This window comes from Chiayiivirga flava (genome assembly GCF_014202825.1).
In the GTDB taxonomy this organism is placed as follows: Bacteria; Pseudomonadota; Gammaproteobacteria; order Xanthomonadales; family Xanthomonadaceae; genus Chiayiivirga; species Chiayiivirga flava.
This window is the reverse complement of sequence record NZ_JACHHP010000001.1, coordinates 344,551-459,893: the sequence shown is the minus strand read 5'-3', so window position 1 is coordinate 459,893 and position 115,343 is coordinate 344,551. Positions and strand designations below refer to the sequence as shown.

The 115,343-nt window shown below is 67.9% G+C and carries 90 protein-coding genes and 2 tRNA genes (2 of these 92 only partly in view); 49 read left to right on the top strand and 43 right to left on the bottom strand.

The genetic code is table 11. From position 1 onward, the window contains the following. The 4 genes from HNQ52_RS01945 to HNQ52_RS01930 all read right to left on the bottom strand — a co-directional run. On the bottom strand, window positions 1-888 hold the 5' end (the start) of the coding sequence (locus HNQ52_RS01945) for an ABC transporter permease (RefSeq protein ID WP_183959254.1). The gene continues 1,812 nt to the left of window position 1, outside the view; the window shows 888 of its 2,700 coding nt (coding positions 1-888); the start codon lies at window positions 886-888; its stop codon lies beyond the left edge, outside the window. Further along, entirely contained in the window at window positions 881-1,252 is a 372-nt protein-coding gene (locus HNQ52_RS01940) for a PadR family transcriptional regulator (protein WP_183959252.1), read from the bottom strand. The genes HNQ52_RS01945 and HNQ52_RS01940 overlap by 8 nt, the downstream gene beginning before the upstream one ends. A gap of 248 nt (window positions 1,253-1,500) precedes the next feature. Next, window positions 1,501-2,412, bottom strand: coding sequence for an RNA polymerase sigma factor SigJ (sigJ, locus tag HNQ52_RS01935; protein WP_183959250.1), 912 nt, complete (start codon window positions 2,410-2,412; stop codon window positions 1,501-1,503). 1 nt (window position 2,413) lies between these two features. Beyond that, window positions 2,414-2,848, bottom strand: coding sequence for a carboxymuconolactone decarboxylase family protein (locus HNQ52_RS01930; protein WP_183959248.1), 435 nt, complete (start codon window positions 2,846-2,848; stop codon window positions 2,414-2,416). 397 nt (window positions 2,849-3,245) lie between these two features. Here HNQ52_RS01930 and HNQ52_RS01925 point away from each other — a divergent pair, with 397 nt between their 5' ends. Then, window positions 3,246-7,310, top strand: coding sequence for an InlB B-repeat-containing protein (locus tag HNQ52_RS01925; RefSeq protein ID WP_183959246.1), 4,065 nt, complete (start codon window positions 3,246-3,248; stop codon window positions 7,308-7,310). A gap of 115 nt (window positions 7,311-7,425) precedes the next feature. On the opposite strand, the gene HNQ52_RS01920 is transcribed toward HNQ52_RS01925, so the two are convergent. Both HNQ52_RS01920 and HNQ52_RS01915 read right to left on the bottom strand, forming a co-directional pair. Beyond that, the gene (locus HNQ52_RS01920) at window positions 7,426-7,821 is read right to left on the bottom strand and encodes a hypothetical protein (RefSeq protein WP_183959243.1); all 396 of its coding nucleotides are present in this window, start codon (window positions 7,819-7,821) and stop codon (window positions 7,426-7,428) included. 477 nt (window positions 7,822-8,298) lie between these two features. Then, the gene (locus HNQ52_RS01915) at window positions 8,299-8,643 is read right to left on the bottom strand and encodes an antibiotic biosynthesis monooxygenase family protein (protein ID WP_183959242.1); all 345 of its coding nucleotides are present in this window, start codon (window positions 8,641-8,643) and stop codon (window positions 8,299-8,301) included. A 391-nt stretch (window positions 8,644-9,034) separates the two neighbouring features. Between HNQ52_RS01915 and HNQ52_RS01910 the strand changes: the two genes are divergently transcribed. Further along, the gene (locus HNQ52_RS01910; protein ID WP_183959240.1) at window positions 9,035-9,532 is read left to right on the top strand and encodes a YciI family protein; all 498 of its coding nucleotides are present in this window, start codon (window positions 9,035-9,037) and stop codon (window positions 9,530-9,532) included. Window positions 9,533-9,547: 15 nt separating this feature from the next. Here HNQ52_RS01910 and HNQ52_RS01905 read toward each other — a convergent pair whose 3' ends face one another. Beyond that, a complete protein-coding gene (locus HNQ52_RS01905; RefSeq protein ID WP_183959238.1) occupies window positions 9,548-10,024 on the bottom strand; it encodes a hypothetical protein in 477 nt (158 codons plus the stop codon). Between the two features lie 251 nt (window positions 10,025-10,275). Between HNQ52_RS01905 and HNQ52_RS01900 the strand changes: the two genes are divergently transcribed. Beyond that, entirely contained in the window at window positions 10,276-11,949 is a 1,674-nt protein-coding gene (locus HNQ52_RS01900; protein ID WP_221281878.1) for a mannan-binding lectin, read from the top strand. Between the two features lie 388 nt (window positions 11,950-12,337). Further along, entirely contained in the window at window positions 12,338-13,006 is a 669-nt protein-coding gene (locus HNQ52_RS01895) for a hypothetical protein (protein ID WP_183959234.1), read from the top strand. Window positions 13,007-13,154: 148 nt separating this feature from the next. Here HNQ52_RS01895 and HNQ52_RS01890 read toward each other — a convergent pair whose 3' ends face one another. The 10 genes from HNQ52_RS01890 to HNQ52_RS01845 all read right to left on the bottom strand — a co-directional run bounded on the left by HNQ52_RS01890 (window position 13,155) and on the right by HNQ52_RS01845 (window position 25,420). Beyond that, window positions 13,155-14,114 (bottom strand): hypothetical protein, encoded by a 960-nt coding sequence (locus HNQ52_RS01890; RefSeq protein WP_183959232.1) that lies wholly within the window; start codon window positions 14,112-14,114, stop codon window positions 13,155-13,157. Window positions 14,115-14,605: 491 nt separating this feature from the next. After that, on the bottom strand, window positions 14,606-15,535 hold the full coding sequence (locus tag HNQ52_RS01885) for a M48 family metalloprotease (protein ID WP_183959230.1): 930 nt from the start codon (window positions 15,533-15,535) through the stop codon (window positions 14,606-14,608). Continuing rightward, window positions 15,532-16,200, bottom strand: a complete 669-nt coding sequence (locus HNQ52_RS01880; protein WP_183959228.1) for a hypothetical protein — start codon at window positions 16,198-16,200, stop codon at window positions 15,532-15,534. Before HNQ52_RS01880 ends, HNQ52_RS01885 begins: the two co-directional genes overlap by 4 nt. A gap of 183 nt (window positions 16,201-16,383) precedes the next feature. Next, the gene (locus tag HNQ52_RS01875; protein WP_183959226.1) at window positions 16,384-17,535 is read right to left on the bottom strand and encodes a hypothetical protein; all 1,152 of its coding nucleotides are present in this window, start codon (window positions 17,533-17,535) and stop codon (window positions 16,384-16,386) included. A gap of 145 nt (window positions 17,536-17,680) precedes the next feature. Beyond that, window positions 17,681-18,268, bottom strand: a complete 588-nt coding sequence (locus HNQ52_RS01870) for a hypothetical protein (RefSeq protein ID WP_183959224.1) — start codon at window positions 18,266-18,268, stop codon at window positions 17,681-17,683. A 209-nt stretch (window positions 18,269-18,477) separates the two neighbouring features. Continuing rightward, window positions 18,478-20,445: an NACHT domain-containing protein gene (locus HNQ52_RS01865; protein WP_183959222.1), complete on the bottom strand. Its 1,968-nt coding sequence runs from the start codon at window positions 20,443-20,445 to the stop codon at window positions 18,478-18,480. Between the two features lie 191 nt (window positions 20,446-20,636). Further along, complete coding sequence (locus HNQ52_RS01860) at window positions 20,637-21,452, bottom strand: restriction endonuclease (RefSeq protein WP_183959220.1); 816 nt, start codon at window positions 21,450-21,452, stop codon at window positions 20,637-20,639. Next, window positions 21,445-21,834 (bottom strand): nuclease-related domain-containing protein, encoded by a 390-nt coding sequence (locus tag HNQ52_RS17600; protein ID WP_183959218.1) that lies wholly within the window; start codon window positions 21,832-21,834, stop codon window positions 21,445-21,447. The genes HNQ52_RS01860 and HNQ52_RS17600 overlap by 8 nt, the downstream gene beginning before the upstream one ends. A gap of 437 nt (window positions 21,835-22,271) precedes the next feature. After that, entirely contained in the window at window positions 22,272-23,048 is a 777-nt protein-coding gene (locus HNQ52_RS01850) for a histidine phosphatase family protein (protein ID WP_183959217.1), read from the bottom strand. 134 nt (window positions 23,049-23,182) lie between these two features. Next, window positions 23,183-25,420: a putative Ig domain-containing protein gene (locus HNQ52_RS01845; protein ID WP_183959215.1), complete on the bottom strand. Its 2,238-nt coding sequence runs from the start codon at window positions 25,418-25,420 to the stop codon at window positions 23,183-23,185. A gap of 48 nt (window positions 25,421-25,468) precedes the next feature. Between HNQ52_RS01845 and HNQ52_RS01840 the strand changes: the two genes are divergently transcribed. Next, window positions 25,469-26,929, top strand: a complete 1,461-nt coding sequence (locus HNQ52_RS01840; RefSeq protein ID WP_183959213.1) for an SdrD B-like domain-containing protein — start codon at window positions 25,469-25,471, stop codon at window positions 26,927-26,929. A 259-nt stretch (window positions 26,930-27,188) separates the two neighbouring features. Then, window positions 27,189-29,711 (top strand): Calx-beta domain-containing protein, encoded by a 2,523-nt coding sequence (locus tag HNQ52_RS01835; protein ID WP_183959211.1) that lies wholly within the window; start codon window positions 27,189-27,191, stop codon window positions 29,709-29,711. Window positions 29,712-30,067: 356 nt separating this feature from the next. Here the strand turns inward: HNQ52_RS01835 and HNQ52_RS01830 are convergent, their stop codons facing one another. The 3 genes from HNQ52_RS01830 to HNQ52_RS01820 form a co-directional block, all read right to left on the bottom strand. Further along, the gene (locus tag HNQ52_RS01830) at window positions 30,068-30,631 is read right to left on the bottom strand and encodes a hypothetical protein (RefSeq protein WP_183959209.1); all 564 of its coding nucleotides are present in this window, start codon (window positions 30,629-30,631) and stop codon (window positions 30,068-30,070) included. Between the two features lie 760 nt (window positions 30,632-31,391). Beyond that, complete coding sequence (gene mfd / locus HNQ52_RS01825; protein WP_183959207.1) at window positions 31,392-35,000, bottom strand: transcription-repair coupling factor; 3,609 nt, start codon at window positions 34,998-35,000, stop codon at window positions 31,392-31,394. 325 nt (window positions 35,001-35,325) lie between these two features. After that, entirely contained in the window at window positions 35,326-36,714 is a 1,389-nt protein-coding gene (locus tag HNQ52_RS01820; protein ID WP_183959205.1) for an NHL repeat-containing protein, read from the bottom strand. A gap of 206 nt (window positions 36,715-36,920) precedes the next feature. Between HNQ52_RS01820 and HNQ52_RS01815 the strand changes: the two genes are divergently transcribed. Continuing rightward, window positions 36,921-37,481 (top strand): ECF-type sigma factor, encoded by a 561-nt coding sequence (locus HNQ52_RS01815; RefSeq protein WP_221281877.1) that lies wholly within the window; start codon window positions 36,921-36,923, stop codon window positions 37,479-37,481. Beyond that, the gene (locus HNQ52_RS01810) at window positions 37,478-40,231 is read left to right on the top strand and encodes a serine/threonine-protein kinase (RefSeq protein WP_183959201.1); all 2,754 of its coding nucleotides are present in this window, start codon (window positions 37,478-37,480) and stop codon (window positions 40,229-40,231) included. The genes HNQ52_RS01815 and HNQ52_RS01810 overlap by 4 nt, the downstream gene beginning before the upstream one ends. A 23-nt stretch (window positions 40,232-40,254) precedes the next feature. Here HNQ52_RS01810 and HNQ52_RS01805 read toward each other — a convergent pair whose 3' ends face one another. From HNQ52_RS01805 to HNQ52_RS01795, 3 genes are all read right to left on the bottom strand, one after another. Next, window positions 40,255-40,803, bottom strand: coding sequence for a GNAT family N-acetyltransferase (locus HNQ52_RS01805; protein WP_183959199.1), 549 nt, complete (start codon window positions 40,801-40,803; stop codon window positions 40,255-40,257). 138 nt (window positions 40,804-40,941) lie between these two features. Further along, window positions 40,942-41,436: a Slp family lipoprotein gene (locus HNQ52_RS01800; RefSeq protein WP_183959197.1), complete on the bottom strand. Its 495-nt coding sequence runs from the start codon at window positions 41,434-41,436 to the stop codon at window positions 40,942-40,944. Further along, entirely contained in the window at window positions 41,433-42,293 is an 861-nt protein-coding gene (locus HNQ52_RS01795) for a 23S rRNA (adenine(2030)-N(6))-methyltransferase RlmJ (protein WP_183959195.1), read from the bottom strand. Before HNQ52_RS01795 ends, HNQ52_RS01800 begins: the two co-directional genes overlap by 4 nt. A 112-nt stretch (window positions 42,294-42,405) precedes the next feature. On the opposite strand from HNQ52_RS01795, the gene HNQ52_RS01790 reads away from it, so the two are divergent. From HNQ52_RS01790 to HNQ52_RS01765, 6 genes are all read left to right on the top strand, one after another. Further along, window positions 42,406-44,232, top strand: a complete 1,827-nt coding sequence (locus HNQ52_RS01790) for a DUF885 domain-containing protein (protein ID WP_183959193.1) — start codon at window positions 42,406-42,408, stop codon at window positions 44,230-44,232. Window positions 44,233-44,490: 258 nt separating this feature from the next. Continuing rightward, entirely contained in the window at window positions 44,491-45,087 is a 597-nt protein-coding gene (locus tag HNQ52_RS01785; RefSeq protein ID WP_183959935.1) for a GNAT family N-acetyltransferase, read from the top strand. 79 nt (window positions 45,088-45,166) lie between these two features. Then, a complete protein-coding gene (gene accD / locus HNQ52_RS01780; RefSeq protein ID WP_183959191.1) occupies window positions 45,167-46,054 on the top strand; it encodes an acetyl-CoA carboxylase, carboxyltransferase subunit beta in 888 nt (295 codons plus the stop codon). Next, window positions 46,051-47,397, top strand: a complete 1,347-nt coding sequence (gene glmM, locus HNQ52_RS01775) for a phosphoglucosamine mutase (RefSeq protein WP_183959189.1) — start codon at window positions 46,051-46,053, stop codon at window positions 47,395-47,397. The genes accD and glmM overlap by 4 nt, the downstream gene beginning before the upstream one ends. A gap of 290 nt (window positions 47,398-47,687) precedes the next feature. Continuing rightward, a complete protein-coding gene (locus HNQ52_RS01770) occupies window positions 47,688-48,623 on the top strand; it encodes an isopenicillin N synthase family oxygenase (protein WP_183959187.1) in 936 nt (311 codons plus the stop codon). Between the two features lie 124 nt (window positions 48,624-48,747). Beyond that, window positions 48,748-50,214: a serine hydrolase gene (locus HNQ52_RS01765; RefSeq protein WP_183959185.1), complete on the top strand. Its 1,467-nt coding sequence runs from the start codon at window positions 48,748-48,750 to the stop codon at window positions 50,212-50,214. An 84-nt stretch (window positions 50,215-50,298) separates the two neighbouring features. Here HNQ52_RS01765 and asnB read toward each other — a convergent pair whose 3' ends face one another. The 3 genes from asnB to HNQ52_RS01750 all read right to left on the bottom strand — a co-directional run bounded on the left by asnB (window position 50,299) and on the right by HNQ52_RS01750 (window position 54,088). Continuing rightward, window positions 50,299-52,023: an asparagine synthase B gene (gene asnB, locus HNQ52_RS01760; RefSeq protein ID WP_183959183.1), complete on the bottom strand. Its 1,725-nt coding sequence runs from the start codon at window positions 52,021-52,023 to the stop codon at window positions 50,299-50,301. A 96-nt stretch (window positions 52,024-52,119) separates the two neighbouring features. Continuing rightward, window positions 52,120-52,749: an exopolysaccharide biosynthesis protein gene (locus HNQ52_RS01755; protein ID WP_183959181.1), complete on the bottom strand. Its 630-nt coding sequence runs from the start codon at window positions 52,747-52,749 to the stop codon at window positions 52,120-52,122. 1 nt (window position 52,750) lies between these two features. Further along, on the bottom strand, window positions 52,751-54,088 hold the full coding sequence (locus HNQ52_RS01750; protein WP_183959178.1) for a hemolysin family protein: 1,338 nt from the start codon (window positions 54,086-54,088) through the stop codon (window positions 52,751-52,753). A 275-nt stretch (window positions 54,089-54,363) separates the two neighbouring features. On the opposite strand from HNQ52_RS01750, the gene HNQ52_RS01745 reads away from it, so the two are divergent. Both HNQ52_RS01745 and HNQ52_RS01740 read left to right on the top strand, forming a co-directional pair. Continuing rightward, entirely contained in the window at window positions 54,364-54,990 is a 627-nt protein-coding gene (locus HNQ52_RS01745; RefSeq protein ID WP_183959176.1) for a DUF47 domain-containing protein, read from the top strand. Between the two features lie 10 nt (window positions 54,991-55,000). Then, window positions 55,001-56,128: an inorganic phosphate transporter gene (locus HNQ52_RS01740; protein ID WP_183959174.1), complete on the top strand. Its 1,128-nt coding sequence runs from the start codon at window positions 55,001-55,003 to the stop codon at window positions 56,126-56,128. A 51-nt stretch (window positions 56,129-56,179) separates the two neighbouring features. On the opposite strand, the gene HNQ52_RS01735 is transcribed toward HNQ52_RS01740, so the two are convergent. Further along, entirely contained in the window at window positions 56,180-56,587 is a 408-nt protein-coding gene (locus HNQ52_RS01735; RefSeq protein ID WP_183959172.1) for a hypothetical protein, read from the bottom strand. 158 nt (window positions 56,588-56,745) lie between these two features. Here HNQ52_RS01735 and HNQ52_RS01730 point away from each other — a divergent pair, with 158 nt between their 5' ends. After that, window positions 56,746-57,081: an MGMT family protein gene (locus HNQ52_RS01730; protein ID WP_343059157.1), complete on the top strand. Its 336-nt coding sequence runs from the start codon at window positions 56,746-56,748 to the stop codon at window positions 57,079-57,081. Window positions 57,082-57,140: 59 nt separating this feature from the next. Then, a complete protein-coding gene (locus tag HNQ52_RS01725; protein ID WP_183959168.1) occupies window positions 57,141-57,794 on the top strand; it encodes a rhomboid family intramembrane serine protease in 654 nt (217 codons plus the stop codon). Here the strand turns inward: HNQ52_RS01725 and HNQ52_RS01720 are convergent. Next, window positions 57,784-59,211, bottom strand: a complete 1,428-nt coding sequence (locus HNQ52_RS01720) for a DUF1501 domain-containing protein (protein ID WP_183959166.1) — start codon at window positions 59,209-59,211, stop codon at window positions 57,784-57,786. The two genes, HNQ52_RS01725 and HNQ52_RS01720, sit on opposite strands and share 11 nt — an antisense overlap. Window positions 59,212-59,221: 10 nt before the next feature. Further along, window positions 59,222-60,907, bottom strand: coding sequence for a DUF1800 domain-containing protein (locus HNQ52_RS01715; protein ID WP_183959164.1), 1,686 nt, complete (start codon window positions 60,905-60,907; stop codon window positions 59,222-59,224). Window positions 60,908-61,266: 359 nt separating this feature from the next. Here HNQ52_RS01715 and rpsO point away from each other — a divergent pair, with 359 nt between their 5' ends. The 3 genes from rpsO to HNQ52_RS01700 all read left to right on the top strand — a co-directional run bounded on the left by rpsO (window position 61,267) and on the right by HNQ52_RS01700 (window position 64,751). After that, window positions 61,267-61,527, top strand: a complete 261-nt coding sequence (gene rpsO / locus HNQ52_RS01710; protein WP_183959162.1) for a 30S ribosomal protein S15 — start codon at window positions 61,267-61,269, stop codon at window positions 61,525-61,527. Window positions 61,528-61,548: 21 nt separating this feature from the next. Then, window positions 61,549-63,660 (top strand): polyribonucleotide nucleotidyltransferase, encoded by a 2,112-nt coding sequence (gene pnp, locus HNQ52_RS01705; RefSeq protein WP_183959160.1) that lies wholly within the window; start codon window positions 61,549-61,551, stop codon window positions 63,658-63,660. Between the two features lie 470 nt (window positions 63,661-64,130). Continuing rightward, the gene (locus HNQ52_RS01700) at window positions 64,131-64,751 is read left to right on the top strand and encodes a CDP-alcohol phosphatidyltransferase family protein (RefSeq protein ID WP_183959158.1); all 621 of its coding nucleotides are present in this window, start codon (window positions 64,131-64,133) and stop codon (window positions 64,749-64,751) included. Between the two features lie 13 nt (window positions 64,752-64,764). Here HNQ52_RS01700 and HNQ52_RS01695 read toward each other — a convergent pair whose 3' ends face one another. After that, complete coding sequence (locus HNQ52_RS01695; protein ID WP_183959156.1) at window positions 64,765-66,162, bottom strand: GntP family permease; 1,398 nt, start codon at window positions 66,160-66,162, stop codon at window positions 64,765-64,767. Window positions 66,163-66,369: 207 nt separating this feature from the next. Here HNQ52_RS01695 and HNQ52_RS01690 point away from each other — a divergent pair, with 207 nt between their 5' ends. The 3 genes from HNQ52_RS01690 (at window position 66,370) to HNQ52_RS01680 (ending at window position 73,577) form a co-directional block, all read left to right on the top strand. Then, window positions 66,370-68,601, top strand: coding sequence for a TonB-dependent receptor (locus HNQ52_RS01690; RefSeq protein ID WP_183959154.1), 2,232 nt, complete (start codon window positions 66,370-66,372; stop codon window positions 68,599-68,601). Window positions 68,602-68,881: 280 nt separating this feature from the next. Further along, complete coding sequence (locus HNQ52_RS01685) at window positions 68,882-69,913, top strand: alpha/beta hydrolase family protein (protein ID WP_183959152.1); 1,032 nt, start codon at window positions 68,882-68,884, stop codon at window positions 69,911-69,913. 340 nt (window positions 69,914-70,253) lie between these two features. Further along, on the top strand, window positions 70,254-73,577 hold the full coding sequence (locus HNQ52_RS01680; protein WP_183959150.1) for a hybrid sensor histidine kinase/response regulator: 3,324 nt from the start codon (window positions 70,254-70,256) through the stop codon (window positions 73,575-73,577). 35 nt (window positions 73,578-73,612) lie between these two features. Here the strand turns inward: HNQ52_RS01680 and HNQ52_RS01675 are convergent, their stop codons facing one another. The 3 genes from HNQ52_RS01675 to epmB form a co-directional block, all read right to left on the bottom strand. After that, complete coding sequence (locus HNQ52_RS01675; RefSeq protein WP_183959148.1) at window positions 73,613-78,325, bottom strand: autotransporter domain-containing protein; 4,713 nt, start codon at window positions 78,323-78,325, stop codon at window positions 73,613-73,615. A 267-nt stretch (window positions 78,326-78,592) separates the two neighbouring features. Continuing rightward, a complete protein-coding gene (locus tag HNQ52_RS01670) occupies window positions 78,593-80,671 on the bottom strand; it encodes a GGDEF/EAL domain-containing response regulator (RefSeq protein WP_183959146.1) in 2,079 nt (692 codons plus the stop codon). A gap of 89 nt (window positions 80,672-80,760) precedes the next feature. Then, window positions 80,761-81,804 (bottom strand): EF-P beta-lysylation protein EpmB, encoded by a 1,044-nt coding sequence (epmB, locus tag HNQ52_RS01665; protein WP_425486442.1) that lies wholly within the window; start codon window positions 81,802-81,804, stop codon window positions 80,761-80,763. Window positions 81,805-81,843: 39 nt separating this feature from the next. Between epmB and efp the strand changes: the two genes are divergently transcribed. From efp to folE2, 6 genes are all read left to right on the top strand, one after another. Then, window positions 81,844-82,410 (top strand): elongation factor P, encoded by a 567-nt coding sequence (gene efp / locus HNQ52_RS01660; protein ID WP_183959142.1) that lies wholly within the window; start codon window positions 81,844-81,846, stop codon window positions 82,408-82,410. 378 nt (window positions 82,411-82,788) lie between these two features. Continuing rightward, a complete protein-coding gene (locus tag HNQ52_RS01655) occupies window positions 82,789-84,144 on the top strand; it encodes a TRZ/ATZ family hydrolase (RefSeq protein WP_183959141.1) in 1,356 nt (451 codons plus the stop codon). Continuing rightward, on the top strand, window positions 84,141-84,836 hold the full coding sequence (gene ubiG / locus HNQ52_RS01650) for a bifunctional 2-polyprenyl-6-hydroxyphenol methylase/3-demethylubiquinol 3-O-methyltransferase UbiG (RefSeq protein ID WP_183959138.1): 696 nt from the start codon (window positions 84,141-84,143) through the stop codon (window positions 84,834-84,836). Before HNQ52_RS01655 ends, ubiG begins: the two co-directional genes overlap by 4 nt. Next, window positions 84,833-85,504, top strand: coding sequence for a phosphoglycolate phosphatase (gene gph / locus HNQ52_RS01645; RefSeq protein ID WP_343059154.1), 672 nt, complete (start codon window positions 84,833-84,835; stop codon window positions 85,502-85,504). The genes ubiG and gph overlap by 4 nt, the downstream gene beginning before the upstream one ends. Continuing rightward, the gene (locus HNQ52_RS01640; protein WP_183959136.1) at window positions 85,501-86,325 is read left to right on the top strand and encodes a hypothetical protein; all 825 of its coding nucleotides are present in this window, start codon (window positions 85,501-85,503) and stop codon (window positions 86,323-86,325) included. The genes gph and HNQ52_RS01640 overlap by 4 nt, the downstream gene beginning before the upstream one ends. A gap of 56 nt (window positions 86,326-86,381) precedes the next feature. Then, window positions 86,382-87,344 (top strand): GTP cyclohydrolase FolE2, encoded by a 963-nt coding sequence (gene folE2, locus HNQ52_RS01635; RefSeq protein WP_183959134.1) that lies wholly within the window; start codon window positions 86,382-86,384, stop codon window positions 87,342-87,344. 163 nt (window positions 87,345-87,507) lie between these two features. Here the strand turns inward: folE2 and HNQ52_RS01630 are convergent, their stop codons facing one another. From HNQ52_RS01630 to HNQ52_RS01615, 4 genes are read right to left on the bottom strand one after another with little or no spacing between them, the layout of a single operon-like run. Further along, window positions 87,508-88,065, bottom strand: coding sequence for a Slp family lipoprotein (locus tag HNQ52_RS01630; protein ID WP_183959132.1), 558 nt, complete (start codon window positions 88,063-88,065; stop codon window positions 87,508-87,510). A gap of 20 nt (window positions 88,066-88,085) precedes the next feature. Then, the gene (locus HNQ52_RS01625; protein WP_183959130.1) at window positions 88,086-90,059 is read right to left on the bottom strand and encodes a transglutaminaseTgpA domain-containing protein; all 1,974 of its coding nucleotides are present in this window, start codon (window positions 90,057-90,059) and stop codon (window positions 88,086-88,088) included. Further along, window positions 90,056-91,033 carry a DUF58 domain-containing protein gene (locus tag HNQ52_RS01620; RefSeq protein ID WP_183959128.1) on the bottom strand — a complete coding sequence of 326 codons (978 nt, stop codon included), beginning with the start codon at window positions 91,031-91,033 and terminating at the stop codon, window positions 90,056-90,058. Before HNQ52_RS01620 ends, HNQ52_RS01625 begins: the two co-directional genes overlap by 4 nt. Window positions 91,034-91,037: 4 nt before the next feature. Beyond that, window positions 91,038-91,991: an AAA family ATPase gene (locus HNQ52_RS01615; protein WP_183959126.1), complete on the bottom strand. Its 954-nt coding sequence runs from the start codon at window positions 91,989-91,991 to the stop codon at window positions 91,038-91,040. 65 nt (window positions 91,992-92,056) lie between these two features. On the opposite strand from HNQ52_RS01615, the gene HNQ52_RS01610 reads away from it, so the two are divergent. After that, a complete protein-coding gene (locus HNQ52_RS01610) occupies window positions 92,057-93,874 on the top strand; it encodes a glycosyltransferase family 39 protein (RefSeq protein ID WP_183959124.1) in 1,818 nt (605 codons plus the stop codon). 11 nt (window positions 93,875-93,885) lie between these two features. Here HNQ52_RS01610 and HNQ52_RS01605 read toward each other — a convergent pair whose 3' ends face one another. Together HNQ52_RS01605 and HNQ52_RS01600 are read right to left on the bottom strand one after the other, a co-directional pair. Beyond that, complete coding sequence (locus HNQ52_RS01605; protein WP_183959122.1) at window positions 93,886-94,464, bottom strand: Maf family nucleotide pyrophosphatase; 579 nt, start codon at window positions 94,462-94,464, stop codon at window positions 93,886-93,888. Beyond that, window positions 94,461-94,949 carry a hypothetical protein gene (locus tag HNQ52_RS01600; RefSeq protein ID WP_183959120.1) on the bottom strand — a complete coding sequence of 163 codons (489 nt, stop codon included), beginning with the start codon at window positions 94,947-94,949 and terminating at the stop codon, window positions 94,461-94,463. Before HNQ52_RS01600 ends, HNQ52_RS01605 begins: the two co-directional genes overlap by 4 nt. 232 nt (window positions 94,950-95,181) lie before the next feature. Between HNQ52_RS01600 and HNQ52_RS01595 the strand changes: the two genes are divergently transcribed. From HNQ52_RS01595 to secF, 8 genes are all read left to right on the top strand, one after another. Next, the gene (locus HNQ52_RS01595; RefSeq protein ID WP_246387463.1) at window positions 95,182-95,628 is read left to right on the top strand and encodes a YceD family protein; all 447 of its coding nucleotides are present in this window, start codon (window positions 95,182-95,184) and stop codon (window positions 95,626-95,628) included. 60 nt (window positions 95,629-95,688) lie between these two features. Continuing rightward, on the top strand, window positions 95,689-95,883 hold the full coding sequence (gene rpmF / locus HNQ52_RS01590) for a 50S ribosomal protein L32 (protein ID WP_183959116.1): 195 nt from the start codon (window positions 95,689-95,691) through the stop codon (window positions 95,881-95,883). Window positions 95,884-96,031: 148 nt separating this feature from the next. Continuing rightward, window positions 96,032-97,009 (top strand): beta-ketoacyl-ACP synthase III, encoded by a 978-nt coding sequence (locus HNQ52_RS01585; protein WP_183959114.1) that lies wholly within the window; start codon window positions 96,032-96,034, stop codon window positions 97,007-97,009. Window positions 97,010-97,082: 73 nt separating this feature from the next. After that, on the top strand, window positions 97,083-98,120 hold the full coding sequence (gene queA / locus HNQ52_RS01580) for a tRNA preQ1(34) S-adenosylmethionine ribosyltransferase-isomerase QueA (RefSeq protein ID WP_183959112.1): 1,038 nt from the start codon (window positions 97,083-97,085) through the stop codon (window positions 98,118-98,120). Between the two features lie 123 nt (window positions 98,121-98,243). Then, a complete protein-coding gene (gene tgt / locus HNQ52_RS01575) occupies window positions 98,244-99,383 on the top strand; it encodes a tRNA guanosine(34) transglycosylase Tgt (protein WP_183959110.1) in 1,140 nt (379 codons plus the stop codon). A gap of 192 nt (window positions 99,384-99,575) precedes the next feature. Next, the gene (gene yajC, locus HNQ52_RS01570; RefSeq protein ID WP_183959933.1) at window positions 99,576-99,905 is read left to right on the top strand and encodes a preprotein translocase subunit YajC; all 330 of its coding nucleotides are present in this window, start codon (window positions 99,576-99,578) and stop codon (window positions 99,903-99,905) included. A 61-nt stretch (window positions 99,906-99,966) separates the two neighbouring features. Next, window positions 99,967-101,820 carry a protein translocase subunit SecD gene (gene secD / locus HNQ52_RS01565; protein ID WP_183959108.1) on the top strand — a complete coding sequence of 618 codons (1,854 nt, stop codon included), beginning with the start codon at window positions 99,967-99,969 and terminating at the stop codon, window positions 101,818-101,820. A gap of 10 nt (window positions 101,821-101,830) precedes the next feature. Continuing rightward, a complete protein-coding gene (secF, locus tag HNQ52_RS01560) occupies window positions 101,831-102,769 on the top strand; it encodes a protein translocase subunit SecF (RefSeq protein ID WP_183959106.1) in 939 nt (312 codons plus the stop codon). Window positions 102,770-102,861: 92 nt separating this feature from the next. Here secF and HNQ52_RS01555 read toward each other — a convergent pair whose 3' ends face one another. After that, window positions 102,862-103,668, bottom strand: a complete 807-nt coding sequence (locus HNQ52_RS01555; RefSeq protein WP_183959103.1) for an inositol monophosphatase family protein — start codon at window positions 103,666-103,668, stop codon at window positions 102,862-102,864. 132 nt (window positions 103,669-103,800) lie between these two features. On the opposite strand from HNQ52_RS01555, the gene HNQ52_RS01550 reads away from it, so the two are divergent. The 3 genes from HNQ52_RS01550 to HNQ52_RS01540 all read left to right on the top strand — a co-directional run bounded on the left by HNQ52_RS01550 (window position 103,801) and on the right by HNQ52_RS01540 (window position 107,779). Then, window positions 103,801-104,607, top strand: a complete 807-nt coding sequence (locus HNQ52_RS01550) for an RNA methyltransferase (protein WP_425486441.1) — start codon at window positions 103,801-103,803, stop codon at window positions 104,605-104,607. A 107-nt stretch (window positions 104,608-104,714) separates the two neighbouring features. Continuing rightward, the gene (locus HNQ52_RS01545; protein ID WP_183959101.1) at window positions 104,715-105,665 is read left to right on the top strand and encodes a phosphate/phosphite/phosphonate ABC transporter substrate-binding protein; all 951 of its coding nucleotides are present in this window, start codon (window positions 104,715-104,717) and stop codon (window positions 105,663-105,665) included. Next, complete coding sequence (locus HNQ52_RS01540; RefSeq protein ID WP_183959099.1) at window positions 105,662-107,779, top strand: putative bifunctional diguanylate cyclase/phosphodiesterase; 2,118 nt, start codon at window positions 105,662-105,664, stop codon at window positions 107,777-107,779. Before HNQ52_RS01545 ends, HNQ52_RS01540 begins: the two co-directional genes overlap by 4 nt. On the opposite strand, the gene HNQ52_RS01535 is transcribed toward HNQ52_RS01540, so the two are convergent. After that, window positions 107,776-108,252 carry a DUF2721 domain-containing protein gene (locus tag HNQ52_RS01535; RefSeq protein ID WP_343059153.1) on the bottom strand — a complete coding sequence of 159 codons (477 nt, stop codon included), beginning with the start codon at window positions 108,250-108,252 and terminating at the stop codon, window positions 107,776-107,778. The genes HNQ52_RS01540 and HNQ52_RS01535 overlap by 4 nt on opposite strands. A 58-nt stretch (window positions 108,253-108,310) precedes the next feature. Between HNQ52_RS01535 and orn the strand changes: the two genes are divergently transcribed. Further along, window positions 108,311-108,880, top strand: coding sequence for an oligoribonuclease (orn, locus tag HNQ52_RS01530; protein ID WP_183959095.1), 570 nt, complete (start codon window positions 108,311-108,313; stop codon window positions 108,878-108,880). Window positions 108,881-108,892: 12 nt separating this feature from the next. Here orn and HNQ52_RS01525 read toward each other — a convergent pair whose 3' ends face one another. Both HNQ52_RS01525 and ppsA read right to left on the bottom strand, forming a co-directional pair. Further along, complete coding sequence (locus HNQ52_RS01525; protein WP_183959093.1) at window positions 108,893-109,765, bottom strand: mechanosensitive ion channel family protein; 873 nt, start codon at window positions 109,763-109,765, stop codon at window positions 108,893-108,895. A 79-nt stretch (window positions 109,766-109,844) separates the two neighbouring features. Then, on the bottom strand, window positions 109,845-112,217 hold the full coding sequence (gene ppsA / locus HNQ52_RS01520) for a phosphoenolpyruvate synthase (RefSeq protein ID WP_183959091.1): 2,373 nt from the start codon (window positions 112,215-112,217) through the stop codon (window positions 109,845-109,847). Between the two features lie 184 nt (window positions 112,218-112,401). Here ppsA and ppsR point away from each other — a divergent pair, with 184 nt between their 5' ends. The 6 genes from ppsR to HNQ52_RS01490 form a co-directional block, all read left to right on the top strand. Beyond that, a complete protein-coding gene (gene ppsR, locus HNQ52_RS01515) occupies window positions 112,402-113,223 on the top strand; it encodes a posphoenolpyruvate synthetase regulatory kinase/phosphorylase PpsR (RefSeq protein ID WP_183959089.1) in 822 nt (273 codons plus the stop codon). Between the two features lie 94 nt (window positions 113,224-113,317). Beyond that, window positions 113,318-113,812: a DUF1249 domain-containing protein gene (locus tag HNQ52_RS01510; RefSeq protein ID WP_183959087.1), complete on the top strand. Its 495-nt coding sequence runs from the start codon at window positions 113,318-113,320 to the stop codon at window positions 113,810-113,812. Between the two features lie 115 nt (window positions 113,813-113,927). After that, a tRNA-Ala gene (locus HNQ52_RS01505) sits at window positions 113,928-114,003 on the top strand. An 82-nt stretch (window positions 114,004-114,085) separates the two neighbouring features. Then, window positions 114,086-114,161: transfer RNA gene (locus HNQ52_RS01500), tRNA-Glu, on the top strand. Window positions 114,162-114,249: 88 nt separating this feature from the next. Then, window positions 114,250-114,987, top strand: a complete 738-nt coding sequence (locus tag HNQ52_RS01495) for a beta-ketoacyl synthase chain length factor (RefSeq protein WP_183959085.1) — start codon at window positions 114,250-114,252, stop codon at window positions 114,985-114,987. Then, window positions 114,980-115,343 carry the 5' end (the start) of a lysophospholipid acyltransferase family protein gene (locus HNQ52_RS01490; protein ID WP_183959083.1) on the top strand. 413 nt of this gene lie beyond the right edge of the window, so only the first 364 of its 777 coding nucleotides appear in the window; the start codon lies at window positions 114,980-114,982; its stop codon lies beyond the right edge, outside the window. Before HNQ52_RS01495 ends, HNQ52_RS01490 begins: the two co-directional genes overlap by 8 nt.

The following is a 115,343-nucleotide window of genomic DNA, read 5'->3' as shown; positions in this document are numbered from 1 at the left end:
CGGCGGTGCGTCGTGCATCGACAGCAGTCCCCAGAGGCTGCTGCGGCCGATCAGCTGCGCGCTGTCGGGCACGACACCGAGCACGGTGAACAGGTCGCCGTCGAGCCGCACCTGCGTGCCGACGATGGCCGGGTCGCCCTGGAAGCGGCTGTGCCAGAACGATTCGGTCATCACCACGGCGTTGCGTTTGGCGATGTCGTCCTCGTGCCGGAAGGTGCGGCCGACGATGGCGTCGATGCCGAGCACGTCGAAGACGCCCGCGGTCACCCATTGCCGCGGCACGGTTTCGGCGGTGCCGTCGGCGCCGGCCATGACCATGCCGCCGACATCCGGGATGTACGCGGCGATGTCCTCGAAGGTGTCGCTGCGTGCGGCCCAGTCGATGGCATTGAGCGGCGAGACGCCGCCGCGCGGCGTGGTCGGCGCGGTTTCCCACAGCATCGCGAGGCGCTCGGGCTCGCGCAGCGGCAGCGGGCGCAGCAGGGTGGCGTCGGCCAGCGCGAAGATCGCGCTGTTGGCGCCGATGCCGAGCGCCAGCGTCAGGATCGCAACCGCGGCGAAGCCCGGCTGCATGCGCAGCGTGCGCGCGGCGTAACGCAGATCGGCCCACAGATCGGCAAGGATCGACCCGCTGCCGCGCCCCGGCGCCTGCGTGTCGGCCACGCGCGCCTGGCGCAGCGGCTGCAGATGTTGCACCAGCGTGTCCGGATCGACCAGTTCGTCCAGCGCGATCCGGCACGCGTCCGGCTCGCTGCTGCCGCGCCGGCGCAGTTCCTCGTAGCGTTCGTCCAGATGCTGCGAAAGTTCCTCGACGATGTCGGCTTCGCGTTCGCCGCGCAGGTTCAGGTGTGCGAGGCGCTGGCGCAGGTGTTGGGTCCAGTCAGGCATGGTGGCTGTCCGTGATGAGTCGCATGGCGTCGACGAAGGTGTTCCAGGTTTCGCGCTGGCGTGCCAGCGCAGCGCGGCCCGCGGCCGTGAGCGAGTAGAAGCGCCGACGCCGCTCGCCGGCCTTCTCCACCCAGCGGCCCTGCAGCCAGCCGCGTTCTTCCAGGCGATAGAGCAGCGGATACAGCGACGCGACGTGGAACTTGAGCTGCCCGTTCGAGCGCGTTTCGATCAGCTTGCTGATCTCGTAGCCGTGCCGCGCGCGCGCCTCCACGATCGACAGGATGATCAGCTCGGCCGATCCCTTCTTCATTTCGCGGTCGAGCGTGCTGTCGCGCTCCCGGCTACGGGTCTTGACATCTGTCATAGCAACATATGCTACAGCCACGGATGGCAGTGGCAGGGTGCTGGAGGTCATGGGTTGCGCGGCGCCGTTGCGGACGTGTCGACGGCCACCGCGTCGCCCGCCGCATGCGGCGCGTCCGGCCGGTATCGCGCAGGACGCAGCCCCCCGGTCGCGCCGGCGATGGCACGGCACGGCGACGGCGGGAGGTAGGGCACGGCGCATCGCGCGCCGGCCCGCGCGAACGATGCACGAATGGCCCGCGCCGGGCGTCAGTGCGGCTGCACGCAGGCTCCCGCGGCCGGCGGGATCGCGCATCGCTCCACGGTGCGGAGCTTGTCGGGATTGCGCATGACGAAGATGTCGGCCACGCGCCCGTCGTCGTCCCACGCGAAGGTCACCGTGGCGGTGACCACGCCGTGTTCGCGCACGACGAAACCCGGCGCCGCGTTGAGCGTGGCGTCGGCCAGCATGTCCGGTGTCCACCAGGCGTGCAGCCCGGCCGCGATGAAGCGGTGCACTTCCGCCCCGTGCATGACGCGGCGCAGGGCCGTGACCTTGCCGCCGCCGTCGGCCGCCAGCCGCACATCCTCGCGCAGCAGGCCGGCGAGCAGAGCGGTGGACCCGGTGGCGATCGCGTCGCGGAACGCCGCGAGCAGGCGCGCCTGACGCTCGCGCGGTGTGGCCTGCCGCACGCGCGCCGTGGCCACGTGTTCACGCGCGCGCGTCACCAGCTGCCGGCAGGCCGGCTCCTGCAGTTCGAGCGTGGCGGCGATCTCGGAGTAGGGCCGGTCGAAGATGTCGTGCAGCAGATACGCCGCGCGTTCCTTCGGCGTGAGCCGCTGCAGCGCCAGCAGGAACGCCACCGTCAGCGATGCATCCAGCGCCGTGGCGAGCGCGGGATCGGCATCGTCGTCGGACGTCTGCACCGGCTCCGGCAGCCACGTGCCGATGTAGTCGACGCGCGCCCGGTCGGCGGCGCGCAGCAGGTCCAGGCAGTGCCGCGTGCACACCGTGGTGAGCCACGCTTGCGCATTTTCGACGCCGTCGCGTTCGTTCGACTGCCACTTCAGGAACGTGTCCTGCACCGCATCCTCCGCGTCGGCGCGCGAGCCGAGCAAGCGGTAGGCGAGCCCGAGCAACATCGGGCGCGCGGCTTCGAAGCGATCGACGGCGTCGCGCATGTCAGTGACTGGCGATCTGGACACGGTTCCAGAGATTGATCATCGCGATCGTGGCGGTCAATGCCGCAAGTTCGGCCTCGTCGAAGTGGACGCGCAGTTCGCTGCGCAGCGCGGCGAGGTCCGCGGCCGGATCGAGCCGCGTCAGCGCTTCGGTCCACGCCAGCGCCGCGCGCTCGCGTGCGCTGTAGTCGCCCACGTGGCGCCAGGCGGCGAGATGGTCGAGCCGTGCGTTGGTCTCGCCGCCGGCTCGCGCCTCGGCGGCATGCATCTTCACGCAGAAGCCGCACTGGTTGAGCTGCGAGGCGCGCAGCACCACGAGGTGATGCAGCGTCGCATCGGTTTCGGCCTCGCCGATGGCCTGCTGCGTGGCGATCAGGCGTTGCATCACGGCGGGAAGCTGCTGGGGGAGGCGGATCGGTGCATCGGTGCGGGACATGGCGTGCTCGCTCGTCGAGTGGGTTCGCGGGTCCGACGATCCACGCCGATGGCCTGTGACACGATGCGCTGCACGAGGCCGCGGTGATTGTTGCGTCGGTCTTGCCATTCGTTCGTCGGATCGCGCTGCCTCTTCCGAGCAGGTTGTTGCCGGTTGCGGGTTGCCTGGTGCGCTCGCGGCACTCAGAATGCGTTCGAACTATGCGGCCGCCTTGTCTGCATACCGCATCGCAGGGTCCGTAATGATTGCCGTTTTCTCCATCGTTCCTCGGCTGATTTGCGGTGTGCTTCTCGTGGCCGCGGCCTACGATTCCGAAGCCGCCACCCAGCTGCCTGTCCCTGACGAATCGCGCGCATTGCAACGTGGTGTGTCCGGATTGGAGCTGCCCGGCGTTGCGTTGCGTAATCCCGACGCAAGCGGCAGCGGGGCCGAGTACGACAGACTCGGCACGGCGCTCGCGATCGACGGCGACACCGCCTTCATCGCCAGCACTGGCGCCTATTCGCACGGGACACGCGGCGCGGTGCTGGTGCTGCAGCGCAGCGGCGGCATCTGGAGCGAAACCGCTCGCCTGCTGCCGGACCCCAGCGACGACGTCGAATCCTTCGGCCAGGCGATTGCCGTGTCCGGCGACACCGTCGTGGTAAGCGCTCCGGATGCCGCGACCGCGGCCGGCCCCGATCGTGGCGCGGTCTACGTCTTCGTGCGCGACGGGGCGGCATGGCGCCGCCAGGCAAGGATCGACGGTGGCCCGGGCGAATTCAATGCAGGGTTCGGCAGCGCGGTGGCTGTCGACGGCGACGTGCTGCTCGTCGGCGCGCCCTCGACGCGCGTGGAGTCGATCGTCTCCGGCGCCGTGATCGAGTTTCGTCGCAATGGCGAGAGCTGGTCGCAGACGGCCCTGCTTCCGCCAGGCCTGCCCGGTCCGAACCAGCGTTTCGGCGCGAGTATCGTGCTTGATGGATCACTCGCGGCCATCGGCGCGCCGGGATTCCGCGATCCGGATGGGCAACCGCGCGGCGGTGTCTTCGTGTTTGCGAACGACGGCGCGCAGTGGCAGCACACGCAGCGGCTCGTCGGTCCGGGGAGTACGGGTTTGATCGGTGATCGGCTCTCGTGGAACGGGGAAACGCTGCTCGCATCCGAGTTGGAGGAAGAGGGTTTCCTATCCTTTCGTCGGAACGGAACAAATTTCGACCCGGGGCTTTTTGTACCGAAGCCAACAAGCGTGCATTCCTTTTGCAACGCGCGCCTCGCGCACACCGCGACGCTCGCATTGGTCGGCTGCCCCGCAGACACCGACGGTGGCATCGGCAGCGGTTCGGCGCTGCTGTATACCCGCAGCGGTGACACCTGGGTGCTGCGCGAACGCCTGCGCGCCGATGTGCCGTCGTCGTCTTCGATGTTCGGCCGCGCGGTGGCACTGTCCGGCGACGCGGCATTGATTGCGGCACCGTCGGCCTTCGGGCCGGCCGGAACGGAGTCCGGCATCGTGCACGCGTATGCGGTGGACGCTGCGGATGCGTTCAGTCCGAGCACGCAGATCGACAGCGGCACCGGTCCCGCTAACGACTTCTTTGCGCGCAGCGTCGCGATCGACGGCAACACGGCCGTGGTCGGCGTGGAGCTCGACGACACATCGGACGCGCCGAACGCAGGCGCGGCGTACGTGTTTGTGCACGACGGTGCCGTCTGGACCCTGGAAGCGCGGCTGCAGGCGCCGGCGGGGACGCGCGGCGCCTGGTTCGGCAGCGACGTCGCCGTCGACGGCGACACGCTCGTGGTGGGCGAACGCGCGCGTGGCACGCTCGCGGGCGCAGCCTACGTGTATCGACGGAACAACGGCGTCTGGAGCCTGCAGCAGACGCTGCGGGCGACCCCCGTCGGGGCCTACGAAATGTTCGGCACGTCCGTGGCGCTGCAGGCTGATCGCGTGGTGATCGGCGCGCCGGGCGTTGCGTCCACGCCATTCGGCCGCGCCTATGTGTTCGAACGCGTCGCCGACGTCTGGCAACAGCAGGCCGTGCTGCGTGCGAGCGATGAAACCAGCGCGAACCGCTTCGGCAGCGACGTTGCGCTCGACGGCGAAACCGTGCTGGTCGGCGCCCTGCTGGCCGACAGCCCGGGAATGGCCGACACCGGCGCTGCCTACGTGTTCGAACGCGACGACGGCCAGTGGCCGCAGCGTGCACGCTTGGCGGCGAACGATGCGAAGGCGGGAGATTTACTCGGCAGCGGCGTCGCGTTGCGCGGCGACGAAGCGCTGCTCGGCGCATTGTCGGCCGGGCCCGTGGGCCAGCGCAGCGGCGCGGGCTACCTGTTCCGTCGCAGCGGCGGGGTCTGGGTGCAGCAGCAGCGCCTGAGCGTGGCCTCGGCCCCGGACGGCGCCAGTGTCGGACGCGACGTCGCACTCGGGCCGCACCTGCTGGCGCTCGGCGCCACGCGCGATCCCTATTCGGAGCAGACGCCACCCGGCGCGGTGTATCTGTTCGGCCGCGACGGCGAGGCATTTGCACCGATTGGGACGCTGCAGCCCACCGACAGCCGCGTGCGCGACGGCTACGGCAACGCCGTGGCGCTCGACGGGCAGACGCTGCTGATCGGCGCGCCGGGCAGCGCTTCGGCAGACGGCACGTATCCGCGCGCCGGCGCCGCCTGGCTGCATCGCCTGCCGGTGCGCGTCACGATCGTCGCGAACGGCAGCGAGACCGTGCACTGGGCCGACCACGGCACCGTTGCCACGTTCGATCTCACGCCGCCCGAAGGCCAGTCGATCGTGCAGGCGGACGGCTGCAGCGGCACACTGATCGACACCGCATTCACGACCGCCCCGCTGCTGGCGGACTGCACCATCATGGTGACGTTCGCGTCGGACACCTACACGGTGTCCTACGTTGCCGGTGCCAATGGCGCGTTGCTCGGCGATACACAGCAAACCGTGCCGCACGGTGGCGACGGTACGCCGGTGCAGGCTGTGGCCGATGCGCACCATCATTTCGCCGGCTGGAGCGACGGCAGCCAGGAGAATCCGCGCACCGAGCGCGACGTGCGTGCGCCGCTGGCGGTGGCCGCAAGCTTCGCCAATGCGCCGCCGCAGATCCAGGCAGTCACGCACACGCCGGAAGCGGTGTACGAGCGCAGCGTCGTAGGCGTCCACGTGGCTGCCACGGACGAGGAGAGTCCAGACCTCGCCTACCGGTTCGACTGCGATGGTGATGGCATGTTCGACGCCGGCCCGCAGCCTGCGCCGGAACACGATTGCGCCACGGACACGCCCGGCACGCAGACCATCGTGGTGCAGGTGTCGGACGGCGCATCGGGTATCGCCACGGGCAGCGTTGCTGTCACCGTGCTCGATGCGCGACCGGCCATGACCGTTTCACTCGCGGAAGACGCGGTGGAGGACCTGCCGCTATCGCTCGCGGTTGCAGCGCAGAGCCCGTCCGCCGGCGATGTGGTGGTGCGAGTGGAGGTCGATTGCGATCATGATGGCGAATTCGACGCCACTCTCGAGGCGACGCAACCGGGCACGCTCGCATGTCCCGCGCGTGTAGCCGGTGGCTCTGTCGTGGTGGCCGCGCGCGCGACCGATGACGAAGGCGAACTGTCGGATATCGCCACGCTCTCCGTGGACGTGGCCGACATCAACGATGCGCCCACGCTCACGTTGGCGACACTGCCGCCGTTCGCGGCCGGCAGCAGCGGAGCGCAGACGATTCCGGCGTTCGCCCGGTTCGATGCGGGCCCCGACGACGAGGATGCGAGCCAGCAGGTCGACGATTACCTGCTCGATGTGGCAACCGATCCCGAAGGAGTCCTCGGCGAGGGTCACGTCGACATCGGCGATGACGGAAGCCTGGTCCTGACGCTGAGCGGACGCAGCGGCACCGCGTCGGTGCTCGCGCGTGTGCGCGACTCCGGACCTGCGGGCGGCAAGCACGTCAACGTGTCCGCACCGGTCGAGTTCGTCGTGACGGTGCCCCCCGGCGCCGACCTGCAAAGCGCCATCGACAACGGCGTCTCACACGTGTTCGACGGTGACGCGGTGACTTATCACGTCATCGTGGCCAACGCCGGACCCTCCGACGCTTCCGATGTGCAGCTAGTCGTCATGCAGCCTGCCGCCCTGCGCGATTTTCTCTGGCACTGCCGCACGGATATTTCCACCGCGACCTGTCCGCCAGACGCTTCCGGCGCGGGTTCTCTCGAGATCGATGCGGCGCTGCCGGATGGCAGCTTTCTGCGTTTCGACATCGCTGCACGCGTCGAAGCCGCTGGCGCTACCACCATTGCAGTCACTGCGACGGCGGCATTGCCGGGCGATATTGCCGCGCTGGATCCCGAGAACGATGCTGCGACCGATACGGACACCGTCTTGCCGTACGGGATGTTCGCCGACGGTTTCGAGGATCCTGCGATCCCGTTGAGCGTCCAGGGCGCGAGCAGGGCGCTGAGCGAGTAACGTCGCCGGCAACCTGTGCGTGGTCACCATTACCGTCAGTCCCTGCATGTGCGGATGATCAGCCAGGTGCTCGGCGCCACGCGCTGCCGGCGAGCACGGTCGAACAGCACTGCCGTCACGCCACCGCAAGCAGTGCCCTGAGGATGTCCTGCGAGCGCCGCTGTCCGTAGCCGCGCCCGTAGGCGCGGCTTGTGATCGCCACCACCATGTGCCGCGCGGGGATCACGTAGATCTTGTTGCCGCCGTTGCCCGATGCGAACGCAACATGCACCTCCTGGCCGCGCGACGGATGGGTCGTGCCGTACCAGAAGCGCCCATAGCGGTCGGCGAACGGATCGGTGTCGCCGATCGGTACCGTCGGCGCCAGCGTTGCGTCGATCCAGTCGCCGCCGATCACGCGCTCGCCGCCGTGGCGGCCGCGGTCGAACCCCATCTGGCCGATCCGCGCAAGATCGTCGACCGCGAGCGAGAGATTGCCCTGGCCCTTCACGTTGCCTGCGGCATCGCGCACCCAATGCCAGCGCGCAATGCGACTGTTTCGAAGAAGCCTCGCGGCGGAACGCGACCACACGCTGAGCCGCGTGCATGACGGACGCGGTCGTCAGGCGACTGCCGTCGGCGCTCGCAACGGCGTCGATGCACGCAGCGACATCCGCCCTCAATCCCCATCGGCCGAACGACATCCGCCCGCGGCAAGCCGACACGTCCCGCACGAGCAATGCCGACGATGGGCTGGACGCACGACGCGGCACGAGCCGACGCCGCCACAACGACACCTTCCTCTCCCGCGCAGCGGGGGAGGATGCCGGCAGGCAGGAGGGGGCCATCCCGCGGCAGGCCGCCACCGCGTCACCTCAACCGCGCACGCGGGAGAAGGATGCTTCGACGGCACGGGAACCTGTCGCGGAAATTCCCAGCCGGCAGACGTCGCCGCGCCGAGGTCTTGCGATGACGCGCGACGCGAAGAACAGGTGCGCGGATCGAACCGTCAGCGGCCGCCGCCCATCGGCAACAGCAGATCGGCGACCGGTTCGAGCACGATTTCGGGCAGGCGTTCGGCAATCGCCCGCGACATCTGCTCGCTGGCCTGCGCGTCCACCGCGCCGAGCGAAAACGCATCGTCCCGCGCCTGCGCGCTCGGCCACTGCGCATAGCTGTACCAGAGCCCGTCCGTGCCGCGATGCAGACGCGAACCGAGCGACCCGCGCTCCGAGCGGAGCCGCTCCGACACCCGATACCACGCCTGGACGAACGAATCTTCCAGCCCAGGATGCAGCCGCCAGCGGTACAGCACCGCAAACCCGGACGTGGACGAATCGTGCTTCGCGTTCATGTGCAGTCTCCGATGCGCAAGCAGGCGGCGTCGCGCGGCGACGGCCTAAATCCACCCGTCTCCGGTCTCTGCCGAGCGGCAGCAACAAGGCGTCGCGTGTCGCCCGCGGTTGTGCAGGCGATCCATTGCGCCGGAGTCTAGCCAGGACGTGCAGATCGCGTCATTGACGTGGCGCGGCGAACACCTGCGTTCGCGGGAGCACCGGCGCCAGTCGGGCAGTGCAGGGGACGACCTGCGCGCGGCGATGCCGCGCAGCGAAGGCATGCTGCGAGGCGACGATTGCCGCCGGCCAAGGCGACGCGCACACTGCCGCTGCAACGCCGACGCCGACGCCGAACCACTTTGGCGTCGACCGGCCGGCGCCACGACGCACATCCCATCGAGCACCGCCATGCGCACACTGCCGCCACGCCTCCTCCTCGCTACAGGCCTGCTGGCCTGCCTCTGCACCAGCGCGACCGCGCAGGCGCCGGCCACGGAACCCGCGCCTTCCGGCTACGACGCCGCGCTCGCGCAGCGCCTCGGCGCCGACGCACGCGGCATGCGCAAGTACATCCTCGTGCTGCTGAAGACCGGCCCCACGCGGGTGCCGGACGGGCCCGAGCGCGACGCGATGTTCGCCGGCCACTTCGCGAACATGGCGCGCTGGTCGGAGGCCGGACAGCTCGTGCTCGCCGGGCCGTTCATGGCCGATGCCGCCGGGTGGCGCGGACTCTACGTCTTCGCCGTCGACGGCATCGACGCCGCGCGCGCGCTGACTGACACCGATCCGGTCATCGTCAACGGCGAGATGGTGGCCGAGTATCGCGAGTGGTACGGCACCGCCGCCCTCGGACTGATCCCGGACTGGCACGAGCGTATCGTGCCGCCGGCCGCGGCGTCCGACTAACGTGCCGGCGCCGGACTACCTGGAAAAAACGAAGTCCCGATAGGACCGATACTCGGCATCGTAGTTCACCAGCACCTCCACCTTCACGGCGCGAACCTCGCGCGGAACGGCGATCGATTCCGAACGGAAGATCGCCTCGCCGCTGTCCACGAACATGTTGTTCGGTGTGATGCCGTCGTGCGACACGGCAAGGGCCGTGTCGTGGAGCGGTGTGGTTTCGAACTTGCCGTTGACGACGGCCAGCGAGAACACGCGCAAGCGTATCGCCCTCGGCGTGGTGCGCGACGCGCCGATGTTTCTTATCTCCAGGGCCACGGACAACGCGGTGGAATCGCCGATGTCGATGAATTTCGCATCCGCCCGCACTTCGAGGATCGCGGAAAACGCCCGTCTCTTTCGATGTTCGTGCCACGCAAACCAGCCACCGCCCACCGCACCCGCCAGAAGAGCGAGGTTGCCAAGTACCTCGGAAGCATCCTTCATCCATTCCATCAACGGCGGTTTCTCCACGTTCCGTGACGCCCGGGATGGTGACCGTTCTCCCGCTGTGCGGGCAACCGGGAGGTCACGGCGTCGAAGTCGCCGCCTTTCCCGCGATCGTGCGCGCGGACCGAATCGCTGCGTCCGCCACTGCCTCGATCGCGTCGCGCCGGCTCCGTCGCCTGCCTGAGAGATCTGCCCTTCCCGCGACAGCAAGTCGATGCCAGCCAGGGTCATCCGACCCGTCACGCAAGGGGGCAACGATGCAACGCCATGCATGCAACCCGATGCTGCTTCTTTCCGTCCTCGTCGCAGGCTCGGCCTGCGCTGCGAGCGAGACAGCCGATCCACCGGCGCCGTACGTGCCGACGCCGGTGTACTGCGCCAGTGGCGGCGATGCCCTGTGTTCGGTCATTCCCACGGCGATCGGCACCGACGACGCACTGCACGTGGGCGTCGGCTATCCGGGCCTGTCGAACGACGTCACCTCGGCGAAGAGCGACGTGCAGACGCCGTTCGACAACATGGCGTGGCAGATGTTCGTCGCGCTCAACTGGCAGGCCAGCCAGTCCGGCGGCAACCCGGCCACCGGCCTTTCCGGCACGGGCCCGACGGTGTGGCAGCGCTGGTCGCGCCCCGAGGACGTGTTCGGCGGTCCGCCCGGCAACTGCGCGAATCCGGACAACCTGCCGCGCTTCAACCTCATCGCGAAATCGGATGGGCAGAACGACGAAGGTTTCCTCGAAGCGGCCACCAACCAGCCGGTGATCGACGTCAACGGCAACTGGACCCTGTTCGAGCGCCGCCTCAACGACATCGAAAAAACCTACATCACGCAGAACAATCTCGACAGCCTCGCAGGCCAGCAACTTTTCGCCCAGGCCGGCGGCACCGTCGCACTGCCGATGCCCACCGCCACCGTGCCCGGCGCGATGGAGGTGAAGGCCGCGTGGCGCATCATCGATGCCTCCGAGCAGCCGCGCTACTTCAATATCCAGGCTCTGCTCGACGTGGAAGAAGGCAAGGTCGACAACAACCAGCGCCTCTGCGCGCAGGTCACGCTCGGCCTCGTCGGGCTGCACATCATCCAGAACAACGTGCAGGACGGCGCATTGAACGCGCAGTTCATCTGGGCCTCGTTCGAGCACAAGGACAACGCGCCGACGGCGGCCGCGGCCTGCGATGCCACCGACCCCAACTGCTACAAGACCATCGCCAGCACCAAGGCCTCGCCCAACCTGTGCCCGGTGGCGGACGGCACGGGCGGTTTTTCGTACTACAACCCCGCATGCAGCGACCTGCCCACCAACACGCCGCCGGTGGCGTCGCCGGACGGCGACTACGTCTGGAGCAGCACGCCGCCGTACGCCGCCAAATATCTCACCACGTCCCAGAGCGGCGCATCCTGCGGCACCCAGGTCTCGCACTGCTGGCAGGTGTACTCGCTGACGCAGCAGCTCAACACCGCGTGGCAGGCGCAACTCGCGGCGCTCGACTCGGTGTTCGCCAACTACTACCTGATCGGCACCAACTGGGGCGGCAACGTGGAGCCCGACGGCACCACGCTCACCAACGGTTCGGTGCCGGCCTTCCTCGGCAACAGCACGATGGAAACCTACATCCAGGCCGATCCGGTGAACGGCAACTGCGTGAACTGCCATTCCAACGCGACACTGGCCTACAGCAGCGGCACCACTGCGAAACCGGTGACGTATCCGGCGGATTTCAGCTTCCTGCTCGGCCTGGCGGACAAGGCCTGCATCGACCTCGCCGCCGGCCCGATCTGGAACAACGACGCCGCGCAGACCACGTGCCCCGCCGTGTGCAGCGCAAAGACGCTGCAGTGGGAAGGGCAGTGGACCACCACGGTGCCCGGCACGCAGTCGGTGTGCGGGTGCTGCATCGTGGCGGCGTCGCATGCCAGCGCGGAGAAATAGGGAGAGCAGCAGGTGGCGCGGCGCGGGGCCGATGGCGTGGCCAGTGCATGTCACACGCCGAGTGAGCAACGTGTGATGCACTTGTGCCCAGTACGCGGAACCTGACTCGATTCCGCGTTGAAACCACTGCTCCACGAGGCTGGTGCCATCGAAAATTGCCCGGAATAGGACTGGCGTCTTGATGCGTTTTGGCAAGTCAAAAGTCATTGTCGCTGTATTTGTGGCGGTGGCGGTAGTCGCCGGCGTCGCGTGGTTGGTTGCGTCGGCGCTTGGCCCTGGGAAGCGCGAGTCCAGCCGGGTATCCGCAGCGCCTGCAACGGCGGGGGACCTAGCCCCTCGCCTTGCGGGAGCTTTGCCCTCAAGAAACTCCTCGACGGCAGGCGAGTCATTGCCTATCGCCGAGGCCCTGAGCCCGGTTTTGCGCGCAGACCATCTTGCAGCGGCTTTTGACGATTTGCGCGCTCGCCGTGGCGATGAGGATTTCGCTACCCGATCGGCTTGGGCGAGCATCAGGGAAGCGTGCCAGACGCTGGCGGCTTACAGTGCCGAGGCGGTCGTCGACCCCCTCCGGGACTGGGCGGCGCAGGACCTTGCATCGCGTTGTGGCGGCCTGGATGTCGCCACGCTTGACGAACGCTACAAGCGGGCAACTCAGGGCGGCGGTGGGCTGGATTCCGTTTCCCTGGGAAAATTGGTGGCGGAAGGCAACATTGAAGAAGCGGTTACTTCCGCGCGCGAAAACCTCCGCAGTGGGGACCTCGCATCGTCCAGCGCGCTGGATTCCATGCTTTTTCTGGTTGAGGCGGATGCTCCTCCATCCTCCCTCGCATTGCATCCCGACAACCCCGATAGCTACCGTGCTCTTGGCCGCGCAGCACTTGCATTGACATGCGAGCGACAGACGGCGTGCGGTCCGGATTCGCTGACCACGCTGAGCTTCTGCGTTCGGTTCGGTTGCCGGCCAGGCTCGACATTGCTCCAAGCCATGCAGCAATCGTTGCCGCCGCGCGATTACGAAGCCGTGTTGAGCACTCTGTATTGGGTGCGCTCGATGTAACGTGTTCCTCTACGTTGATGCTGTACATTTTCAGAAAAGTTGACTCTGACCCCGGTTTTCTGTGAGCCAGCGTGGATCAGCAGCGCGACCACGCCGACAACGATCAGCAGTACGACGAAACCTTCCATATGTACTCCTCCGGTATTTTTTAAATGTACTCTGACCCCGGTTTCTTTTCCAGTGACAAGGCAAGCTGCTCCATGATAGGGCTCGATTCCCTTTCTAGGACATCGACGTCTTTGGCAAGCTTGTTTGCAAATGAGTTTCCTCCCGTGTCCTTGAAAACAAATATCGGTGGCTGCCTCCGTGTAGTCGAAAGAAAATAAGGGGAAAAAATTGCTCGTTTATCTGCGATGTAGACCGAATGGCAGTTTATTAACGAATGGCCCCTAATTTTTACCGCAGAATTTGATTCTTTTAGCTTTGTCAGAGCGCGTACTGTTAGATAAATCCTTTGCCTGCAAAGTTCCGGTGTCATGCCAATCTTTCTAGAGAGAACTGGAATCAGGTCCGAATCAGGATGAGCAAGTATGAATGTGGTTTTCTTGCTATGGTCTGAAAATCTTTCCGATAGTTCTTCTGAATACTTTGCAACCCAGCTATGCCCGTCAGCCAGGACAGCTGTTAGCGAGTGGGTGCTTTTTATCACCTCGCGGAAGCTGAAAATATCGACGTCATGAAAAGTCTCGGACAGCCCTAAGGCCGCGTCATGTCGAGCCAGTGTTACCGCTTGTTCAAGCGTGTCGAGCCGACTATTGATATCTTTGGCCTTGTCGTCAGCTAACGTTTCTGCGTTCGTTTTTAGTTCCTTTGAAAAATCAAATAACTCCTGTTTCAGCTCTCGGCGTACGACAATTTGATCCACCACATGCCATATCGACAAAATCGCTAGTGCCGTCGCGATATGTTCTAAAATTACCGACCATATAGAGCGCGCCGACTGGACAATATTCCCCGCTTGATCGAGTGCAGGTGCGTCTAGTTCATGGACCACCAAGATCAATGCGAGACTCCCGGCCATAGAGAAGCCGGCAATTGCAATCATTGCTGTAAGGCCATTAAATTTTTTATGCTTTTCTAAAGTTGTTTTGTCTACTGAATTATTCATATCTCATCCCCATCGCCTCGCTCATGGAATGTGTAAAGAAGCCCGTATTAAGTCAGATTCGAGCACGTGCGGCTATTGGTTTTAAACTTCACTCGGACCCGAGTTTTACTCCTGACCCCAGTTTCACTGACCCCAGTTTTAGCCTATTGCATACGGCGGCGAAATGGTGACCCGGGTTTGGACCCGGGTTTGGAAATTGCACTCTGCCCCCGGTTTCCCCGGTTTCCCCGGTTTCTCGGTTTCGGAAATTGCACTCTGACGCCGGTTTCGACCACCCCGGTTTCGACCCCGGTTTCGAGAAAGCTGAAGAAGCCCGCAATTAGCGCTGCGGTAACCGCTCCGGCGGGTATCAGTAGCTGTGGGGAAAAATTTTCCATACTCACTCCGTGGTGTGTCGGCGCCCGGTTGGAAATCGACGATCCATGCCTCGAAGGCATGGTGCCTTCGCATCGACCCGGTATCGCTGGCCGGCATCGGGAGCCCGGCAATCGTCACGCATCGCCACGCCCGCTAGTTTCTTCGCACGCTCTCGCGAACTCGCGGAGCTGCTGGTAGAAGGTTTCCACGCTCATGCCGGTAGTGCGCTCGTAGTTGGCGCGTGCCGCGGGGGACTGCATGATTCCTGCAAGTTCGGCGTGCCCGATCCTGTGGATTCTGCACTGGGACGGCGGATGCGAGCGGCTTGACGAGTGCCCGGCTTCACCGGTCACCGCTTCCATCGCGATGAACCTCATGTAGAGGTGCGAGATCACCGGCAACACCGAGCGGCCGCTCCGCTGCATCAAATTCAACGCATATGCGTCCGCGGCATATTCCTGCGCGGCGCGATTCCCGGCAGATGCAGTTGCGCCATGCCCCAGCGCCAGGTGGCCCAGCTCGTGGCCGACGATGAAGGACAGCAGGTCGATGAAGACCTCGGACTGATAGACCGCTTGTCGAGGGGTGAGCCCGCGCGGCTGCGGGACGCCGGCGAAATGCCAGAACGACTCGATGGGTATGTCGTCCACCACAGCTTGCTTGTCCCTAATGCGCCTGGCCGCGCGCGCCGTGCGCTCGGCAAGCGCGTACAGCCAGTCCGCATATTTCCCCGCAAGCGAGGGGTTCTCGAACACCATGATCTGGCCGTGGATCTGCAGCTGCACTTCGGCCAGCATCTGGCCGGGGATGAGGATCCGCTCGTTCTGGTAGTCCACATAAGCATTGAAATCGGCCGCCGGTCGCACGCTGATACGCTGTTCGCTGAACAGCCGCCTTTCGTTTTCGCTCAGATGCGGGTGGAAGATTTCCCTGCCTATCAGATCGATTGTCCTGTTACCCGCATCGATGATGTCCTGCCCGCTGTTGTCCGCGCGTACGGACGCCACATCGAGCGCGACCAGCGACATCGCCAGCACAAGCTGGCCGAGGTGCCGGGCATTCATGGTTCGCTCGTTTCGAGATTGACGATGCCGCGACCGCGGACATACGCGATGGGCTTCTCCAGATCGAGATCGCCGCGGGCCATCGCTGCGTCCACCCGTTCGAACTCGGCCTCGGTCCCGAATCGGAAAAGATCCCGGATCGCGCCGTCATAATCGTCGCGTTTCTGCCGGAGGATCGTCCCGCCATCGCCGATGCCCTGGAAGGCATCCGCGCCCCAGCGCTTGACCGCGTTCCGGTAGACGTTGGCGAAGGTGAGACACACCCGCCGGTTTCCGTTGTTGGCGATGATCTCGTTACCGAGCGCCACGTCGCACCGATTGCGCCGGATCTCGGCGTCCGTGATCGAATGTGTCATTGCGACACTGCTGACGCACTCCCGTGACCCTTCCTTGGCGCCGCCTGGCTTGCAAAGAAGATAGGCGCACTCCGGCGCCTTGGGATCGCGAGCACGCCCTTCGCACTTGCCATAGCACACGTCGTGATTGTGGCAGGCCGCAACGAAGTCGCACTTGACCATCGGAATCGAGTCCGGCACCAGCCACCGATTCCATCCGGTACCGCAGCCATTCGATACCGCCTCGGAATTGGTTGTGAGGTCGTCGGCATTGACGATTGCGGGGACGATCAAGCACATTGCAGCCAGCCATCGAAAATGGAATCTCATGGTGTTTCATCCCCGCCCTGAAAAATGAAGTTGATCTCGCTTGGGCTACCGCCCGTGTCGGGGCCAGGTCGACCTGGCACTCCTCAAGGGTCAAGTGGGCCTGACACCGTGCCGAAGGTGAATCACTCTGGTCCCTTCACGTCGGCCCTTTCGCGTCGCTGACCCCTTCGCGTTGAATGCGCATCAAAGTGGCCCTTTGCGAAACGAACTCCCGGGTGAGGAGCGCGTGGCGTCTGGTGTCAGCCGCAAGAGGCACCGCACATATTCGCGCGCTTCTCCCCACGTCCGTCTGTCCTCGTACAGTGCAAAGAGATTGCGCGTCGCCTCCACCGCGCCGGGCCAGTCGTCGGTCGCGCGCCCGTCCACCAGCGCGTTGCGGCTGTCCTTGGCATCGTGCAGTGCTCCGTCCTGCGATCCATACACATGGAATTCGCGAATCGCTGGGGGCGCCCGAAATCCGGTCTCGCCGCACATCGGGCGCACGCCTGCGTCTTCCCGCGAGGCATGCCCAGCGGCGAAGGAATCCTGCACGGTGTGAAGCACCGAGCCGAACGCGATGTCGTGGATCTTGTCGAGCAGGCCGCTTTTCCTGTCTTGCCGGCCGAGGATGTAGAGATCGGCCACTGTCCATTCCGTGCAGGAAAAGTGCTCCTGGATCGTCGGAATGTCGATTTCCTTGAGGCGACGCTCGGGCGGGATTTCGCGAGAAGCGACCATCCATGCGAACTGCAACCACTCTTCAACCTTGCGTTGTGTCACACCCGCCGACATGCCTTCCTCGGACGCCATGCCATGCAGGAACTGGAGATCCCCGAAATGCGATCTTGTCATCAGATTGCCGCGCAATGCGCCGTCGGTCGCGCGGCAACCTGCAATGCGTCTGGAGGCCGCGGTTTTCTCCGCATCCTTGAACAGGCAATACCAGCATGCCGGTTGCGTGGAAAATCGGACGGTTTCGCTCGTGCGGCAGGCCTTGCCGAAGGCCGAGCAACGTCCCTCGCGCTCGGACAGCCTGAACGGCGGAAGGTCATTCCACCGCACGCCGTAAATGATGAAAGTACCGGCAAACGGAGCGTCAACGTCACCACACAAGCGGTCTTTCGCAAGCTCCGCCGGTTCGACCGGGCAGCCACTCCCGAGCTGCGTGATTTCCTCGTGCACAGGACTCTTGAGAAGCACGCCCACACGACCGGCAATCTTGGCTAAATTGCTGTCTGTCTCGTTCGTCAGTCGCGCCTCGAACGACGATCCCATCGGGGCAATCTGGTAGGCGAACGCATCAATCGGGCCCAAAAGAAAGCACGCAAGTGCGACGAATAGATTTTTCAAGTTCATGGCCCGTGTCTGCGTGACGGAAATTCGGGTTGGAAATTCCCGGAAGTTCGGTTCAGAGTGAATTTTATCGTGTCTACTATTACACTCTGCCCCCGACTCCTTTTGGACCCGAATCTTGAAAATTGGGCGTTCTCTGCGTCTCCGTTCAGCTATCGCTCGATCGAGAAAGCAGGACGCAGTCCCGGTTTGCGATGGTGCCGAGACGATAATTACTCTTGTCAGATCGCACGTTGAGCCACTGCTTTAGAATTCTGCAATTCGGCCCCTGCTTGCCATCAAATTCCAGCGACTCGACGTGCTTCTTATTTTTGTGCGCAATTGGATAGGGATCAAAAGCATATACCCAGCGCGCATCGTGTCTAAGTGCTAGGATGTAGTGCCCATTCTTCCCCCACGTCACGCCAAGCAGAGCAACACCGCCTGCATTGAGGCATTTGGAGACTAGACTGCCAGGCCCAAAATTTACGCTCGCCCCTTCAAGATGAACTGCTTTAACGCCAAAATTCTTTAGCCTGCACCTTTCGAGCCAGTCTGCGAGTAACGCGGTTGCGTGAAGCGTAGTCCCCTGTCCGTGTGTCCCACGCTCAAAACTGTCCAGTGTGTACAAGAATACTTTCTGAATGACAGCTGCTGGTATTTCTTTTCGCTGGAACAGGGCAGACAGGCCATTGATAAACGTGGTTGGAACACAGTCATACTCTGAAGCTTGTTGTCTGAACGGAACTTTTGACATTTTTCTCTGCTCAGTAGTATATCGGTAGCGAATTGCAAGGCTGGCCCTAGTCGCCATCTCTCTAGGCGTCTGTCGAAATGCCTGCGAATCGGGGCCAAATCCACTTTGAGTTGCTGTAAATCTCCTAAACATTGCAAGTGGACCTGACGCCGTTATTTCAGTTCTGCAGTCTCTTTTCAACGGCAAAGTGGATCTGACCCCGTTATTTCCTAAAATATATCAGTTGATCTGGCCGCAATCGAGGCGGCGGATGCCTTTTCTAGTTCACGTCCATATTTAGCAATGCCAGGAAAATCAACAACAGGAAAGTCGGCCGCGTTAATTGTTTTCATTACGGCTGGAAAATTGTTGTCGATGCTCTGTTCATCCCAAGTATTTTCATCACTACTCTTTAGAAATATACTCGATCTTCTTTTTAATGACTTAAGTGAGATGGTGGCCTCAGAGTCTGAATAGCTTCTAGAAATGTCCCACAAACTTATAGTAGGTATGAGTCCTAAGCTTATCGCGGCCCGCAATGCTACGAATGAGCGATGGGCAGATATGAGAAGTGCACCAGCGTCAAGTCCTAGGTAATATATAAATTGCGGAACAAATATATCGAGGTTTAATCCCTTATTTTTGCTGCCTTTTTCGCCAAGCTGATCCCATATATGAGGATTGAAGTTCTGCTGATCTGGTAGTGCGTATACATGGTACAGAGAGCAAAAGATCGAAATGTCGCGCCGCAAGTCTTTATCTAAATGGGGAGGCAGTTGTTGCGAAATGTTGTCGTGTGCTTGCGTCAATTCCTTAATTGCTGGGACCACCACCGCTTTTGAAAACAATGCCGGGTCCAGCTCGCAGGTGAGCGTAAGCAGGTTTTCATTTGATGTGCTTTCCTGGCCAAAGGCAATTTTTTTCAATGCATCCTCCTTGGATGCCGAATAGTCGAGAATCAAGAATTCGGCGAGGAAATAGTCCATGAGCGATTTGTGGGACCATCTGACGAATTCTCCGTCCCTCACGAAAATGGGAACGGCGTGGGTCGCATCTGCCAGGAAATCTTGCGGCGCAAATATTAAATCTGAACAAATTGATTTTCGTACCTCCTTAACCATGTCTAGAAATTTTTCTTTCTTAACTTCTACGGATTTCTCGCGTTTGTAGATGGAGGCGAGTGCTCTGAGGACCCGGTGAAATTCGTCTTCATGAAGGCCGCATTTTTTTTCTCTCGAGAAACCAGTTTCCTTGTTTGCGTCGTGTGACGCATAAAGCGCATCAAACACTTGGCGATAGAATACAGTTCGTTTGACTGGGACGATTGATTTATACTCGAAGGCTCGAAAAACAAGTGAGGTTAGAAGTGGATTCTCTAGGAAGCTGTTGATTGTTGCCGAGTGACGGACGTTTAGCTCCGCTAAAAGCGCTGCGGCTGCATCCGCAAAATTATAGGCTAGGCCATATTTTTCAATTAAAAGGCTGGCTTCTGGTATTGTGAGTCGCTGTATACTCAACGTGGCGAAATCGGTGTACTCGCTAAATGGGAGTTCAGGTCGGCTTGTAATTATTATTCTCGATTCCTTAGCCCGATCGGAGAAATCGCGGAGCGCGCGAGCTACTTTCTGCTTTTGGCTGTCGGTGATTTCGTCAAACCCGTCAAAAACGATAAGAATTGGCTTTGTGGTGAGGAGCTCGGAGAAAAATTCATAGTGCTTTTGTTTCAATCCCATTTGCTTTCCAAGGGAGTGCTCCACTGATTCATCCCCCGAAAGCCTCCTGAGATCTACGTATAGAGGTAGATGTTTGCGCTCACTCAGACACTTGAGATAAATTACTTTTGTAACCGTAGATTTTCCCATTCCTGCAGCGTCTACGACCATTATTTTCTTGTGTTTGTTCAATAGATCTGTGGGGAACGAATTGACTTTGCAACTGATCCGGAGTTTTTCATTTACCAGCGTCAGTGGAACGTAGATTGAGTCTAACTCTACAGAGTCGTTCGGAAATGCGATCGTCCGTATTACGCTGAAGCGGCCCACCAGGTTGCTGGTATGGCTGACTATTGCGGCACACATTTCATTCCATTCGCGCTTGTCGGAGTTGGAAAGCCGCCAAGCTTTGGCTAGGCCGGAAACCCATTCTACGGCGAGCTTCGATCCCGCAAGTGTAGCTGAAACGATTGCTGTATCTATCATATTTAGCCCTTGATTTTAGTTAATCTGCGACAGTCTTAAATGCGTGCGAAATGCGGGTCAGAGCGCAATTTCGTTCCCCTCACCCTGCTTCCCCCTTATCCAGAAACCGCTTCTCCAGCGCCCGCTAAAACCCGTAAAACCCGGGTCAGAGTGGTAAAACCCGGGTCAGAGTGCAGTTTCCTGTGTCAAGCTCAGGCAAGCGCATTGGTGTCGACCTTGCGTGTGCCGCGACACGCGGGATAGCGGGTGCAGCCCAGGAAACGTTCGCCGGATCGCCTGTTCGTGCGGGTGGTCATCGTGCTGCCGCAGGTCGGGCAGTCGGCGGCGCGCGCGGGGTTGACCGTCGACGGCATGCTGTCCGTTGCGTGGAGAGGTAGCCCGTCGATCAGCTGCAGCAGTTGCGCGCCCGTGATGCAGTCCACCGGTTTGTCGCGGGCGAAGGCGCGGGCGTCCGGGGTGAAGTCGCCGATGGTGACGATCTTCACGCGATGCGCGCCGTGGTGGACGAGCAGGCCGAACATTTCGCGCACCACGTTCACGCCGACGCGTTCGCGGCGCCATTGTTTGCATTGGACGAGGTGCAGTTGGCCTTCGCGGCGCAGGCGCAGGTCGATGCCGCCGTCGGCGCCGCCGAGGCCGGTTTCTTCGACGGCATAGCCCTGGCGGCGGAAGGCTTCGCCGACGAGTTGCTCGAATCGGATCCAGCTGAGGTCGCGGATCTGCTGGAGCGTGCGGTTGTTGTCGAGCGTGGCTGCGCGGTGTCGGGAGCGGATAAGCGACGCGAGCGATGCAAGCGCGCCCATGCCCAGGAACAGCCATGCGAGCGGAGCGAGTGCGCCGTCCGAAAATGCGGTGCCGACGCCGGTCATGAACCGCCCGCCGAAGGTCGAGAAGGACCAGCCGAGGCCGTAGCGGATGACGAGGAAGCCGGTTGCGCCGACTATCAGGCCGGCAGGCCACGGGCTGTCGGCAAGCAGTTCGACGAGGCCTTTGTTGCGTCTAGCCATGAGGCACGTTTGTGGATTTGGGCGGCGAGGGTGGGGTGACGGTGTTGCCTCGTTTGGGGAGAGTGCGCCCTTCCGCCTGCCGGCACCTTCCCCCGCTGCGCGGGAGAAGGGAGGCTTCGATGGTGCCGCGGAGGTGGGTGGGGGCGCGCGGGTTTGGGTGGGTCGCGGGATGGATGAGCGGGTTGCTCGGTGCGCGACGCAGGAAGTCTCGGTTGGGACGCAGCACCACGAAATCGGGCTGGCGCTGGCGCGGGCCGATGGGCACGTCGAACCAGGCGAGATAATCGTCGTCGAGTTTGTCTTCGAGCCGATGCGCGGTGCGGCGTTCGCCCGCGGTCATGCGCGGGAGGGCAAGGTGGCGGGAGGGGATCAGCGTGGCCATGCCGAGCACGCCGTCGCGGGCGCGCGCGATCCCGCGCGTGGTCAAGTCGTCGATGGGACCCCTGTTTCCCATATCCCCGGATTTTTCTCTGCAACGGGCGCGCGGATGGTGGCGCGTCCGGGGAATTTATCCTGTGCGCTGTGTCATGAAAATGCCGATGGCGAATTTCACAAGTTGTGACGTGGATGGGTGGGAGAATCGGCGCTCACGTGACACCGGGCCACGGCTGACGCGTTGGCGACACGGACCACGGCGATGCGATCGCACACGTTTGAGGCGGATATGGCAGCAGGCCGTGCCGCTGCGGGGACTTCGTGCGGTGCCGGCGACGCTGGCGAGTCTAGGCAAATCCGCCCCATGCACCGAGGCCTTCGCGCGCCGGGCCTCGCGATCGTATGACGAAACGCGCCGCCAGCCGCCGGATTGCGGACGCCGTCCTATTCGATGCGCGAGGGCACTGCAGGCGCGGGCGCGGTGCGCAGGCTGTCCACCGCCAGATCGCGCTCCGGATCGCCGCTTGCGCCGGTGCGCAGGTGGGTCGGGAGGTGGCCCACGTCGCCGACCGCGATCACCTTGTAGCGGCCATCCGCTTCCACGCGGATGCGGGTGACGCTGGCGTGGCCGATGGAGAGTTCCAGCCACGCCTCGCTGTCTACGCCGAGCGCGCGCATGACGAGGTAGCGGATCACGTTGCCGTGGCAGACGAACAGGTCGGTGCGGCCGGCCGGGCCGGGCGTTGCGAAATGGCGTTCGAACAGGCGATCGAGTTGCGCCTTGCAGGCGGCGAGGGACTCGGGCGATTCCTGCGCGGTGATGTCCTTGCGCCGCGTGGGCGGGGTGCATTCGGCGAGGTCGGGCAGCACCTCGAAGCTGCGCTCCGGAAACAGCGCGCCGATGGAGGCAGCGGTGTCGCGCGCGCGCTGCATCGGGCTCACGTGCAGGCCGTCGATGCGCGGAACGTCGGCGTGGATGCGGGCGCCGACAAGGTGCGCCTGCGCCACGCCCAGCGGCGAGAGGCCGGGACCGATGCGTGCATCGATGCTCGGGTCGGCGGCGTAGTGGCCGTGGCGGACGAGGATGATTTCACGCAGCGCGGGCGCGGCGTCCTTTGCGGTGATGTCTCTCGCACCGATGTTGGTTGCGACGAGCGCGACGGCCAGCACGGCGATGCGGCGCAGAAGGGGTGCAAAACGCGAAGCGGTGGACGTGTGCATGGCAGGGACGCTCGAAGGAGTTCCGCGAGCGTAGTGCGCGCAACGCGTCCGCACCAGCGATTGTGCGCCGTTCGGTTTGTCGTGCGCCCGCGCTGCGGCGTGCGGCGGTGCGGGCGCGGACATGCGCGAAGCGTCTATTCGAAACCGTCGGTGAAGATCTCCGGCGCGCCGTTGACTGTCCACTCGAACGCCTGCGTCGCCGACAGATCGAACGGATCGGTGGCCGTCACCACCACCGGGTACACGCCGGCGCTGCCGCCGGAGAGCGTGCCGCTGATGACGCCGCTGCCGGCACCGATGGCGAGGCCCGGCGGCAGTCCTGTGGCGCTGTAGGTCAGGGCCTGGCCGTCGGGGTCGTCGAAGTTGGGATGCACGGACAGCGGGAAGATGGTTTCGCCGGCGTCGTCGACCTGGTCGTTGATCTGTCCGACGGCCACCGGCGCTGCATTCTCCACGTTGAAGCCGCAGCCGATCGTGCTGACGCCGCTGTCGCCCTCGGCGATGGCGATCACGCCGTGCGCCGCGTGCACCGCGAGGCCGTCGCCGGCGGTGTTGTACTGCGCGACGAACTGCGGGTTTGCCGGATCGCTCACGTCGTAGATCAGCAGGCCGCTGAATACGCCGCCGGCGATGTAGAGGCGGTCGCCATCCACGCTCACGCCGGTGGGCGAGGCGAGACCCAGATCGATGGCGCCGATGTCGTCGAGATTGCCGGCGCCGTCGTGCTGCAGAATGCGGACGCCGTTGACCTGGGTGGCGACGAACACGGTGTTGCCGCTGGCGGCCATGTCGGTCGGTCCGGCGTAGATGCTCGGGGGCAGCTGGTGGGTGCCGATCACCACCGGCGCCGCGGGGTCGGACACGTCCATCACCAGCATTTCGTCCGCCAGGATGTAGCCGCTGTAGGCGAAATCGCCGGCCACCGCGATCTGCCACACGGTCTGGCCGGGCACCGACACCGCGCCCTCGAACTGCGGCAGCAGCGGGTTGCTCATGTCGTAGATGCGCAGGCCGCCGGCTTCGCCGGACGCGATGTAGAGGCGATTGTCCGCGCCGACGAGATCGTTGGTCTGGAACTGGTTGTCGATGCTGGCAACGATCGCCGGACCGGTCGGTTGCGGATCGATCACGTCCACCGCGCTGGAGTATCCCGCGCTGACCACGCCGTGGCCGTTCACGTGTGCGACGCGCTGCGCGTCCAGCATCACGCGTCCGACGTACGTGGGCTGTACCGGGTTGGTGGTGTCCAGCATGATGGCGCCACCGCTGCCGTTGGCGACGAGCACGTGGTCGTTGCCCGCGCTCACGGCATGGCTTTGGCCGGCGAAATCGATGTTCGCCAGCGTGGTGGGCGTGGCCGGTGTCTGCACGTCGACGAGCGAGATGCGCGACGCGAACGGATGCACGGAGAAAATGCGATCGCCCAGCGGCACCAGTCGATACGGGTTGTTGCCGAACGCGCCCAGCTCCACGGCCAGCGCGGGGTTGGCGATATCGAAGATCTTCGTGCCGTTGAAGCCGTTCGCCACCGCCAGGCGATCACCCGGGAGCACGGCGGTTTCGTAGGCATAACCGTCGGTGCCGAACGTGCCCAGTTGGGCGGGCGCGACCGGGTTGGAGAGATCGAGAATGCCGACGCCGGAGCCGCCGCGCGCCACGTAGGCGCGGTTGCCGACGATGTCGATCTGGCCGGCGTCGGTCCACGCGGCCACGTTGCCCACCACGGTGGGGTGGGTCGGGTCGCCGATGTCGACGATCTGCACGCCGTCGGCGCCCTGGCCGAGGTAGGCGTGGTTGCCATGCAGCGCCACGTCGAAGACGAAATCGGTCGGCGTGCCGTCGGAGTTGGCGACGAACGCGGGTGCGTCGGGATCGCCGATGTCGAGTACGGCAAGGCCGATGGTCCGTACGGCCACGTAGAGATGGTTGCCCGAGAACGCCATGCCGGTCGGCTGCTCCAGTCCGGCCCAGGCGTAGCTCCCGCGCGCGGTGGGCGCGGCGCGATTGCCGATGTCCAGCAGGGTCACGTTGTCGAACCAGTCCGAGACGGCGGCGAGCTGGCCGTCCGCCGACACCGCCACGCTCACCGCCGGGTGCGACAACACGGCGCGACCGAGCTCCACCGGCGTGGTGGGGGTGGCGAGATCGAACACCACCAGCTCCGCGCCGGCACCGACCAGCAGCAGATCCTCGCCCCCGCCGAGCCAGCGCTCGGCGTCCTGCGGCGGGCCACCGCCCCAGCGGCCTTCGCCGAGTTCGCAGGTGCCGGCCACGGCAGCGCCGGACAGGAGCAGGCCGAGCACAAGCACCAGCCGTGGCAGGAGCCGGCCGGGTTGCGGCAATCGCGGGCGAACGGGAGAGGTCGGCTGCATGGGCATGGCCTAGCTGGGGAACGGCCGGAGTCTGGCGGCCGCTTCCGCGTGAAGGCCTGCAAATGGCGTGAAATTTCGTCGAAATTTGCGCGAAACGGGCTGCGGGGCGCCAAGCGACGCGCGATGGCAGGACGATGGCGTCGGCGGGTGCATAATCGACCGGCGCCGGGCGGCAAGGCGGGCGGCCGCAGGGCGCTGCAGGTCTGCGGGCTTCACAGGCCTCCTTGCAGTACGCGCAGGCGAATGTCTGCTGCAGTCGCCCGTTTGCATATCAGGCATCGGCATCCGGCTCAGGAGACGACAATGCGCCCGTTACCCGCAGCAGCGACGATAGTGTGGATGGCCGCAAGCCTGCTCGCCGGCCTGGCCCAGGCGCACAGCATTTCCGGCGTGGCCTGGGACGATCCGGAGGGCGACGGCGTGCGCGAGCCCGGCGAAGTGCTGATCGCGAGCAAACGCATGACCCTGCATCGGCACGTGGATGGCCTGGAGCTCGCCGCGGTGTCGACGGACGCCGACGGTGCCTACCGGTTCGACGACATCGCGGCGGGGCAGACAGTGCGCCTGTGCACGCGCCGGGACAACGGGTTTTCGCCGACACATGCCGCGCCCGACGATGTCGACAACGATTTTGGCGACGACCCCGCCAATCCCACCTGCACCGGCGCTTTCTGGATGACGCGTTCGTTCGAGCACGTGGACGCGGGGCTCGATGCGTATGACGTGCGGGTCGGCAACTTCGTCTGGCACGACCGCAACGGAAACGGTCGACAGGATGCCGGGGAAGCGGGCATCGACGATGTGTTGCTGGAACTGCGCAGCGCCGACGGCTCCCTGCTGTACGACAGCGACCACAGCATCGGCACCGGCTCCTATTCTCTGGTCGCCCCCGTGGCCGCCACCTACCAGGTTCGCATCCTGCTGCCCGAGGGGGCCGCACTCAGCCCCGCCGGTGCCGCGGATGGCCTGCTGGACAGCGATTTCACGCTCGCCGCGCCCGGCATCGGCGTGCATGAGATCGTCATGGCATCCAATCTCATTTCGACGAATGTCGTCGACGCGGGACTGGTGTTCGCCAATCCGGTCGACGCGGCGCTGGCGTTTGTCGGCGTGCCCGCGCTGGCGATTCCCGGCTCGGACATGGTGTGGAGCGTGCGGCTGCACAACAACGTGGAGCCGGTCGCCGTCGACAGCGTGCGGCTGCGTGTACCGGTGCCCGCAGGGCTTGGCGATGTCGAGTGGGAATGCAGTGCGGCCGGGGGAGCCACGTGCGGTGGGTCCGCCGGCAGTGGCGCGATCGATCGCGTGTTCTCGCTGCCTGCCGGGAGCGAGTTGACCTTCGGCTTCGTCGCACGCGTGCTGCCGCCAGCCGGCACGCATCTGGTGCTGACGGCCACGGCGGACGTCGGCGGTCCGCAGCACGATGTGCGGCCGAGCAACAATGAGGCGCGGGCTCGCGCCAATCTCGATCCCGACGCGGTGTTCGACGATCAGTTCGAGGCGCGCTGAGAACCCACGCGGCAAGGGCAGGCGCGGAAAGGACCAGCGCGAGGCAGGCCACGCTGCCCGTGGAAGCGGCGTTCGTCGCCACCGTGGCCGCCGCGTGACCGTGCGGCCCGCAACGTGCCGGCGGGGTCGCTGCAACAACGGCAGGTGGCGTGCGCCGCCGATCACGGCCGTTTTCGCCTCCCTGGATCGAGGCATGATGGCTTGCGGCACGCAATTCCGTATTTCGAACGAGCGGACCGCAAAAACTTTCGGGGGAATGATGCGCTGGACAGGAATCGCGCCGTGGCTTGCGGCGATGCTGGGGTGCGCCGCGTCTGTGGCGGTGGCACAGGACAATGCGCTGCATTTCGACGGCACGGACGATCGGGTCGAGTTGCCGCTGCCGTCGGTGTTTGCGGACACCTCCACGCAGGATTTTTCCGTGTCCACGTGGTTGCGGCTCGATTCGGAGGGCTCGGTGCCGGCGCAGCGCGTGTTTTTTGCGCAGCAGTCGTCCGCCACCGGCGTCACGCTGCTGCTGTCGGGCACGAATATGTTGCTGTATGTGCGCCGCAACAACGTCACCTTCGCCGCATTCGGACCGCTGCCGCCGGGCGCGGCGTGGTCGCACGTGACCGCGACCTGGCAGGCGGCAACGTCGACGATCGCACTGTACGTCGACGGCGAGGCGCTGCCCCTCACGACAGGCGGCAACACCAGCACCGGCACCGACGGGGTGATGACGCTGGGCAGCCGCACCGACGGTGCGCAGGTGCTGCAGGGCGCGCTCGACGATTTCCGCCTCTGGCCGGTGACGCTCACGCCCGAGCAGGTGCGCGTGCTCGCGCGGTCGACCTGCGTGCCGGAGGCGCCGCTCGCGGCGCACTACGCGTTCGACGTGGGCACGCCGGGCGGAAACAACGCGGGCCGCGTCGGTCTGCCCGATGTCAGCGGCTTCGGCGCGCAGGGCACGCTTGTGAACTTCGCGCTCGATGGGCCCACGTCGAACTGGATCGCGTCCGGCGTGGAGCGCGCCGCGCCCGCGCTGGTGTTCGATCCGCCGCTGCCGGAGGTGCTGCTCACCGGCGAGGACGGCAGCGGCTACAGCGGCAGCGTGCGGCTCGCCGCACCGCCGCTCGGCGACGTGACGGTGGGATTCGCGGTGGACGATGCCACCGAGGCCGCCGTGTCCGCCGACACGCTGACGTTCACCACCGCCACGTGGGACGTGCCGCAGCCTTGGTCGCTGAGCGGCGTCGACGACGCGGAGGTGGACGGCATCGTCGACTACAACCTCGTGCTCGACGTGCAAACCGGCGACGCCTGTTTCGCGGGGCTCGATGCCACGCACCCGGCGCGCAATGTCGATAACGAATCGGCATCCGTTGTGGTGAGCGGCGCGCAGCAGCTCGAAGGCCACACGGACGGCAACACCCTGGTGTTCGACCTCACGCTTGCCGCGGCCGTGCCGGGCGGGCTCACCGTGCCGTACCAGACGCTCGACGGGTCCGCGATCGCAGGCACCGATTACGTGGCCGCGAGCGGCAGCGTAGCCTTTGCCGGCACTGCGGGCGAGGTGCAGCAGGTGGCGGTGACGCTGCTCGGCAATCGCGTGGCGCAGGCCGATCGCACGTTGTCGTTGCAGGTCGGACCGGCCTCGTTGCCGCAGGTGCCGGTGTTGCCGGCGCAGGTGCAGGGTGTGATCGTCGACGACGATCCGGCCACGATCACTGCCAGCGGCGTGGTGCAGGCCGAGGGCGATGCCGGCGAGACGCTGTTCGTGTTTGCGCTGTCGCTGGACACGGCCTTGCCCGGTCCGGTGTCGGTGCCGTTCCACACCGTGGATGGCAGCGCCGTGGCCGGCGTCGACTACATTGCCGAAAGCGGCACGGTGGAATTTGCCGGCGCGGCAGGCGAGGTGCAATTCGTCCAGGTGCGTGTGCCGGGCGATACGGTGGTGCAGGGCGACCGCACGTTCTCGCTGCAGCTCGGCGCGGCGTCGTCGCCGCAGGTGGGCGTGGCGCCGTCGCTGGTGCAGGCGGTCATCGTCGACGACGACGCGGCGCGCATCACCGTGTCGGACGTGATGCAGGCGGAAGGCGACGCGGGCGAAAGCACGTTCGTGTTCACGCTCACGCTCGACGCGGACGTGGCCGGCGGCGTGACGATGCCGTTCCACACGCAGGACGGCACGGCCGTGGCCGGCGAGGACTACGCCGCAGCCTCCGGCACGGTGCAGTTCGACGGCATTGCCGGCGAGGTGCAGCAGGTGGAGGTGACGGTGTTCGGCGACACCGTCGCGCAGGGCGACCGCGCCTTCGAGCTGCGCTTCGATACGGCGGCGCCGGCGTCGGTGACGCTGGTGCCGATGTCGGTCGCGGGCGTGATCGTCGATGACGATCTGGACGTGGGTGTGGCGCTGTCCAACGGCGTCGAGCGCGTGCAGCCGGGGCAGGACTTGACCTACGTGCTGGCGGTCACCAATCACAGTCCCACGCTCGCCGCCGCGCCGGTGCAGGTCACCTTCGCGACGACGCCGGTGCTGGACGACGTGCGCTGGACCTGCACGGCGTTCGGCGGCGCAAGTTGCGCTGCGGGCGCAAGCGGCGGCGTCGACGAAACGGTGGCGTTGGTGCCCGGCAGCAGCGTGGTGTTCGCGATTGCCGGATCGGTGCCGGCCATGCATGCAGGCGGCGTGATCGCGACGGCAACGGCGATTCTGGCCAACGATGGCCACCCGGAAAACGACACCGCGACGGACAGCGATCCCGGCCCGGTGTTGTTCGGCGACGGGTTCGAGTAGCGGCGCTGCCGGTCGGGCGCGCGCCGCGGGCGAGGTATTCGGAGTCGCGGGGTCGCGCCGTTCGCACACTGCCGTCGGGGGGCAGCGCATCCGACGTCCGGGAGACGCTTCAGCGCACGCCGTTCGACGCCTGGAGCTCCACGACTCTCGGATCACCGGCCGCGTCGTCGACTTGCCTCGCCTCGCCTCGCCTCGACGAAGACACCCACCCCCCCCGTCGTCCCGGCGAACGCCGGGACCCAGTGGCGTTGCCGGTTCTGTTCGACCACCGTGAAAAACCAGAAAACGTCAGTGGATCCCGGCATTCACCTACTGCTGCCGGGACACGCTGAAGCGCATCCTGTTCGACGCACAACTTAGTTTTCCGCGATGCGAGCCACTTGGAGCCTAAAGACATCCTTGGCCTCCTTGGAGAACCAGGCCGGTTGATACAGGACAATCGGACGCTTGCCCTTCTCGCGCACGGAAAATCGAAACACAAAAATTGAGGCTTCGGTGTCGTAGAGCCATGGCGTTGTTTGTGGTCCTGCCGGTACGGCGATCACCCCACCTTTCCAGTAGCCGGATTCCAGTGTTGGCGAGGCATCGAAGACCAACGTGTTGACCGTCTTGCTTGGGAAGACTTCAGCGATTTCAACGGACTCAAGCGGTTTCAGGCGCTTGGCTGTGAAGCCAAAATGCCACGAAAGAACCGGTGCTTTGGGGTTCTTCGCTGATGGTCCCACTGAAAATCCAGCTACCTCAACCTTCAGCTTTCGGGTCTCGGCAGGTATGGGCCCTGCAGCGGTAATGGGCAGTTTGACAACTTCGCCGCCAGCGAGCGTGAACGGGAAACTGACGACCTCATAACCCATGTACTCGCGGGCAGAACTCGTTACCGGGAACGTCAGGGCTAGGAGAAGTAAGAAGTAGCGCTTCATCTGCAACGATCTCCAACACAAAAGCTAACGAGGCTGTAGGGAAAAATCGCTCGATCGTGCTTGAATGGCGCGACCTCGGCAGGCGAGCGGTTGGATGGTCCGATACCGCCTGACCCACTCCTGAAAACCGGGTCACGGATACGTCGAGACTTCGGCAGCATGAGCCGCGTGTCTGGTGGGGCTTTTTGCAATCAAGAAGTCACGTTTCACCGAAGAGCAGATCGCGTTTGCATTCTTCTACCTTTGAAAGAAGTACGTGGACCATGTCCATAGGAGATCAAGATGCTGCTGCCCGCTGTCCTGATGGAGCCGCTGCGTCGCCAGTGCGAGGAGGCGTTGCGTCTGCATCGCATGGATCTGGCGGCGGAGTTCGGGCCGCCGTGGTGAAGCTGGCAACCACTCGGCGTCGACATCGATCGCGCGCCGCTGTTGCTCGGTGACGGATGGGAGTGGCGGTGCACGCATGGGGAGCCTTGCGATGCGGCTGCCGCTGCGCCGGGTCTGCTGCGGTTTGCGGATGGGTGTGACGGTGAGTCCTGGTCAACGCAGATTCTGCGGTCGGCAGGTACTTGCTCCTCTCGCACGGTCGTCCCGGCGAACGCCGGGACGCAGCGCCGTGTTCTGGTTCTGCAGGGATGGGCACGGAACACCGGGCAACGTCGCTGGGTCCCGGCGTTCGCCGGGACGACGGGAGTTGGAGGGCGGGGCGGGTTTGCCGCGCGGATTCGCCGTGGCGCGGGGGGCGTGCGACGGCGTGCCGTCAATCGCGCGCGCCGAGCGCGCGCAGCACGTCGCGCGCGGTGCGCAGGCGTTCGGCGGCGCCGGGGAGGTCGAGGCGGAATTTGAGTTTGTCCTGGCCGTCGAGCGAAAACACACGCGGTTGGCTCTGGACGAGCTTGATGACGACCAGCGGGTCGATATTCGGTTTCGGGGTGAACGTGACGCGGCCGCCCTTTTCGCCGACGTCGAGTTTGCGGATGCCCAGCGCCGTGGCGGCGAGTTTGAGTTCGGCGACGTTGAAGAGCGTTTTCACCGGCTCGGGCAGGAGGCCGAACCGGTCGATCATTTCGATCTGCAGGTCGCGCAGGGCATCGGTGTTCTGCGCCGACGCTATCCGCTTGTACAGCGTCAGGCGGGTGTGCACGTCCGGCAGATAATCGTCCGGGATCAGCGCGGGCAGGTGCAGTTCCACATCGGCGCCGTGGCGGTCGACGTCGTCGAGGTCGGGAATCCTGCCCTGGCGGATCGAGCGGACGGCGCGTTCGAGCAGTTCGGTGTAAAGACTGAATCCCACTTCGGCGATCTGGCCGGATTGGCCTTCGCCGAGCAACTCGCCGGCGCCGCGGATTTCGAGATCGTGCGTGGCCAGGGTGAAGCCGGCGCCGAGTTCGTCGAGCGCGGCGATGGCTTCCAGCCGCTTGGCGGCGTCGCCCTTCAGTGCCTTCTTGTCCGGCACCACCATGTAGGCGTACGCGCGGTGGTGCGAGCGGCCGACGCGGCCGCGCAGCTGGTGCAGCTGCGCGAGGCCGAAGCGGTCGGCGCGGTTGATGATGATGGTGTTGGCGCTCGGCACGTCGATGCCGGACTCGATGATGGTGGAGCACACCAGCACATTGAAACGCTGGCGGTGGAAGTCGAGCATCACCTGTTCCAGCTCGCGCTCCGGCATCTGGCCGTGGCCGATGCGGATGCGCGCTTCGGGCACCAGCTCGCCGAGTTCGCGCGCCATGCGCTCGATGCTATCGAGCTCGTTGTGCAGGAAGTAGACCTGGCCGCCGCGCGCGAGCTCGCGCTGGAAGGCTTCGCGCAGTTGCGCCGCGTCCCACGGCACGACGAAGGTCTGCACCGCGAGGCGGTTGGCCGGGGGCGTTGCGATGATCGAGAGTTCGCGCAGGCCGGCCATCGCCATGTTGAGCGTGCGCGGGATCGGCGTGGCGGTGAGCGTGAGCAGGTGCACTTCGGCGCGCATGGCCTTGAGGCGTTCCTTCTGGCGCACGCCGAAGCGCTGTTCCTCGTCGACGATGACGAGGCCGAGGTCGCGGAATTTCACGTCCTCCTGCAGCAGGCGGTGCGTGCCGACGATCACGTCGATCTGGCCGGCCTCGAGCTTGGCGAGTTCGGCCTTGATTTCCTTCGCGGTCTTGAAGCGCGAGAGCACTTCCACGCGCAGCGGCCAGTCGGCGAATCGGTCGCGGAAGTTGCGGTAGTGCTGTTCCGCGAGCAGCGTGGTGGGCACCAGCACAGCGACCTGCTTGCCGGCGGTGGCGGCGACGAAGGCGGCGCGCACGGCGACTTCGGTCTTGCCGAAGCCCACGTCGCCGCAGACCACGCGGTCCATCGGCTGCGAGGACGCCAGATCGCCGATCACGGCCTCGATCGATGCGAGCTGGTCCGGGGTTTCCTCGAACGGGAACTGCGCGGCGAACTGGTCGTACATCGCGCGATCCATTTCCAGCGCGATGCCGGCGCGGGCCTGGCGCTTGGCCTGGATTTCGAGCAGTTCGGCGGCAACGTCGCGGACTTTTTCCGCGGCCTTTTTCTTTGCCTTCTCCCATTGTTCGCCGCCGAGCGAATGCAGCGGGGCAAGTTCGGGCGAGGCGCCGGCGTAGCGGCTGACCAGGTGCAGTTGCGCGACCGGGACGTAGAGTTTGTCGCCCTTGGCGTATTCGATGGCGAGGAATTCGGCCTGCTGGCCGCCGACGTCGAGGCGTTCGAGCCCGCGGTAGCGGCCGACGCCGTGGTCTTCGTGCACGATCGGCGCGCCTTCGGTGAGCTCCGAGAGGTCGCGGATGATGGCGTCGGGTTCGCGCCCCGCGCGCTTGCGGCGACGGGTCTGGGCGGCGCGTTCGGGGAAGAACTGGCGTTCGGTGAGCACGCACAGCGCGGGTGAGGTGAGCGCGAAGCCGTCTTCGAGCGCGGCGACGGTGATGGCGTAGCGGGGCGCTGTGTTTTCCTGGCCGTCGTCCCGGCGAACGCCGGGACCCATTGACGTTGGTTGGTTTCCTTGTGGCGGCGTTCCGAACAGATCCACAGAAACGTCACTGGGTCCCGGCCTTCGCCGGGACGACGGAGTGAGGGGAAGGTCGGGAGTGGGTGCGGCAAACGCCTGCCAATCCGCCACGAGCTGCGGCCGCAGGTCGAGGTTCGACAGCGATTCGATCAGCGCCTCGCGTCGGCCCGGCGAATCGGCGGCGATCAGCACGCGGCCGGGATAGTTTTCGAGGAGGCTGCGCAGCGCGGTGCCGCTGGGTTCGCCTTTTGCCATCAGGGGCACTGACGGTGCCGGCTGGTCGCCGAGTGCGTGCGCGGCGTCCCAGCGCGGGTGGTCGCGGCCGAGGACTTCCACGCGCGGTCGCCGATTCAGCGCTTCGCGCAGCGCATCGGGGGCGAGGAAGAGTTCGTTCGGCGGCAGCACCGGGCGCTCGGTGTCGTGGCGGCGTTGTTCGTGGCGTTCGGCGGTCTGTTTCCAGAAGGCTTCGGCGGACTCCAGCGCGCCGTCGCCGAGCAGGCAGAGCGCGCCGTCATCGAGATAATCGAAGAGGGTTGCGGTGTTCGGAAAGAACAGCGGCAGGTAGTACTCGATGCCGGCCGGCGCGTTGCCTTCCTTCATGTCCTGGTAGAGCGGGCAGCGCCGCGGGTCGATCGGGAAGCGCTCGCGCAGCAGGTTGCGGAAGCGTTTCGTCGCTTCGTCGTCGAGCGGGTATTCGCGCGCGGGCAGCATGCGCACGGCGTCCACCTTGTGCGCGGAACGCTGGGTTTCGGGGTCGAAGGTGCGGATGGAATCGACGTCCTCGTCCAGCAGTTCGATGCGGTAGGGCTCGGCCGCGCCCATCGGGAAGATGTCGAGCAGGGCGCCGCGCACGGCGAAGTCGCCCGGGTCGAGCACCTGCGGCACGTTGCGGTAGCCGCTGGCCTCCAGCCGGCGTTTTTCGGCGTCGAGGTTCAGGCGCTGGCCGAGTTCGACCACCAGCGCCTGGCCGGCAATGAAGCCCGGCGGGCACAACCGCTGCATGAGGGTGGCGACGGGCACCACCAGCACGCCGCGTCGGGTGGTGGGCAGGCGATACAGCGTTGCGACGCGCTGCGAGACGATGTCGGCATGGGGTCCGAACAGGTCGTACGGCAGCGTTTCCCAGTCGGGGAAGTGCAGCACCGGCAGGTCGCCGGCGAAGACGTGCAGTTCCTGTTCGAGCGCGTGCGCGGCGTGGGTGTCGCGCGCCACGGCCACGAGCAGGCCCGGATGCGACTGCGCGGCGCCGGCCACGGCCAGCGCCAGGGCGCTGGGACTGGCCGGGGCGCGCCAGTCGGAGCGTTTGTGGCTGCCGCGCGGCAGCGGGGGTGCGAGCAGGGGTGTGGCGGTGGGGGACACGTCGGCACTGCAAAAAACGGGCGCGAAGTGTAGCGCGGCGGGTGATGTGAGCGGTGCGATGTGGTGGATCGTTCCCCGGGGCGGGTGCACGATGATTCGAGGTGAGGAACCTGTTTTCGGATGAGTCTGTCGGCGATGGAGCCCCCCTTCCGCCTGCCGGCACCTTCCCCCGCTGCGCGGGAGAAGGGAGGCTTCGATGGGCGCAGAACGGGGCAACGAGGCTTCGGAGTGATCGGGGCGTGAAACGGAGAGAGTCCTTCTCCCGCGCAGCGGGGGAAGGTGCCGGCAGGCGGAAGGGGGCCTGCTCCCGGCAAGCCCCCCGGAGTCAGTCCTCGAACCCGTCCGCAAAGATGTCCGGGTCGCCCTGCAGGCCCAGCACCGCCATGTCGTAGGTGTTGCCCACCAACGCTTCACCCGCGACCACGATGCGGCCGTTGCCCAGCACACGCACGGCATACGCGGTGTCGCCGTCGTCCGACATCGGGTACGTGACGACACCGTTGTCGCCGAACGCCGCATCGCGCTGGCCGTTGGACCGCAGGCGCACCACCATGAAGTCCTTGCGCGGCGCGCCGGCCGTTTGCGTGGTGCCGTAACCGGTCACGATGATTGCGCCGTTGCGCTGCACCGTGAGCGCGTAGGCCTCGTCGTACTGCGATCCGTCGCTGATCTTCACCAGCACGCGGCCGTTGCTGCCGAAGCTCGTGTCGACCGTGCCGTTGGGCTGGAAGCGAATCACGACGAAACCGCGATCGCTGGCGGTGCCGGCGGCGAGGATCCTGCCGTCGCGCAGGATCACTGCGTCCTCGATGCTCGACATGCCCGTGCGCACGCCGCCCACCGCCACATCCTCCACCACCACCGTGCCGCCGGTGCCGAAGCTGGCATCGGGCGCGCCGTCCGGCAGGTAGCGGCGCATCAGCGCGCGGCTGCGATGCGCGATGTAGCCGAACACGAGGATGCGGTTGTTGGTCGGCGTGGTGTCGATGGCGGAGCGCGCGACGCCGTTGACGTACTCGTAGGTTTCCGGCAGCAGCGTCGGCGTCACCACCTTGCCGGTGCCGCCGCCGAACGTGGGATCGACATCGCCGTTCGCATCCACGCGCGTCAGCGTGAAGTGCGCGTAGCTGCCGCTGACGGGCGAGGGCGCGCGGGCGGCGAGGACGGCCTTGCCCGTGCTCTGCAGCAGCACGCCGCGGGCTTCCTCGTGGCTGAACTCGTCGTCGCCCAGGTTGATCGTGCGGAAGCCGGTGCGGCCGCCGCCGTCGGCGGCGTTGCCGAAGCTCGTGTCGAGCGTGCCGTCCGGCAGCAGGCGTGCGATGGCCGCGTCGGTGTAGGACACGAATTCCAGCATGCCGGCGACGAGCAGCTTGCCGTCGGGCTGGCGCACGATGTCGTAGGCGCCCTGCGAGTCGCCGTCGCCGGCGTTGATGCGTGCGATGCCGCCGGTGCCGAAGGTATCGTCCAGGCTGCCGTCGTTGCGCAGGCGCAGCACCGCCATGTCGTTGCCGGCGGTGCCGCCCTGGTCGTCGCGCATGCGGTACAGCGCGCCTGCCGCGAGCACGCGACCGCCGGATGCCGGAAGCAGCGCATCGATGCGCTCTTGCGAGCCGCCGTTGCCGATGACGAACACGCCGTTGTCGCCGTAGCCCAGGTCGAGCTGGCCGGGCAGCGCATGCGCCGCGCCGGCGCAGAGGGTGGTGGCGAACGCCACGGCGGCGGCGCGTCGGGAAAGGGAATGAAGCGTAAAGCGCATGACGAACAATCTCCGATGGCACCCGGCATGGGTGTCTCTCGGCAGGTAACGCAATGGCGGCGCGGCCCGTATCATGTCGTTTCGCCGCTTTCGTTTCGTCGCGGGTCTTCGTTCAGCGACGCATCGGGCGCGATCGTCGTCCTGTCCACACCATGAGTCTGCCCATGAGTCACGAATCGGCCGAACTGACCGGATTGCTGCAACGCTGGAGCGGCGGCGACAGCGCCGCGGCGGACCGGGTGATGGCGCTGGTCTACGATCGCATCCGCCAGCTCGCCGCGCGCCGTCTGCGCGACGGCCCGGGCCCGGCGCTGCTGCAGCCCACCGAACTTGCCAACGAACTGGTGCTGAACCTGCTCAGCGCCGATGTCGCATGGCAGGACCGCGCGCATTTCTTCAAGACCGTCGCAGTGGCCATGCGCAACATCCTGCACGACCTCGGACGTCGCCACGGCAGCATGAAGCGCGGCGGCGACCAGTTGCGCGTGACATTCGGCGCGGCCGAGAACGTGGCGGCCGACGGCGGCGAGGAAGCCTCGGCGCTGTACGAGGCTCTCACGCAGCTGCGCGAGAGCGATCCGCGCAAGGCCGACGTGATCGAACTCAACTATCTGGTCGGCCTGGACCTGGAGGAAGTGGCGAAGGTGCTCGATGTTTCGCTCGCCACCGTGAACCGCGACCTGCGCTTCGCCCGCGCCTGGCTCAAGCAGCGTCTGGAGCCATGAGTGCCACGCACTGGCAGCGCCTGGAGGCGCTGTTCGACGAAGGCATCGAACTCGATCCGTCGCTGCGCGAGGCGTGGCTCGCATCGCTCGACATCGACGACGCGCTGCGCAGCGAACTGCGCGCGATGCTCGCGGCCGACGGCAGCACCGGCGGCCTCACCGGTCGTCTCGGCGCCGCGGTGGCCGACGCCACCGAACTGCCGCTCGCGGGCCAGCGGCTCGGGCCGTATCGCCTCGTGTCCGAATTGGGCGCCGGCGGCATGGGCCTGGTGTTCCTCGCCGAGCGTGCTGACGAGCAGTTCCGCCAGCAGGTGGCGATCAAGCTGATCCGCGGCTTTGCGTCCTCGCAGGCGGCCGACCAGCTGCGGCACGAGCGCCAGCTGCTGGCCGAGCTCGATCATCCCAACATCGCGCGTTTGCTCGACGGCGGCGAAACCGTCCAGGGCCAGCCGTACCTGGTGATGGAGTACGTGCGCGGCGAGCCGGTGGTCGTGGCGGCGCGCACGCGCGGGCTCGATCTTCCCACGCGCCTGCGCCTGGTGCGCGACCTTGCCTTTGCGGTGCACTACGCGCACCAGCGCCTGATCGTGCATCGCGACATCAAGCCGGCCAACGTGCTGCTGCGCGAGGACGGCCGGCCGGTGCTGCTGGATTTCGGCATCGCGAAACTGGTGGATCCGGACAACCTCGGCAGCGGCCTCACCCAGCAATGGTTCACGCCCGCGTACGCGAGTCCCGAACAGCGCCGCGGCCAGCCGGTGAGCACCGCCACCGACATCTATGCGCTCGGCCTGCTGCTGTTCGAGCTGCTCACCGACACCGCGCCGCAGCCCGATGCCGATGGCGAACTGCGTGCGCCCAGCGCCGTCGCCGCCGGCCACCGGCGCACCCTGCGCGGCGACCTGGACCGCATCGTCGCGCGCGCGACCGCGGGCGAACCCGGCGCGCGTTACGCGTCGGCCGAGGCGCTGGCGCAGGACATCGAACGCCACCTGGACGGGCGGCCGATCCTTGCCGCGCCCGATCGCGTCGGTTACCGCCTCGGCAAATTCCTGCGCCGGCATCCGTTCGGCGTGGCGGCGGCGGCGGCGGCGGTACTGCTGCTCGCGGGCTTCGCGTGGCGCCTGGTGGAGGAGCGCGATCGCGCGCTGCAGGCCGAGGCCGTTGCCCAGGCCGAATCGGCCGCGGCGGCGTCGGCCACCGATTTCCTTGTCGGCCTGTTCAGCGAGGCCGATCCGGAGAAGGGCCGCGCAGCCGCGGCGATGACGCCGGTCGAACTGATCGACCGCGGGCGCGAGCGCCTGGCCGAGCGCGACGACATGCCGGCCGCGCAGCGCGGTCGGCTGCTCGGCACGCTGGGCAGCATCTACCGCAATCTCGGCCAGCCGGAGAAGGCCACCGCGGCGCTGGAGCAGGCCGTCGCGGACGCGCGCCGGGGCGGCGCGGACCGCGATGCCCTGATCGACCTGCTGGCCGCGCTCGCGTCCGCGCGCGACCTGCGCGGCGAGTACGCCGCCGGCATCGACGCGCTGACCGAGGCACTGACGCTGGCGCGCGGCAGCGACGACGCCGAACGCGACATCAACCTGCTCGAATCGCTCGGCATGCTGCGCATGCGCAGCGGCGATGGCGCCGGTGCCATCGCCGCGCTGGAGCAGGCGCGCAGCGTCGCGCGCGCGCGCTTCGGCGAGGGTTCCGTGCAGGGCGCGCAGGTGGATGTGACCGTGGCAGAGACCCAGGCCGCGGGCGGCGACGTGGACCGCGCCGTCGCGACGGTGGAGCCTGCCATCGCGCAGCTGCGCGCCGCGATGCCCGCGGGCGCGCCGCAGCTGATGGGGATGCTGACCACGCAGGCATCGATCTATCGCCAGGCCGGCCGCTACGACGACGCCGAGCGCATCCTGCAGGAAGTGCTGCAGTACCGCAGCGCACTGCTGCGCAACGACAGCATCCTCATCGCCAACGTGCACAGCGAACTGGGGTCGGTGTACTACGACCAGGGCCGCACGCAGGAGGCCGCGACGCAGTTCCTGCGCACGCTCGAAGTGAACCGCCGCGTGCTGGCGCCGGACGATCCGTCGCTTGCGATGGACTACAACAACGTGGCATCGATGTACGAGGAAATCGGCGATTTCGAACGCGCCGAGCCGATGATGCGCACGGCGCTGGGCATCGTCGAACAGACGCCCGACGAGCACCGTCTCGAACTTGCCAACTACCGCCAGAACCTCGGCCGCCTGTTGATGCTGCGCGGCAAGGCGGAAGAGGCGCTGCACTACATCGGCATGGAGGTCGAAGGCGACGACCTGGAAGTGCTGCGCCGCCAGCGCGCGCGCCGCCTGCTGCAGCTGGCCGACTGGAACCGCCGTTTCGGCGACGTGGCACAGGCGCGCCAACGCCTCGACGATGTCGAGGCGTCGATCGACGACCTCGGTGGCCGCGAGGGCGGCGCGTGGGCGGCGGTGCTGCGCCAGCGCGGCCTGCTCGCGCAGCGCGAAGGCGATCTGGCCGCCGCGCAGACCCACCTCGAGGCCGCGCACGCGCACTGGGCCGGCCTGTTCGGCGAGACCTTCATCGGCTGCGGCGAAGTGGCGCTGGAACTTGCCGACGTCGCACTCGCGCGCGGCCGCCGCGACGAGGCGCGACGGCGCCTGGACGAAGCCCGCACCATCCTCGATCCGCTGCTGGTGCCCGACGCGGCGCTGCGCACGCAGCTGCAGGCCCTGCGCGAACGGCTCGGCGGCGCCTGAGCCGTCCGTCGCAGTGCCGCGGCTCAGGCCGCGGTGCGCAACGCCAACCGCACGCGCACGATGCCCGGATCGTCGGGCGCCAGTTCGCGCCGGAAGCCCAGCGCGTCGGCAAGTCCGAGCATGGCGCTGTTTTCGTCGAGCACATCGCCGTAGAGCTCGTCCAGCTTCTTGAGCTTTGCCCAGCGCACGAGCTTGCGCATCAGCAGCCGGCCCAGGCCCTGGTTGGCGAGGAAGCGGCTCACGAGGATGGCGAATTCCCCGCGCCGCGTCCCCGGTTCCACCGACACGCGCCCGACGGCCCCGACGAGCGCCTCGCCCGGGGGCAGCGGCTCGGCCGCCACCAGCGCGAATTCGGTCGCCGGATCCAGATGCGTCAGGCGATGCACGAGCTCGGGCGTGAGTTCCTTGATCGGATGCAGGAAGCGCATGCGCACCTCGTCCGGCGACAGCAGCGAAAACGCGTTGCGGATCGGCTCGGCGTCCTCGGGCTGGATCGGGCGCAGCAGCAGGTCGCGCCCGTCGTCCAGATGCAGGCGCTCGCTCCAGCGTTGCGGCAGGGACACGCGCTGCATGCGGTGACGCGACCTCGATGAGACCCGGGGTGCAGCATAACGAAGGGCATTGGTCATGGGGCGACGGTGACAGCCGCGCGGCGAGCGCCTGCTCTAAACGCGACGTCCGCGTTCAGTTGCGGCAACGCGGCGCGTGGACTACAGCCCGCCGCTGATCCCGATGCCGACCGAAAACCGGCGCGTGTTGTGGCGGAAATCGCGCGGCCACACCTTCAGCCGTTCGAGTGCCACTTCCGGCCAGTAGTACGTCGTGTTGCGCAGCGGCGCCTCGCGCCCGCCGGTGATCGTGCCGATCAGGCTCACATAGCGCCCGGCGGCGAAATCCTCGCCCTCGACGTAGCCCGGCGCGATCGCGACGAAGCGTCCCTGGTCGGCCAGCTCGATCAGCGGCTGCTGCCTGTCGTCGAGCGGGAAGGCGAGAATCTCGATCTCGCTGTAGCTGGCGAAGTTCTTCACGTCCAGGATCATGCCGCCCCAGACCACGGGCTGGTCGGCGAAGCGCTCCGGCGCGTCGGCCACCGCGTAGGGCGAGGGCGCCGAGGTGGCCGGCAGCTGCTCGAACGCGGGTGCGGCGGCGCATCCGGCGAGCGCGGCGAGCACGGCCGACAGTGCCGTCGCGTGCAGTGCATTCATGCGGCAATCTCCTGCTTGATCCATTCGAGCCGATGCGAGGCACCCGGTTCGCCGAGCGCCTTCGAGAGCTGCGGCAGCGCGGCGGCGATGTCGCGTTCCACTTGCCACGGCGGATTGAGCACGAGCATGCCGCTGCCGTTCATGCGCAGCGGCGAATCGTCCGGGCGCACCAGCAACTCGGCGAGCCACGCGTTCTTGATCGGCAGGTGCGGGATCCGGCGCAGGAACGGCATCAGCGTGCGTCGCTGCTTGATGGGGTACCAGAGCGCGAAAATGCCTTGCGGCCAGCGCTGCAGCGCCTCTCGCACCGCGTCGAGCACGGTATCGAACTCGGCGCCCTGGGCTTCGTAGGGCGGATCGATCAGCACCAGCCCGCGTTTTTCCGGCGGCGGCAGCAGCGCCTTCATCGCGCCGTAGCCGTCGCGCAGGTGTGTGCCTACCTGCCGGTCGCGCGCGAACAGCGCGGCGAGTGCGGCGGCCTCGTCCGGCTGCAGTTCGCACGCGGCGAGGCGGTCGCCCTCGCGCAGCGCCTGTGCGACGAGCAGCGGCGAACCAGGGTAGTAGCGTGGCCTGGCGTCCGACAGCGCCGGCCGGACGGCTTCCAGGTAGCGCTTGAGCACGGGCGCGATGGTGCGTTCGTTCTTGGCCCAGCGCCGCAGGCGGTCGATGCCGGCCAATGCCTCGCCGGTCTTGCCCGCCTCCAGCGCTTCGAGATCGTAACGGCCGCGCCCGGCGTGCGTGTCGAGCACGAAGAACGGCGTGTCCTTGCGCTGCAGCGCATCGATCAGCGCCAGCAGCACCATGTGTTTGAGGACGTCGGCGTGGTTGCCGGCGTGGTAGGCGTGTCGGTAGTTCATCCGGCGTCCAGCGTGGGCGATCGCGCCTGGGCGCTCCCAAGCATACGGTGCGCGTCACACCGCGCCCAGCCCCGCATCTGGTATGTTCCCGGTCCATTCATGGGGGTGTCCGATGCGAACCGCGTTGCGCTGGAGTGTGCGTCTGCTGCTGCTGGTGCTGCTGCTTGCCGCGCTGCTGCTGGTGAACCTGATCTGGTTCAAGCCGGTGTCGATCCGCGTGTTCTTCGAGCGCGTCTTCATCGAGTTCGCGGTCGACAATCCGGAGATGCTGTCGAGCATGCGCATGCTGCCGCCGTGGCTCGACTGGTACGAGGACGATCTGGCCGATGCGTCCCCCGCGAAGGAAGACGAAACCTTTGCCAAGCTGCGCGACGACTACGCAACGCTCAAGCGCTACGACCGTGCCGACCTCGACGCCGACACCCAGGTGTCGTACGACATGCTCGACTATTTCCTCGGCATGCAGGTCGAAGGCGAGCGCTTCCGCTACCACAACTATCCGCTCAACCAGCTGTTCGGCGTGCAGAACGAGATGCCGACGTTCATGGCGACGCAGCATCAGGTCCGCGACGCAAGCGACGCGGCCGACTACATCGCGCGGCTGGACAAGTTCCCGCTGAAGTTCGAGCAGGTGCTCGAAGGCCTCGCCATCCGCGAGCAGCGCGGCATCCTGCCGCCGCGCTTCGTGGTTGAGAAAGTGCTCGCGGAGATGCGCGCCTTCGTCGCCGCGGCGCCGCAGGACAACATCCTCTACACCTCGTTCGTCGAGAAACTGCTGAAGATCGCACCCGATGTGCTGCCGGAAACCGAGCGCGAACAGCTCAAGGCCGGCGTCGCGGCCGCGATCGAGCGCAGCGTCTATCCGGCGTACGGAACGTTCATCGCGTACTACGACGGCCTGCTGCCGAAACTCGACGGCAACCACGGCGTGTGGGCGCTGCCCGACGGCGAGGCCTACTACGCCCACGAAGTGCGCAACCACACCACCACCGACATGACGCCCGCGCAGGTGCATGCGCTCGGCCTGTCGGAAGTGGCGCGCATCGAGGGTGAAATGGACGCGATCCTGCAGGCGCAGGGCCTGGTCGACGGCAGCGTCGGCGCGCGCGTGCAGCTGATCGCCACGCGCCCGGACCAGCTGTATCCGGACACCGATGCCGGCCGTGCGCAGATCATCGCCGACTTCCAGGCGATGATCGACGAGATCGATGCCGGCCTCGGCCCATACTTCAACGTGCGTCCGAAACAGGGCGTGACGGTGGAGCGCGTGCCCGAATTCCGCGAGAAGACCGCGCCGGGCGCGTACTACAACCCGCCGGCCTTCGACGGCTCGCGCCCCGGCACCTTCTACATCAACCTGCGCAACACCGCCGAAGTGGCGCGCTTTGCCATGCGCACGCTGGCCTACCACGAGGCGATCCCCGGCCACCATTTCCAGACCACGATCCAGCAGGAACTCACCGGCGTGCCGACCTTCCGCAAGGTGCTGCCGTTCACCGCATTTTCCGAAGGCTGGGCGCTGTACGCCGAGCGTCTGGCGTGGGAGATCGGCTTCCAGGACGATCCGCTCGACAACCTCGGCCGGCTGCAGGCCGAGATGTTCCGCGCCGTGCGCCTGGTGGTGGACACCGGCATGCACGCCAAGCGCTGGACGCGCGAACAGGCGATCGCGTACATGCTGGAGAAGACCGGCATGCCGGAAACCGATGTGGTGGCCGAGATCGAACGTTACCTCGTGATGCCGGGGCAGGCGCTGGCGTACAAGGTCGGCATGAACGAAATCCTCGCGCAGCGCGAACGCGCGAAGGCCGAACTCGGCGAGGCGTTCGATCTCGCGCGCTTCCATGATTTCGTGCTGACCGGCGGGGACATGCCGCTGACGTTGTTCAAGCAACGCATCGATGTATGGATTGCGGCACAGAATGCGGCGGCGGACTGACCGGCAGGCGCATGCCGCGGCAACGCGTTCAGCGCGCCGGGAGCCCGACGGTCATCGCGGCGCACGCCCGCGGCTGTCCGGGGAACATCCTTCCGCGTTCTCCCGCCCCCGTCGTCCCGGCGAACGCCGGGACCCGGTGACGTTGCTCGGTTTCGCTTTGCTTGACGGGGCAAGAACCAGACAACGACAAGAAAAGTCACTGGGTCCCGGCGTTCGCCGGGACGACGCAGATGCGGATCTAGGGAACGGTTCATGACGATGCCGGCACTTGCAGTCACCACCGTCAGCGGCAACGACATCGCGCCGTGGCTGGCCGACGTTGCGCGCCTGCGCATCGCCGTGTTCCGAGATTTTCCGTATCTCTACGACGGCGAGGAGACCTACGAACAGCGCTACCTCGCAACCTACGCGACGTGTCCGCGCGCCGTCTTCGTTCTCGCATTCGACCGCGGACGCGTCGTCGGCGCATCCACCGGCATTCCGCTGCGCGACGACGGCGACGCGTTCCAGGCGCCGTTCCGTGCGCGCGGCATCGACGTCGATCGGGTGTTCTATTTCGGCGAATCGGTGCTGCTGCCCGGCTACCGCGGCCGCGGCATCGGCCACCGGTTCTTCGACGAGCGCGAGGCGCACGCGCGCCGGCTGGGCGGGTTCGATCTCGCCGCGTTCGCCGCCGTGGATCGCGATCCCGACGATCCCCGTCGCCCGCCCGACCATCGCGGCAACGAAACGTTCTGGCACAAGCGCGACTATGTCCGACAACCCGGCATGACGATGCGTCTTGCATGGAAGGAACTCGGCGAGCCGGACGAGACCGAGAAACCGCTGACCTTCTGGCTGCGCCCGCTGCGCTGACCCCGCGCGCGGCCGGACCACATGCCGCCGCGCCGCGCAGGCACTACACTACGCGGCCTCCCGCCCGACCCGGACCCCCATGAGCTGGCTGCAGAAACTCATGTCCTCGCGCATCCGCACCGATGGCGCGAACAAGCAACGCACCGTGCCCGAAGGCCTCTGGGAAAAGTGCGACAGCTGCGCGGCGGTGCTCTACCGCCCGGAGATGGAACGCAACCTCGATGTGTGCCCCAAATGCGGTTACCACATGCCGATCGAGGCGCGGCTGCGGCTCACGCGGTTTTTCGACGCGGACACGGCCGTGGAGCTCGACGCCGGGCTCGAACCGGTCGACGCGCTCAAGTTCCGCGATTCGAAGAAATACATCGACCGCATCAAGGCCGCGCAGAAGCAGACCGGCGAGAAGGACGCGCTGGTCTCGATGCACGGCCAGCTCAAGGGCCGCCCGCTCGCGGCATGTGCGTTCGAGTTCCGCTACATGGGCGGCTCGATGGGCGCGGTGGTGGGCGAAAAGTTCGCGCGCGGCGCGGAGTTCGCGCTCGAGCGCAAAATGCCGTTCGTGTGTTTCACCGCCACCGGCGGCGCGCGCATGCAGGAAGGCCTGTTCTCGCTGATGCAGATGGCCAAGACCTCGGCCGCGCTGGCGCGCCTGCGTGCGGCGGGGCTGCCGTACGTGGCCGTGCTCACGCACCCGACCACCGGCGGCGTGTCGGCGAGCCTGGGCATGCTCGGCGACATCAACGTGGCCGAGCCGCAGGCGCTGATCGGCTTCGCCGGTCCGCGCGTGATCGAGCAGACCGTGCGCGAGACGCTGCCCAACGGATTCCAGCGCAGCGAGTTCCTGCTCGACCACGGCGCCATCGATCTGATCTGCGATCGCCGCGAACTGCGCGACAAACTCGCCGACCTGCTGGCGCTGTTCACGCACGCGCCCAGGCCCTCCGCCAGCGTCGCCGCGCCGGCATGACGGAACGCAAATACTTCGGCACCGACGGCATCCGCGGACGCGTCGGCGAGGGCCCGATCTCGGCCGATTTCGTGCTCAAGCTCGGCTGGGCCGCCGGCCGGGCGCTGGCGCGCGAGGGCCACGCGAGCGTGGTCATCGGCAAGGACACGCGCATCTCCGGCTACATGTTCGAAGCGGCACTCGAAGCCGGGCTGGTGGCGGCCGGAGCCAACGTGCGCATGCTCGGCCCGATGCCGACGCCGGGCGTGGCGTACCTCACGCGCTCGCTGCGTGCGGATGCCGGCATCGTGATCAGCGCCTCGCACAATCCCCACCATGACAACGGCATCAAGTTCTTCTCCGCGCACGGCGAGAAACTCGACGACGCCACCGAGCTTGCGATCGAGGCGGCGCTGGGCGAGCCGTTCTCCACCGTCGCCTCGGAAGACCTCGGCAAGGCCATCCGCATCGACGATGCCGCCGCGCGTTACGCCGAATTCTGCAAATCGACCGTGCCCGAGGATTTCTCGCTGCGCGGACTGAACATCGTGGTCGACTGCGCGCACGGCGCCACGTATCACATCGCGCCGAAACTGTTCGCCGAACTGGGCGCGAAGGTCGACGCGATCGGCACGCAGCCGGACGGGCTGAACATCAACCGCGAGGTCGGCTCCACGCACATCGCCACGCTGCAGGCCGCGGTGCGCGAGAAACGCGCCGATCTGGGCATCGCCTTCGACGGCGACGGCGACCGGCTGCAGTTCGTCGATGCCGACGGCGGCGTGCTCGACGGCGACGACCTGCTCTACATCCTCGCCCTCGACTGGCAACGCACCGGGCGCCTGCAGGGTCCGGTGGTCGGCACGCTGATGACCAACTACGGGCTGGAGCGCGCGCTTGCCGACGCGGGCATCCCGTTCCGGCGGGCGCGTGTGGGCGATCGCCACGTGCACCAGATGCTGGTGGAAGGCGAGGGCACGCTCGGCGGCGAAACCTCCGGGCATCTGCTGTGCCTGGACAGCGCCAGCACCGGCGACGGCATCGTCTCCGCGCTGCAGGTGCTCGAAGTGCTGCGTCGGCGCGGCGGTACGCTGGCCGGCCTGCGTGCGGGCCTGGTGAAGGTGCCGCAGAAGACGGTAAACGTGCGGGTGGCGGCCGGGCAACGACCGGCCGATGCGCCCGAGGTCCTCGACGAAATCGCGCGTGCCGGCGAGCGGCTGCGCGGGCGCGGGCGCGCGTTCGTGCGCGCGTCCGGCACCGAGCCGGTGGTGCGCGTGACGGTGGAGGCCGACGACGCGGAGTTGATGCAGGCGTCGCTGGACCGGGTGGTGGCGGCCGTGCGCGGGGCAGCCGGACAGGGTTGAGTGGGCGGGGGGTCGCAAGAGCGGCCCCCTTCCGCCCTGCCGGGCACCTTCCCCCGCAAGCGGGAGAAGGAACAGCCGAGGGCGCGTGGATCGTGCGCGCAGGTGCTCCATCGGGCCAGAAGCACCAGTGCAACGGCGATGCAGCCAGTTCGCCTCGCCGCCTGCGGGTCCTTCTCCCGCGCAGCGGGGGAAGGTGCCCGGCGGGGCGGAAGGGGGCCGATCCCGCAACGCTCCCCCCATCTCCGACCCGGGCGCTAGAATCACCGATCCAGCCCAGTCCCGGACCACCCGTGAGCCAGATCCCCACCCTCGACATCCGCCGCTACGACACCGATCGCGATGCTTTCGTCGCCGAACTCGGTGCGGCCTACCGCGAGTGGGGCTTCGCGGGCATCAACCACCACGGCATTCCGCAGCGGCTGATCGACGAGTCCTACGACGTGTTCAAGCGCTTCTTCGCGCTGCCGGACGAGGTGAAGCGCAAGTACCACGTGCCCGGTGGCGGCGGCGCGCGCGGCTACACGCCGTTCGGCATCGAGACGGCCAAGGGTGCGAAACACTTCGACCTGAAGGAGTTCTGGCACGTCGGTCGCGAACTGCCGCCCGGCTCGAAATACGCCGACGTGATGCCGCCCAACCTGTGGCCGGACGAAGTGCCGGACTTCCGCGACAAGGCCTACGCGCTGTACCAGGCGCTGGACCAGCTCGGCGCGCGCGTGCTGTGCGCGCTGGCGCTGCATATCGGCCTGCCGGAGAACTACTTCGCCGACAAGACCAACAACGGCAACTCGATCCTGCGCCCGATCCACTATCCGCCGATCACCGCCGACGACATTCCGAACGTGCGCGCCGGTGCGCACGAGGACATCAACTTCATCACGCTGCTGGTCGGCGCCAGCGCGGCCGGTCTGGAAGTGCGCGCGCACAACGGCGACTGGGTGCCGTTCACCGCGGACGCCGACACGATCGTGGTCAACATCGGCGACATGCTGCAGCGCCTGACCAACCACGTGTACCCGTCGACGACCCACCGCGTGACCAATCCGCCCGGCGAACAGGCGCGCAAGCCGCGCTACTCGACGCCGTTTTTCCTGCATCCGAATCCGGACTTCCTCATCGACGTGCTGCCGTCGTGCATCACGCCCGAACGGCCGAGCCGTTATCCCGAGCCGATCACGGCGCACGGCTACCTCGAAGAGCGGCTGCGCGAAATCAAGCTGCGCTGATCACGGGCGCAGGCGCGTGGCGGCCGTGCGCCGCGACGGCAGCGGGACGGTGCTGAGCCGGTTGCGCGCGATCGTGCGCATCGGCTCTGGACGCCCCTTGTCCATCGTCCGCCGGAGTCCACGCATGACCGTTACCGCCACCGCCTTCCGCGCCTGCATCGCCACGACACTGCTGCTGGCCGCCTGCCTGGTGCCGCCGCCGGCGCTGGCCGGCAGCGCTGGTGCGCAGCCGCTGTTCGCCGACGGCTTCGAGCCGGGGCCGATCCGGCCGCTGTTCCCGCGCGTCGACGGCGAATTCCAGCTGCCGTCGAATCCGACCACCGACCAGCTCGCCTGGCTGATGGACGAGCTCGCTGCGGGCGAAACCACCACCGCGGAGGAAGTCAACGCGCATTTCAGCGCCGGCTGGCTGTCGCAGATCCCGGTGGCGAACACGCAGGCGTTCCTGCAGTCGCTGCGCACCACGTTTCCGGACGCGGTGATCGACGACGTGGTGACGGTCACGTCGATCCGCGTGGTGGTGGTGATCCGCGCGCCGGCCGACGACCGGCTCGGCTATCTGCAGATCGGCGCCACCTACTCGGGCGGCGGGCCGATCGTGCTGCTGGGCGTCAGCAACTACGGCGGCAGCACGCAGTATCCCGAGGACAGCACGCTGACGCTGACGCAGGCGGTCGACAAGTTCATGACGCTGTCGGCGGCGCCGGGCCTGCTCATCGCGCGCATCGACGACGCCGGACAGTGCCAGCCGATCGTCGAACGCGATCCGGCCACGCCGCGCGCCACCGGATCGATCTTCAAGCTGTGGGTGATGGCCGGCGTCGCACGCGCGATCGCGGACGGCATCGCGGCGCCGGAGGATCTGGTCGCGCTCGTCGCCGAACACCTCGCGCGCGGTGGCGTGATCAACGACGAGCCGCTCGGCACGCAGTTCAGCGTGTTCGACCTCGCGGTGCTGATGCTCGGCATCAGCGACAACACCGCGACCGACCTGCTGCACGACCTGGTCGGCCGCGTCGCGCTCGACCAGGCCGTGGTCGACACCGGCGTCGCCGATCCGTCGGTGCTGCAGCCACTGCTGAGCATCAACCAGCAGTTCCACCTGTTCTATTCGTTCCCGCTGGCCGTGGCGCAGGATTACGTCGACGGAAGCGAGGCCGACCAGCTGCAGTTCCTCGCCGACGAGATCGAGCCGCTCGGCCCGCTCGGCAACGGACCGTTCCCGTACTTCAACGTGTCGCTGCTCGCCGGCGGCAGCTGGAGCGCGAGCCCGTACGACGTCTGCGCGACGTTCGCGCACCTGCGCACCTTCGACGGCGACGCCGCCACCACGATCGACTACGCCGTCGGCGCCAGCTCCGGGCAGCCGGGCGTGCGCAACCGATGGGACCGCGTCTGGTACAAGGGCGGCAGCCTCGCCGCGGCAGCCAACGACTTCCACGTGCTCACGCACGCGTGGATGCTCGAACGCACCGGCGAGCAGCCGCTGGTGGTGGTGGCGATGTCGAACGACGGCAGCGGCGGCGTCGACCAGTTCGACGTGCAATCCGTGCTCGGGCGCGTGCTCGAGCTGGTGGCGGCGCTGCCGTAGCGCCGCCGTCACGGGTGGTGCGACGGCGGTCGCGGTCCGCGGTCTCGGCGGGCGCCGATGGTCTGCCGCTGCGCGTGCTCTTGCTCAGGCGCCGGCGGCGGCCGGCGTCGATGGCGCCGGGTTTGCAGGGGAGGCGTAGGCGTCGTTGTGCACGGCCTGCACCGCGCGGCCGGACGGGTCGACCACGTTTTTCAGCGACGGGTCCCATTCCAGCGCCGCAGCGGTCGAACACGCCACCGACGGACCGCCCGGCACGCACTCGGCGGCGTAGGCCTGCGGATAGTGCCGTTCGAACAGTGTGCGGTAGAAGAACGCTTCCTTGGTCAGCGGCGTGTTGTGCGGGAAGCGGTGGCGCGCGTTGGCCAGATCGGAGTCCGAGACCTGCTGCTCGGCGTGCGCCTTGAGCGAGTCGATCCACGAATAACCCACGCCGTCTGAGAACTGCTCCTTCTGCCGCCACAGCACGGCGTCGGGCAGGTAGCCCGCGAACGCCTCGCGCAGGAACTGCTTTTCGATGCGACCGCGCTGCTTGCCCGAGAGTTTGACTTCCGGATCCAGGGTCATGGCCGCGTCGATGAATCCGCGGTCGAGAAACGGCACGCGCGCTTCCACGCCCCAGGCCGCCATCGACTTGTTCGCGCGCAGGCAGTCGAACAGGTGCAGGTTGTCGAGCTTGCGTACGGTTTCCTCGTGCAGGGCCTGCGCGTTCGGGGCCTTGTGGAAATAGAGATAGCCGCCGAACAGTTCGTCCGAGCCTTCGCCCGAGAGCACCATCTTGATGCCCATCGCGCGGATGCGGCGTGCCATCAGGTACATCGGCGTGGACGCGCGGATGGTGGTGACGTCGTAGGTTTCCAGGTGTGCGATGACGTCGGGCAGGGCGTCGATGCCCTCCTGCACGGTGAAGTGGAATTCGTGGTGCACGGTGCCGATGTGCGCCGCCACCTGCCGCGCGGCCTTGAGGTCCGGCGACTCGGGCAGGCCGACCGCGAAGCTGTGCAGCTGCGGCCACCAGGCTTCGGTCTTTTCGTCCTCGTCCACGCGGCGCGCGGCGTATTTTTTCGCGATGGCGGCGACGAGCGAGGAATCGAGCCCGCCCGACAGCAGCACGCCGTACGGCACGTCGCTCATCATGTGGCTGCGCACCGCGGATTCGAACGCGTGACGCAGCGCGGCGCGGTCCGACGCGTTGCCGGCCACGGCGGCGTAGTCGCGCCACGTGGGCTTGTAATAGAGCGTGGGCTCCGCATCGCCGGAGGTCCAGTACGACCCGGGCGGAAACTCCCTGGCGTCGCGGCAGATCGGCGTCAGCGCCTTGAGCTCGGAGGCGACGTAGAGATTGCCGGAGGCGTCGTAGCCGAAGTAGAGCGGGATGATGCCGATGGGATCGCGCGCCACGAGCCAGGTCTTCTTCGCGGCATCCCACAGCACGAAGGCGAACATGCCCTCAAGGCGGTTCAGCCACGCGCCCGGGTCGCCACCGCGCAGGTACAGCGGCAGAATCACTTCGCAGTCGGAATGGGTCTGGAATTCGAATTCCGCTTCGAGCTCCGCACGCAGCGCGCGGTGGTTGTAGATCTCGCCGTTGACCGCGAGCACCTGCCGCCCGTCCGGGCTCTTCAGCGGCTGCGCGCCGCTGTCCACGCCGACGATGGCCAGGCGCTCGTGCACCAGGATCGCGTGCTCGTCGTCATACACCCCCGACCAGTCCGGCCCGCGGTGCCGCATGCGGCGCGACTGGTCCAGCGCCTGCGCGCGCAGGGCGACGGGATCGGACTTCAGATCGAGAATGCCGAGAATCGAGCACATGCGGGGCAGGGCCGGGGTGAGGAAGGACGGGAGGCCGATGCTATCAGCGCCGTCGATTTTGTGCACTGCGTCAAGCCGCCGGCATCGGCGGCGAGATCAACCCAGCATGCGGCCGATCAGCGCCACGACCTCGCCCGACAGCATCACGCTGGCCACGATCGCGCCGATGCCGAGCGTCCAGGCGATCAGCAGCAGCACGCCGTCGCGTTCGATCAGCGCCACCGCGTACAACAGCAGCACGATCCCGTACGGGTAGTTGGTGAACGGGATCGGCAGCGCCAGCAGCAATCCCAGGATCACCAGCTGCAGGCCGGTGAACGCGTGCGCCCATACCCGTTCGGTGATCTGCGTCAGGCGCGGACGGCAGATCCGTTCCAGCCGCGACAGCAGCGGACGGAAGCGTGCGCCGAAACGGGCCACGGTGGCGCGCTCCATGCGGCGGCGACGCACCCAGCCAGGCAGCCACGGGCGCGAGAACGTCAGCAGCATCTGGGCGCCGAGCAGCGCGATCATGGGGCCGGTGATCGCGCCGATGCCGATCGGCACCGGGATGAAGGTCGGCAGCAGGATCACGAGCAGCAGCGCACCGAAGGCGCGCTGGCGAAAGCTCGAGAGCAGTTCCTCGAAGCTGATCGAGCCGCCGGCGCGATCGTCGCCGAGGATGCTCAGCAGCGTGCTCGTGCGCAGCGGCGCCACGCCTTCGGGCAGAGGCGTGAGTCGACTCATGTCAGTCGCTCTCGTGCGGATCGGACGCCGTGTCCGCAGGGGCCGCCTGCACGCGCTGCACCAGCAGCTTGTCGATGCGCGCGCCGTCCAGGTCCACCACTTCGAAGCGCCACTGTTCCCAGTCGAACGCCTCGCCCGAGTGCGGAATGCGGCCGAAGCGCGCGATCATCATGCCGGCGACGGTGTTGTAGTCGTGGTCTTCCTCGTCCGGCAGCGCGTTCAGCGACAGCAGTTCGCGAAGATCCTCGGTGGAGAGGCGGCCGTCGACGAGATAACTGCCGTCCTGGCGGCGCACCACCTGCGCCTCCTCGTCGGCCTCGCTCTCGTCCTGCTGCAGGCGGCCGAGCACGGCGCCGAGCAGGTCGTTGAGGGTCACCAGGCCCTGGATGTCGCCGTATTCGTCCACCACCAGCGCAAGGTGCGCGTTTTCCTCGCGGAAGATCTCCAGCAGGTTGAGCGCGCGCGTGGATTCGGACACGAACAGCGGTGGCCTGAGCGTGCGGAACAGCGCATCGCGCTCGCGTTCGCCGCTGCCGATGAGCGCGGCGAGGGATTTGGATTCGAGCACGCCGATCACTTCGCTGTCCGAGCCGCGGTAGACCGGGTAACGCGAAAACGGCGTGTCGCGCATCACCTCGAGATTCTCGTCGCGGCTGGCGGTGGCGTCGAGCCAGGCGATGCGCGTGCGCGGCGTCATCAGACTGTCGGCGCTGCGGTCGCCCAGGCGCATGACGCGGTTCATCATGTTGCGTTCGTCGTCGTCGATCAGGCCCTGCTCGTGGCCTTCGGCGACCAGCAGGCGGATTTCCTCTTCCGACACGCGCGATTCGGAGCCCTGCAGGCGCAGCACGCGCAGCAGGGTGCGGGTGCTGACGGTCAGCAACCACACGAACGGCGCGGTGATCTTCGCGATGACCTGCATCGGCACCGCGACCACGCCGGCGATGCGCTCGGGCGCGAGCAGCGCGGCGCGCTTGGGCACGAGTTCGCCGAAGATGATGCTGAAGTAGGTGATCAGCGCCACGCTGATCGCCACGCCCAGGCCCTCGGCCACTTCGCGATCGATGCCCAGGCCCCCCAGCCAGAGGCCGACGCGCGCGCCGATCGCCGCGCCGCCGAACAGGCCGGTGAGGATCGATATCAGCGTGATGCCCACCTGCACGGTGGAGAGAAAACGCTCGGGATGCTCGGCGAGGTCGAGCGCGGCGCGCGCGCTGCGGCTGTCGCCGGCCAGTTGCTTGAGCTTGGGTTTGCGCGAGGTGACGACCGACATCTCCGACAGCGCGAAGAAGGCGTTGATCAGGATGAGGACGAGGACAACGGTGATTTCGAGGGCCATGGGCCGCCGGCGGAGGCGCCGGCACGGGTCTCCGCGGGTGAAGGTGGGGCGGGGGTGCACTATGCCATAGCCCGCTTTCGGGGCGTAAGGCGCTCGATCCGGGCACGTCGGGAACGAACGAGGCCGCACGCGCGCTGTCGTCCGCGCGTTTCCCGCGCATCTCACTCTCACGCGCGCCTCGTCCAATCTCCCGCCTTCCATTAAGCTAGCGGTCACATCGCGGTCACACGGTGGCGCGCGGTTCATTCAAATCAACCACTTCCGGGGCACTCCGCATGTTTTCCCTGCAAACCATCTTCGGCAAGGGCGATCGTTTCTACGGACTGCTGGAGGCGGCGGCGGACGCCGCGGTGCAGAGTGCCGGCGCGCTGCGCACGCTCGTGAAGTCGCGCGGCAACGAGGCCTCGCTGTCGGATTTCAAGATCGCGCGGCAGAAGGAAAAGGAAATCTCCGACCAGATCAGCCGCGAACTGGTCGACACCTTCGTCACCGCGCTCGAGCGCGAGGACATCGAGGCGCTGGGCTCGGCGATCTACCGCATTCCCAAGACCATCGAGAAGTTCGCCGACCGCTTCGTGCTGGCCGGCGACAAGCTCGCCCAGATCGAGTTCGGCCCGCGCGCGGCGATGCTGGAGGAGGCCACGCAGCTCGTCGCGCAGATGGTGCGCGGCCTGCGCAAGCTGCAGATCGAGCCGATGAAGGCGCTGTACGACCGCCTGCGCAATGTGGAGGCCGAGGCCGACCGGCTGATCCTGGAGATGTACCGCGACCTGTACTCGGGCAAGTACGACGGCCTGCAGGTGCTGCTGATCAAGGATTTCTTCGAACTGCTGGAGAAGGCGATCGACCGCTGCCGCGAGGCCGGCGTGGTGACATACCAGATCGTGCTGAAGAACTCCTGAGGCCGCGCGCGTGCTGACCCTCGTGCTGATGGTGGTGCTGTTCGCGCTGGTGTTCGAATACATCAACGGTTTCCACGACACCGCCAATTCCATCGCCACCGTGGTGGCCACCAAGGTGCTCACGCCGATGCAGGCGGTGATGCTGGCGGCCGGCATGAATCTCGTCGGCGCGCTGTGGGGCACCGCGGTGGCCAAGACCATCGCCTCGGGCCTGGTCGACGTGCAGGTGGTGACGATCACCTCGCAGGTGCTGATCTGCGCGCTGTCCGGCGGCATCGTCTGGAACCTGATCACGTGGTGGCTCGGCCTGCCGTCGTCGAGTTCGCATGCGCTCATCGGCGGACTGTGCGGCGCCGCGCTGGGCGCTTCCGGCACCGACTGGGCCGCGATCATCTGGTCGCAGCCGGCCGATCCGTGGTGGAAGGGCGCCGGCGTGCTGTGGAAGGTGGTGGTGCCGATGGTGACCTCGCCCGTGATGGGCTTTCTTGCCGGTTTCGCGATCATGGGCCTGCTGTTCGCGCTGATCGCGGGCATGGCGAAGACCGGCGGACCGCTGGCACGCCTTGCGCGGCCGCGCTGGGTCAACGGGTTCTTCGGCAAGGCGCAGATCGTCTCGGCCGGTTACATGGGGTTTGCGCACGGGCTCAACGACGCGCAGAAGACGATGGGCATCATCGCGCTGGCGCTGGTGAGCGCGCAGGCCGTCGGCACGCTCGACAACCTGCCGGACTGGCTCGCCTTCCTGCATCCGTCCGATGCCGCGCTGCGCGAGGGCGACATCGACACCTGGATCAAGATCACCTGCGCGCTGGTGATGGCGGCAGGCACGGCCGCCGGCGGCTGGCGCATCATCAAGACGCTCGGCCACAAGATGGTGAAGCTGCATCCGATCCACGGCTTCGCGGCCGAGACCAGTGCCGCGTCCGTCATCACGCTGGCGTCGTCGCTGGGCATCCCGGTCAGCACCACGCACAACATTTCCGCCGCGATCATGGGCGTGGGCTGCGCCAAACGCCTCAATGCGGTGAAGTGGACCGTGGTGGAGCGGATGATCTGGGCGTGGATCCTGACCATCCCGGCCGCCGGAGGCATCGCCTATCTGATGGTCGAGGGCCTGCGACTGCTCGGCTGGGCCTGACCGCCGAGGCGCTTCACGCGCACCGCTGCCGCGGTGTTGCGCGCGGAACCGTCAGAACAGATCGCCGCCGGCCGAGAAGGTGCGCTCCATGCGGTCGCCCAGACCGCCGATCTCGATCACGATGCGGTCGATTTCCGCCGCCGTCAGTGCGTTGTACGGGCGGTTCTCGCACAGGTGCAGATACGGAATGCCGTCGAGCTCGGACACGGCGAGGTAGCCGCAGCGCTGCTCCCAGTTGAAGTAGAGCGCACGCTTGGTATCGATGCCGGTGATCGGCGCGATCGAGGTGCTCACGCGCAGGTAGTTGCGCCCGTCCTCGCCCTCCATCTCGGCCAGGAACAGCCCCTGCCGGCGGGTGCCGTTGTCCAGGCTCAGTTCGATGCCGATCAGGTAGGGATCGTTGGTCCGCACCGCGTAGTGCGATGTCGCGTGCGCGCGGACTTGCTCGAAATTCTGCATGGGGTGGGCCGATCGTTCGTGGAGGCCGGTATTCTAGGGCGATGGCTCCGCGAAAAACAGGCGGCGTGTCCGCAGCCGCGGCAAAGCACGCGAAAAAGCCCGCGATAAAATCCGCGGAAAAACCCGCGAATGTGCCGCGCACGACCGCGAACGAGAGCGTGCCGTACGCGATCGCGAAACAGCGCATCCTCGCCACGATCCGCGCGATTCCGCCCGGCAGCGTCGCGGCCTATGGCGAGGTGGCGCGCCGCGCGGGGCTGCCCGGGCGTGCACGCCTCACCGCGCGCGTGCTCGGCGACAACGACGACCCCGACCTGCCCTGGCACCGCGTGCTGCGCGCCGGCGGCCGCATCGCCTTTCCCGAGGGCTCGCGCGGCTGGCGCGAGCAGAGCGCGCGCTTGCGCGCGGAGGGCGTGCGGGTGGAGGCCGGGCGCGCGCACGGCGCGCCCGAACCGGACGACATCGATGCCTTCCTCTGGGGCCCGCCACGCTGAGGCGCTCGCGGCGGTGCGTCGCGGCTAAGATGGCGGACGGCCCTCTTGCGTGGACACCGATGTTCAACGACATGCCCCCGATCACGCGCGCGCTGCTGGCGAGCAACGTCCTCGTGTTTTTCCTGCAGTGGATGCTCGGCGACCCGACGTTTTTCCCGTTCATGCTGTGGCCGCTGGGGGAACACGCCGGCCTGCTCGGCGGGATGCCGGTCACGGTCGAGTTCCTGCCGTGGCAGCTCGTCACCTACGGTTTCCTGCACGCCAATCTCGCGCACCTGTTCTTCAACATGCTGGCGCTGGTGATGTTCGGCGGGCAGATCGAACGGGTGTGGGGATCGCGGCGTTTCGCGCTGTACTACGTCGTCTGCGTCGCGGGCGCCGGGTTGGTGCAGCTGGTGGTGGCGACGCTGACGTTCCGCGACACCGGCAACCCGTATCCCACCATCGGTGCCTCGGGCGGCGTGTTCGGCATCCTGCTGGCCTTCGCGATCCTCTTCCCGCACGCGCGGCTGATGCTGATCATTCCGCCGATTCCGATGAAGGCACGCACGTTCGTGATCCTCTACGGACTGCTCGAACTCTTCATGGGTGTGTTCTACCGCGGCTCGGGCGTGGCGCACTTCGCGCATCTGGGCGGCATGGCGTTCGGTTTCCTGCTGATCCAGTACTGGCGCGGGCGCTGGCCGTTCCGGCGCCCGCGTCCTAGAGCATGAAGCCCAGATCGCGCGTGTCGAAGTTGGCAAGGCTGGGGAACAGCACGTCGAGCGCGGTTTCGTCCTGCACGCCGAACCAGCGTGCCAGCGTGGCGCCGTACTGATCCACCGAGATCTGCGGAATCAGATTGCCGTCGCCGGCAATCACCGGGCTGGCGGCGGACAGGTCGGGCATCTCCCCGACGATGCGACCGCCGTCCACCGCACCGCCGAACACGAACAGATGGTTGCCCCAGGCGTGGTCGGAGCCGTCGCCGTTGCTGGTGAGGCTGCGGCCGAATTCGCTGCTGGTGAACGTGGTCACTTCGCTTTCCACGCCCAGTTCCACGGTCGCTGCGTGGAATGCGCCGAGCGCGCGCGAGAGTCCGGCGAGCAGTTCGGGCTGGTCGCGCGACTGCGAATCGTGCGTGTCGAAGCCGCCGAGCGCGGTGAAGAAGATCTGGCGGCGATGGCCGAAGGTCTGTCGCAGCGAAATTAGCTCGGCGGCGCGGCGCAGCTGGCTGCCGAGCACGAACGCGAAGCGGTCGGCCGCGGGCGCGCCTTCGGCCGGCGGCGGCGGGAACGCGGTCGCGAGTGGCGACGCATCGGCCAGTGCCGACTGCAGCGTGCGGTAATCGCCGACCGCACCCTGCAGCGTGCGGCGATACTGCTCGACGAGCAGGTTCGGGTGCGACTGCGCGAGCAGCGCTTCGAGCCGCAGGGCGGCATCGTCGTCGTGTTCGGTGACGAGCGAGCTGATCGCGCCGGTGCCCACCGCCAGCGCCTGCGATGCGCGTCCGGCAAGAAACGGATTGGCGCCGGCGAGCGACAGGTTCATCGCGATCGTGGCATCGGGGTTGTAGCCGGCGTGCAGCAGATCGGCCGCGCGACCGGCCCAGCCGCTCATCGGCGTGCTGTCGACCGGCGAGCGCGCTTCCAGCGTCTGCCAGAAGTCCTGCTGGTCGTTGTGCGAGAACAGCTGCGGCGGCAGGCGCGCGCTGCGGTTGTCGTAGGCGCTGCGCGACACCGGTTCCAGCAGCGCACCGACGTTGGCGAGCACGCTCAGCCGGCGCTGCTGGAACAGATCGCGCATCTCGCCCAGCGCCGGATGCAGGCCGAGCGCGTGCGTTGCACCGCTGAGCGGTTCGATCGGCAGCAACTGCGCCGAGGGGATCGTCAGCCCGCGGCGGCGGTCGGCGTAGACCGCGTACTCGGCCGTGCTGCGCGGCACGACGAGGTTGTAGCCGTCGTTGCCGCCGAGCAGGAAGACACACACCAGCGCCTTGTAATCGTCGCCCCGCGGCGTCTGCTGCGCCCACGCCGCATTGAGCAGCGACAGCGATTGCGGAGCGATGAAAAACCCGGCGCCGCCGGCCGCGGCGACGAGGCTGCGGCGCAGGAACGTGCGGCGCGAGAGCATGGTACGGATCGAAGACATGAGGTGTTCCTCAGCGCTGCACGGCGAATTCGGGAGAGGCGGCAATCAGGTACAGCGCGTTCTGCACGCGCAGCATCGGATCGTCCGCCGGGATTTCGAGCACGCGCGCACGCACCCGGCTGCGCAGCGCGGGCGACATCCCGCCGCCGAGGAACAGCACGTTGGCGCGTTCGATCATGGCGTCGATGGCGGCGTTGCCGCCGTCCGCGATCGAGGCGCGCCAGCTGTCGAGCTGGGTCTCGCGTACGCCCGGATACTGCTGCGCGTTCATGTAGCAGCCGTGGCACTGCCAGAAGATGCGGCCCCACTGGTCGTTGGTGAGCGCGATCGCAAACGTGTCGGTGATTGCCTGCAGCTCGGGCGCGACCAGGCCCTGTTCGCCGAGCGCGCCGCCGGGCGTGTAGGACGGCGAGAAGAAGTTGAACACCGACGGCGCCGCCAGCGGCGACTGGTTGTAGCGCAGATGGATGTCGATGTCGTCCGGGAACATGCGGTCCTGGAGCCAGGACACATCGAGCCCGCGCCACACTTGGGTCAGCCGCAGCAGCGGTTCGCGCACCTTGCCGAAGGTCGCGGCGTTGCGGACGTGGCCGAGGCGCGCTTCGTCGTCGAGCAGGATAGCGCGCACCACCGCGGCCAGGTTGCCGCGCTCGCCGTTGCCGTCGTTCTCGAACACGGCGGCGACACGGTCGATGTATTGCGGCGACGGGTTGCTCGTGACCAGCCGCTGGATCAGCTGCCGGCTCACGAACGGCGCGAGATTGGGATGCGCGAAAATCGCGTCGAGCGCGGCGTCCAGATCGACCGCGGCGTCGCGGTTCGCGGGCAGGACGATGCCGTCGAACAGATGCTTTTCGCTGCGGTCGTGGTAGGCCTCGAAGGCCCGCATCGGCGCCTCGGTGCTGCAGGTTGCCTGCGCGTTCTCGAATTCGAAGCCCTCGCAGCCCCAGCCGGTGAACACGTGCGCGAAGCCGCGCACCACCTGCTCGTCGTAGGTCGGCACCGTGTCGCCGCCCACGATGAGGGGCGTGCCGTCGCGGTTGAGCTTCACCAGGCCCAGCGAAAACAGCTGCAGCACTTCGCGTGCGAAGTTCTCGTCCGGCCGGATGTTGTTGGCTGGGTCTGGCTTGCGGTTGCGGTACATGCTCAGGAAGCGGCCCATCGCCGGGCTCAGCGTCACGTCCTGGAGCAGATCGCGGTAATTGCCCAGGCCGTTGCGCAGCAGGATGTCGTAGTACGCGCCGAGCACCAGGCCATCGTTGGCGAGGTTGTTGCCGCGCTCGGACACCACCAGGATCTGGCTCAGGGCGAACGCGACGCGCTGGCGCAGCTGGTCCGGTGCCGACAGCGCATTGTCGAACCAGGCCTGGGTGAACACCCAGAAATCGATGGCCGGATCGGCCGGCGACTCGTCGTGCACCTTCATGTAGTCCAGCACCGGGGTCATCGGCAGCGCGAGCTGTGCGTCGATCCAGTCGGCGTAGCGCTGTCCCTGCAGGGCCGCGATGTCGGCCTCGGTCGCGCCGAAGGTCGCCTGTTGCAGGAAGCGGCTGGCGTCGGCGGCCGTGCGCGCCACCCCCGGGCCCGACTCGAACCCGTCGGCGAGGAGCGTGCCGCCGGCCTGGGCCCGGATCGCGGGTGCGGCGGCAAGCAGCAGGGCGAATGCGAGCGCGGCAAGACGCTGGATCGGGTGCATCGTCGGAACTCTCCGCAAGGCGGGCCTGCGGGAGGCAGGCGCGTGTCGCCGGCTCGGGTGACGCGTTGCGATGCCCGATCGGCGCACGCAATGCGGCGAAACGAAGTGCGCTCGCCGGCCGAGGGATCCGGGCGACGGGCCGGCGTGCCGGTGCGATCGCCCGCGCAGCGTGCCGGCGGGCGCGGACGCACCGCTTGCCGCGTCGGTTGTCGCCAACCCCTCGTCTCGGCTACAATTCCGCGGCTTTCCCAAGCACTTACTCCTTCCGCTCCACCCACCGGCGGGCCACGCGGTGCGTCCTGCGCGCTCCATCGCGCTCCACGACGTTCCTGCGGGCCACGCATCATCGAGGCAACACCATGGCAATCGACACCCAGAAGATCATCGAGGATTTCAAGCGCGCGCCCACCGACACCGGCTCGCCGGAAGTCCAGATCGCGCTGCTCTCCGGCCGCATCGAGCACCTCACCGAACACTTCAAGATCCACAAGCAGGACCACCACGGTCGCCGTGGCCTGCTGATGCTGGTCAACCAGCGTCGCCGCCTGCTTGCCTACCTCAAGGGCAAGGACATCGAACGCTACAAGACGCTGATCGAGCGCCTCGGCATCCGTCGCTAATCGGCAAAAGGACAACTCAACGTGGCGAAAGTAACCAAGACCTTCCAGTACGGAAATCACCAGGTCACCCTGGAAACGGGTGAAATCGCCCGTCAGGCCAGCGGTGCCGTCATCGTGAAGATGTCGGACACCGTGGTGCTGGTGTCCGTGGTGGGCAACAAGTCGGCGAAGGAGGGCATGGATTTCTTCCCCCTCACCGTCGACTACCAGGAAAAGTTCTACGCCGGTGGCCGCATCCCCGGTGGCTTCTTCAAGCGTGAAGGCCGCCAGACCGAGCGCGAGACGCTGAACTCGCGTCTCATCGATCGTCCGATCCGTCCGCTGTTTCCGGAAGGCTTCCGCAACGAAGTGCAGGTCATCGCGACCGTCATCTCGCTGAACCCGGAAGTGGAAGGCGACATCCCGGCGCTGATCGGCACCTCGGCGGCGCTCGCGCTGTCGGGCATTCCGTTCAACGGGCCGATCGGCGCGGCCAAGGTCGGTTACGCGAACGGCCAGTACATCCTGAATCCGACCGCCACCGAGCTCAAGACCTCCGACCTCAACCTCGTCGTCGCCGGCACCGCGAAGGCCGTGCTGATGGTGGAATCGGAAGCCAAGCTGCTGTCGGAAGAGGTGATGCTCGGCGCGGTCACCTTCGGTCACCGCGAGATGCAGGCCGCGATCAACGCCATCAACGAATTCGCCGCCGAAGCCGGCCCGCGCCCGGCGTGGAACTGGCAGCCGCCGGCGAAGAACGAGGCCATGGTCTCGGCGCTGAAGAACGCCATCGGCGACAGGCTCACCAGCGCCTTCGCGATCCGCGAAAAGCTCGCGCGTCGCGACGCGATCTCCGCGCTCAAGAAGGAAATCCTCGCCGGCCTGAAGGCTGACGCGGACGCCAACGGCTGGCTGCCGGCGGATCTGTCCGCCGAGTTCGGCGAGTTCGAATACAACACGCTGCGCCAGAGCGTGCTCGACACCAAGGTCCGCATCGACGGCCGTGCGCTCGACACCGTGCGCAACATCGATGTGCGCGTCGGCGTGCTGCCGCGCACCCACGGCTCGGCGCTGTTCACGCGCGGCGAGACGCAGGCGCTGGTGGTCACCACGCTCGGCACCACGCGTGACGGCCAGGTCATCGACGCGGTCGAGGGCGAGTCGAAGGACCACTTCCTGTTCCACTACAACTTCCCTCCCTATTCGGTGGGCGAAGCGGGCCGCATGATGGGTCCGAAGCGGCGTGAGATCGGCCACGGCCGTCTCGCGCGCCGCGGCGTGCAGGCGGTGATGCCGAAGATGGAAGACTTCCCGTACACGATCCGCGTGGTGTCGGAAATCACCGAATCGAACGGTTCGTCGTCGATGGCGTCGGTGTGCGGTTCCTCGCTCGCCATGATGGACGCCGGCATCCCGCTGACGGCGCCGGTCGCCGGCATCGCGATGGGCCTGGTGAAGGAAGGCGACCGGTTCGTCGTGCTGTCCGACATCCTCGGCGACGAAGATCACCTCGGCGACATGGACTTCAAGGTGGCCGGTTCCGCCACCGGCGTGTCCGCGCTGCAGATGGACATCAAGATCGAAGGCATCACCGAGGAAATCATGAAGGTGGCGCTGACGCAGGCGAAGGCCGGCCGTCTGCACATCCTCGGCGAAATGGCCAAGGCCATGAGCGCCCCGCGTGCGGACCTGTCCGACTACGCGCCGCGCCTGCTCACGATCAAGATCCACCCGGACAAGATCCGCGAAGTGATCGGCAAGGGTGGCTCCACCATCCAGGCCATCACCAAGGAAACCGGCACCCAGATCGACATCCAGGACGACGGCACCATCGTCATTGCCTCGGTCAACGCCGCCGCCGCGCAGGCCGCGAAGGCGCGTATCGAGCAGATCACGAGCGATGTCGAGCCGGGTCGCGTCTACGAAGGCAAGGTCGCCAAGCTGATGGACTTCGGTGCGTTCGTCACCATTGCGCCGGGCAAGGATGGCCTCGTGCATGTGTCGCAGATCTCCAACGAGCGTGTCGAGAAGGTGTCCGACAAGCTCAAGGAAGGCGACACGGTGCGCGTCAAGGTGCTGGAAGTCGACAAGCAGGGTCGCATCCGCCTGTCGATCAAGGCGGTGCTGGAAGACGAGGCTGCGGCGCAGGGTTGATCCCACGCTGCAATCGATTTCGGTGCAAGGCAAAGGCGGGCTTCGGCTCGCCTTTGTCGTTTTGCGAAGCTTGTTTCTTGTGGTTGACATGCCCTGTTGGCGTGGGAGGCTCGTCCCTCATCCGCCTGCCGGCACCTTCTCCCGCCGGGAGAAGGATTCCCTTCGCCGTACCCTTTATGCAGGTGGGAATACTTTGCTCGGCAGGACGAAACTCCCGCACAGCGACACTTTCGCAGCGTCACGTGGTGATTCCTTCTCCCGACGGGAGAAGGTGCCGGCAGGCGGATGAGGGATGAGCGCTACGCCCACGTCGCAAGCTCTGACCACCGAATGCAAACCGCATGTCGCCGGCCTCTCGTGTCCGCACGATGCACGACGGGCCTGAGTGCCAAGCCAATGCACGCCGCCGCCCCGTTGCGCACCTGCACGCCAGCGGCGACGATGCAGACACGAACAAGAGGGAGACCCCCATGCCCCGCAAGCCCCACTTCAACATGATCCGCCAGTTCCACCTCGCGGACTGGATCACGCTCGGCAACGCCTTCTGCGGCACCGGCGCCATCTTCGCCGCGATGCGCTTCCTGCAGGACGGCCGCGTCAACGATCTGCTGATCGGCATGGCACTGATCCCGCTCGCCTTCGTCCTCGACGCGCTCGACGGGCGCGTCGCGCGCTGGCGGCAGACGCAGTCGCTGCTCGGGCGCGAACTCGATTCGCTCGCCGACGTGATCTCGTTCGGCGTCGCGCCGGCGGCGCTCGGCTACGCCTGCGGACTGCAGGGTGGCTGGGACTGGTTATTCCTTTCGTACTTCGTCGGCTGCGGCGTGAGCCGGCTTGCACGCTACAACGTCACCGCCGAGGCGATGAGCGGCGACGAGGGCAAGGTGAAGTACTTCGAGGGCACACCGATTCCGACCAGCCTCGCGCTGGTCGTGGTGCTCGCGGTCGCGGCCTGGCAGGGCGCGCTCGGCGAGCGCCTCTGGTTCGGGGTGTGGCAGCTCGGCCCGTGGCAGCTGCATCCGCTGGTGCTGATGTTTGCGTTGTCGGGTTCGCTGATGATCAGCAAGACGCTGCGCATTCCCAAACCCTGAGGCGCGCGCCGCGTCAGACGATCCCGAACGCGTAGAACACGCCGATGATCAGGAACACCGCCAGCGTCTTGATCACGGTGATCGCGAAGATGTCGCCGTATGCCTGACGGTGCGTCAGCCCGGTCACGGCCAGCAGCGTGATCACCGCGCCGTTGTGCGGCAGCGTGTCCATGCCGCCGGACGCCATCGAGGCGACGCGGTGCAGCACCTCCATCGGAATGCCGGCCGCATTCGCGTTGGCGATGAAGGTCTCCGACATCGCCGCGAGCGCGATGCTCATGCCGCCGGACGCGGAGCCCGTGATGCCGGCCAGCGCCGTCACCGTGATGGCTTCGTTGATCAGCGGATCGGGGATCGAGCCGAGTGCATTGGCAACGACGAGAAAGCCGGGCAGGGCGGCGATCACGGCCCCGAAGCCGTATTCGCTCGCCGTGTTCATCGAGGCCAGCAGCGAGCCGCCGACGGCCGCCTTGGTGCCTTCGGCAAACAGCGCCGCGACGCTGCGCCACGCGAACACCAGCACCGTCGCGATGCCGACCAGCAGGGCGCCTTCCACGGCCCAGATCGCGGCGATTTTCGGCACCTCCTGCACCACCGGCGCGGCGTTGCCCATCACCGCCGGCACGAACTCGTGCGTGGCGCCGTACCACTGCGGAATCAGCACGGTAAAGACCTTGTTCGCCACGCCCACCAGCACCAGCGGCAGCAGCGCCACGGCCGGATGCGGCAGGCGCGTGCCGCGGAACGGTTCGGGTTCGTTGAGCAGGTTGTCGCCGTAGCCTTCGCCCTTTGCGAGCGCGGCACGGCGACGCCACTGCAGGTATGCAAGCCCCAGCGTCAGGATGAAGATGCCGCCGATGGTCCCGAGCCACGGCGCCGCCCAGGTGTTGGTGCCGAAAAACGCGGTCGGGATGATGTTCTGGATCTGCGGCGTGCCCGGCAGCGCATCCATCGTGAAAGTGAACGCACCGAGCGCGATGGTGCCCGGGATCAGGCGCTTGGGGATGTCGTTCTGACGGAAGAGTTCGGCCGCGAACGGATACACCGCGAACACGACGACAAACAGCGACACGCCGCCGTAGGTCAGCAGCGCGCAGACGGTGACGATCGACAGCATCGCCCGTTCCGGGCCGAACACGCGGAGCGTCGCCGCGACGATGGACTTGGAGAAGCCCGAGATCTCGATCAGCTTGCCGAAGACCGCGCCGAGCAGGAACACCGGAAAATACAGCTTGAGGAACCCGACCATCTTGTCCATGAACAGGCCGGTGAACATCGGCGCGACCAGGCTCGGATCGGTCAGCAGCACCGCGCCGAGCGCCGCCACCGGCGCGAACAGGATCACGCTGTAGCCGCGGTAGGCCACGAACATCAGGAAACAGAGCGCGGCCAGGACGATCAGGAACGACATGCGGCGGATTTCCTCGGGAACGACGGCGGGCATGCGGAACGCACGCACTCGCCTTGCGTTTCCAGACACGGTCGCCAGTGTCGGGACCGCCCGCGGATCGGCCCACTGTACGAAGGTACAAGTTCGTCACCCTTAGCGAAGTCTTAACGTGACCGTATCCGGCGATCCGACCGGCACCGTGTCCACACATCCACGTCGAGGGGAAACATGAAACGTTCGCATCTGAGTCTCGCCATCGGGCTGGTCCTGGCGCTGCCGCTCGCGGCCACGGCGCAGGACGCCGGCTCCCCCGATCCGGATGCGCCCACCAGCGACGAAGCCACCACGCTCGGCTCGATGACAGTCACGGCGCGCAAACGCGAGGAGACGCTGCAGGACGTGCCGATCGCCGTCACCGCCTTCACGCCCGACGCCCTCGATCGGCTCAACGTCAGCGACCTCGCCGACCTCGATGCGCAGGTGCCGAACTTCACCATCTACGCCGCGCGCGGCTCCAACACCACGATCACCGCCTTCATCCGCGGCGTCGGCCAGGCCGATCCGCTGTGGGGCGTGGATCCGGGCGTGGGCATGTACCTCGACGACGTCTACATCGCGCGTCCGCAGGGCGCGCTGCTCGACGTGTTCGACGTGCAGCGCATCGAAGTGCTGCGCGGTCCGCAGGGCACGCTGTACGGCAAGAACACCGTCGGCGGCGCGATCAAGTACATCTCGCGCGATCTGCCGACCGAACTCGAAGGGTACGGCCAGCTCACCGCGGGCAACTACGGCCGGGCCGACTTCAAGGGCGCCATCGGCGGCGCGCTGAACGACGTGGCGCGCTTCCGCGTCAGCGGTGCCACGCTCAATCGCGACGGCTTCGGCAGGAACATCGTCACCGGCGAGGACGTCAGCGACCAGAACACCGATGCGGTGCGCGTGGCGTTCGGCCTGTTTCCGAGCGATTCCTTCGACATCGAATTCACCTACGACTTCGTCGACGACAACTCCGGCGTGCGCGGCGCCAAGATGCTCGCGCCGAACACCAACGCGCTGGTGCCCGCCGCCGACTATCTGCCGCTGGACGACCGCTACGACGTGCGCAACGGCATGCCGAACATCAACGACACCACGATGAACGGCGCGTCGATGACCGCCACGTGGATCGTCGGCGATGCGTGGGTGGTGAAATCGATCACCGGCTGGCGCCAGTCGGAAACCGAGACCAACATCGATTTCGACACGCTGCCGCTGAAGATCGCCGACGTGAAGGCGTTCTACGACGACGAGAACCTCAGCCAGGAATTCCAGGCCAACTACGACGACGGCGGCGACATGCGCGGCGTGTTCGGCGTGTACTTCTTCGACGGCCGCGCCGGCGGGCAGGTGCTCAACAACTTCTTCAACCTGAGCTTCGGCGACACGCAGGGCGATGTCGATACCGAATCGTGGGCGGTCTACGGCGACTGGACCTGGGACTTCGCCGAGCGCTGGTCGCTCAACGGCGGCCTGCGCTACACGAGCGAAAAGAAGTCCGCCGACGTGCTCAACCGCTGCTACACCAGCGCCGCCTTCGACACGCTGGCCGCGGCGTGCACCGCGACCAACCCCACGCCGATCGCGGCCGATTTCGAAGATTCGAAGACCTTCGAAAACTTCTCGCCCAAGCTGGTGCTCGACTTCGATCTGACCGACAACGTGCTGCTCTACGCGTCGGCCTCGCGCGGCTTCAAGTCCGGCGGCTTCAACATCCGTGCGCAGGCCACGCAGTTCCCGAATTCGCGCCTGCCGTTCGACGACGAGAAGGTCACAAGCTACGAGGTCGGCGCCAAGATGGCCTTCCTCGATCAGCGCCTGTTCCTCAACGCGGCGTACTTCAACAACGACTACAAGGACATCCAGCTCTCGGTGTTCACCTCGTTCGACTCGAACGGCGACGGCATCGACGATGCGTTCTTCGGCGACTTCACCAACGCCGGCGCGGGCACGATCGAAGGCTACGAACTCGAGGCGCAGTTCCTCGTCACCGACGCCTTCCGCCTGAGCGGCAACGTGGCGACGCTCAACGCCGAATACGACGAATTCATCACCTCCGGCGTCAACGTGGCCGATGCGCAGCGCTTCACCAACGCACCGTCGTTCTCCGGCGCCGTGAACGCGGACTACACCGTGCAGCTGGCGAACGAAGGCGAACTGCTGCTGCACGCCGGCTACAGCTACCAGAGCAAGATCATTCCGACCACGGACCTCAGCCCTGCGATCACGCAGGATCCGTACGGCCTGGTCAACGCCGGCATCACCTGGCGCAGCGGCGGTCCGTGGACGGTGCTGTTGCAGGGCACCAACCTCACCGACAAGGAATACCGCACCTCGGGTTACAACATCGCATCGCTCGGCGTGCTGACCGGCTTCTACGGCGCGCCGCGCCAGTATTCGCTGTCGGTGCGTTACGACTTCTGAGTGTCCGACGTCTGCTGCACTTGCACGGGCCGCGCGAGCGGCCCGTTTTTTTGACGACGTTGCCGGCCATCCCCGTGCGGGTGCGGTCGCGCCTCGAAGCACTGGAACCGATCCATCGCCGCTTCACGAGCCTGGCTGTGCGGGTCGTGCGGCACGGGCTGGTGAGGGGAGCGTGTCGGTGGCAATGTAGCCGGTGCGCGCGGGACGAGCGTTCGGCGGGATCAACCACACGAGCAGGCGCGACCTTGCGCGTCGCGGTGATGGCACGAGAGGGAACGGAATGCGCACTGCGGGATGGTCGACGATGCTGGCGGTGCTGCTTCTGGCCGGTTGCGGCGATGACGCGGCGCCGCCGCTGCAGGCGCTGACGCTCGATCCGACGCGTGTCGCCGTCGCGGGCATCTCGTCCGGCGCGACGATGGCGCAGCAGGTGCACCTGGCGTACTCGGACCGGATCGGTGGTGCCGCGCTGGTGGCCGGGAGTCCGGCCGGTTGCGCCGAGAATTCGCTCGATTTCGCACTCTCGCGCTGCATCAAGGGTGCGCCGCAGGGTCCGAGCGCGCCGGCACTCGCCGCACGTGCGCGCGCGCTGGCCGATGCCGGCCGCATCGCGCCGTTGGAGGGGCTTGCCGGCGACCGCGTGCTCGTGACGCGCGGCGCGTCCGATGCGCTGGTCGCGGCGGCTGTCACGCGTGCGGCGCATGATCTGTATCCGGCCCTGGAGCACGCGGCGGGACAGTCGTTTTCGCCGGCAATGACGCTGGCCTTTGTCGAAGGCAGCTTCGCCCACGTGTGGCCCACGCGCGATGCCGGCGGCGACTGCGGCACGACGGCGGCGCCGTACATCGGACGCTGCGGGCTGGATCTGGCCGGCGACATCGTCGCGGCCTTGTTCGTAACGCCGCCTGTCGCCGCTCCGGACCAGGCGCGCGGCGCGCCCACACCGTTCGACCAGAACGCGTTCCTGCCCGGCGGCGCCGACGCATTTCTCGCCGACACGGGCCTTGTCTACATCCCGTCGCAGTGTGGCGAGCCCGGGCGCTGCGGACTGCTGATCGCCTTCCAAGGTTGCGAGCAGGACATCGGCTCGATCGGCGATCTGTTCGCGCGCGAGAGCGGCTTCAACCGCTGGGCCGATGTCGCCGATCTGGTCGTGCTGTATCCGCAGACACGCGCCACCTACATGCCGCTGAACCCGAAAGCCTGCTGGGACTGGTGGGGTTACTCCGGCGCCGAGTACGACACGCGCGACGGCCTGCAGCTGCGCTGGCTGGCGAACGCCGCGGCGCGGCTCGGCGTACGGCTCCTGTGAGCGCCCTCGTGCGAGCCGAGGGCCTGCATGCCGGCCCGTACGCTGATCGAACCGGTCCTTCTCCCGTCGGGAGAAGGTGCCCGGCAGGGCGGATGAGGGCGCCCCGTCTGGTGTGTCCGACGCACCGGGGTATGCGGGCTCGTGGCTTTGCTGCTCGACGCAACGATACGGAAGTTCCGCGCGTGGCGCCCTCATCCGCCTTCGGCACCTTCTCCCGCAGGGAGAAGGAAGAAGCCTGCGCGGGCGCCTTCGTCCGAATGGAGGAGGACGCCTGCGTTGGCGCGTCGGTTGGAATCGGGAACGGAGTCGCCCGCACGGACGGCCGGCAGGACGCAGCGGCATGCTGAGCGACGCCGTCGTCGTTGCCGCAGGCCTGCTCTGGCTCGGGCTGCTGTTCGGCGCCGCGTTGTGGGGCGAGCGCCGCAGCGCGCGGTTAGCGAAGCACTGGGGCGCGGTCTACGCGCTGTCGCTCGCGGTGTACTGCACCTCGTGGACGTTCTACGGCACGGTGACGCAGGCCACGCGCTCGGGCTGGCCGCTGCCGCCGACGTTCATCGGCACGATGCTGCTGTACCTGTTCGGCATCGGCGTGCTGCTGCGGCTGGTGCGTATGGCGCGCGAGCACAACAGCACCTCGATCGCCGATCTCATCGCCACGCGGCTGGGCCGAAATTCGTGGCTGGCCGCGGCGATCACGGCGGTCGCGCTGCTCGGGCTGATTCCCTACGTGGCGCTGCAGCTCAAGGCGGTGGCGATGAGCTACGGCTTGCTTACCGGTGGCGGCGAGCTGACTCCGTCGCCGTGGCAGGACAGCGCGCTCTACATCGCGCTGGCGATGGCCCTGTTCGCGATGCTGTTCGGTACGCGCAGCGCAGCGGCCGAGCACAATCCGGGCCTGGTGCTGGCGATGGCGGTGGAGTCGCTGCTCAAGCTCGGGGCCATGCTGGTGCTCGGCGCATTCGTGGTGTTCGGGCCGCACTGGCCGGCGCCGCCGCTGGTGACGCAGCCCGACGGGGCCGACGGATTTCCTGCGCTGATCGTGCTCGGCGTGCTGGCGATGTTCACGCTGCCGCACCAGTTCCACGTGGGCGTGGTGGAAGCGCGCGAGGAGCGACATCTGCGCACCGCGCGCTGGCTGTTTCCGCTGTACATGGCGCTGATCGCGCTGCCGCTGCTGCCGCTGGCGCGCGTGGGCCAGTCGCAGCTCGCGCCACTCGGCGTACCGTCGGATCTGTACGTGCTCGCGCTGCCGTTGTCGCAGGGGCAGGGCGGACTCGCGCTGCTCGCCTTTCTCGGCGGGCTCAGCGCGGCGACGGGCATGGTGATCCTCGCCACGCTGTCGCTGAGCCTGATGATCGGCAACCACTGGCTCGCGCCGCTGCGCGTGCGCGGCGCGTGGGCGCAGCCGGGCGGACCGAGCCGGCGCGGCGAGGTGCTGCTGCAGCGGCGCATCGGCATCCTGGCCGTGGTGTTGCTGGCATGGGGCTACAGCCGCGCGATCGCCGGCAGCGATGCACTCGCCGACATCGGCGCGGTGTCGTTTTCTGCGCTGGCCACCATCGCGCCGGCGCTCGGCTTTGCGTTGTGGCGGCCGCAGACCCCACCCCGGGCGGTGCTGCTCGGTCTCGGCGCCGCAGTGGCGATGTGGCTGTGGACGCTGCTGTTGCCGGCGCTCGCGCCGTTGCTGTGGAGCGATACCGCGTGGCTGCGCACCGGTCCGTTCGGCTGGACGTGGCTGGCACCGGATGCGATGTTCGGTCTGTCCGGCTGGAGCCGGCTGATGCGCGCGGTGGTGCTGAGCCTCGTCGCCGGTGCGCTGGTGCCGTGGCTGTGGAGCCTGCGCCGCACGCACGCGCCGCCGGCCAAGCCGGCCGGACACATCGACGTCGCGGGCCTGCGCGATCTTGCCGCACGCTTTCTGCGCGGCGAACGCGTCGAGCAGATCTTCGCCGCGGCCTCGCCCGACGCCGTGGCCGACCAGCGTCTGCAGGACCAGGTCGAGCGCGATCTTGCGGCGGTGCTCGGCGCCGCATCGGCGCGCCTGCTGATCGACACCGCGCGCACCGAGGTCGGGCCGGATCTGGACACCGTCGCGCACATCGTCGGCGAAGCGTCGCAGGCCTCGCGTTTCAACCAGCGCCTGCTCGAGGCCGCACTGGAGAACATGAGCCAGGGCATCAGCGTGGTCGATCGCGAGCTGCGCCTGGTCGCGTGGAACAGCCGGTATGCCGAACTGTTCGGGTATCCGGCCGAACTGCTGCAGGTCGGGCGGCCGGTGCAGGATCTGGCGCGCTGGGCGCTGGCGCGCGGCTTCGCCGGCGAGGCGCGCCACTGCGTGGACGAGGCCACCGCGCGCCGTCTGGGCCACATGCGCGCAGGCACCGCGCATCTGTCCGAACGCAGGTTTCCCGACGGCACCATCGTCGAGATCCGCGGCAATCCGATGCCGGGCGGCGGCTTCGTCGCCACGTTCACCGACGTCACCGATTTCCGCCGCGCCGAGGCCGATCTCAAGGGCGCGAACGAAACCCTCGAACAACGCGTCGGCGACCGCACCCGCGAGCTCGATCACGCGCGCCGCGTGGCCGAGCGCGCCAACCAGGCCAAGAGCCGGTTCCTGGCCGCGGTGAGCCACGATCTGCTGCAGCCGCTGCACGCCGCGCAGCTGTTCACGCATGCGCTCGACGAGCGGCTGCAGCACGACACCTACCGCAGCTCGGTCGACAGCATCCGCGGCGCGCTCGCGTCGACCGAAGCGCTGCTCGGCGGCCTGCTCGACATGTCGCGCCTCGACGCCGGTCGCCTGCAGGCGCAGCCGCGCGACTTTCCGCTGGCGCAGATGCTCGATTCGCTCGCGGCGGAGTTTTCCGTGCTGGCGGCCGAACGCGGAATCGCGCTGCATTCGATTCCGACTGCATTGTGGGCCCACAGCGATCCGCAGCTGCTGCGACGCGTGCTGCTGAACTTCCTGTCCAACGCGGTGCGTTACACCGAACGCGGTCGCATCGTGTTCGGCGTGCGGCGACGCGGCGAGCGCCTCGCGATCGAAGTGTGGGACAGCGGTCCGGGCATCCACGAGCGCGAGCGGCGCGTGATCTTCGACGAGTTCCGCCGCGGCGACGAGGCGCGCGGGCAGGGGCTGGGGCTGGGGCTTGCGATCGCCGAACGCATCGCGCGCCTGCTCGCGCATCCGCTCACGCTGCGCAGCTGGCCGGGCCGCGGCAGCGTGTTCGCGGTGGAGGTGCCGCGGGCGTTGCCCGGACTGCCGCAGGCGCCCCCGGCCGAACCCGAGGCGGAGCCGGCACGCGTGGGGCGTGTCCTGGTGGTCGACAACGATGCCGCCGTGCTGCGTGCCATGGCCGAGCTGCTGCAGGGCTGGGGCTGGCAGGTGGCCGTCGCCGGCGACACCGCGGCCGCGCTGCGCGAGGTGCGCGATGTCGATCTGGTCCTGCTCGATTATCACCTCGACGATGGCGACACCGGGGTCGATCTGTACCACGCGCTGGCGCTGCGCTGTCCCGGTATCGTCATCACCGCCGATCGCAGCGATGCGGTGCGCGACGCGGTGGCTGCCGCCGGCCTCGCCCTGCTGCACAAGCCGCTGCGTCCGCTGGCGTTGCGCTCGGTGCTCAATCGCGTGGTGTCCGGCCGCCCGGCGTTGTGACGGCGCGCTCGCGACGCGCGCGACGGCACCACCGGTCAGAATTCGAACCGCACGCCGAGCGACACCGTGTCCTGCGACTGCCCGGAGGCGCCGACAAGGCGTTCGTAATACAGGAATGCCGAGCGTCCGCCCGGGAACAGCGCCGAGAGTCCGAAACCGAGGTTGTAGTAGTCGGTGTCGATGGCCTCGCCGACCGTGGCCATCGGCGTGCCGGTCGGATCGTGCAGGAAGCGCGCGACGAGGCTGTCGGGGTCGTCCTGGAATTCGTGCTCCCATTCGAGCTGCACGTGCGGCATGAGGATGCCCCAGTCGCGGCTCATCGCCAGGCTCGCCTTGCCGCCAAGCACGGCGGTCTGCGATTCGAGCTCGCGTGCATCCACCGCCAGGCCGAGTCCGGCGCCGGGCAGGTCGCCGCGCAGGCGTTCGCTGTAGGCGTCGAAATCGACCCGGGTGTACGTGCCGCGCAGATACGGCCCGATGCTCCACGCGCCGGCCTGGAAATCGCGTCCGAGCGACAGCGCGAGCGAGGTCTGATCGCCGCCGGTGGCGGCGGTGGCGCGCTGGTCCACCGCGGTGCTGCCGCCGTCCGCCGCGGGCAAGGTGTAGCGGATCGCACGTTCGAGATCGTAGTCGCTGCTGCCGAACGTGAGCACGCCGTCCACGTACCAGGCATTGTCGCGGTACCAGGTGCCGTAGGCGGAGACGCTCCAGCCGGTGGTGTCGACGCGGCCGCGGCCGCGCGCGAGATCGGTGTCCTGCCTGTTCCAGCCGGCCGAGGCGCCGAGCACGAGGCGGTCGTTGACGCGATAGTCGACGCCCGCAGTGAGGCCGCGGCTGTCGAAGTCGTATTCGGGCGTGGCGTCGTCGCCGTCCTGGCTGCCGCGGCCGACGATGCCGGAGGCGAAGAAGCCCCAGCGGCTGAAATCGCCGCCGATCTCCTCGTCTCCGCCGCCGTTCTCCGCGTCCTGCGCCGGCAGCAGCGAGAGCGGCAGCACGCCGCTGTTGGTGGCGAACGCGAGGCCGCCGAGGTCCATGCCGCTGCTGCCGCTGCGCAAGGCCGCGATGCGCGCCTTGAGATTGTCGAACTGCGCGCCGACGGCGGCGTAGGCCGCGTTGGACTGGGCGAATGCGACATCCTGCCGCAGCGCTTCGAGCGCGTCGCGCACCGCGCCGGGATCGCTGCCGGCGTTGTCGACCAGCTCCAGGCAGCGCGCGCGCAGATCGAGCTGTTCGGCATTCAGATCGCTGCGACCGACGAGGGCGGGGCAGAGCGCGTCGATGGCGTCGGCCACGTCCTCCTGCGGGTCGGTGAGTCCGACGATATTGCCGACGCCGCCATTGATCGCGAACGTGACGGACACCGTGCTGCCTTCGACGCTGGCCGTCACGCTGGCGGCGCCGGGCAACACGATGCGCGCGATGGTGCTGGCGCGACCGTCGTTGCCGGTGACGCTGCTTGCCTGCGCCACCTCGGCGTTGTCGCCGCTCCACGCGACGCTGGCGCCGGGCAGCGGATTGCCGGCGGCGTCGCGCACCAGCACCAGCAGCGGCGCCGACGGCGACTGTGTCGGCAGCGCCTGGCCGTTGCCGGACACGATCTCGATGCTGCCCGCGCCCGCAGCCGCCGCCGTGGCCGCGAACTGCACGGACGCACCGCCGGCGATGCTTGCACTGACACGATGCGTTCCGGCGGCCGGTCCCAGTGTGAGGCGTGCACTGGTGCGGCCGTCGCCGTCGGTGGTGCCGGTCACCGGGGCGATGCTGCCGCCACCGTCGAGCACGCTCCACGTGACGGTGACGCCGCCGAGCGCCTTGGCGGCGCCCAGGTCCAGTTCGACCACGAAGTCGTCCGCCAGCGGTTCGCCCGCCGCGCCGCTCTGACCGTCGCCGGACACGATGCGCAGGCCCGGCGAGATCGCGGTGAGGTCGAATTCGACCGCGTCGTCTCGCTGGCCCGGCAAATAGGCGAGGACCAACACATGGCCCGGTGTCGTGCCGAAGGTGAGCCGCGTCTGGCTGCGGCCGGCGTCGTCCGTGACGGTGGCCTCGCTGTCGAGCGTGCCCTTGCCGCTGGCGATCTCCCATTGCAGCGGCTGTCCGGCAACCGGTTCGCCGTCGCTGTCGAGCACTTCCACCAGCAGCGGGAAATCGGCTGTCGTCTGGATCGGGCCGGTCTGCAGGCTGCCGCTGACCACGCGCAGGCTGAGTCCGCCATCGCTCACCTCGAGCGCGAACACGACGCTCGCCGTGCCCGCGCTCGCACGGATGCGCACCGGCGTGCGCGTGCTGCCGAGGGTGACCGCAAGACTGCTGCGGCCGTCGCTGTCGGTGCGCGTGGGGCTGGCGCCGAGGGTGGCGTCGCCGTCGAGCAGTTGCCACGTCACCGGCGCATCGGCGACCGGCATGCCGGCCTGCGTGTAGCGCACCACGAGCGGCGCCAGCGCGGTGCCGGGCGCCGCCTGCTGGCCATTGCCGGAGACGATGGCGAGTGCGTCGCCTTCGCCGCCGTTGATGGTGTAGATCGCCTCGGCGCTGCCGGGGTGGTCGACGAGATACGCGCGCACCACCACCGGTGCGTCGACGTTCGCGCCGAGCTCGATGCGCGTGCTGGCGATGCCGCCGCTGCCCGAGGTGTTGAGGCTCGGCCGTGCGCGTGCATCGCCGGAGCGAATCTCCCAGGCCACGCGCTCGAACGGGGTCGGCAGCTGATTGCGCAGCACGATCGCCCGCAGCGTGACGCTTTCGCCGGCCGCGGCGCTGGCGCCGTCGCCCGAGTCGGCGGGCTTGTCCAGCGCATAGGTGCCGTCGTCGACGGCATCGTCGGCGGTCAGCACGAAGGTGGACGTGGCGAGCGGCGCGTCGGCGCGCGTGGCGGTGACCGTCACGGTGCCGGGCGTGTCGCCGAAGGTGAGGCCGATGCTGGCGCGTCCGCCGGCATTTGTGACGCTCTGCGCGGCGTCGAGCGTGGCCTCGCCGCCGGTCACCGCCCACTGCACGGTGACGCCCGCCGCGGGCAGGCCGTCGTTGGCGGCGATCACCACGAGCGACTGCGCGAGCGGTTCGCCGACCGTGCCCGTCTGGCCGTCGCCGGAGCCGACCGCCGGTTTCGCCAGCGTGTAGACCACGGTGTCGTCCGGCGTGGCGGTGAGGTGGAAGACGGTGGTTGCGCTGGTGTCGTCGGCGCGTGTGGCGCGGATCGCGACCGGTCCGGGCGTCGGACCGAAGGTGACCGTGATGCCGGCGATGCCGTCGGCTCCGGTCTGCTTGACGCTGTGGCTGAGCGTCGCCGAGCCGCTGTCCACCACCCACGACACCGTGACGTTGGCCGCCGGAACGCCGTTGTCGGTGGCCAGCGCCTTGAGTGGAAGCGGCAGCGGCGTATTGACCGGCGCGGTCTGGTTGTCGCCCGATTCGCTCGCCGGCTTGTCCAGCGCGAGCACCGGTGCGGTCGTCGCGGTGACGGTAAAATCGGTAAACGTGCCGGGTTCGTCGGTGATCGATGAACGAATGACGGAGATTCCGCCGGTTCCAAGCGTGACCGGCATCTGCACCGCACCAACGCTGTCGGACAGGGACGGGTTCGGCCCGGCGAGCACAGCGTCGCCGCTCGCCACGCTCCAGGTCACGGAAATGCCGCTTCCAGGCTGGCCGTCGAGTGTCACGATGGCGCGCAGCGGATCGGGCAGCGGCGTGCCCGGCGGCCCGCTCTGGCCGTCGCCGGCGCCGCTCGCCGGTTTGTCGATCGTGTAGCCGAGTGCGTTGCCGACGAAGGTGATGCTGCTGCCGGGATCGTCGGCATGGGTGGCCGTGATCGCGAACGTGCCGGGACTGCTGCCCACGGTGCCGGTGACGGTGGCCACGCCGCCGCCGTCGACCGGCGTGCTGGTGGCGCTCAGCACCACGGCGCCGGGCGGCGACACGGTCCACAGCACGGTGCCGGCGTTGCCGTCGGCGACGCCGTTGCGATGCACCACCACGCGGAACGGCTCGGGCAGCGGCGCACCGACGGCGGCGGCCTGGTTGTCGGCCGCGGGGTTGGCCGAGGCCAGGGTGAAGACGTCGTTGCCGACGATCACGTAATCGACCGACGCGGCGGTCGCCGGGTCGTCCAGGCCCACCGACGCGCGCACCACGATGGTCTGCGGTCCCGGGTTGGGCGCGCCGACCAGCAGTTCGACCTCGGTTTCGCCGCCGCCGCCGGTGAACGTGGCCGTGGTGTCGTTCGGGCTGCCCGCGCCGACGAAGCTCGACTGGTTCGGATTGCCGACGATCTGCCACACCACCAGCTGCTCGTTGACATCGAAGCCGTGGTCCTGCACGCGCAGTTGCAGCGGTACCGCTTCGCCGGCATCGGCATTGGTGCCGTCCGGCGGCGACAGCCGGGTGAGCGTCCAGTCGCGCGCGGTGACGGTGGTGGAGGTGTACTGCAGCGTCGCGCCGGTGGTGCAGGTGTCGCAGACCACCGTCGTGGTCGCGCTGCCGGCGTTCGGGGTCAGTTCGACGGTGATGTCGACGGTGTCGTCGACGTCGGCGGTCCAGCTGTCGCCCGCGATCAGCACCGCGCTGGCGGCCGGGTCGGACGTGATCTGCGCATTGCCCGAGGCGAAGCCGCAGGCGCCGGAGCCGTCGTCGACGACGCGGAAGGTGTAGGTGACGGCCGTGCCGGGGTACCCCGTGAACGCCGCCGGTCCGATGTTGACCAGCGAGCAGCCGGTCAGCCCGGCCAGCGCCGCCTGCGACAGCGCCAACAGGGCGATGGCCGCCAGCAGTCGCCCCGGCCACGACAGCGCGCGCCGTGCCGACGCCCCGGACGCACTCCCACGTTCCCGCCCCGCTGCGTTCATCGCCGCCCCCGACCATGACCCCGCTGGGGCGCAGTATAGGCAGGAGTTGGCGTTGGTGGCGGTTGCGCGTGATAGCCGTAGCGATCCGTGCGGCGACGCCGGGTCGCCCGCCTGCCTTGTCGGCATCCCACGCGCCCTCGGCGGGCGGATGCCGGCGCGAACGCCGTCGCGCTACTGCGCGAAGTCGTAGTTCATGTCGGGGCCCGACGGTGCCAGGAACGCGCCCTCGACGAAGTTGACGCTGCTGGTGAAGAGCGCCGTCATGCTGGCGGCATCCTGCACGCCTTCGGCGATGGTCTTGCGGCCGATGCTGCTGGCGTGGTCGGCGATCTCGCGGACCTTCTTCTGGCTTTCCGGATTCTTGCCCAGATCGCCGATCAGGCTCGGGTCGATGCGCAGGTACTGCGCGTCGATGTGCGAGAGCAGCTGGAACGAATTGAGCCCGAGCCCGAACTGCTCCAGGCACATCGCGCAGCCCACGCGCGCCAGCGCCTTCTGCAGTGCCTGGGTGGCCTTTAGGTTGGTGAAGGCCTTGGATTCGGGAATCGACAGCACCAGCTGCGCGCCCGGCACCGCGCCCTGCTTGAGGTTGATGCCGATCCACGTGGCCAGCTGCGCGTCCTGCAGGCTGTCCGGATGCAGGTTGACCAGCAGCGTGGTGGTGCGGCCGGCCTTCTTGCGCGCGGCGATGGCGTCGATGGCGTGCTTGATCGACCAGCGGTCGATGCGCGCCATGAGGTTATGCTCCTCGGCGATCGGCAGGAACACCTCCGGCAGCACCAGCTCGCCGGTCGGGCCCTTGATCCGCAGCAGCACCCGGTAGGTTTCCTCCGGCTCGCCCTGCAGGCTGATCACCGGCTGGTAGTGGAACACGAAGCCCTCGTTGTCGAGCGCGGCCTCGATGCGTTCCACCCACTGCGCGATGCGCTCTTCCTCGGCGCGGTCGCGCGCGCCGGGATCGAAGATCTGGATCTGGTTGCCGCCTTCGGCCTGGGCGCCCTGCAGGCACTGGCCGGCCTTGCCGAGCACCTGCGCCGTGGTCGCGATCTTCTCGCCGATCTGCACGCCGCCGATGCTCACCGTGGTGCTCAGCGAACTGTCGCCCGCTTCGAGAATGGCACCCTGGAATCCGGCGCGGATGCGCTCGGCCTGTTCGCGGGTGGCGACATGGTTCGAGTCGCGGATCAGCACCGCGAATCCGTGGTCGGTAAAGCGTGCGGCCTGCGCGTTGCCGCCGAGCGTCATTTCCAGCCGGCGCGCGACCTTCGACAGCAATTCGTCGGCATGCCCGAGGCCGATGTCGTTGAGCAGGTTGGCGTAGTTGTCGAGTTCGATCAGCAGCAGGGCCTGGTCGTTGCGGCCGCCCGCGGCGTCGGCCACGGCGGTGTCGAGCTCGCCGGTGAAATGCTGGCGGTTGAACAGGCCGGTGACCTGGTCGCGCATGCGCAGTTCGTCGAGCTCCTTGGCCATTTCCGCGTCGAGGATCTGCGGGCGGAAGACGATCTGCAGGCAGGGCTCGCCTTCGTAGCTGGCCTGGGTGAATTCCATCACCGCGGCAAAGGTCTCGCCGTCCGAGCGCTGCGCCTGCAGCTCGAGGTTCTTCGGCGGCGCTTCGCCCTTGGACAGTTTTTTCAGCAGCTGCTTGAACTTGTCCGCGTCGGCGCCGGCGATCATGTCGAGCAGCGGCAGGCCTTCGATTTCCTCGAAGCTTTCGTAGCCGAACATTTCGAGGTAGGCGAGGTTGGCGCGGATGTGCATGCCTTCGTGCACGTAGGCGATCGGGTCGCGCGAGGAGGCGATCAGCGCATCGCAGCGGCGCTCGGTCTCGCGCAGGCTTGCCTCGAGCCGGCGCACCGAGCGGCGCTGTTCGAGCGTGGTGAACTCGTGCCGGACCACCGCCTGCAGATGCGGTGCGCGGCCGCGCAGCACGATGTTGCGCGCGCCGGCGGCGATGGTGGCGAGCATGCCTTCCTCGTCGAGCGTGGCGAGCAGCGCGATGACGGGCACGTCCTTGCCGCTGGCGGCGACCGTCTGCAATACCTCGTCGAACGGGATGCTCTTCGCGTCGCGCCACGCGACCACCAGGTCCACGGTCTGGCCGGCGAGGGCGGACTCGAGCTGTTCGATGTTCTCCGGACGCGTGGGGCGGATGGCGATGCCGCCGTTGCGCAGGATGCTGATGGTCTGCTCGGCGTCTTCCAGCTGATCGTCGACCAGCAGCAGGCGGACGACGGAATCTTGATGTGCCATGGAGAGGTGGGGGAGCGTCGTGAACCGGAATCCCGAACTATTTACACGCTCCGCGTGGCAAAGGCCAACACTTTGCGTCGCAAACTGCCTCAAATCGGCGTTTTGGACGCGGCCCCCGGCACCTCGCGCACGAGCTGCGGCACGAGGTAGCCCGGCAGGCGCGCGCGCACGCGCTCCACGAGCGCCAGCGCGCGTACGTCGTCCACTTCGAAATGCGCGGTGCCGGCCACGCGGTCAAGCTGGTGCAGGTAGTAGGGCTGCACGCCGAGTTCGAACAGGCGCGTCGAGAGATCGACGAGCGCGTCTTCGTCGTCGTTGACCCCGCGCAGCAGCACCGCCTGGTTGTAGAGCCGCACGCCGCGGCGGGCGAGGGCGGCCAGCGCGGCGGCGACGCTGTCGTCCAGTTCGTTGGCGTGGTTGGCGTGGATCACCAGCACCACCGGCCACGGCAAGGCGCCGAACCAGTCGAGCAGGGCGGCGTCGATACGCTCGGGCAGCACCACCGGCAGGCGGGTGTGGATGCGCAGCCGGCGCAGGTGCGGGACCGTCCGCAGCGCATCGGTGAGGTCGGCGAGCTTGGGCGTCGAGAGCGAGAGCGGGTCGCCGCCGCTCAGCAGCACTTCGTCGATGGACGGGTCGCCGCGCATGTAGTCGAGCGCCGACTGCCAGCCGTTCGCGGCGGCGGCTTCCTCGCCGTAGGGGAAGTGCCGGCGGAAACAGTAGCGGCAATGGATCGCGCACGCGCCGGTGGCCACGAGCAGGGCGCGTCCGTGGTACTTGTGCAGCACGCCGCGCGCGCCGCGGGCAGCGAGGTCGCCGACGGCATCGAGCCCGAAGCCCGGCACGATGCGATCCTCGTCGTCCAGCGGCAGCACTTGGCGCAGCAGCGGGTCAGCCGCATCGCCGCGTCGCATGCGCGCCACGAAACCGCGCGGCACCCGCAGCGGGAAGCCACCGGCGGCGGCCAGGCGCGCGGCGAGCTGCGGCAGGTCGAGCAGGCGCAGAAGTTCGGCCGGATCGGTCACGGCGTCGCGCCACGCGGCGCGCCAATCGGCCGGCTGCGCGGAATGCAGGCTTGCAGGTATCATGGCGTGCTTTACCGGGCCCCGAGCGGGCCTTCCCGAACCTCGCATTGTAGCCGCCCGAGCCGCGGCGCATCACGGAGCAGAAGCATGGCCAGCCTGGGCATGAACGACGTCAAGAACGGCATGAAGATCATGGTGGACAACGCACCGTGCGTCATCGTGGACACCGACTACATCAAGCCGGGCAAGGGCCAGGCCTTCACCCGCGTGAAATACCGCAACATCAAGACCGGCCGCGTGGTGGAACTGACGATGAAGTCCACCGACTCGGTGGAAACCGCCGACGTGGTCGACACCGACATGCAGTATCTCTACACCGACGGCGAGTTCTGGCACTTTATGCAGCCGGACACCTTCGAGCAGCACACCGCCGACAAGAACGTGATGGGCGACGCGGCGCAGTGGCTCAAGGGCGAGGAAGAATGCGTCGTGACGCTGTTCAACGGCGCGCCATTGGCGGTCACGCCGCCGAACTTCGTGGAACTGAAGATCGTCGAGACCGATCCGGGCGTGCGCGGCGATACCTCGGGCGGCGGCGGCAAGCCGGCGAAGCTCGAAACCGGCGCGGTGGTGCGGGTGCCGCTGTTCGTCGGGCAGGACGAGGTCATCAAGGTGGACACGCGCACCGGCGAGTATTTCAGCCGGGTGAAGTGACGCTCCGACGCGCGTGCTTGCGCGCGACTGTGCCGGATCGTCATCCCTGCGAGGGCGGGGATCCAGCGCGTGCTCCAACGCTCGTCATTCCTGCGAATGCAGGGATCCAGCTCTCCGCGTTCGCCGCGTCATCGCGAAAACGCCGCGATCGGCCGTACTGCGGGCGACCGCAACCTCCCCCTCCGTCGTCCCGGCGGAAGCCGGGACCCAGCGACGTCGCCCTTCCCGTCGAAGCAGGCAGCGGCAACACCGAGCAACGTCACCGGGTCCCGGCTTCCACCGGGACGACGGTTGGGTAGTGCGCCGCATCCGGGCCCGTCGCATCGTCACGGCCCCGACCCTACAATCCGTGATCGCCGCACGCGGAGCCTCGCCCGAATGACCTCATCCCCGACGCCCCCGCAACCCTGCGACCTGCTCATCGAAGCCGGCTGGGTGATTCCGGTCGAACCGCACGGCGTCGTGCTGGAGCGGCACGCGGTTGCCGTCGCCTCGGGCAATATCGTCGCGCTTTTGCCCATCGCCGACGCGCGGGCCGCGTATGCACCGCGCGAGCGCGTCGAGCTGCCGCACAGCGCCGTGCTGCCGGGCCTCGTCAACGTGCACACGCACAACCCGATGACGCTGATGCGTGGCGTCGCCGACGACCTCGACCTCATGACCTGGCTGCGCGACCACATCTGGCCGGCCGAGGCCGCGGTGATGAGTGCCGCCTTCTGCGCCGACGGCGCCGAATACGCCGTGGCCGAGATGCTGCGCGGCGGCACCACCTGCTGCAACGAGAACTACTTCTTCCCCGACGCCATCGCGGCGACCTATAAACGCCACGGCTTCCGCGCCCGCGTCGGTCTGCCGGTGATCGATTTTCCGAGCGCGTGGGCGAGCTCCAGCGCCGAATATTTCGATAAGGCCGAGGATGTCCACGACCAATACCGCCGCGACCCGCTGATCTCCACCAGCTTCGCGCCGCACGCGCCGTACACCGTCAGCGACGCCAACTTCGAACGCATCCGCATGCTGTCCGACCAGCTCGACATCCCGGTGCACCTGCACGTGCACGAGACCGCGCAGGAAGTGGCCGATTCGATCGCGCAGCACGGCCAGCGGCCGTTCGCGCGGCTGCAGCGCCTGGGCATCGTCAATTCGTCGCTGCTCGCGGTGCACATGACCCAGCTCGTCGACGCCGAGATTGCCGCCTGCGCCGAACACGGCGTGTCGGTGGCGCATTGCCCGGAATCGAACCTCAAGCTGGCGTCCGGCTTCTGTCCGGCCGAGGCGCTGCGCCGCACGGGCGTGAACCTCGCGCTCGGCACGGACGGCTGCGCCAGCAACAACGACCTCGACATGTTCGGCGAAATGAAGACGGCCGCGCTGCTGGCGAAGGCGGTCGCAGGCGACGCCGCCGCGATGGACGCCGCGTCCGCGCTGCGCATGGCCACGCTCGGCAGCGCGAAGGCGATGGCGCTCGATCACCGCATCGGCTCGATCGAGCCCGGCAAGGCCGCCGACCTGATCTCGGTGCGACTGGACAGCATCGAAGCCCAGCCGTTCTACGACGTGATCGCGCAGCTGGTGTACGCCGGCGCGCGGTCCCAGGTGCGCGAGGTGTGGATCGACGGCGTGCGCAAGCTGCGCGACGGCGAACTCGTCGACATGGACACGCAACGCCTGATCGCCAACGCCCGCCAGTGGCGCGACCGCATCGCCGCCGCGCAACGTGGAGCACGCGCGTGAGCAACGCCAGCGCCGCCGAACTCGAGAAGTTCAACCGCCTCGCCGCGCGCTGGTGGGATCCGGACGGCGAATCGCGCCCGCTGCACGATCTCAATCCCGAGCGCCTGGCCTACGTGCGCGAACGCGTCACGCTGCGCGGCGCGCGTGCGCTCGACGTCGGTTGCGGCGGCGGCCTGCTGTCCGAGGCGCTGGCGCGCGAAGGCGCCAACGTCACCGCGATTGATCTCGCGCCGCAGGTGATCGACGTCGCGAAGATGCATCTGTTCGAATCGGAGCTGCAGGTCGACTACCGTCTGATCGGTGTCGAGGAGCTCGCGCAGCAGCACGCCGGCGAATTCGACGTGGTCACCTGCATGGAAATGCTCGAGCACGTGCCGGACCCGGGCTCGGTGCTGCGCGCCTGCGCCACGCTGCTCAAGCCCGGCGGCCGGCTGTTCGTGTCCACGCTCAACCGCACGCCGCAGGCCTTCGGCCTGGCCATCGTCGGCGCCGAATACGCGCTGCGACTGCTGCCGCGCGGCACGCACCGTTACGGTCAGTTCATCCGGCCGTCGGAGCTCGCGGCCTGGTTGCGCGGCGCCGGCCTCGAACTCGACGACGTCTGCGGCCTGCACTACAACCCGTTCACGCGTCGCGCTTCGCGCGGCGGCGGCACCGGCGTCAACTACCTCGCAAGCGCGCGCAAGCCGTGAGTGGCGGCATCGCCCGCGCCGTGCTGTTCGACCTCGACGGCACGCTCGTCGATTCGCTCGGCGACCTGCACGCCGCGGTGCAGCGCGTGGCGGACGATCTGGGTCGCGCGCCGGTGCCGGTGGATGTGGTGCGCCCCGCGGTCTCCCGCGGTGGTCGCGGCATGCTCGCGGCGGCCTTTCCGGATCTCGACGACGCGCGGCGCGAGACGCTGCTGCAGCCGTTCCTCGACCACTACGCCGCGTCGATCGCGGCACGCAGCGCGCCGTTCGACGGCATGCTGCAGGTGCTCGATCGCATCGAGGGCAGCGGCGCGCGCTGGGGCATCGTGACCAACAAGGCCGAGGCGCTGGCCCGCAAGCTCGTCGATGCGCTCGGCCTGCTGCCGCGCTGCGCCGTGCTGATCGGCGGCGACACGCTGGCGCAGCGCAAACCGCACCCGCTGCAGTTGCAGGTCGCCTGCGAACGCCTCGGTCTCGCCTGCGGCGACGCGGTCTACATCGGCGACGACCGGCGCGATGCCGACGCGGCCGCCGCCGCCGGCATGCGCGCCGTCGCCGCCGCGTGGGGCTATCGCGATGCCGACGACGATATCCATGCCTGGGGCGCAGACGTGGTGCTCGCTTCGCCGCACGACCTGCTCGCGCCGGGCGCGATGCGCGCGCGGTGATCGCGTCCGCGGCAACGATGCTGACGCCGCAGGCGCGCAGCTTCGTCGACAAATGGCTGGTGCAGGAACCGGAAATGGAGTTCGCGCTGCTGTTCGTGCCGGCGCCCGCGCGTGCGCTCGCGGCGTGCTGGGGCGCGCTGCAGAACGAGCTGTTCGACGCGATGTCCCAGCCGCGCGATGCCGGCGTGGCGCAGGTGAAGCTGGCGTGGTGGGGTGAGGCACTTGCGCGCGGCGCCGGCGACGCTGCGGCGCACCCGCTGGTCCGGGCCCTGTTCGGGCACGCGGCGGTCGGCCGCGTGCCGGCCGACGATTGGCGCACGCTGGTACACGCGGCGCTGCAGCTCGGCACTCACGACGCGACGCCGGTGGACGTGCCCGACGCGCTGCGCGTGCGGACGGCCTACGCCGAAGCGATCGTGGACCTGGACGCGCAGCTCTTCGCCGCCACGCCGTCGAACGGCGCCGCCGCCGCGGTGTCGGTGGGGCTGCTGTTGCGTCAGCTGCGCGCGGCGCTGCGCGGTCGGGCCGCGCGCGTGCCGGTCGTGCCGCTGCAGCTGCTCGCGCGCCACGGCCGGCGCGCGGCGGCGTTCGACGCGCGGCCGCTCGACGCCGCCGGCGCATCGCTGCTGGCCGACTTCGCGCGCGCGCTCGAGACCTCGTTGCCGCATGGGGTCGGCGGCAGCGCCATGCTGCGCTGTCGCGGCCGATTCGACGGCCGCCTCCTGCGGGCCATCGCGGCCCGCCCTGCCGCCGAGAGCGCGGAGCTGTCGCGCTGGAACGCGCTGTGGACCGCGTGGCGCGCCGCGCGTGGCGGCGGTTGAATGCACTGCCGTCGGGCCCCACCTGCCATGTCTCCACGCACCGCGGTCGTCCTGCCTTGACCCAGTCCCCGCCATTTGCGCCACCGTCCGCCGCACTCGCCGACGTGGTATCCGATTCGCGCTCCCTGCATGCCGGCGCGCTGCACTGGGTGGGCATGCATGCGATCGAACTTCCGCTGCGCATCGATGCCGGCGGCGAGCCGTTCCGGGTGCCGGGCAAGGTGTCGGCGTACGTGGACCTTGCCGACGCCGGCGCGCGCGGCATCCACATGTCGCGGCTGTATCGCGCCTGCGACGACATCCTCGGCTCCGAGGCGGTGTCGCACGCCAGCCTGGAGCGCCTGCTGGACGCGTTCCTGCAGTCGCACGCCGGGCTCTCGACGCGCGCCCGCCTGCGGCTGCAGTTCGAACTGCCGCTGCGCCGGCCGTCGCTGCTCAGCGGACTGCACGGCTGGCGTCAGTATCCGGTGCGGATCGACGCGCAGCGCGACGGCGATGCCACGCGGATCGAGGCCGAGGTGCAGGTGTTGTACTCGAGCACGTGCCCCGGGTCGGCGGCGCTGGCGCGCCAGCTTGTGCAGCAGCGCCACGCGCGCGATTTCGGCATGCGCGACGAGGCCGCGGCGAACGCGGAGATTGCCGCATGGCTCGGTGCGCAGGACGCGCTCTGCGCCACGCCGCATGCGCAGCGCTCGCTCGCCACGGTGCGGGTGCGCTGGACGCCCGAGGCGCGCGCGGTGCCGCTGGTGGCGCTCGTCGACACGGTGGAGGCCGCGCTGATGACGCCCGTGCAGGCGGCAGTCAAGCGCATCGACGAACAGGAATTCGCGCGCCTCAACGGCGAAAATCCGATGTACTGCGAGGACGCCGCGCGCCGGATCCGCGCGGCGCTGGAGGCCGAGACGTCGGTGGCGGACTACTGGATTCGCGCCGCGCACCTGGAGAGCCTGCATCCGCACGACGCCGTGGCGGTGGCCGTGCGCGGCGTGGCGGGCGGGTTCGTCGCGGACATCGAGTGATCCCGGTCCGCGTCGAGTAATCCGGCCCGGCGCGATGTGTTCCCGGTCGACGTTGTGCGCGCGCTCGTGGCCGACGGCGAGTACGGATCGTCCCCCATCTGTGATCGCGCGCCGCGATCCGCGCTTCACCAAGCGATAAGCGCGATGCGACCGGCTCAGAGCCTCACGGCTTGGACGGCGCCTCCGCCGGCTGCCGGTACGGCACACGCACCGGACGGTAGTAGCCGCCCCAGAAGTACGGCCGGTACATCGGCCAGAACGAGACCGGATAGGGGTCGTAGCGGTATTCGGTGCGTTCCGGCCACAGGTAGATCACGTCGGCGGCCACGCGCGGATAGCGGTATTCGTAGTCGCCGATCGGCCGCAGTTCGTAGCCTTCGATGCGGCCGGTGACCGTGACGTCGCGTTCGGAGGTGAAGATGGCGGGGTCGTAGAATCCTGCGCGGCAGGCGAGGAAGCGGCCGTTGCTTTCGTCCGCGACGCGGGTGGGCCGCGCGGTGTCGCCGAGGTCGCGACCGAGGATCTCGAAGCAGGTGGCGCGCTCGTCCGGGGTCACCGACACGATGCGTCCACCCCAGCGCACCGCGTCTCCGGTGGCCTGCGCCTCGCTGGCCTGCAGCGGCACCAGCGGCGCGAACTCGCCGCGCAGCGGCCTGGGCGCAGTCGCGCAGCCTGCCAGCACGGCCGCGACGCAGAGCAGGACGGGTGTCTTGACGGTCATCGCAGCAATCTCCGAAGGGTTCAGCCGGAAGGGCGGACGCGGAAGCGGCGCAGGTCGTCGCACAAGGCCCGGTCGGCGGCCGCGTCCTCAGGAACGCGAGCGTAACGCCGCCGGACGTAACGCCGACTGAGCGAACGAATGGTGTCGGCGCTGTGCGGCAGCGCCATTGCGGCGCGCTCGGCGTGGGTCTGCGCCGGTTCGTGTGCGAGTTTGGGAACGCCGGCCCGGCCGAGGCGGGCGACGAAGCGCGCATGGGCGTCGCGCAGCGGATCGCGCGGCCCGCGCGGCGTGCGCAGCAGCAGCACGAAGGTCAGCGCCATGATTGCCGCCACCGCCACGCCCAGCACGGCGCCCAGTTGCGGCCAGTCCGCCGCATCCAGGCCGAACGGCTGCAGCAGGCTGCGCTGACGTGCGGCATTGAAGCCGAGCACCAGATCGTTCCAGCCGCGCCGCACGAAGTCGTAGGCATCGAACAGCGGCTTGCCGAGGCGACCGAGCAGGCTGTCGGGCTGGTCGTAGCCGCTGTCGCCGCGCTCGATCCGTTCGGGCGCCACCGCGCTGGTGGGATCGATCCGCACCCAGCCCCGTCCCTCGAGCCAGACTTCGGTCCAGGCGTGGGCATCGGACTGGCGCACCACGATGTAGTCGCCGAAATCGTTGGCGTAGCCGCCCTGGTAGCCGGTCACCACGCGGGCCGGCACGCCGGCCATGCGCATCATCACCGCGAACGACGACGCGAAGTGTTCGCAATAGCCCGTTTTCGTGTCGAACAGGAATTCGTCGACGCTGTGGCGCCCGAGCAGGGGCGAGATCAGGTTGTAGGTGAACTCGCGGTTGAACCATTGCAGCGAGCGTTCGATCAGCGCTTCGGGCGCGGGGTCGGTCGCGCGCCATTCGTCGATCAGCGCACGCGTGCGCGGGTTGAAGTTGGCCGGCAGTTCCAGGGCCTGGTCGCGGTAGATCCGGCGCAGATCGGGTTCGAAGCGGTAACGCAGCGCCGACTGCATGCGGAAGCGCGTCACGTCCGTAAGCCTGCGTTGCGACAGCACCGAGCGGTCGGGCCCGACGCGCGCACCGTCGGGCACCACCAGCGGCAGATCCAGGCCGATCATGTAGCGGCGGTCGGTCGGTTCCTGCGTGACCTCGTACGCCAGCAGGTCCTCCGTGGTTTCGACCACCACCGGGTCGAGATACGACTCGCCGTCCCAGCGCCGCCAGGTGCGGCCGTCGAAACGGCCGAGCACCGGGCCGCGCCAGTAGAGCGCGTTCGGCGTCGGCATCGGGCCGTCGAAGGCCACGCGCAGCACCGGACTGTCGTCGATGAAGAGATTGGCGATGTCGCCCGGCGCCATTTCGTTGCTCAGGCCGGTGCGCGCCTCGGCGACGTTTTCCGGCACGCCCCACATCGGCGACCCCAGGCGCGGGAACAGAAAGAACGCGACCGCGGCCAGCGGCAGCGACAGGGCGAGTAGTGTTGCAGTGGCGATCAGCCGCGGTCGCAGCGCGACCGACGCATTGCGCGGCCCGCCGGGCAGGTCGACATCGGCAATACGCGCCAGCGCCGAGAGCACGAGCACCGTGGCCACCAGTGCCAGCAGCAGGGTCTGCGGGCCCTGATCGTGCAGGAAGCCGGCCATGATCGCGAACAGCGCAAAGCTCAACACGCTGCGTGCGTCGCGCACGCTGCGGGTTTCGAGCAGCTTGAGCGCGAGCATGGTGGCGAGCAGCGCGGCGCCGGTGTCGCGGCCGAAGCGGAAGTTGTAGGCAAACAGCGTGAGCGCCGCGAGCCCGAGCGTGAGCGGCAGGCGCACCCACGCGTTGAGGCGGCGCTGCAGCCAGCCGTAGCCGATGCCGAGGCCCGCGACGGCCAGCAGGGCGCCGGTGAGCCAGGCCGGGAGGGCGGGCAGCACCGGCAGCAGCGCCGCGACCACGGCTGCGGCGCACCACAGGAAGCTGGTGCGGTCGAGCTCGTTCCTGGTGACGGCGTTCTTCACGGCATCAGTGCCAGTGCGCGCAGGCAGGCGTGCGTGTGCGCCGGCCCGCTGCCGGGCCCGATGCGCGCGCCGGGGAGCACGAGCGTGGAACGCGTGGCGTGACGATCGGCATCGAGAATCCAGCGCGCCAGCCGGCGCAGCCGGGTTTCGCTGTCGATCCCGGCCAGCTGATGCCAGTCGAGCACCACGTCGGCGCCGGCCGGCGTTTCGTATTCGCGCACCATCGTGCGTTGCGCGCGTGCGCTGCGTTTCCACGCGATCAGACGCAGCGGGTCCCCCAGACGGTAGTCGCGCAGGCTGTGCGGCTCCTCGTCCATGCCGCGCCGACGGCGCGGCTGGCCGCGTTCGCCGCTGCCCGGCAACGGCGGCGCAGCCGCTTCCGGCGCGGGGTACACCAACGTCTCGACATCCGGGTGCAGCCAGCTCCACACCACGAACAGACCCAGCGGATGGCGCGTGGCGAGCTTGATGCGGCCCACCGGCTGCAGGCCGCGCCTGGGCGCGGGGCGCGGCAGGCGCACCTCGGTCCGCTGCCCGGGTTCGACCGCGAACGCGACGCGCACGCCGCCCTGTTCCAGCACGAGGCCGAGCCTGCGGCGCGCCTGCGCCGCATCGAACAGCAGCCGCAGCTCCTGGGTTCCACCCGCATGCACCGGTTCCGCGCCGACCGCCTCCAGGCGCAGTCCACGCAGGCCCAGGTAGCCGCGCAGCAGACTGGTGTGCACCGCCGAGAGCAGCAGGAAACACAGGATCAGCGCGGGATTGTTGTTGTAGTTGAGCGCGCCGATCGTCATCGCGCCCATCAGCAGGCCGAAGAAGATGCCGTAGCCTGTCGGCAGCACGTAGATGCGGCGCCGCGTGAGTTCGATCGGCAGGGCCTCGACGCGCTTGTGCCGCGTCAGCGCCGGCAGCCGCCGCTCGGCCGTGCGCAGCGCGCGTTCCTGCCACGCGAGCACGCCGGCCGGCAGACGCATCGGTTCAGTCCACCGCCACGGCGTGCAGCACGGTCCGCGCAAGCGTATTGCGGTCGCTGATCTCGCCCTGCGGCACGAGACGGTGCGCCGCCACTTCCTCGAACAGCGCCTGCACGTCCTCGGGCAGCGCGTGATCGCGCCCGCGCAGCAGCGCCAGCGCACGGGCCACGTGCAGCAGCGCAAGGCCGGCGCGCGGCGAGAGGCCCACGCGCACCTGCGGGTGGCGGCGGCTCTCCGCAAGCAGCGCCTGCACGTAGGCCACGAGCGCGTCGCTGGTGTGGACGTGGGTCGCCGCATCGCGCAGCTTCAGCACATCGTCGGCGCCGAGCAGCGGCATGCTGTGCGCGATGAGATCGCGCCGGTCGGCGCCGAGCAGCATCTCGTGTTCGGATTTCGCGTCCGGATAGCCCAGGCTCAGGCGCAGCAGGAAACGGTCGAGCTGCGAGTCGGGCAGCGGGAAGGTCCCGGCCAGATCCACCGGATTCTGCGTGGCGATGACGAAGAACGGGTTCGGCAACGTGTGGCAGATGCCGTCGATGGTGACCTGGTGCTCGGCCATCGCTTCGAGCAGCGCCGATTGCGTGCGTGGCGGCGCGCGGTTGATTTCGTCGGCCAGCAGCAGCTGGGTGAACACCGGTCCCGGATGGAAGCGGAAGGCGTGGCTGTCCTGTTCGTAGATCGAGACGCCGAGGATGTCCGAGGGCAGCAGATCGGCGGTGAACTGCATGCGCTGGAAGCTCATGCCCAGGGTCGCGGCGAGCGCGCGCGCGAGCGTGGTCTTGCCCAGACCCGGCAGGTCTTCGAGCAGCAGGTGCCCGCCGGCCAGCACGCAGGCGAAGGCCAGATCGATTTCGCGCGGTTTGCCGAGCACGAGGCCGTTGACCTGCGCGATGGCGCGATCGAGCGAGTCGCGCTGCGCTTGCGTTAGGATCGCGGCGTTCGTCTCTGGCGTATCCATCGGACCTCGGCGGTGTGCGTGTCTGTATCGAAGTGTAGCCGCGTTGCGCGGGCGGAAGCGCCGGGGTGCTGACAGCCCGTCGCGCATTCTGGTTCCTCTGGGCGCTGCTGCTGGGTCTCAAGCTGTGGATCGCCGCGCGCCTGCCGCTGTTCGGCGACGAGGCGTGGTACTGGCTCGAAAGCGAGCATCCGGCGTGGGCCTATTCCGATCTCCCGGCGCTGACCGCGGGGCTGATCCGGCTCGGCACGACCGTCGGCGGGGACACGCCGCTCGGCGTGCGCTGGCCATTTCTTGCGATCGGGATGCTGGTGCCGTGGCTGCTGGTCCGGTTTGCTGCAGGCCGGTTCGGTCCCGGGATCGGCTGGCGTGCGGGCCTGCTCGCCCTGTTGTTGCCGCTGCTCGGCGGCCTGGGCTTCCTCGCGCTGCCGGACACCCCGCTCACGCTCGCCGCGCTGTTGTGCCTGATGGGCGCGGCGTCGCTGCGCGAGCGTGTGGCGCTGCCGGCGCTGGCCTTGCTCGCGCTGGGTCTTGTCGTCGGTGCGCTGTCGCACTACCGCTTCGTGTTGCTGCTGCTCGCGGGTCTGCTCGGGCTGCTTGTCGATGCGCCCGGGCGCTCGTTGCTGCGCGATGCGCGCGTGTGGGCCGTGCTCGCGCTCGGCGCGTTGGCCTGGTGGCCGCTGCTGCACTGGAATCTTGCGCATGCGAATGCGGGATTCGCGTTCCAGTTGCATGACCGGCATCCGTGGACCTTGCATGCGGGCGGCTTCGGGTTCGTGGTCGGGCAGCTCGTGATTGTCGGACCGCTGCTGCTTGCCGCGTTTGCCGCGGCATTCGCGCTCGCCTGGCGTCGCTGGCGGGCAGGCGCGGACGGGCCGTGGGCGCTCGTCGTCGCCACAGCGGGCGTGCCGGTGCTGGTCTACTTCGCACTGGCCTTCGTCGCAGACCGCGAACGGGTCAGTTTCCACTGGCTGCTGCAGGCATGGCTGCCGCTGCTGGCGGTCGCGCCGATGGCCATTGCGCGCTGGCGGCGCGGATGGCGCATCGCCGTCCACGCGAGCACGGCGATGCTTCTGGCCGGCACGTTCGCCTACGCGACGGTGGCCGCGACGCCGGCCTGGCGCGCGCAGTTCGCCGACAGCCGCTGGTACCCGGACAACTTCGCCGGTTGGGATGCGGTGGCGGCGCATGTGCGCGCGGTCGACGCACCGCTGCTGGCCGACAATTTCATGCTCGGCGCGCAGCTCGCGTTTGCGTCTCGCACGCCCGGCATCGCGATCCTCGACCACCCGCTCAACCACAAGCACGGCCGCGCCGCGCAGCTCGCACTGTGGAATGCGACGCCGGAGACCGCCGCGCTGCGCGCACAGGCCTGGACCTACGTGCTCGAAGACAGCGCGCTGCCGTTGCCGCAACGGCTCGCGCACTACCACGCCCGCTGCGAATTGCTGGGATCGCTGTCGATGCCGTCGGCACTCAGTGTCGACCACGGTCGCAAGCGCTTTCTCCGCTTCGATCTTGCGGCCGGCGCGCGCACCGGCGCGTGCGTCACCCCCGCGCTCGCGTGGATCGACGCGCCGGCCGCCGGCGCCACCGTGCCGCGCACGTTCGACCTGCACGGCTGGGCCTTCAAGGACGGCGTCGGCATTGCCCACGTCGAGGTGCTGCTCGATGGCACCGCGGTGTCGCAGGGCCGCTACGGCGTTCCGATGCCGCACGTGGCCGCGTACTGGGACATCTCCACCGACCCGTCGCAGCCCGCTGTCGGTTTTCTCGCGCAGGTGCAGAATGCCGCGCCGGGCGAGCACTGGCTCGCGCTGCGGCTGCACGGGCGCGACGGCAGCGTCGAGGATGGGCCGGCGCAGCGCGTGACGGTCGCGGACTGAGCGCGGGCGGGTCAGGGCAGGGCGTAGCCGCAGCCGCGCAGCGCATCGGCAAGCGCGATCAGCGGCAGGCCGATCAGGGCGGTCGGATCCACCGTTTCGATGCGTTCGAACAACGCTGCACCGAGACCTTCGCACTTGAAGCTGCCGGCGCAGTCGTACGGCTGCTCGGCGTGCAGATAGCGCACGATTTCGTCGTCGCGCAGCACGCGGAACACGACCCGCGTCACGTCGACGAAGGCCTGTTCGGTGCCACGCGCACCGTCGACCACGCAGACTGCGGTGTGGAACAGCACGCTGCGCCCCGCGCAGTCGTGCAGCTGCCGCCGCGCGGCCTCGAAGCCGCCCGGCTTGCCGAGCGCGCGGCCGTCCAGATCGGCGACCTGGTCCGAACCGATCACCACCGCATCCGGCCGCCTGCGTGCCACCGCCCGCGCCTTCTCGCGCGCGAGCCGGGACGCGAGCGCCGCGGGGCGTTCGTCCGGCAGTGCGGTTTCGTCCACGTCCGGGGCCACGGCCTCGAAGCGCAACCCGAAGCGCTCCAGCAGGGCGCGTCGATAGAGCGACGTCGACGCCAGCACCAGCGGGCTCACGAGCCGCCGTCCTCCCGCGCGCGCTTGAGCGCGGCCGGTTCGCGTGCGGCCTGGTCGATGGATGCCTGGGTCACGTCGATGAGCTCTGCACCGGCGTTCTCCAGCCGGTCGAGCCGCTCGGAAATGGTGGCGTAGGCCCGATCCAGCGCTGCACAGGCGCGGTCGAGCTCGCGCTGGCTCGCCTGCAGGCCGTGCCTGGAGATCCAGAGCCGGTGTTCGAGCACGTCGCGCAGCCCCTGCTGCACCTGCGGCTGCGCGTCGAGCGAGGCGTGGGCCACCGCGGCGATGTCGGACGGCACGCGTTGCACCACGGTGCGCATCGCGCTCATGCGGTCGCGCGTGGTGTGGAGCAGGGCTTCGAGCGCATCGGCGCGGTCGAGGAGATAACGCAGGCTGCGTTCGCGCCGCCGGCTGCGCAGGCCGAGCACGGCGGCGACCAGCGCGACGAGGCCGACGGCGGTGACTGCGATGTAGAATGCGATCACGGGCGAAACTGCCGTGCGGCCGGGCGAGCCAGTCTGCACGAAGCGTCGCGCCGCCGGCAAATCGCGCCGCCCGCGGCAACGGGCAGCCCACGCACGACGCCGCAAAATTGACACAAACGCCCGCGCGGCTTATCCTTTCCGGCTTATGTCCGGTGCCTTGCCCGAGCTGGTGGATGCGTGGCGCATGGTGACGGCGGGGCGCATCTTTGCCGGGCGCCTTCCGCTCGCCACGATGACCCGCCTGACCGACAGCCTGGCCGACAGCGAGGGCGAGGTGCAGTACGAGCTGCACTTCGGGCGCGACGATCTTGGCATCGGTGTTGTCCACATGCGCGTGCAGACCCGTCTGCCGCTGGTGTGCCAGCGCAGCCTGGAGCGGTTCGAGTTTCCGGTCGCGATCGATCAGCGCCTCGGCCTGATCGCGAGCGAACGCGACGAGGCCGGGTTGCCGGAAGGGTACGAGCCCGTGCTGCTGGACCAGTCGGCCGAGGTCAACCTCGCCGAACTGATCGAGGACGAGCTCATCCTGGCATTGCCGGTGGTGCCGCTGAAGGATGGCATGGACGACGTGCCGCCGCAGACCTGGTCCACCGGCGGGCCGGACGAAGAACCACAGGAGTCGGGCGCGGCGAGCAATCCGTTCGCAGCGCTCGCCTCGATGAAGCAGGACCGGTCCTGACACGCGTCGGGCCGCACATCAACACGCGTCAGCGCACAGATTCAAGCAGAGGAAATTCCGATGGCCGTTCAGAAAAGCCGTGTCTCCCCGTCCAAGCGCGGCATGCGCCGTTCGCACGACGCCCTGGTGCCCAAGCAGCTCGCGACCGACCCGACCACGGGCGAGACGCATCTGCGCCACCACGTCACCAAGGACGGTTACTACCGCGGCAAGAAGGTGATCGACGTCAAGTCCGACGTTCCGGCCGAGGATTGATCCCTCGCCCGGCGGCGTTCGCGCTGTCGGGCGGCAGGGCAGGGACGCCGCGGCATCGCACGTCGGCGTCCGGCACCGGTCCGCGGTGACCGCGACCGGGTTCGAGAAGACCGCGGCCTTCGTCGCGGCACAGTCTGAAGGAGTGGGGATGGCGGCGCAGGTGTTCTCCCGGATCGCCGGCACCGGCAGTTACCTGCCGGACAACATCGTCACGAACGCGGACCTCGAACAGCGCGTCGACACCACCGACGAGTGGATCCGCGAGCGCACCGGCATCCGTCAGCGCCACATCGCGCTGCCGGGCCAGACCACCGGCGACCTCGCCTACGAAGCCGCATTGCGCGCGCTCGAAGCCGCAGGGGTCGCCGCCAGCGAGATCGATCTGCTCGTCGTCGGCACCACCACGCCCGACGTCATCTTCCCGTCCACCGCGTGCCTGCTGCAGAACAGGCTCGGCGCCAACGGCTGCCCGGCGTTCGACGTCAACGCCGCGTGCACCGGCTTCGTCTACGCACTCGGCGTGGCGGACAACTTCATCCGCGCAGGCGCGGCGAAGACCGCGCTTGTGGTCGGTGCGGAAACGCTGTCGCGCATGATCGACTGGACCGATCGCGGCACCTGCGTGCTGTTCGGCGACGGCGCCGGCGCCGTGGTGCTGAAGGCCTCGGACGAGGCCGGCGTGCTGTCCACGCACCTGCATGCCGATGGCGCCTACGAGCGCATGCTGCACAACCCGGTCGGCGTCTCGCGCGGCTTCACCGACGAGCCCAACCACGGCGTGCGCGTGAAGATGATCGGCAACGAAGTCTTCAAGGTCGCGGTCAAGACGCTCGACGCGGTGGTGGAGGAAACGCTCGCCGCCAACCACATCGAAAAATCCGACCTCGATTGGCTGATCCCGCACCAGGCCAACCTGCGCATCATCACCGCCACGGCCAAGCGCCTGGACATGCCGATGGATCGCGTCATCGTCACGGTGGACCGCCACGGCAACACCTCGGCCGCCTCGGTGCCGATGGCGCTGGACGAAGCCGTGCGCTCGGGCAAGGTCAAGCGTGGCGAGCTGCTGCTGCTCGAAGCCTTCGGCGGCGGTTTCACGTGGGGTTCGGCGCTGATCCGCTATTGAGCGCCGCGGCGGGTTTGGCGGCAATGCCGTCACCGCCGATAATGCGATCCGCTCACCGCCGCGCCCGTCTCCGTTGAAAAAGTCCGACTTCAATTACGCGCTCCCGCCCGAGCTCATCGCGCAGGAACCGCTGCCGGAGCGCTCCGCCAGTCGCCTGCTGGTGCTGCCGCCCGCACCGGAACCGTTCGGCGACCGCAGCATCCGCGACCTGCCGGATCTGCTCGCACCGGGCGACCTGCTGGTCTTCAACGACACCCGCGTCCTGCCCGCGCGCCTGTTCGGCACCAAGGACACCGGCGGCCGCGTCGAACTGCTGATCGAGCGGCTGCTCGGCACGCACGAGGCGCGCGCGCAGATCGGTGCGAGCAAATCGCCCAAGCCCGGCTCGCGCATCGATCTGGACGACGGCACACCGGTCACCGTGCTCGGACGCGACGGCGAGTTCTACCTGCTGCGTTTCGGCGGCAGCGAGTCGGTCGAGAAACTGCTGCTGCGCGCCGGCCGCCTGCCGCTGCCGCCGTACATCCGGCGCGAGCCGGGCCGCGACGACGCCGAGCGCTACCAGACCGTGTTCGCGCGCGAGCTCGGTGCCGTCGCCGCGCCCACGGCGGGCCTGCATTTCGACGATGCGCTGCTTGCCGCGCTGCGCGACCGCGGCGTCGAATTCGGCACGGTCACGCTGCATGTCGGCGCCGGTACCTTCCAGGCGATGCGGGCCGAGCGCCTGGACGAACATGTGATGCACAGCGAGTGGCTCAACGTCGGTGCGCGCCTGTGCGAGCAGATCGCCGCCACGCGCAGTCGCGGCGGCCGCGTGATCGCGGTGGGGACCACGGTGGTGCGTGCGCTCGAATCGAGCCTGCGCGACGGCATCGTGCAGCCGTTCGCCGGCGAAACGCGGCTGTTCATCTTTCCCGGCCGCCGCGTGCGCTCGGTCGACGCGATGGTGACGAACTTCCACCTGCCCGAATCGACCCTGTTGATGCTGGTCTGCGCATTCGCCGGGCACGAGCGCACGCTCGCGGCGTACGCGCATGCGGTGCGGCAGCGGTACCGCTTCTTCAGTTACGGCGATGCGATGCTGGTGTTTCCGGAGGGTCGGGATTCGTGATTCGGGATTCGTGATTCGCAAGAGCCCGCGGCACTCCCCGGTTTTTCGTTTCCTCGTCCTCTTCTCGCGCATGCCGGCCTTTTCGAATCACAAATCCCGAATCACGAATCCCGGCTCTCCGCCATGTCCCGACTTGCCTTCGAACTCCTGGCCACCAACGGTTCCGCGCGCCGCGGCCGACTGACGTTCCCGCGCGGCACGGTGCAGACGCCGGCCTTCATGCCCGTCGGCACCTACGGCTCGGTGAAGGCGATGACGCCGGTGGACCTGCGCGACATCGGCGCGCAGATGATCCTCGGCAACACCTTCCACCTGTACCTGCGTCCCGGACTCGACGTGATCGAGGCGCACGGCGGGTTGCACGGCTTCGCGCGCTGGGACGGCCCGATCCTCACCGACTCGGGCGGGTTCCAGGTGTTCTCGCTCGCGCACCGGCGCAGGATCACCGAGCAGGGCGTCACCTTCGCCTCGCCGGTGGACGGCAGCAAGATCTTCCTCGGTCCCGAGGAAAGCATGCGCATCCAGCGCGTGCTCGACTCGGATGTGGTGATGATCTTCGACGAGTGCACGCCGTACGAAGTGAACGGCGTGCCCACCAGCGAGAAACGCGCCCGGGAATCGATGGAACTGTCGCTGCGCTGGGCCGAACGCAGCAAGCGCGCACACGAAGGAAACGACGCGGCGCTGTTCGGCATCGTGCAGGGCCACGTGCACGCGCAGCTGCGCACGCGCTCGGCGCAGGCGCTGGTCGAGATCGGATTCGACGGCTACGCGGTCGGCGGCCTTGCCGTCGGCGAACCCGAGCACGAACGCAACGCCACGCTCGATCACACCTGTCCGCAGTTGCCGGCCGATCGGCCGCGTTACCTCATGGGCGTCGGCCGGCCGCAGGACATCGTGGAGGCGGTGCGGCGCGGCATCGACATGTTCGACTGCGTGATGCCCACACGCAACGCGCGCAACGGCCACTACTTCACCCGCTTCGGCGTGCTGCGCATCCGCAACGCGAAATTCGAGCGCGACACGCGGCCGATCGACCCGCAGTGCGCCTGTTACGCGTGTACGTCCGGCTTCAGCCGCTCGTACCTGCGCCATCTGGACAAGTGCAACGAGATGCTCGGGCCGATCCTTGGCACGATCCACAACCTGCACTATTACCAGGAGCTGATGCGCGGCCTGCGTGCGGCGATCGAAGCAGGGCGCCTCGACGACTTCGTGGGCGAGTTCTATCGCCGGCAGGCACTCGGCGAATCGGAGAACTGACCCGCTGCCGGGAACCTTCCCCGTGCATCGGCGGTCCGCGTCGCCGGCGCCGATGCGGCACGCCGATCTGCGCCACCACCCTTGTGTTCCCCGCGGCGCGGCCGCATGCACCCCGACACGCTGCATGGCATAATCCCCGGCTCTTTGCCGGCCTTCCCCGCCGCAACCCGTCTTCCGCAGAGCGAGCTCACCATGGATTTCCTGATTTCTCCCGCCTTCGCCCAGGCCGCAGGCGCACCCGCCGCGTCGCCGTGGTCGCCGCTGATCATGATGCTGGTCTTCGTGGCGGTGTTTTTCCTGTTCGTGATCCGCCCGCAGATGAAGCGTGCCAAGGAACACCGCGCCCTCGTGTCGGCCATCGCGAAAGGCGACGAAGTGGTCACCAACGCGGGCATCCTCGGCCGCGTCGACGAGGTCGGCGAGACGTTCCTCGGCATCGAGATCGCCACCGGCGTGGTCATCAAAGTCCAGAAAAACGCCGTTGCCGCGGTGCTGCCCAAGGGCACGCTGAAGTCGGCCTGAGGGCCGGATCCCTTCTCCGCCGGCGCCTCACGCGGGCGTCGGCCCAACGCGGTATCGACGCATGCTTGAGTTCGCTCGCTGGAAATATGTCCTGGCGGCGCTGATCTTCGTGATCGGCGCGTTGTATTCGCTGCCCAACATCTACACGCAGGACACCGCGGTGCAGGTCACGGCCAACCGCACCGGTAGCGTGGACACCGCGCTGCGCGAGCGCGTGGTCGGTGCGCTGGACGCCGCCGCCATCGCGTACAAGTCGGTGGAAATCGAGGGCGAAACGCTGCTGGTGCGCCTGGCCGACCCCAATGCGCAGATCCACGCCTCCGACGTGGTGCGCGACCTGCTCGGCAGCGACTACGTGGTGGCGCTGAACCTCGCGTCCACCGTGCCGGCGTGGCTGGAGACGATCGGCGCCAAGCCGATGCTGCTGGGTCTGGACCTGCAGGGTGGCGTGCACTTCCTCATGGAGGTGGACGAGGCCGCGGCGATCGAGAAGCGCGAGCTCGGCTACGTCAACGACATCCAGGGCCTGCTGCGCGAGAACAAGATCGCCTACACGATGGTCGAGCGCGCCAACGGCGGCATCGCCGTGCGCCTGCGCGATGCGGCCGACCGCAATGCCGCCGCGGCGCTGATCGGTCGCGAGATTCCGGCGGTCGACATCGTCGACAGTGCGGACGGCAGCAGTCTCGCGGTCACGCTCAAGCAGACCGAGATCAGGACCATCCTCGACAACGCGCTCGAGCAGAACATCACCACGCTGCGCAACCGCATCAACGCCATCGGCGTGGCCGAGCCCATCGTGCAGCGCCAGGGCGCGAGCCGCATCGTCGTGCAGCTGCCGGGCGTGCAGGACACGGCGCAGGCGATCAAGGTGCTCGGTGCCACCGCCACGCTCGAATACCGCGCACAGGCGGACGGCAATGCCGAGGAAGCGGCCCGAACCGGCCGCGTGCCGCCGGACGCGCGCCTGTACTACGAGCGCGGCACGCGCCGACCGATCCTGCTGTCCAAGCGCATCATCGCCTCGGGCGACCAGCTCGACGACGCACGCTCCGGCATGGACCAGCAGGGCGGCGGCCCCAAGGTCGACATCAAGCTCAACCCGGCGGCCGGAAAGCGTATGCTGGACTTCACCACCGACAACGTCGGCCGCTTCATGGGCGTGGTGTACATCGAGCGCATTCCGGAAACGAAGATCGTCGACGGCAAGGAAGTACGTACCGCGCGCGTGACCGAGGAAGTGATCAGCTACGCGCGCGTCAACGGCGTGTTCGGCCGTTCGTTCCAGACCACCGGGCTCGGGACCGCGCGCGAGGCGTCCGAGCTTGCGCTGCTGCTGCGTTCGGGGTCGCTGGCCGCGCCGGTGGACATCGTCGAACAGCGCGTCATCGGCCCGAGCCTCGGCGCGGAAAACATCGAGCGCGGCTGGAAGGCGGTGACGTATTCGTTCGTGTTCGTGCTGATCTTCTTCGTGGCCTATTACCGGGTGTTCGGCATCGTCACCAACGTGGCGCTGCTGCTCAACATGCTGCTAGTGGTGGCGCTGATGTCGCTGTTCGGCGCCACGCTCACCTTGCCCGGCCTTGCCGGCATCGCGCTGACCGTCGGCCTGTCGGTGGACGCCAACGTGCTCATCAACGAACGTATCCGCGAGGAGCTGCGCGCGGGCACCAGTCCGCTGCAGGCCATCGCCAACGGTTACGACAAGGCCGCAGGCACGATCTGGGACGCGAACGTCACCGCGCTGATCGCGGGCGTGGCGCTGTTCGCGTTCGGCACCGGGCCGGTGAAGGGGTTCGCGGTGTCGCTGATCGCCGGCATCATCACCTCGATGTACACCGCGGTGTCGGTGTCGCGCGGCGTTGCCACACTGATTTACGGCCGCCGGCGCAAGCTGGCGCGCGTCTCGATCTGAGGACCCGGCTGTGCATCTGATTCCCTACGACACCAGGATCGACTTCCTGCGCCTGCGCAACGTCGCCATCGGCATCGCCGCGGCGATGCTGATCGCCTCGATCGCGCTGCTGGCCACGCGCGGCCTGAACTTCGCGCTGGACTTCACCGGCGGCACCATGGCCGAGCTGCAGTTCGACAAGCCCGTCGACATGGACGGCGTGCGCGACAAGCTGGAGGCCGCCGGCTACGAAAACGCCGTGGTGCAGGCGTTCGGCTCCGAAAGCGACATCGTCGTGCGCCTGCAGCCGCAGCCCGGGCAGGCGAACGCCGCGCAGACCGGCAGCGCCGTGCTCGCCGCGGTGCAGACGCCGGACAATCCCGGCCGCGTGATCGCGAGCGACTTCGTCAGCGCGCAGGTGGGCAAGGAGCTTGCCCAGAACGGCGTGCTGGCGATCGTGTTCGTCACCTTCGGCTTCATCATCTACATCTCGATGCGCTTCGAGTGGAAGTTCGCGGTCGCGGCCATCATCACGACGATCTTCGACGTGATCTGCACCATCGGCCTGTTTTCGCTGACGCAGCACCAGTTCGACCTGTCGGTGATGGCCGGCGTGATGTCGGTGATGGGGTACTCGATCAACGACACCATCGTCGTGTTCGACCGCGTGCGCGAGAACTTCCGCAGCGCGCACAAGGTGGGCCCGGGCGAGATCCTCAACCGCTCCGTCAACCAGACGCTGTCGCGCACGATCATCACGTCCGTGGTGGCGCTGCTGACGGTGCTGGCACTGTACTTCTACGGCGGCGATTCGCTCGAAGGCATGGCCGAGTCGCAGATCTTCGGCATCGTGCTCGGCACGGTTTCGTCGATCTTCGTGGCGTGCCCGCTGCTGCATCTGCTCGGCGTCACCAAGCAGGACCTGATGCCGAAGATCCGCGACGAGAGCGAGCTCGCGCGGCGGCCCTGAGATCGGTTGGTACACATGCCTGGCGGCGCAGGTCGCCGGGGTGCCGCGGGCGCGGGGTTGGCCCCGGCCGCGGCCGGGGCGCGGCATGCCGCTCAGCGCAGGGTAAACGCCGCCGCGTAGCCGCTGGCCACGATGGCCTTCTGCAGCGCGTCGCAGACCTTCATGTTGCCGGCGACGATCTGGCCGTTGTTGAAGCTGTTGCCGCCGCCGCCGAAATCGGTGCAGCGACCGCCGGCTTCGCGCACCAGCAGCACGCCGGCGGCGATGTCCCACGGTTTCACGCCCGCTTCGAAGTAGGCGTCGGCGCGGCCGCACGCGACGTAGGCCAGATCCAGCGCGGCCGATCCGGTGCGGCGGATGTCCTCGGCGTCGCCGAGGACCGAGCGCAGCGCGTCGAGTTGGGGCGCCACGCGCGCACGTTCGCGCGGCGGGAAGCCGGTGATGATCATCGCGCCGCCGAGGTCGTTGCGCGTGCCCACGCGCAGGCGGCGGTCGTTGAGGAAGGCGCCCGCGCCGCGGCTGGCGCTGAAGATCTCGTTGCGCAGGGGGTCGTAGATCACCGCGTGCAGCGGTTCGCCGTTGTCGAGCAGGCCGATGGACACGCACCAGTGCGGAAAGCCGCGCAGGTAGTTGCTGGTGCCGTCGAGCGGGTCGATGACGAAGGTGAAGCGCGCCTTGCCGACCGCGCCGCCTTCCTCGCCCAGGAAGGCGTGGTCGGGAAATGCGCGGCGCAGCTCGCGTATGATTTCGGTTTCCGCCTGCGAATCGACTTCGCTGGCGTAGTCCTGCCGGCCCTTTTCCACCACGTTGAGGGTGTCCAGGCGGGCCATGTTGCGCATGATGACGTTGCCGGCCGCGCGCGCGGCCTTGACCATGATGTTGACCGCGGGCTTTTGCATGCGCAGGCTCGGAATTCGTCGATGGGAGAAAGAGCGCGCGTGGCGTCTTGCGCCGCGCGGTCGACAAGTCTAGCAAACTGCAGCGCATGGCCGGCGCGATCGGCGGCGGCCTGCGTCGGAGGCGATTCACAGATGATGCATTCAACCGCGACGCCCGACCTGCGCCTGGTGCTGGTGGAGCCTTCGCATCCGGGCAACATCGGGGCCGCTGCGCGGGCCATGCGCACGATGGGCCTGCGGCAGCTGGTGCTGGTCAACCCGCACGCGTTTCCGCACGCCGAGGCGAGCGCGATGGCCGCCGGGGCCGACGACGTGCTCGCCGCCGCCCGCGTCTGCGCACGCCTGGACGAGGCCATCGGCGACTGCCGCTTCGTGCTCGGCTGCAGCGCACGTCGCCGCCACGTGCCGCTGACCGAGCACAGCCCGCGCGAGGCGGCTTCGGCACTGTGGACCCACGCCACCCACGGCCCAGCGGCGCTGCTCTTCGGGCGCGAGCGCACCGGCCTCACCAACGACGAGCTCATGCACTGCAACGGCTCGGTGTTCATTCCGTCCGATCCGGAATTCAGTTCGCTCAACCTGGCCGCCTCGGTGCAGGTGCTCAGCTACGAGCTGCGCCTGCGGCAGCTCGGCGCGCCGGTGCAGGCGGGGCCGGCGACGGCGCCCGAACGCGACGAGCCGCCGGCCACGCATGCGCAGATGGAGGGCCTGTTCGGCCATTTCGACCAGACCCTGCACGACATCGACTTCCACAAGGGCAGGGCGCCGGACACCGTGATGCAGCGCCTGCGCCGCCTGCTGCTGCGCGCCGAGCCCGACCAGCGCGAGGTCCGCGTGCTGCGCGGCATCCTCAGCGACGCGCAGCGCATGGCGCGGCTCGCGCGCGCGGCCGGTGCGGTGGCCACGCCCAACCCCGGTCCCGCCGATCCGGCCGATTGACGCCGGGTGGCCGGGCAGGCGGCCGGCCCGCTATCGGGCGTCGCACGGATACGTTAACCTCGCATCGCATGCTGGTCGGGTCCAGCGTCCTCGTTGAACCAGGGGCAATGACGCCAACGCTGTTCCGCCTCGCGATGGTCGTGCTGTGGGCGTGCGCCATCGCCGCGCCCGCTGCGGCGCAGTCGTCGCTGCAGCCGCCGCCGCCGCCGGGCGAGCCCCAGAGCGTGCTCGTGCTCGGACGCATCAGCGACGATCCGAAGCAGCACTACGAAGCCTTGCGACCCCTGCTCGACTACGTGGTGCCGCGCATGCGCGGCGTGGGCATCCGCGAGGGCCGGATTCTCATGGCGCGCGACGCGCAGCAGATGATCAGCTACCTGCGCCGCCGGCGGGTGGACTGGATCACCGAAACCCCGGCCATGGCGGTCGACTACCGCAATCGCGCGGGCGCGCAGATCATGCTCGCCACCGAACGCGGTGGCGGCCTGCTGTATCACACCGTCTTCTTCGCGCGGCGCGACAGCGGCATCACCGGGTTGCGCGATCTCGCCGGCCATGCGATCGCGTTCCAGAATCCGTACTCCACCAGCTCCTATGTTTCGCCGGCGGCCGAGCTGATCGGCGCGGGCCTCGAACTCGACCTGCTGCTCTCGCCGATGGACAAGCCCGACCCGGGCCGCGTCGGCTACCTGTTCGCGCGCTCGGAATCGAACATTTCGACGTGGGTGCACAAGCGTCTGGTCGATGCGGGTGCCTTTTCCAACCTCGACTGGAACGACCTGAGCCGATTGCCGGAAAGCTTCCGCCAGGATCTCACCGTGATCCACGAAACCGCCCCCTATCCGCGCGCGGTGGAGGTGGTGCGCCCGGACATGGCCCCGGCCGTGCAGGCGCGGTTGCGGGACATTTTGCTGCAGGCCGCCGACGACCCGGCCGCGCGCGAACCGCTGCGCCGCTTCTTCGGCACCAGCCGGTTCGTGCCGCTCGACGAGGACGCCGAAGCCGCGCTGCGGCGCCTGCAGGCCGGCATGGTGGACGTGCGCCGGGAGCTCGAATGAAGCTGCGATTTGGATTGCAGGCGCGGTTTGTTCTCATCATCGGCATCGCGATGCTGCTCACGCTGGGCATCGGCGCGCTGGCCTGGCGTCTGCATGCGGCGAGCTTCGACGAGGTCGCCACGCTCAGCCGCGAGGCGATGAACGACGCCTCGCTGCAGGGCGTACGCAAGCGCGGCGAAGCCATGGCGCGCATGCTCTCCGACGCAATGGTGAATCCGCTCTACTACTTCGACCTGCAGACCGTCGGCAACATCGCGCGCTCGGCGATGCAGCAGCCGGACGTCGAATACGTGCTGGTGTTCGACCCCCACGGCGGCATTATCCACGACGGCTCGGGTGACATTCCGTCGTTCGGGCAACCGATGCAGGACGCGTTCGCGTGGGAGGCGATTGCCGCCAGCGCGCTGCACACGCAGGCGTCCGACACGCGCGTGGATGTGTCCAGCCCGATCTTCCTCGGCGACGAAAAGCTCGGCGGCGTGCGCGTCGGTCTGTCGCTCGCCGGTCCGCTCAAGCTGGAGCAGGAAGCGCAGTCGGTGCTGATGGAGCGTGCGCGCCAGGCGAGCGACCGCAGTCTCGGCGTGCTGGCGGTGCTGTTCGGCACGCTGATGCTGCTCGGCATGATCATGGCGTGGCTGGTGTCGCGTGGCCTGGTGCGGCCGATCCGACGCCTCGCGCACGCCGCGCAGCAGCTGGAGCGTGGCGACTATGCGCTGTCGCCGTTCGCCACGCGCCGCGCCGACGAGCTGGGCGAGCTCGAGCGTGCCTTCGCGCGCATGGGCGAGAGCGTGGGCCAGCACGACCGCCACATCCGCCGCATCGCCTACGGCGACGGTCTCACCGGCCTGCCGAACCGGCTCGCGTTCCGCGAGGTGCTCAACGAGCGCACGCAGATGGCGCAGAACTCGGGTGGCCGGCTGGCGCTGCTGTTCGTGGACCTCGACGATTTCAAGCGCATCAACGACACGCTGGGGCATGAAGCCGGCGACGAGGCCCTGGTGCAGTTCGCCGCGCGCATCAGCCAGTGCGTGCAGATGGCCACCGACACCGAACCGGAAGTGGCGCGTTTCGGCGGCGACGAATTCGTCGCCCTGATCGGTGGCGACAATCCGCGTGACGTGGCCGCGCAGGTCGCCGACGCGGTGCTCGCCGAGCTGCAGCGCCCGATCTCGCTGCGCGGCCGGCAGGTGTTCCTCGGCGCGTCTGTCGGCATCACGCTGTATCCGGACGACGCCAGCACCGCATCGATGTTGCTCAAGAACGGCGACATCGCCATGTACCAGGCCAAGATCGCGGGCAAGAACTGCTACCGCTTCTACAGCAAGGCGATGGACCAGGCCGTCGAGCGCCGCATGCAGCTGGAGGAAGACCTGCGCCGCGCGATGGAAAACGACGAACTGTCGGTGGTGTACCAGCCGATCTTCGAACTGTCGAGCGGACTGCTGGTCGGCGCCGAAGCCCTGCTGCGCTGGGAACATCCGGACAAGGGCTCGATACCGCCGGCCGTGTTCATCGACGTGGCCGAACAGACCGGCCAGATCGACGGTCTCGGCCGCCTCGTGCTGCAGCGCGCGTGCGCGCGTGCGGCGCGCTGGGAGCGCTCCGGCGAGGGCGAGGCGCCGTTCGTGTCGGTCAACGTCTCGGCGCGCCAGCTGCGTCTGGGCGACTTGCCGGAAATCGTCACCGCCGCGCTGCGCGAAAGCGGCCTGCCGCCGAACCGCCTGCATCTGGAACTGACCGAAACCGCCGTGCTTGGCGACGAGGTGCAGGCCAGCCTGCTGCTTGGCCGACTGCGTGCGATGGGCGTGAAGATCTGGCTCGACGATTTCGGCACCGGCTTCTCCGGTCTTTCGCATCTGCGCCGCGTGCCGGTGGACGGCGTGAAGATCGACCGCAGCTTCGTCGCCGACGTGCTGCGCGACCCGGACGACCTCGCCCTCACCACCGCCATCATCGCGATGGCGCACTCGCTCTCGATCACCGTGGTGGCCGAGGGCGTGGAGAGCGAAGGCCAGTACGCGGTCCTGCGCGAACGCGGCTGCGACCAGGCGCAGGGCTATTGGCTCGGTCGTCCGATGCCGGCCGCCGAACTCGAGCGCCGCATGAAGGCCTAACCTGTGCGGCCGCCGCGGTCGCGATCGAGCTGTTCGTCGAGTTCCCGATCGAGCATCTTCACCGCCAGCCGTACCTCGCGTCCCATGCAGACCGAGGCCGCGAACATCAGCAGCACGCCGAGCACGGCGAGCACCGTCGGGAGCAGGTCGAGGCGATAGCCGGTGAGTCCGTTGACGGCGATCGCAAGGCTGGTGCCGACGAAGGCACTCATCGAGGCGTACAGCAGGCGCAACGACGTCAGCACCAGGCTGGAACGGCGCCGGTGCACGGCCACCTGCGCTTCGAGCCTGATCCGTTCGGAGCCGGCGTCCATCGCCTTCATGCGGGCCAGGTCCTCGCGCATGCGGTCGACCACGCGCGCCAGCCGGCCGTTCGACGAGGCCAGCAGCGACGCGGTGGCGGTGAGGAAAAACGCGGGCGCGATCATCGCCGAGACGACGGCAATGTGGGCGGAGTCGGGCAGCGGCGGCACGGCGGAAGGCTCGCGGAGGGTTGCAGTATGATGCCAAGTCCCCGCAGGCACGTCTCGCATGAATTCAACCGCACACGACGACCACCTGATCTGGATCGATCTGGAAATGACCGGGCTCGATCCCGACACCGATTCGATCATCGAGATCGCGACCCTGGTGACCGACAAGGATCTCAATCTGCTCGCCGAAGGCCCGGAGCTGGCGATCCGCCATCCGCTCGAACGCCTGCAGGTGATGGACGAGTGGAACCGCACCACGCACACCAAGTCCGGCCTGTGGCAACGCGTGCTCGGGTCCACCGTCGACATGGCCACCGCCGAGCAGGCCACGCTCGACTTCCTCGCCGCGTGGGTGCCGGCCGGAAAGTCGCCGATCTGCGGCAATTCGATCTGCCAGGATCGCCGCTTCCTGCACCGCTGCATGCCGCGGCTGGAGCGTTACTTCCATTACCGCAATCTCGATGTCTCCACGGTCAAGGAACTCGCGCGGCGCTGGGCTCCGGACGTGGCGAAGGCGCTGACCAAGTCCTCGGCCCATACCGCGCTGAGCGACATCCGCGATTCCGTGGCGGAGTTGCGCCACTACCGCCAGTTCATGGGGCGCCTGGGCGGCCATCCCGCCGCCTGACGCGCCGCCGCCTCAGTCCGCGGGCAGCCCGCGCTCGGCGGTGGCGCGCTGATCCGCGTCGCCGCCGTGGTGGTAGACGTGCAGGTCGCGCTGCGGGAACGGAATCGAGATCTTCTCGCGGTCGAACGCCTTCTTGATCTTCTCCAGCAGATCGCATTTCACCGCGAACCAGTCGCCGTTGAGCACGCGGCAGCGGATGCCCAGGTCGACGCTGCTCTCGCCGAGCGCGTAGACCAGCACGTCCGGCGCAGGCTCGGGCAGGATGCGCTCGTCGGCCTGCATGATCGACAGCGCCGTCGCGCGTGCGGCGTCGATGTCGTCGCCATACCCAATGCCGATCACCAGTTCCACCCGCCGCTGGGTGTCGGGCGTGCGATTGATGATCGAATCGCTGGTGATGAGGCTGTTGGGCAGCACGATGGTCTGGTTGTCCGGGCCGCGCAACACGGTCTGGAAGATGCTCACCGACTCCACCGCGCCGGTTTCCCCGGCAATCGTCACCACGTTGCCGACGCGGAACGGCTTGAGCGTCACCAGCATCACGCCCGAGGCGATGTTGGACAGCGAATCCTTGAGCGCAAGGCCGATGGCGAGGCCGGCCGCGCCGAGCACCGCGATCATCGAGGTCATCGGCACGCCGAGCACCTGCAGCACCGCCAGCAGCATCACTACCAGCAGCAGGATGTAGGCGGTCTTGCGCAGGAACTGCACGGCCGTGGTTTCGACCTGCGCGCGGGTCAGCCCGCGCTCGGCCAGCGTGGCGATCCAGCGCGCGATGCGCAGGCCCACAAGCAGCACGATCGCCGCGCCGAGCAGGCGCGTGCCCCAGAGCATGCCGAGCGTGGTCCAGTCGATGCCGCGCGCGGCGTTGATCCAGTTGTCCATCGGTGTTACCTCCGTGTCGGTCGGACGCGGAACCGGAGGCGGCACGGAAAACGATGCCGGGGCGGTGCCCGGCGCAACGCTAGCCCGCCTTCAGTTTCGCAAGTCGCAGCCAGGTATCGATCACCGTGTCGGGATTGAGCGACACCGATTCGATTCCCTGCTGCATGAGCCACTCGGCAAGATCCGGGTGGTCGCTCGGGCCCTGGCCGCAGATGCCGATGTACTTGCCCTTCGCCTTCGCCGTGGCGATCGCCATCGACAGCAGCTTCTTCACTGCCGCATCGCGCTCGTCGAACAGGTGCGCGACGATGCCCGAATCGCGGTCCAGACCCAGCGTGAGCTGGGTCAGGTCGTTGGAGCCGATCGAGAAGCCGTCGAACAGATCGAGGAACTCGTCCGCCAGCAGCGCGTTCGACGGCACCTCGCACATCATGATGAGCTTGAGGCCGTTTTCGCCCTGCTTGAGGCCGTTCGCGGCCAGCGTCTCGATCACGGCGCGGCCTTCGTCCAGCGTGCGCACGAACGGAATCATGACCCAGCAGTTGGTCAGCCCCATCGTGTCGCGCACCTTCTTCACCGCGCGGCATTCGAGTGCGAAGCAGTCGCGGAACTCGGGGTGCACATACCGCGAGGCGCCGCGGAATCCGATCATCGGATTCTCCTCGTGCGGCTCGTATTGCTTGCCGCCGACAAGATTCGCGTATTCGTTCGACTTGAAATCCGACAGGCGCACGATCACCGCATGCGGCGCGAACGCCGCCGTGAGCGTGGCGATGCCTTCGGCGAGGCGGTCGACGTAGTAGCTCACCGGATCGGCATAGCCGGCCATCAGCGTGTCGATCTGCTCCTTCACGTCGGCCGGCTGCCTGGCGTAGTCGAGCAGCGCGCGCGGATGCACGCCGATCTGGCGCGCGATGACGAATTCCAGGCGCGCAAGGCCGATGCCCTGGTGCGGCAGCTGCGCGAAATCGAAGGCGCGCTCGGGGTTGCCGACGTTCATCATGATCTTGAGCGGCGCCGGCGGCATGTTCTGCAGGTCGGTGGTGACGACCTCGAAGTCGAGCTTGCCGGCGTAGATGAAGCCGGTGTCGCCCTCGGCGCACGACACGGTCACCTCGCTGCCATCCTCGATCGTGCTCATCGCGTCGCCGGTGCCGACGACCGCCGGCACGCCGAGTTCGCGCGCGATGATCGCGGCATGGCAGGTACGGCCGCCGCGGTTGGTGACGATGGCGGCGGCGCGTTTCATGATCGGCTCCCAGTCGGGATCGGTCATGTCCGCGATCAGCACGTCGCCGGGCTGGAATTTCGCCATTTCCTTCAGCGAGCGCACCACGCGCGCAACGCCCGCGCCGATCTTCTGTCCGATGGCGCGCCCTTCGCTCAGCACCGTTCCGCGTGTGGCCAGGTTGTAGCGTTCGATCTGCTGCGCACGGGTGCGCGACTTTACCGTTTCCGGGCGTGCCTGCACGATGAAGAGCTTGCCGCTGTGGCCGTCCTTCGCCCATTCGATGTCCATGGGGCGACCGTAGTGGGCCTCGATGACCAGCGCCTGGCGCGACAGTTCCTCGACGTCGGCATCGGTGATCGAAAAGCTGCGCTGCAGCGCGAGCGGCGTGTCCTCGTTGCGCACGCGTTCGCCGGGCGCGTCGGAGTACACCATGCGGATCTGCTTGGAGCCGAGCTGGCGACGCAGGATCGCGGGCTTTCCCGCCTTCAGCGTGGGTTTGTAGACGTAGAACTCGTCCGGATTCACCGCGCCCTGCACGACGTTTTCGCCGAGGCCGTAGCTCGAGGTGACGAAGACCACGTCGCGGAAGCCCGACTCGGTGTCGAGCGTGAACAGCACGCCCGAGGCGCCGATGTCCGAACGCACCATCAGCTGCACGCCGGCCGAGAGGAACACGTCCTCGTGCCTGAAGCCGTGGTGCACCCGATACGCAATGGCGCGGTCGTTGTAGAGCGATGCGAAGACTTCCTTCACCTTGCGCACCACGTCGTCGGCGCCGGTGACGTTGAGGAAGGTTTCCTGCTGGCCGGCGAAGCTCGCATCGGGCAGATCCTCGGCCGTCGCCGACGAACGCACGGCCACGGCCACGTCGCCACCGCCGTTGTCGCTGCAGAGTTTTGTGTAGCCGTCGCGGATGGCCTGGTCCAATGCCGGCTGCAGCGGCGCCTCGATGACCCAGCCGCGGATTTCGCCGCCGGCGGCTACGAGTGCATCGACGTCTTCGACGTCGAGCGTCGCGAGCCGGTCGAAGATGCGCTGCGAGAGATTGTTGTGCGCGATGAATTCGCGGAAGGCGTCGGCCGTGGTGGCGTAACCGCCGGGCACCGACACGCCGAGCCTGGCCAGGTTGCCGATCATCTCGCCGAGCGAGGAATTCTTGCCGCCGACCTGGTTCAGGTCCGTGAGGCGAAGTTCATGCAGCCACAGCACGTGTGAGGTCACTCGGCGACTCCGATCGGGTGGGCAAGGCGTGCGGCAGGATTGACGCAGCGCAATATTGTGGCGGGGGTGGGGGTGCGAGACAAGGTTGCGCGCCGCGCGCGGGCCCGTGCATCGCATCCGGCGCTGTGCCGCGCCCCGAAACGCGGCAGAATCGACGCTGTCGCCGACACACACCGGGAACCGCATGACTCCGCGTCGCCAGGTCTTCTACATCTCCGACGGCACGGGCATCACCGCCGAAACCATCGGCCACAGCGTGCTCACCCAGTTCCCCGATCTTGTCTTCGATTCGCACCGCATCCCGTTCGTCGACAGTCCGGACAAGGCCGTGGCCGCCGCGCAGCGCATGCGCGACGTGGCACAGGGCACCGGGCTGCGGCCGATCGTCATCAACACCGTCGTCGATGGCGAGCTCACCGCGCTGCTCGCGCAGAGCGGTGCCCTGATGCTCGACGTGTTCGCCGCCTTCATCGGGCCGCTGGAGGACGAACTGGGCACGCAGCGGCAGCCGAAGGTGGGCATCGCGCACGGGCTGGTGGATTTTGCGCAGTACGAGGCGCGCATCAACGCAACCAACTACGCGCTCACGCACGACGACGGCGTGGACGTGAATTACGACGGCGCCGACGTGATCCTCGTGGGCGTGTCGCGTTCGGGCAAGACGCCGACCTGCCTGTACATGGCCTTGAACTTCGGCGTGAGCGCCGCCAACTATCCGCTCACCGAGGAAGAACTCGACAGTGCCGAACTGCCGCGTCGCCTCAAGCCCTACCGCAAGAAGCTCTTCGGTCTCACCATCGATCCGGTGCGCCTGCAGCAGGTGCGGCAGGCACGTCGCCCGGGCAGCCGCTATGCAACGCTGGAGGTGTGCCGGCGCGAAGTCGCGGCGGCGGAAACGCTGTTCCGCCAGGAGCACCTGCAGTCGCTCAGTACGACCAATACATCGATCGAGGAAATCGCGAGCAAGGTGCTGTCCGCGCTCGGGATCGAGAAGCACATGTTCTGATCCCGCGCGGTGTGCCGCCGCATGCGTCCGGGCCGAAGAATGCCAACCTGCGCGCCGGTCCGGCGCGTCCGAAACAGGATGCTAAGATCGAATCATGACGCTTGCGCTGCCCGCCACCGCCCGTGTGTTCCGCCCCAGCCGCTTCGGTTTCCTGATGGGCCTGTACGCGGAAAACTTCGATCGGCTCGAACGCATGTTCGCGCCCGCCGGGCTCACCGCAGCGCGCTACCGCTCGAGCGTGGACGACGGACTGGACCTGAGCATCGACGTGCTCGAACGCCACCCGTACACGACCGAGCTGCGCCTGACGTATGCGCTGCGCGATCCGCTGACCGGCGAGCCCGATCCCTCGGCGTTCGTGCGCCACTACCGCGATGCGCGGCTGGTGGAGGTGACGCACTGCTATGTCGGCCGGCGCTGGCAGGACGTGCTCGGCATGCATCCGTCCGCGGCCACGCTGCTCGGCCATCGTCTGCGGATGAACTCATTCCTCAGCAAGTGGCTGCAGTTCCTCGCCGATCAGGGCCATTCGGCCTTCACGCTGCAGCCGGCGGCACTGCCGGCCACATCGGTGCCGATGCCCGCATGATGTGCGGCGGGGCGTCGGGCGGGCGGAATCGGTGCGGGGAGCGGACGAATGATTGCGCACGATGCGCTTGACGACCTCCGCAGCGCTCGTTATGATTTTCGTCTTGCCGGCGCCTGGGGCTATAGCTCAGCTGGGAGAGCGCCACAATGGCATTGTGGAGGTCATCGGTTCGATCCCGATTAGCTCCACCAGTCCCGGCAATGAGTACCGCGTCACCGCAGCATCACAAGCACGAAGAAGAAGCTGCACACAACATGCTCCACCCGAAGTTCTGTCCCCATCGTCTAGAGGCCTAGGACATTACCCTTTCACGGTAGCGACCGGGGTTCGAATCCCCGTGGGGACGCCATCAAGACAAACCCGGCTCCGGCCGGGTTTTGTTTGTCCGGGGTCCGGAGCCGATGCTGCTGACACCGACTGTGGAGGACGGCCGGGGCATGATCCAATTCGATCTGATCGACTGGGCGGCCTGCGCGCCGGGGCTTGCGACACGCGATGCGTGGCGCGCCTGGGCGGTGTCTGCGTTCCTGCCCGCCGGCGACGAGACGCCGGCGCTGGCCGAGTTGCCGCCGATGATGCGTCGACGCATCGATCGCCTCGGCCGGGTCGCGATCCAAGCCCTCGCGTGGTGTCGCGACGCCGATGCGACGGGCGTGCCGGTGGTGTTCGCGTCGCGCCACGGCGATGTGGCGCGCTCGCAGCAGCTGCTCGAAACACTGGCGGCGGACGCGTCGTTGTCGCCGGCCGGCTTCGGTCTCTCCGTGCACAACGCCATCGCCGCGCTGTACTCGCTGGCGTACGCCGAACGCGGCAACTACACCGCGCTGGCGGCCGGCATCGACAGCGCCGAAGCCGCGGCGGTCGAGGCTGCGGGTCTGCTGGGCGACGGTGCCCCGCAGGTTCTGCTGGTGGTGTACGACGCGGTGATCCCGGCGGTGCATGCCGATTTCCTCGACGAGCCCGATCCCTGCTACGCCTGGGCCTGGCGCATCGCCCCGGCCGGCAGCGGCGGGACGCGCCTGTCGCTCGACACGACGATGGAGGATGCGCCGCCGCCGCCGCACGCGCCGCGCCTTCCGCACGGTCTGGACGTGCTGCGATTCGTGCTGTCGGGCGACGCGCAGCTGCAGCACCGCGGCGCAACCGGCACCTGGCGCTGGCGCCGCGATGCGTGAGGCGCTCGACCGCGCCTGGCGGGTGGTCGGCACCGGGCTGAGCTTTGCGGTGTTCGGCCTGGGAGGACTGGTGCTGCGGCTGCTGGTGTTTCCGGTGCTCACCCTGTGGGTGCGCGATCCGGCGCGCCGCCGCGCGGCCGTGCGCCGCACGGTGCAGCGCAGCTTCGCCGGATTCGTCGAACTGATGCGCGTGCTCGGCGTTTTGCGTTACCAGATCCACGGTCGCGAGCGCTTGCAGCGCGAAGGCCTGCTCATCCTCGCCAACCATCCCACGCTGATCGACGTCGTGTTCCTAATCGCGCAGATTCCCAATGCCGACTGCATCGTCAAATCCGCGTTGCTGCGCAACCCGTTCA

What these genes read in the sequence shown, in the direction of transcription:
- ppsR (WP_183959089.1), top strand. Translation starts at nt 112,402, where the DNA reads ATGACTCCGCGTCGCCAGGTCTTCTACATCTCCGACGGCACGGGCATC.
- HNQ52_RS01555 (WP_183959103.1), bottom strand. Translation starts at nt 103,668, where the DNA reads ATGCAAAAGCCCGCGGTCAACATCATGGTCAAGGCCGCGCGCGCGGCC.
- sigJ (WP_183959250.1), bottom strand. Translation starts at nt 2,412, where the DNA reads ATGCGCGACGCCGTCGATCGCTTCGAAGCCGCGCGCCCGATGTTGCTC.
- HNQ52_RS01690 (WP_183959154.1), top strand. Translation starts at nt 66,370, where the DNA reads ATGAAACGTTCGCATCTGAGTCTCGCCATCGGGCTGGTCCTGGCGCTG.
- HNQ52_RS01725 (WP_183959168.1), top strand. Translation starts at nt 57,141, where the DNA reads ATGTTCAACGACATGCCCCCGATCACGCGCGCGCTGCTGGCGAGCAAC.
- HNQ52_RS01695 (WP_183959156.1), bottom strand. Translation starts at nt 66,162, where the DNA reads ATGTCGTTCCTGATCGTCCTGGCCGCGCTCTGTTTCCTGATGTTCGTG.
- asnB (WP_183959183.1), bottom strand. Translation starts at nt 52,023, where the DNA reads ATGTGCTCGATTCTCGGCATTCTCGATCTGAAGTCCGATCCCGTCGCC.
- HNQ52_RS01910 (WP_183959240.1), top strand. Translation starts at nt 9,035, where the DNA reads ATGCGCACACTGCCGCCACGCCTCCTCCTCGCTACAGGCCTGCTGGCC.
- HNQ52_RS01540 (WP_183959099.1), top strand. Translation starts at nt 105,662, where the DNA reads ATGAAGCTGCGATTTGGATTGCAGGCGCGGTTTGTTCTCATCATCGGC.
- HNQ52_RS01785 (WP_183959935.1), top strand. Translation starts at nt 44,491, where the DNA reads ATGCCGGCACTTGCAGTCACCACCGTCAGCGGCAACGACATCGCGCCG.
- HNQ52_RS01915 (WP_183959242.1), bottom strand. Translation starts at nt 8,643, where the DNA reads ATGAACGCGAAGCACGATTCGTCCACGTCCGGGTTTGCGGTGCTGTAC.
- HNQ52_RS01755 (WP_183959181.1), bottom strand. Translation starts at nt 52,749, where the DNA reads ATGAGTCGACTCACGCCTCTGCCCGAAGGCGTGGCGCCGCTGCGCACG.
- HNQ52_RS01720 (WP_183959166.1), bottom strand. Translation starts at nt 59,211, where the DNA reads ATGTCTTCGATCCGTACCATGCTCTCGCGCCGCACGTTCCTGCGCCGC.
- HNQ52_RS01880 (WP_183959228.1), bottom strand. Translation starts at nt 16,200, where the DNA reads ATGAGATTCCATTTTCGATGGCTGGCTGCAATGTGCTTGATCGTCCCC.
- HNQ52_RS01800 (WP_183959197.1), bottom strand. Translation starts at nt 41,436, where the DNA reads ATGAATGCACTGCACGCGACGGCACTGTCGGCCGTGCTCGCCGCGCTC.
- HNQ52_RS01585 (WP_183959114.1), top strand. Translation starts at nt 96,032, where the DNA reads ATGGCGGCGCAGGTGTTCTCCCGGATCGCCGGCACCGGCAGTTACCTG.
- HNQ52_RS01830 (WP_183959209.1), bottom strand. Translation starts at nt 30,631, where the DNA reads ATGAAGCGCTACTTCTTACTTCTCCTAGCCCTGACGTTCCCGGTAACG.
- HNQ52_RS01680 (WP_183959150.1), top strand. Translation starts at nt 70,254, where the DNA reads ATGCTGAGCGACGCCGTCGTCGTTGCCGCAGGCCTGCTCTGGCTCGGG.
- efp (WP_183959142.1), top strand. Translation starts at nt 81,844, where the DNA reads ATGGCCAGCCTGGGCATGAACGACGTCAAGAACGGCATGAAGATCATG.
- HNQ52_RS01670 (WP_183959146.1), bottom strand. Translation starts at nt 80,671, where the DNA reads ATGGCACATCAAGATTCCGTCGTCCGCCTGCTGCTGGTCGACGATCAG.
- HNQ52_RS01735 (WP_183959172.1), bottom strand. Translation starts at nt 56,587, where the DNA reads ATGCAGAATTTCGAGCAAGTCCGCGCGCACGCGACATCGCACTACGCG.
- HNQ52_RS01685 (WP_183959152.1), top strand. Translation starts at nt 68,882, where the DNA reads ATGCGCACTGCGGGATGGTCGACGATGCTGGCGGTGCTGCTTCTGGCC.
- HNQ52_RS01930 (WP_183959248.1), bottom strand. Translation starts at nt 2,848, where the DNA reads ATGTCCCGCACCGATGCACCGATCCGCCTCCCCCAGCAGCTTCCCGCC.
- HNQ52_RS17600 (WP_183959218.1), bottom strand. Translation starts at nt 21,834, where the DNA reads ATGGCCACGCTGATCCCCTCCCGCCACCTTGCCCTCCCGCGCATGACC.
- HNQ52_RS01550 (WP_425486441.1), top strand. Translation starts at nt 103,801, where the DNA reads ATGATGCATTCAACCGCGACGCCCGACCTGCGCCTGGTGCTGGTGGAG.
- HNQ52_RS01845 (WP_183959215.1), bottom strand. Translation starts at nt 25,420, where the DNA reads ATGCAGCCGACCTCTCCCGTTCGCCCGCGATTGCCGCAACCCGGCCGG.
- HNQ52_RS01865 (WP_183959222.1), bottom strand. Translation starts at nt 20,445, where the DNA reads ATGATAGATACAGCAATCGTTTCAGCTACACTTGCGGGATCGAAGCTC.
- HNQ52_RS01620 (WP_183959128.1), bottom strand. Translation starts at nt 91,033, where the DNA reads ATGCGTCTGCCGGCCGGCGTGCTCGCGTGGCAGGAACGCGCGCTGCGC.
- HNQ52_RS01790 (WP_183959193.1), top strand. Translation starts at nt 42,406, where the DNA reads ATGCGAACCGCGTTGCGCTGGAGTGTGCGTCTGCTGCTGCTGGTGCTG.
- HNQ52_RS01510 (WP_183959087.1), top strand. Translation starts at nt 113,318, where the DNA reads ATGACGCTTGCGCTGCCCGCCACCGCCCGTGTGTTCCGCCCCAGCCGC.
- HNQ52_RS01875 (WP_183959226.1), bottom strand. Translation starts at nt 17,535, where the DNA reads ATGAACTTGAAAAATCTATTCGTCGCACTTGCGTGCTTTCTTTTGGGC.
- secD (WP_183959108.1), top strand. Translation starts at nt 99,967, where the DNA reads ATGCTTGAGTTCGCTCGCTGGAAATATGTCCTGGCGGCGCTGATCTTC.
- HNQ52_RS01815 (WP_221281877.1), top strand. Translation starts at nt 36,921, where the DNA reads ATGAGTCACGAATCGGCCGAACTGACCGGATTGCTGCAACGCTGGAGC.
- tgt (WP_183959110.1), top strand. Translation starts at nt 98,244, where the DNA reads ATGTCCCGACTTGCCTTCGAACTCCTGGCCACCAACGGTTCCGCGCGC.
- HNQ52_RS01630 (WP_183959132.1), bottom strand. Translation starts at nt 88,065, where the DNA reads ATGACCGTCAAGACACCCGTCCTGCTCTGCGTCGCGGCCGTGCTGGCA.
- HNQ52_RS01495 (WP_183959085.1), top strand. Translation starts at nt 114,250, where the DNA reads ATGATCCAATTCGATCTGATCGACTGGGCGGCCTGCGCGCCGGGGCTT.
- HNQ52_RS01850 (WP_183959217.1), bottom strand. Translation starts at nt 23,048, where the DNA reads ATGCACACGTCCACCGCTTCGCGTTTTGCACCCCTTCTGCGCCGCATC.
- HNQ52_RS01905 (WP_183959238.1), bottom strand. Translation starts at nt 10,024, where the DNA reads ATGGAATGGATGAAGGATGCTTCCGAGGTACTTGGCAACCTCGCTCTT.
- HNQ52_RS01940 (WP_183959252.1), bottom strand. Translation starts at nt 1,252, where the DNA reads ATGACAGATGTCAAGACCCGTAGCCGGGAGCGCGACAGCACGCTCGAC.
- orn (WP_183959095.1), top strand. Translation starts at nt 108,311, where the DNA reads ATGAATTCAACCGCACACGACGACCACCTGATCTGGATCGATCTGGAA.
- HNQ52_RS01700 (WP_183959158.1), top strand. Translation starts at nt 64,131, where the DNA reads ATGCCCCGCAAGCCCCACTTCAACATGATCCGCCAGTTCCACCTCGCG.
- HNQ52_RS01765 (WP_183959185.1), top strand. Translation starts at nt 48,748, where the DNA reads ATGACCGTTACCGCCACCGCCTTCCGCGCCTGCATCGCCACGACACTG.
- epmB (WP_425486442.1), bottom strand. Translation starts at nt 81,804, where the DNA reads ATGCGAGGTTCGGGAAGGCCCGCTCGGGGCCCGGTAAAGCACGCCATG.
- HNQ52_RS01890 (WP_183959232.1), bottom strand. Translation starts at nt 14,114, where the DNA reads ATGAATAATTCAGTAGACAAAACAACTTTAGAAAAGCATAAAAAATTT.
- HNQ52_RS01900 (WP_221281878.1), top strand. Translation starts at nt 10,276, where the DNA reads ATGCAACGCCATGCATGCAACCCGATGCTGCTTCTTTCCGTCCTCGTC.
- rpsO (WP_183959162.1), top strand. Translation starts at nt 61,267, where the DNA reads ATGGCAATCGACACCCAGAAGATCATCGAGGATTTCAAGCGCGCGCCC.
- glmM (WP_183959189.1), top strand. Translation starts at nt 46,051, where the DNA reads ATGACGGAACGCAAATACTTCGGCACCGACGGCATCCGCGGACGCGTC.
- rpmF (WP_183959116.1), top strand. Translation starts at nt 95,689, where the DNA reads ATGGCCGTTCAGAAAAGCCGTGTCTCCCCGTCCAAGCGCGGCATGCGC.
- HNQ52_RS01750 (WP_183959178.1), bottom strand. Translation starts at nt 54,088, where the DNA reads ATGGCCCTCGAAATCACCGTTGTCCTCGTCCTCATCCTGATCAACGCC.
- HNQ52_RS01525 (WP_183959093.1), bottom strand. Translation starts at nt 109,765, where the DNA reads ATGGACAACTGGATCAACGCCGCGCGCGGCATCGACTGGACCACGCTC.
- HNQ52_RS01870 (WP_183959224.1), bottom strand. Translation starts at nt 18,268, where the DNA reads ATGTCAAAAGTTCCGTTCAGACAACAAGCTTCAGAGTATGACTGTGTT.
- HNQ52_RS01615 (WP_183959126.1), bottom strand. Translation starts at nt 91,991, where the DNA reads ATGGATACGCCAGAGACGAACGCCGCGATCCTAACGCAAGCGCAGCGC.
- HNQ52_RS01810 (WP_183959201.1), top strand. Translation starts at nt 37,478, where the DNA reads ATGAGTGCCACGCACTGGCAGCGCCTGGAGGCGCTGTTCGACGAAGGC.
- HNQ52_RS01805 (WP_183959199.1), bottom strand. Translation starts at nt 40,803, where the DNA reads ATGCAGCGCGTGTCCCTGCCGCAACGCTGGAGCGAGCGCCTGCATCTG.
- HNQ52_RS01545 (WP_183959101.1), top strand. Translation starts at nt 104,715, where the DNA reads ATGACGCCAACGCTGTTCCGCCTCGCGATGGTCGTGCTGTGGGCGTGC.
- HNQ52_RS01715 (WP_183959164.1), bottom strand. Translation starts at nt 60,907, where the DNA reads ATGCACCCGATCCAGCGTCTTGCCGCGCTCGCATTCGCCCTGCTGCTT.
- yajC (WP_183959933.1), top strand. Translation starts at nt 99,576, where the DNA reads ATGGATTTCCTGATTTCTCCCGCCTTCGCCCAGGCCGCAGGCGCACCC.
- HNQ52_RS01595 (WP_246387463.1), top strand. Translation starts at nt 95,182, where the DNA reads ATGACCCGCCTGACCGACAGCCTGGCCGACAGCGAGGGCGAGGTGCAG.
- HNQ52_RS01745 (WP_183959176.1), top strand. Translation starts at nt 54,364, where the DNA reads ATGTTTTCCCTGCAAACCATCTTCGGCAAGGGCGATCGTTTCTACGGA.
- HNQ52_RS01885 (WP_183959230.1), bottom strand. Translation starts at nt 15,535, where the DNA reads ATGAATGCCCGGCACCTCGGCCAGCTTGTGCTGGCGATGTCGCTGGTC.
- HNQ52_RS01860 (WP_183959220.1), bottom strand. Translation starts at nt 21,452, where the DNA reads ATGGCTAGACGCAACAAAGGCCTCGTCGAACTGCTTGCCGACAGCCCG.
- HNQ52_RS01835 (WP_183959211.1), top strand. Translation starts at nt 27,189, where the DNA reads ATGCGCTGGACAGGAATCGCGCCGTGGCTTGCGGCGATGCTGGGGTGC.
- accD (WP_183959191.1), top strand. Translation starts at nt 45,167, where the DNA reads ATGAGCTGGCTGCAGAAACTCATGTCCTCGCGCATCCGCACCGATGGC.
- HNQ52_RS01795 (WP_183959195.1), bottom strand. Translation starts at nt 42,293, where the DNA reads ATGAACTACCGACACGCCTACCACGCCGGCAACCACGCCGACGTCCTC.
- HNQ52_RS01655 (WP_183959141.1), top strand. Translation starts at nt 82,789, where the DNA reads ATGACCTCATCCCCGACGCCCCCGCAACCCTGCGACCTGCTCATCGAA.